Annotated in this window: 97 protein-coding genes, 1 tRNA gene and 6 pseudogenes (2 of these 104 only partly in view); 44 read left to right on the forward strand and 60 right to left on the reverse strand. The window is 69.6% G+C overall.

The features are described from left to right. The 3 genes in view from HHL28_RS00295 to HHL28_RS00305 are tightly spaced (at most 11 nt apart) and all read left to right on the forward strand, a layout consistent with a single transcriptional unit that may run on beyond the window. A protein-coding gene (locus tag HHL28_RS00295) for a DUF885 domain-containing protein (RefSeq protein WP_075770645.1) crosses the window boundary here: on the forward strand, positions 1–1,704 show its 3' portion. 120 nt of this gene lie to the left of the window's left edge; only the last 1,704 of its 1,824 coding nucleotides appear in the window; its start codon lies beyond the left edge, outside the window; it ends in the stop codon at positions 1,702–1,704. Between the two features lie 11 nt (positions 1,705–1,715). Further along, positions 1,716–3,578, forward strand: a complete 1,863-nt coding sequence (locus HHL28_RS00300; RefSeq protein ID WP_169654487.1) for a DUF885 domain-containing protein — start codon at positions 1,716–1,718, stop codon at positions 3,576–3,578. Continuing rightward, the gene (locus tag HHL28_RS00305; RefSeq protein WP_075770646.1) at positions 3,575–3,850 is read left to right on the forward strand and encodes a hypothetical protein; all 276 of its coding nucleotides are present in this window, start codon (positions 3,575–3,577) and stop codon (positions 3,848–3,850) included. Before HHL28_RS00300 ends, HHL28_RS00305 begins: the two co-directional genes overlap by 4 nt. Positions 3,851–4,319: 469 nt before the next feature. Here the strand turns inward: HHL28_RS00305 and HHL28_RS00310 are convergent, their stop codons facing one another. Further along, positions 4,320–4,892 carry a YcbK family protein gene (locus HHL28_RS00310; protein ID WP_075770647.1) on the reverse strand — a complete coding sequence of 191 codons (573 nt, stop codon included), beginning with the start codon at positions 4,890–4,892 and terminating at the stop codon, positions 4,320–4,322. A gap of 302 nt (positions 4,893–5,194) precedes the next feature. Continuing rightward, entirely contained in the window at positions 5,195–8,029 is a 2,835-nt protein-coding gene (locus tag HHL28_RS00315; protein ID WP_404326151.1) for a cation-translocating P-type ATPase, read from the reverse strand. A gap of 363 nt (positions 8,030–8,392) precedes the next feature. Here HHL28_RS00315 and rho point away from each other — a divergent pair. After that, positions 8,393–9,657: pseudogene (gene rho / locus HHL28_RS00320) on the forward strand (transcription termination factor Rho). Between the two features lie 452 nt (positions 9,658–10,109). Further along, on the forward strand, positions 10,110–10,295 hold the full coding sequence (locus tag HHL28_RS00325; RefSeq protein ID WP_075770650.1) for a hypothetical protein: 186 nt from the start codon (positions 10,110–10,112) through the stop codon (positions 10,293–10,295). A gap of 93 nt (positions 10,296–10,388) precedes the next feature. On the opposite strand, the gene hemJ is transcribed toward HHL28_RS00325, so the two are convergent. After that, positions 10,389–10,820 carry a protoporphyrinogen oxidase HemJ gene (hemJ, locus tag HHL28_RS00330; RefSeq protein ID WP_075770651.1) on the reverse strand — a complete coding sequence of 144 codons (432 nt, stop codon included), beginning with the start codon at positions 10,818–10,820 and terminating at the stop codon, positions 10,389–10,391. 79 nt (positions 10,821–10,899) lie between these two features. After that, on the reverse strand, positions 10,900–11,463 hold the full coding sequence (locus HHL28_RS00335; RefSeq protein WP_075770682.1) for a nucleotidyltransferase family protein: 564 nt from the start codon (positions 11,461–11,463) through the stop codon (positions 10,900–10,902). Between the two features lie 161 nt (positions 11,464–11,624). On the opposite strand from HHL28_RS00335, the gene HHL28_RS00340 reads away from it, so the two are divergent. The 4 genes from HHL28_RS00340 (at position 11,625) to HHL28_RS00355 (ending at position 16,323) form a co-directional block, all read left to right on the forward strand. Beyond that, a complete protein-coding gene (locus tag HHL28_RS00340; RefSeq protein WP_169654489.1) occupies positions 11,625–11,804 on the forward strand; it encodes a hypothetical protein in 180 nt (59 codons plus the stop codon). Then, on the forward strand, positions 11,801–12,220 hold the full coding sequence (locus HHL28_RS00345) for a putative toxin-antitoxin system toxin component, PIN family (protein WP_083699020.1): 420 nt from the start codon (positions 11,801–11,803) through the stop codon (positions 12,218–12,220). The genes HHL28_RS00340 and HHL28_RS00345 overlap by 4 nt, the downstream gene beginning before the upstream one ends. A 159-nt stretch (positions 12,221–12,379) precedes the next feature. Next, on the forward strand, positions 12,380–13,681 hold the full coding sequence (gene ahcY, locus HHL28_RS00350; protein ID WP_075770653.1) for an adenosylhomocysteinase: 1,302 nt from the start codon (positions 12,380–12,382) through the stop codon (positions 13,679–13,681). 203 nt (positions 13,682–13,884) lie between these two features. Continuing rightward, positions 13,885–16,323 (forward strand): PAS domain-containing sensor histidine kinase, encoded by a 2,439-nt coding sequence (locus HHL28_RS00355; protein WP_404326154.1) that lies wholly within the window; start codon positions 13,885–13,887, stop codon positions 16,321–16,323. A 181-nt stretch (positions 16,324–16,504) separates the two neighbouring features. Here the strand turns inward: HHL28_RS00355 and HHL28_RS00360 are convergent, their stop codons facing one another. Together HHL28_RS00360 and HHL28_RS00365 are read right to left on the reverse strand one after the other, a co-directional pair. Next, positions 16,505–16,771 (reverse strand): hypothetical protein, encoded by a 267-nt coding sequence (locus HHL28_RS00360; protein ID WP_075770654.1) that lies wholly within the window; start codon positions 16,769–16,771, stop codon positions 16,505–16,507. A gap of 92 nt (positions 16,772–16,863) precedes the next feature. Continuing rightward, positions 16,864–17,580: an endonuclease III domain-containing protein gene (locus HHL28_RS00365; protein WP_075770655.1), complete on the reverse strand. Its 717-nt coding sequence runs from the start codon at positions 17,578–17,580 to the stop codon at positions 16,864–16,866. Positions 17,581–18,250: 670 nt separating this feature from the next. Here HHL28_RS00365 and HHL28_RS00370 point away from each other — a divergent pair. From HHL28_RS00370 to HHL28_RS00420, 11 genes are all read left to right on the forward strand, one after another. After that, on the forward strand, positions 18,251–19,039 hold the full coding sequence (locus HHL28_RS00370) for a (Fe-S)-binding protein (protein ID WP_075770656.1): 789 nt from the start codon (positions 18,251–18,253) through the stop codon (positions 19,037–19,039). After that, complete coding sequence (locus tag HHL28_RS00375) at positions 19,036–20,466, forward strand: LutB/LldF family L-lactate oxidation iron-sulfur protein (RefSeq protein ID WP_075770657.1); 1,431 nt, start codon at positions 19,036–19,038, stop codon at positions 20,464–20,466. The genes HHL28_RS00370 and HHL28_RS00375 overlap by 4 nt, the downstream gene beginning before the upstream one ends. Then, positions 20,459–20,671: a hypothetical protein gene (locus HHL28_RS00380; protein ID WP_169654491.1), complete on the forward strand. Its 213-nt coding sequence runs from the start codon at positions 20,459–20,461 to the stop codon at positions 20,669–20,671. The genes HHL28_RS00375 and HHL28_RS00380 overlap by 8 nt, the downstream gene beginning before the upstream one ends. Beyond that, the gene (locus HHL28_RS00385) at positions 20,635–21,135 is read left to right on the forward strand and encodes a LutC/YkgG family protein (RefSeq protein WP_169654493.1); all 501 of its coding nucleotides are present in this window, start codon (positions 20,635–20,637) and stop codon (positions 21,133–21,135) included. Before HHL28_RS00380 ends, HHL28_RS00385 begins: the two co-directional genes overlap by 37 nt. Before the next feature lie 123 nt (positions 21,136–21,258). Beyond that, positions 21,259–21,636 (forward strand): hypothetical protein, encoded by a 378-nt coding sequence (locus HHL28_RS00390; RefSeq protein ID WP_169654494.1) that lies wholly within the window; start codon positions 21,259–21,261, stop codon positions 21,634–21,636. Next, a complete protein-coding gene (locus HHL28_RS00395) occupies positions 21,606–21,881 on the forward strand; it encodes a Smr/MutS family protein (RefSeq protein WP_169654495.1) in 276 nt (91 codons plus the stop codon). Before HHL28_RS00390 ends, HHL28_RS00395 begins: the two co-directional genes overlap by 31 nt. A 73-nt stretch (positions 21,882–21,954) precedes the next feature. Then, positions 21,955–23,211: an Hsp70 family protein gene (locus HHL28_RS00400; protein ID WP_075770659.1), complete on the forward strand. Its 1,257-nt coding sequence runs from the start codon at positions 21,955–21,957 to the stop codon at positions 23,209–23,211. Between the two features lie 188 nt (positions 23,212–23,399). Beyond that, a complete protein-coding gene (locus tag HHL28_RS00405) occupies positions 23,400–23,750 on the forward strand; it encodes a helix-turn-helix domain-containing protein (RefSeq protein WP_075770660.1) in 351 nt (116 codons plus the stop codon). A 105-nt stretch (positions 23,751–23,855) separates the two neighbouring features. Further along, positions 23,856–24,302: a Fur family transcriptional regulator gene (locus HHL28_RS00410; RefSeq protein WP_075770661.1), complete on the forward strand. Its 447-nt coding sequence runs from the start codon at positions 23,856–23,858 to the stop codon at positions 24,300–24,302. A gap of 11 nt (positions 24,303–24,313) precedes the next feature. Continuing rightward, the gene (locus HHL28_RS00415) at positions 24,314–24,547 is read left to right on the forward strand and encodes a hypothetical protein (protein ID WP_404326158.1); all 234 of its coding nucleotides are present in this window, start codon (positions 24,314–24,316) and stop codon (positions 24,545–24,547) included. 110 nt (positions 24,548–24,657) lie between these two features. Beyond that, entirely contained in the window at positions 24,658–25,347 is a 690-nt protein-coding gene (locus HHL28_RS00420) for a dihydrofolate reductase family protein (RefSeq protein WP_075770663.1), read from the forward strand. 35 nt (positions 25,348–25,382) lie between these two features. Here the strand turns inward: HHL28_RS00420 and HHL28_RS00425 are convergent, their stop codons facing one another. Beyond that, positions 25,383–26,363 carry a sodium-dependent bicarbonate transport family permease gene (locus tag HHL28_RS00425; protein ID WP_075770664.1) on the reverse strand — a complete coding sequence of 327 codons (981 nt, stop codon included), beginning with the start codon at positions 26,361–26,363 and terminating at the stop codon, positions 25,383–25,385. Between the two features lie 116 nt (positions 26,364–26,479). Beyond that, a complete protein-coding gene (locus tag HHL28_RS00430) occupies positions 26,480–26,728 on the reverse strand; it encodes a hypothetical protein (RefSeq protein WP_404326160.1) in 249 nt (82 codons plus the stop codon). Positions 26,729–27,347: 619 nt separating this feature from the next. Here HHL28_RS00430 and dnaK point away from each other — a divergent pair. Continuing rightward, a complete protein-coding gene (dnaK, locus tag HHL28_RS00435; RefSeq protein WP_075770666.1) occupies positions 27,348–29,273 on the forward strand; it encodes a molecular chaperone DnaK in 1,926 nt (641 codons plus the stop codon). 158 nt (positions 29,274–29,431) lie between these two features. Then, complete coding sequence (dnaJ, locus tag HHL28_RS00440) at positions 29,432–30,574, forward strand: molecular chaperone DnaJ (RefSeq protein ID WP_075770667.1); 1,143 nt, start codon at positions 29,432–29,434, stop codon at positions 30,572–30,574. A gap of 400 nt (positions 30,575–30,974) precedes the next feature. On the opposite strand, the gene HHL28_RS00445 is transcribed toward dnaJ, so the two are convergent. Continuing rightward, positions 30,975–32,045, reverse strand: a complete 1,071-nt coding sequence (locus tag HHL28_RS00445; protein ID WP_075770668.1) for an efflux RND transporter periplasmic adaptor subunit — start codon at positions 32,043–32,045, stop codon at positions 30,975–30,977. Positions 32,046–32,252: 207 nt separating this feature from the next. On the opposite strand from HHL28_RS00445, the gene HHL28_RS00450 reads away from it, so the two are divergent. Beyond that, positions 32,253–33,560: a DUF445 domain-containing protein gene (locus tag HHL28_RS00450; protein WP_075770669.1), complete on the forward strand. Its 1,308-nt coding sequence runs from the start codon at positions 32,253–32,255 to the stop codon at positions 33,558–33,560. A gap of 66 nt (positions 33,561–33,626) precedes the next feature. Here HHL28_RS00450 and HHL28_RS00455 read toward each other — a convergent pair whose 3' ends face one another. The 6 genes and pseudogenes from HHL28_RS00455 to HHL28_RS00475 form a co-directional block, all read right to left on the reverse strand. Next, the gene (locus HHL28_RS00455; protein WP_169654496.1) at positions 33,627–36,014 is read right to left on the reverse strand and encodes an efflux RND transporter permease subunit; all 2,388 of its coding nucleotides are present in this window, start codon (positions 36,012–36,014) and stop codon (positions 33,627–33,629) included. An 87-nt stretch (positions 36,015–36,101) separates the two neighbouring features. Then, positions 36,102–36,488 (reverse strand): WD40/YVTN/BNR-like repeat-containing protein, encoded by a 387-nt coding sequence (locus HHL28_RS18085; protein ID WP_404326986.1) that lies wholly within the window; start codon positions 36,486–36,488, stop codon positions 36,102–36,104. A 127-nt stretch (positions 36,489–36,615) separates the two neighbouring features. After that, positions 36,616–37,053: pseudogene (locus tag HHL28_RS18090) on the reverse strand (WD40/YVTN/BNR-like repeat-containing protein); the annotation flags it as partial. 74 nt (positions 37,054–37,127) lie between these two features. Then, positions 37,128–38,480: a DUF1329 domain-containing protein gene (locus tag HHL28_RS00465; protein WP_169654497.1), complete on the reverse strand. Its 1,353-nt coding sequence runs from the start codon at positions 38,478–38,480 to the stop codon at positions 37,128–37,130. Between the two features lie 50 nt (positions 38,481–38,530). After that, entirely contained in the window at positions 38,531–40,672 is a 2,142-nt protein-coding gene (locus HHL28_RS00470) for a DUF1302 domain-containing protein (protein ID WP_075772889.1), read from the reverse strand. 287 nt (positions 40,673–40,959) lie between these two features. Beyond that, positions 40,960–43,773 (reverse strand): EAL domain-containing protein, encoded by a 2,814-nt coding sequence (locus HHL28_RS00475; RefSeq protein ID WP_404326163.1) that lies wholly within the window; start codon positions 43,771–43,773, stop codon positions 40,960–40,962. A 364-nt stretch (positions 43,774–44,137) separates the two neighbouring features. On the opposite strand from HHL28_RS00475, the gene HHL28_RS00480 reads away from it, so the two are divergent. Together HHL28_RS00480 and HHL28_RS00485 are read left to right on the forward strand one after the other, a co-directional pair. Continuing rightward, positions 44,138–45,556 (forward strand): YcjX family GTP-binding protein, encoded by a 1,419-nt coding sequence (locus tag HHL28_RS00480; RefSeq protein ID WP_075772891.1) that lies wholly within the window; start codon positions 44,138–44,140, stop codon positions 45,554–45,556. Then, entirely contained in the window at positions 45,553–46,536 is a 984-nt protein-coding gene (locus HHL28_RS00485) for a TIGR01620 family protein (RefSeq protein WP_075772887.1), read from the forward strand. Before HHL28_RS00480 ends, HHL28_RS00485 begins: the two co-directional genes overlap by 4 nt. Positions 46,537–46,627: 91 nt before the next feature. On the opposite strand, the gene HHL28_RS00490 is transcribed toward HHL28_RS00485, so the two are convergent. After that, complete coding sequence (locus HHL28_RS00490; RefSeq protein ID WP_075772886.1) at positions 46,628–47,413, reverse strand: NRDE family protein; 786 nt, start codon at positions 47,411–47,413, stop codon at positions 46,628–46,630. 138 nt (positions 47,414–47,551) lie between these two features. Between HHL28_RS00490 and HHL28_RS00495 the strand changes: the two genes are divergently transcribed. Then, on the forward strand, positions 47,552–47,872 hold the full coding sequence (locus HHL28_RS00495) for a DUF1476 domain-containing protein (protein ID WP_075772885.1): 321 nt from the start codon (positions 47,552–47,554) through the stop codon (positions 47,870–47,872). Between the two features lie 118 nt (positions 47,873–47,990). Here HHL28_RS00495 and HHL28_RS00500 read toward each other — a convergent pair whose 3' ends face one another. The 10 genes and pseudogenes from HHL28_RS00500 to rpsO all read right to left on the reverse strand — a co-directional run bounded on the left by HHL28_RS00500 (position 47,991) and on the right by rpsO (position 56,776). Further along, on the reverse strand, positions 47,991–49,094 hold the full coding sequence (locus HHL28_RS00500) for a potassium channel family protein (protein ID WP_169654498.1): 1,104 nt from the start codon (positions 49,092–49,094) through the stop codon (positions 47,991–47,993). A 6-nt stretch (positions 49,095–49,100) separates the two neighbouring features. After that, positions 49,101–50,417, reverse strand: a complete 1,317-nt coding sequence (locus tag HHL28_RS00505; protein WP_075772883.1) for a glutathionylspermidine synthase family protein — start codon at positions 50,415–50,417, stop codon at positions 49,101–49,103. A gap of 106 nt (positions 50,418–50,523) precedes the next feature. Then, entirely contained in the window at positions 50,524–51,198 is a 675-nt protein-coding gene (locus HHL28_RS00510) for a DUF1190 domain-containing protein (protein ID WP_075772882.1), read from the reverse strand. 11 nt (positions 51,199–51,209) lie between these two features. Further along, positions 51,210–52,058 (reverse strand): coiled-coil domain-containing protein, encoded by an 849-nt coding sequence (locus tag HHL28_RS00515; protein ID WP_075772881.1) that lies wholly within the window; start codon positions 52,056–52,058, stop codon positions 51,210–51,212. 68 nt (positions 52,059–52,126) lie between these two features. Then, complete coding sequence (locus HHL28_RS00520; RefSeq protein WP_075772880.1) at positions 52,127–52,531, reverse strand: DUF350 domain-containing protein; 405 nt, start codon at positions 52,529–52,531, stop codon at positions 52,127–52,129. Between the two features lie 189 nt (positions 52,532–52,720). After that, complete coding sequence (locus HHL28_RS00525) at positions 52,721–53,224, reverse strand: hypothetical protein (RefSeq protein WP_075772879.1); 504 nt, start codon at positions 53,222–53,224, stop codon at positions 52,721–52,723. A 169-nt stretch (positions 53,225–53,393) separates the two neighbouring features. Beyond that, entirely contained in the window at positions 53,394–53,651 is a 258-nt protein-coding gene (locus HHL28_RS00530; protein ID WP_075772878.1) for a Txe/YoeB family addiction module toxin, read from the reverse strand. Next, on the reverse strand, positions 53,629–53,865 hold the full coding sequence (locus HHL28_RS00535; protein WP_404326168.1) for a type II toxin-antitoxin system Phd/YefM family antitoxin: 237 nt from the start codon (positions 53,863–53,865) through the stop codon (positions 53,629–53,631). The genes HHL28_RS00530 and HHL28_RS00535 overlap by 23 nt, the downstream gene beginning before the upstream one ends. Before the next feature lie 228 nt (positions 53,866–54,093). Continuing rightward, positions 54,094–56,216: pseudogene (pnp, locus tag HHL28_RS00540) on the reverse strand (polyribonucleotide nucleotidyltransferase). Between the two features lie 290 nt (positions 56,217–56,506). After that, complete coding sequence (gene rpsO, locus HHL28_RS00545) at positions 56,507–56,776, reverse strand: 30S ribosomal protein S15 (protein ID WP_075772875.1); 270 nt, start codon at positions 56,774–56,776, stop codon at positions 56,507–56,509. 402 nt (positions 56,777–57,178) lie between these two features. On the opposite strand from rpsO, the gene HHL28_RS00550 reads away from it, so the two are divergent. Further along, on the forward strand, positions 57,179–59,419 hold the full coding sequence (locus HHL28_RS00550; protein ID WP_404326170.1) for a TonB-dependent hemoglobin/transferrin/lactoferrin family receptor: 2,241 nt from the start codon (positions 57,179–57,181) through the stop codon (positions 59,417–59,419). 50 nt (positions 59,420–59,469) lie between these two features. Next, positions 59,470–60,477 (forward strand): DUF6607 family protein, encoded by a 1,008-nt coding sequence (locus tag HHL28_RS00555; RefSeq protein WP_075772873.1) that lies wholly within the window; start codon positions 59,470–59,472, stop codon positions 60,475–60,477. Between the two features lie 40 nt (positions 60,478–60,517). Here the strand turns inward: HHL28_RS00555 and truB are convergent, their stop codons facing one another. From truB to rimP, 8 genes are all read right to left on the reverse strand, one after another. Continuing rightward, positions 60,518–61,462, reverse strand: coding sequence for a tRNA pseudouridine(55) synthase TruB (truB, locus tag HHL28_RS00560; RefSeq protein ID WP_075772872.1), 945 nt, complete (start codon positions 61,460–61,462; stop codon positions 60,518–60,520). Continuing rightward, positions 61,452–61,988, reverse strand: coding sequence for a 30S ribosome-binding factor RbfA (rbfA, locus tag HHL28_RS00565; RefSeq protein WP_075772871.1), 537 nt, complete (start codon positions 61,986–61,988; stop codon positions 61,452–61,454). Before rbfA ends, truB begins: the two co-directional genes overlap by 11 nt. A gap of 113 nt (positions 61,989–62,101) precedes the next feature. Then, positions 62,102–62,479: a type II toxin-antitoxin system VapC family toxin gene (locus tag HHL28_RS00570; RefSeq protein WP_075772870.1), complete on the reverse strand. Its 378-nt coding sequence runs from the start codon at positions 62,477–62,479 to the stop codon at positions 62,102–62,104. A gap of 7 nt (positions 62,480–62,486) precedes the next feature. After that, on the reverse strand, positions 62,487–62,792 hold the full coding sequence (locus HHL28_RS00575) for a type II toxin-antitoxin system Phd/YefM family antitoxin (protein WP_075772869.1): 306 nt from the start codon (positions 62,790–62,792) through the stop codon (positions 62,487–62,489). Between the two features lie 89 nt (positions 62,793–62,881). Then, on the reverse strand, positions 62,882–65,467 hold the full coding sequence (gene infB, locus HHL28_RS00580) for a translation initiation factor IF-2 (RefSeq protein WP_449687060.1): 2,586 nt from the start codon (positions 65,465–65,467) through the stop codon (positions 62,882–62,884). Between the two features lie 157 nt (positions 65,468–65,624). Further along, complete coding sequence (locus HHL28_RS00585; protein WP_083699154.1) at positions 65,625–66,368, reverse strand: RNA-binding protein; 744 nt, start codon at positions 66,366–66,368, stop codon at positions 65,625–65,627. Positions 66,369–66,396: 28 nt separating this feature from the next. Then, on the reverse strand, positions 66,397–67,887 hold the full coding sequence (gene nusA / locus HHL28_RS00590) for a transcription termination factor NusA (RefSeq protein WP_075771433.1): 1,491 nt from the start codon (positions 67,885–67,887) through the stop codon (positions 66,397–66,399). Positions 67,888–67,946: 59 nt separating this feature from the next. Further along, positions 67,947–68,630, reverse strand: a complete 684-nt coding sequence (rimP, locus tag HHL28_RS00595) for a ribosome maturation factor RimP (RefSeq protein WP_075771434.1) — start codon at positions 68,628–68,630, stop codon at positions 67,947–67,949. 291 nt (positions 68,631–68,921) lie between these two features. Here rimP and HHL28_RS00600 point away from each other — a divergent pair, with 291 nt between their 5' ends. Further along, the gene (locus tag HHL28_RS00600) at positions 68,922–69,533 is read left to right on the forward strand and encodes a hypothetical protein (RefSeq protein ID WP_075771435.1); all 612 of its coding nucleotides are present in this window, start codon (positions 68,922–68,924) and stop codon (positions 69,531–69,533) included. A 121-nt stretch (positions 69,534–69,654) separates the two neighbouring features. Further along, positions 69,655–70,998, forward strand: a complete 1,344-nt coding sequence (locus tag HHL28_RS00605; RefSeq protein WP_075771436.1) for an ABC1 kinase family protein — start codon at positions 69,655–69,657, stop codon at positions 70,996–70,998. Positions 70,999–71,027: 29 nt separating this feature from the next. On the opposite strand, the gene HHL28_RS00610 is transcribed toward HHL28_RS00605, so the two are convergent. The 5 genes and pseudogenes from HHL28_RS00610 to HHL28_RS00630 all read right to left on the reverse strand — a co-directional run bounded on the left by HHL28_RS00610 (position 71,028) and on the right by HHL28_RS00630 (position 76,843). Beyond that, positions 71,028–71,357 carry an argininosuccinate lyase gene (locus tag HHL28_RS00610; protein ID WP_169654502.1) on the reverse strand — a complete coding sequence of 110 codons (330 nt, stop codon included), beginning with the start codon at positions 71,355–71,357 and terminating at the stop codon, positions 71,028–71,030. A gap of 139 nt (positions 71,358–71,496) precedes the next feature. Next, entirely contained in the window at positions 71,497–72,153 is a 657-nt protein-coding gene (locus tag HHL28_RS00615; RefSeq protein WP_169654504.1) for a hypothetical protein, read from the reverse strand. A gap of 840 nt (positions 72,154–72,993) precedes the next feature. Beyond that, complete coding sequence (locus tag HHL28_RS00620) at positions 72,994–73,647, reverse strand: glutathione S-transferase family protein (protein WP_075771439.1); 654 nt, start codon at positions 73,645–73,647, stop codon at positions 72,994–72,996. Between the two features lie 46 nt (positions 73,648–73,693). Further along, positions 73,694–75,996: pseudogene (locus HHL28_RS00625) on the reverse strand (adenosylcobalamin-dependent ribonucleoside-diphosphate reductase). An 82-nt stretch (positions 75,997–76,078) separates the two neighbouring features. Continuing rightward, positions 76,079–76,843 (reverse strand): lysophospholipid acyltransferase family protein, encoded by a 765-nt coding sequence (locus tag HHL28_RS00630; protein ID WP_075771441.1) that lies wholly within the window; start codon positions 76,841–76,843, stop codon positions 76,079–76,081. 136 nt (positions 76,844–76,979) lie between these two features. On the opposite strand from HHL28_RS00630, the gene HHL28_RS00635 reads away from it, so the two are divergent. After that, on the forward strand, positions 76,980–77,228 hold the full coding sequence (locus tag HHL28_RS00635; protein WP_075771442.1) for a hypothetical protein: 249 nt from the start codon (positions 76,980–76,982) through the stop codon (positions 77,226–77,228). A gap of 72 nt (positions 77,229–77,300) precedes the next feature. Here HHL28_RS00635 and HHL28_RS00640 read toward each other — a convergent pair whose 3' ends face one another. The 3 genes from HHL28_RS00640 to HHL28_RS00650 are packed head-to-tail and all read right to left on the reverse strand — an operon-like array spanning position 77,301 to position 78,831. Then, the gene (locus HHL28_RS00640; protein WP_083699155.1) at positions 77,301–77,954 is read right to left on the reverse strand and encodes a YdcF family protein; all 654 of its coding nucleotides are present in this window, start codon (positions 77,952–77,954) and stop codon (positions 77,301–77,303) included. Further along, on the reverse strand, positions 77,951–78,442 hold the full coding sequence (locus HHL28_RS00645) for a cell division FtsX domain-containing protein (protein WP_169654506.1): 492 nt from the start codon (positions 78,440–78,442) through the stop codon (positions 77,951–77,953). The genes HHL28_RS00640 and HHL28_RS00645 overlap by 4 nt, the downstream gene beginning before the upstream one ends. Then, a complete protein-coding gene (locus HHL28_RS00650; protein ID WP_169654508.1) occupies positions 78,430–78,831 on the reverse strand; it encodes a cell division FtsX domain-containing protein in 402 nt (133 codons plus the stop codon). Before HHL28_RS00650 ends, HHL28_RS00645 begins: the two co-directional genes overlap by 13 nt. A gap of 245 nt (positions 78,832–79,076) precedes the next feature. On the opposite strand from HHL28_RS00650, the gene HHL28_RS00655 reads away from it, so the two are divergent. Continuing rightward, positions 79,077–79,937 carry a zinc-ribbon domain-containing protein gene (locus HHL28_RS00655; protein WP_075771444.1) on the forward strand — a complete coding sequence of 287 codons (861 nt, stop codon included), beginning with the start codon at positions 79,077–79,079 and terminating at the stop codon, positions 79,935–79,937. 137 nt (positions 79,938–80,074) lie between these two features. Here the strand turns inward: HHL28_RS00655 and HHL28_RS00660 are convergent. The 3 genes and pseudogenes from HHL28_RS00660 to argH all read right to left on the reverse strand — a co-directional run bounded on the left by HHL28_RS00660 (position 80,075) and on the right by argH (position 85,820). After that, positions 80,075–82,785: pseudogene (locus HHL28_RS00660) on the reverse strand (TIGR02302 family protein). 66 nt (positions 82,786–82,851) lie between these two features. Beyond that, on the reverse strand, positions 82,852–84,159 hold the full coding sequence (gene lysA / locus HHL28_RS00665) for a diaminopimelate decarboxylase (RefSeq protein WP_075771446.1): 1,308 nt from the start codon (positions 84,157–84,159) through the stop codon (positions 82,852–82,854). A 251-nt stretch (positions 84,160–84,410) separates the two neighbouring features. Continuing rightward, positions 84,411–85,820 (reverse strand): argininosuccinate lyase, encoded by a 1,410-nt coding sequence (gene argH, locus HHL28_RS00670; protein ID WP_075771448.1) that lies wholly within the window; start codon positions 85,818–85,820, stop codon positions 84,411–84,413. A gap of 85 nt (positions 85,821–85,905) precedes the next feature. On the opposite strand from argH, the gene HHL28_RS00675 reads away from it, so the two are divergent. After that, positions 85,906–86,502 carry a TlpA disulfide reductase family protein gene (locus HHL28_RS00675; protein WP_169654510.1) on the forward strand — a complete coding sequence of 199 codons (597 nt, stop codon included), beginning with the start codon at positions 85,906–85,908 and terminating at the stop codon, positions 86,500–86,502. Between the two features lie 177 nt (positions 86,503–86,679). Continuing rightward, positions 86,680–87,147, forward strand: a complete 468-nt coding sequence (locus tag HHL28_RS00680) for a sigma factor-like helix-turn-helix DNA-binding protein (protein WP_404326176.1) — start codon at positions 86,680–86,682, stop codon at positions 87,145–87,147. Here the strand turns inward: HHL28_RS00680 and HHL28_RS00685 are convergent. From HHL28_RS00685 to HHL28_RS00710, 6 genes and pseudogenes are all read right to left on the reverse strand, one after another. Continuing rightward, entirely contained in the window at positions 87,144–87,428 is a 285-nt protein-coding gene (locus tag HHL28_RS00685; RefSeq protein ID WP_169654513.1) for a DUF3572 domain-containing protein, read from the reverse strand. The genes HHL28_RS00680 and HHL28_RS00685 overlap by 4 nt on opposite strands. Positions 87,429–87,437: 9 nt before the next feature. Beyond that, positions 87,438–88,310 (reverse strand): 3-hydroxybutyryl-CoA dehydrogenase, encoded by an 873-nt coding sequence (locus tag HHL28_RS00690; RefSeq protein WP_075771451.1) that lies wholly within the window; start codon positions 88,308–88,310, stop codon positions 87,438–87,440. Positions 88,311–88,622: 312 nt separating this feature from the next. Then, a pseudogene (locus tag HHL28_RS00695) lies at positions 88,623–89,563 on the reverse strand (electron transfer flavoprotein subunit alpha/FixB family protein). Between the two features lie 29 nt (positions 89,564–89,592). Further along, positions 89,593–90,342, reverse strand: a complete 750-nt coding sequence (locus HHL28_RS00700) for an electron transfer flavoprotein subunit beta/FixA family protein (RefSeq protein ID WP_075771453.1) — start codon at positions 90,340–90,342, stop codon at positions 89,593–89,595. A 357-nt stretch (positions 90,343–90,699) separates the two neighbouring features. After that, positions 90,700–91,281, reverse strand: coding sequence for a cob(I)yrinic acid a,c-diamide adenosyltransferase (locus tag HHL28_RS00705; RefSeq protein ID WP_075771454.1), 582 nt, complete (start codon positions 91,279–91,281; stop codon positions 90,700–90,702). 25 nt (positions 91,282–91,306) lie between these two features. Then, complete coding sequence (locus tag HHL28_RS00710; protein WP_075771455.1) at positions 91,307–91,504, reverse strand: twin transmembrane helix small protein; 198 nt, start codon at positions 91,502–91,504, stop codon at positions 91,307–91,309. Positions 91,505–91,886: 382 nt separating this feature from the next. Between HHL28_RS00710 and HHL28_RS00715 the strand changes: the two genes are divergently transcribed. Continuing rightward, the gene (locus HHL28_RS00715) at positions 91,887–92,927 is read left to right on the forward strand and encodes an MFS transporter (protein ID WP_169654515.1); all 1,041 of its coding nucleotides are present in this window, start codon (positions 91,887–91,889) and stop codon (positions 92,925–92,927) included. A 69-nt stretch (positions 92,928–92,996) separates the two neighbouring features. Next, positions 92,997–93,848 (forward strand): NUDIX hydrolase, encoded by an 852-nt coding sequence (locus tag HHL28_RS00720; RefSeq protein ID WP_075771457.1) that lies wholly within the window; start codon positions 92,997–92,999, stop codon positions 93,846–93,848. A gap of 338 nt (positions 93,849–94,186) precedes the next feature. Here HHL28_RS00720 and HHL28_RS00725 read toward each other — a convergent pair whose 3' ends face one another. Further along, positions 94,187–94,666 carry a hypothetical protein gene (locus HHL28_RS00725; RefSeq protein ID WP_075771458.1) on the reverse strand — a complete coding sequence of 160 codons (480 nt, stop codon included), beginning with the start codon at positions 94,664–94,666 and terminating at the stop codon, positions 94,187–94,189. Between the two features lie 61 nt (positions 94,667–94,727). Then, the gene (gene gluQRS, locus HHL28_RS00730) at positions 94,728–95,609 is read right to left on the reverse strand and encodes a tRNA glutamyl-Q(34) synthetase GluQRS (protein WP_075771459.1); all 882 of its coding nucleotides are present in this window, start codon (positions 95,607–95,609) and stop codon (positions 94,728–94,730) included. 446 nt (positions 95,610–96,055) lie between these two features. Between gluQRS and HHL28_RS00735 the strand changes: the two genes are divergently transcribed. Next, positions 96,056–96,589, forward strand: coding sequence for an HNH endonuclease (locus tag HHL28_RS00735; protein WP_449687070.1), 534 nt, complete (start codon positions 96,056–96,058; stop codon positions 96,587–96,589). Positions 96,590–96,599: 10 nt separating this feature from the next. Here the strand turns inward: HHL28_RS00735 and HHL28_RS00740 are convergent, their stop codons facing one another. From HHL28_RS00740 to HHL28_RS00750, 3 genes are read right to left on the reverse strand one after another with little or no spacing between them, the layout of a single operon-like run. Continuing rightward, positions 96,600–97,193 carry a demethoxyubiquinone hydroxylase family protein gene (locus tag HHL28_RS00740; RefSeq protein ID WP_075771461.1) on the reverse strand — a complete coding sequence of 198 codons (594 nt, stop codon included), beginning with the start codon at positions 97,191–97,193 and terminating at the stop codon, positions 96,600–96,602. Beyond that, a complete protein-coding gene (locus HHL28_RS00745; protein ID WP_075771513.1) occupies positions 97,190–97,714 on the reverse strand; it encodes a disulfide bond formation protein B in 525 nt (174 codons plus the stop codon). The genes HHL28_RS00740 and HHL28_RS00745 overlap by 4 nt, the downstream gene beginning before the upstream one ends. A 49-nt stretch (positions 97,715–97,763) precedes the next feature. Next, entirely contained in the window at positions 97,764–98,345 is a 582-nt protein-coding gene (locus HHL28_RS00750) for a YqaA family protein (protein WP_075771462.1), read from the reverse strand. 157 nt (positions 98,346–98,502) lie between these two features. On the opposite strand from HHL28_RS00750, the gene HHL28_RS00755 reads away from it, so the two are divergent. Beyond that, positions 98,503–98,588, forward strand: a tRNA-Leu gene (locus HHL28_RS00755). A gap of 82 nt (positions 98,589–98,670) precedes the next feature. Here the strand turns inward: HHL28_RS00755 and HHL28_RS00760 are convergent. After that, positions 98,671–100,476, reverse strand: a complete 1,806-nt coding sequence (locus HHL28_RS00760; RefSeq protein WP_404326178.1) for a M3 family oligoendopeptidase — start codon at positions 100,474–100,476, stop codon at positions 98,671–98,673. A 189-nt stretch (positions 100,477–100,665) separates the two neighbouring features. On the opposite strand from HHL28_RS00760, the gene HHL28_RS00765 reads away from it, so the two are divergent. Next, on the forward strand, positions 100,666–101,265 hold the full coding sequence (locus tag HHL28_RS00765) for a PAS domain-containing protein (RefSeq protein ID WP_075771463.1): 600 nt from the start codon (positions 100,666–100,668) through the stop codon (positions 101,263–101,265). Between the two features lie 3 nt (positions 101,266–101,268). On the opposite strand, the gene HHL28_RS00770 is transcribed toward HHL28_RS00765, so the two are convergent. Then, complete coding sequence (locus tag HHL28_RS00770) at positions 101,269–102,300, reverse strand: Rieske 2Fe-2S domain-containing protein (RefSeq protein WP_075771464.1); 1,032 nt, start codon at positions 102,298–102,300, stop codon at positions 101,269–101,271. Positions 102,301–102,553: 253 nt separating this feature from the next. Here HHL28_RS00770 and HHL28_RS00775 point away from each other — a divergent pair, with 253 nt between their 5' ends. The 5 genes from HHL28_RS00775 (at position 102,554) to HHL28_RS00795 (ending at position 108,989) form a co-directional block, all read left to right on the forward strand. Then, positions 102,554–103,360: a DUF2971 domain-containing protein gene (locus HHL28_RS00775; RefSeq protein ID WP_169654517.1), complete on the forward strand. Its 807-nt coding sequence runs from the start codon at positions 102,554–102,556 to the stop codon at positions 103,358–103,360. 338 nt (positions 103,361–103,698) lie between these two features. Further along, positions 103,699–104,364 (forward strand): EF-hand domain-containing protein, encoded by a 666-nt coding sequence (locus tag HHL28_RS00780; protein ID WP_169654519.1) that lies wholly within the window; start codon positions 103,699–103,701, stop codon positions 104,362–104,364. Next, entirely contained in the window at positions 104,361–105,110 is a 750-nt protein-coding gene (locus tag HHL28_RS00785; RefSeq protein ID WP_169654521.1) for an EF-hand domain-containing protein, read from the forward strand. Before HHL28_RS00780 ends, HHL28_RS00785 begins: the two co-directional genes overlap by 4 nt. Before the next feature lie 17 nt (positions 105,111–105,127). After that, positions 105,128–106,099, forward strand: coding sequence for a ribonucleotide-diphosphate reductase subunit beta (locus HHL28_RS00790; RefSeq protein ID WP_075771468.1), 972 nt, complete (start codon positions 105,128–105,130; stop codon positions 106,097–106,099). Positions 106,100–106,835: 736 nt separating this feature from the next. Next, positions 106,836–108,989 (forward strand): prolyl oligopeptidase family serine peptidase, encoded by a 2,154-nt coding sequence (locus HHL28_RS00795; RefSeq protein ID WP_075771469.1) that lies wholly within the window; start codon positions 106,836–106,838, stop codon positions 108,987–108,989. A 79-nt stretch (positions 108,990–109,068) separates the two neighbouring features. Here the strand turns inward: HHL28_RS00795 and HHL28_RS00800 are convergent, their stop codons facing one another. After that, complete coding sequence (locus HHL28_RS00800) at positions 109,069–111,114, reverse strand: sensor histidine kinase (RefSeq protein WP_083699160.1); 2,046 nt, start codon at positions 111,112–111,114, stop codon at positions 109,069–109,071. A 107-nt stretch (positions 111,115–111,221) separates the two neighbouring features. Continuing rightward, a protein-coding gene (locus tag HHL28_RS00805) for a M20/M25/M40 family metallo-hydrolase (protein WP_075771471.1) crosses the window boundary here: on the reverse strand, positions 111,222–112,486 show its 3' portion. It continues 148 nt past the right edge of the window; 1,265 of the gene's 1,413 nt are visible here — the last part of the coding sequence; its start codon lies beyond the right edge, outside the window; it ends in the stop codon at positions 111,222–111,224.

Raw genomic sequence — 112,486 nt, forward strand, 5'->3', positions numbered from 1 at the left:
TACCGCTTCCTGGAAGACAGCTTCCAGGCCGCCGTCGCCCGGTCGCATGAGACGCGCACCTGGCTGGGCCTGCCCGGCGACCATTCCGCCTGGGACGACATCGGCGAGGCGGGCGCCGCCGCGGACGCCGCCTTCGCCGAAGCGCAGCTCACGGCCTTGCGCAAGCACGACCCCGCGGGCCTGTCCGACGCCGCGCGGCTGGACCGGCAGCTTTATGAGCAACGGCTGCTCGGCCAGCTTGAGGCCCATCGCTGGCGGCTGAACTCCTACCCGGTGGAGCATTTCAACGGCCGCCACGGCGCCATCGTGGACCTGCTGAGCGGCACCCACCCCATCCGTGACGCCCGCGACGCCCAGGCCTGGATCACGCGGGTGCGGGCCGTGCCCGGGGCGGTGGACCAGTTGCTGGCCGCGCTCGAGGTGCGCGCCGCCCGGGGCGTGCTGCCGCCGCGCTTTTCCTTGCAGAAGTCCCTGGATGCCGCCCGCAACGTCCTGTCCGGCCGGCCTTTCACGGCGGGGCCGGGGGACAGCGCCCTGCTGGCCGCCTTCGGCCGCAAGCTGGACGCGCTGAAACTGCCGCCGGCGGAATCGGAAGCGCTGATGGCCAAGGCCGCCGCCGCCCTGTCCGACAGCTTCGCTCCCGCCTGGACCCGCCTTGCCGCGGGGCTGGAGGGGCTGGTCGCCCGGGCCACGGACGATGACGGCGTCTGGAAGCTGCCCGACGGGGCCGATTTCTACCGCTACTGCCTGAAGGACCACACCACCCTGGACCTGGACCCGGAGCAGGTCCACGCCCTGGGCCTGTCGGAGGTGAAGCGCATCCAGGCTGACATGGCGGAGATCCAGGCCAAGGTGGGCTTTAAGGGCTCGCTCCAGGATTTCTACCGCTTCCTGCGCACCGACGACCGTTTCTACTACCCGGACACGGATGCGGGCCGCGCCGGCTACATCCGCGATGCCAGCGCCATCCTGGACGGGCTGAAGGCCGTGCTGGACGGCCAGTTCGGCCTGAAGCCCAAGGCCCCGCTGGAGGTGCGCCGCTTCGAGCTGTACCGGGAGGCGAGCGAGACCATCGCCCGCTACGGCCGCCCGGCGGCTGACGGTTCCCGCCCCGGCACCTATTACGTCAACCTGTCCCGCATGCGGGAGATGCCCAAGTACCAGATGGAAGTGCTGGCCTTCCACGAGGGCATCCCCGGCCACCACATGCAGATCGCGCTCGCCCAGGAAATGTCCGGCCAGCCCACCTTCCGCCGGTTCGAGTTCCACACGGCCTATGGCGAGGGCTGGGGCCTGTACAGTGAGCGGCTGCCGAAGGAGCTGGGCTTCTACCAGGACCCCTACAGCGACTATGGCCGCCTGACCTTCGAGCTGTGGCGCGCCGTGCGGCTGGTGGTGGACACCGGCATCCACGCCAAGCGCTGGACCCGGCAGCAGGCCATGGACTATTTCACCGCCAACCTGGCCTTCACGCCAGAGGTGGCAGAGCGGGAGGTGGACCGTTACATCGTCTACCCCGGCCAGGCCTGCGCCTACCATATCGGCCTGCTGGAGATCCTGAAACTGCGGGACCGGGCGCGCGGCGCCCTGGGCCCCCGCTTCACCGCGGCCAGCTTCCACGACGCGGTCCTGGGCAGCGGGTCGGTGCCGCTGCCGGTGCTGGGCCAAGTGGTGGACGCCTGGGTCGCCAAGACGAAAGCCTGAAGGGGAAGGGGATGAGCATGCCCATGATGAACCGCCGCGCCCTGCTGGCCGGGGCCGCGGCCCTGGCGGCCGTTCCCGCCCTGCCGTCCCTGGCCCAGGTGCCCCTGCCGGGGCCGCTGGACCTGACCGCCGCCGCCAAGCCCAAGGACAAGGGCGACGTGGCGGCCCTGGCGGAGTTCTTCGAGCAGGTGTTCGAACAACAGGCGGCCCTGTCGCCGGAGTTCCAGACCCAGCTCGGCCTGAGGACCAACTACGACAAGTGGGACGACCGCTCCCCCGCCTTCCGTGACGCGCGGCTGGCGCGCACCAAGGACGCCCTGGCCCGGTTGCGGGCGGGCTGGGACCCGGCCCGGCTGCCGGAGGCGCACCGGGTCAACTTCCGCATCTTCGAGGCCCAAGCGGAGCGGGAGGTGGAGGAGGGGCGCTGGCGCGACCACGAATACGCCCTGTCGCACCTGTATGGCCGCCACACCGGCGTCCCCAGCTTCCTGATCAACCAGCACCGGGTGGACACCCCCGATGACGCCCGCGCCTATGTGGCCCGGCTGGAAGGCGTGCCACTGGTCCTTGGCCAGGCGGTGGAGCAGGCGCAGCGCAGCGCCGCCAAGGGCATCGTCCCGCCCCGGTTCAGCCTGGAGAAGATGCTGCCCGACGCCCGCGCCGTCGTCACCGGCGCGCCCTTCGACAACGGCCCGGACAGCAGCCTGTGGGCCGACATCAAGAAGAAGGTGGGCGCGCTTCCTGCCGACGAGGCCCAGAAGCAGGCCCTGCTGAAACAGGCGGAATCCGCCCTGACTGGCAAGGTCAAGCCGGCCTACGACCAGCTCATATCCGCCATGGAAGCATTGGCCGCCAAGGCCACGGACGATGACGGCGTCTGGAAGCTGCCGGACGGGGAGGCCTATTACCGCTTCACCGTGCGGGAGGCCACCACCGTGGACATGGCGCCGGAGGAGGTCCACCAGGTGGGCCTGCAAGAGCTGCGCAAGCTGCAGGATGAGATGCGCGGCGTGATGAAGGCGGTGGGCTTCAAGGGGGAGCTGAAGGAATTCTTCAATTATCTGCGCACCGACGACCGCTTCTACTACCCCAACGACGATGCGGGCCGCGCCGCCTACCTCAAGCAGTGCGAGCAGGTGCTGGCCGACTTCCGCCCCAAGCTGGATGAGATGTTCATCACCAAGCCCAAGGCGGAGCTGGTGGTGAAGCGGGTGGAGCCGTTCCGGGAAAAATCCGCCCCGCCGGCCTTCTACAACCGCCCCGCCCTGGACGGGTCGCGGCCCGGCATCTTCTACGCCAACCTCGCCAACATGCGGGAGATGGCCAAGTGGCAGGTGGACGCCATCGTCTACCATGAGGGGCTGCCGGGCCACCACATGCAGATCGCCATCGCCCAGGAACTCCAGGACGTGCCCACCTTCCGCAAGTTCGTCGGCTTCGGCGCCTATTCGGAGGGCTGGGGCCTGTACAGCGAGCGGCTGCCGAAGGAGATCGGCTTCTACAAGGACCCCTACAGCGACTTCGGCCGGCTGAGCCTGCAAGCATGGCGCGCGGTGCGGCTGGTGGTGGACAGCGGCATCCACGCCAAGAAATGGACGCGGGAACAGGCTATCCAGTTCTTCGTGGACAACACCCCCCTGTCGCGGGAGCAGTGCACGCGGGAGATCGACCGCTACATCGTCAACCCCGGCCAGGCCACCAGCTACTTCATCGGCCTGCTGAAGATCCTGGAGCTGCGGGACAAGGCCAGGCAGGCCCTGGGGCCGAAGTTCGACCTGCGCGGCTTCCACGACGCCGTCCTGCGCAGCGGCGCCGTCCCCCTGCCGGTGCTGGGGGAGCAGGTGGAAGGGTGGGTAAGGTCCGTCAAGGCATGACGCTGCTGGATTTAGGTGCCGCCACGACCCTGGCCGCCCGCTTGGTGGCCGAACGGCAGACGGAGCAGACCGGTCCCCTCGTGCTCGGCGACCCGGTCGAGTTCCAGGACGGCTGGCTGTTCCCCTACCAATCGTCCTGGGCCCTGGACGGGGACGAGGAGGCCGAGCTGTCCGGCTTCGGCCCGATCTTCGTGCGCCGCACCGGCACCTGGTTCGAGGTGCCGGCGTATTACGACGTGGGCGAGTTCCTGGGCCGGCTGGGGGTGCGGTGACCGGCGTGGGTCCTTGGTGCTATCGAGGCGGTTGGGCTTGGGGAGGCCTCACGGCCATTGACACGGACGACACGGATGCCGCTGCGCGGCCACGGATGACACGGACGCGCCAACGGTGCCGGTCGTGCGCTGACGGTGCCGTCGGTGCGGCGAAGCCGCAATAAACCTCATGGGGGTGGTAGCCTGCCTACGGCGTACACGAATAGACACGAATGAGCAGGATCGACAGTAATAAAGAAAAATTAGGATAGGTTGCCTGCGGCGCTAAAAAATATCTTTCGTCAGTAATATCTTTATTCGCGTTTATTCGTGTCCATCCTTTTGATTCATGTACGCCGTAGGCCACCCCCGGCTCGAGCACCATCACCTTGTCCGTGTCGTCCGTGGCCGCGCCAGCGGCATCCGTGTCGTCCGTGTCAACGGCCGTAACCCCTCCCCAGGCCCGACCGCCCTCGTCCCGCACCCCAACCTACCGCGTGCGCCACGTCCGCACGGGCCCCGTGTCGATATGCGTGTGGCCGGTGGAGGGGTAGTAGGCGGCGCCGCCGCGTTGCATGGTTTTGGCGATCTCCGCCAGGGCGCCGCCGGGCAGGACGGGGACCTTGAAATCCAGCGCCTTGCCTTGCAGGTGGAAACTCTCCCGCGCCGCGCCGCCGTTCTGCTTGACCAGTTGGGCGTTGCTCTGGGGCGAGCGGTAGCCGGAGGAGACGTGCACCTCCGTCGTGGGCGGCAGGCCGGTGCGGTAGAGCAGGTCGAAGACGAAGTCCAGCAGCAGCGGGTCGATGCCTGCCACCTCCCCGCTGTTCCGGTCGCGCAGCAGCAGGTTCACCTTCTCCAGCGCCCGCTTGTCGTAGCCGCCATTGTGGAAATAGACCACGTCCGCCCGCTCCCCGCTCTGGGGATGCACCAGCACCACCCGGCGCACGTCCGGCAGGGGCGGCAGGTCAGGCGGCGGCCCCTCCTCCGGCACCGGGGCGCGGGCGGCGCAGGCGGCGAGGGCCAGGGGGAACAGCAGGGAAAAGGCGCGGCGGCTGAGGGGCAAGGCGCTCCTCCGGGAAACGGGCAGGGTCCCTTTTAGCACGAAAGGGTTAGGGAACTGCTAGCGGGTGCTTGGCCCGTCGGCTAGGGCGTGTCGGTTTGGGGAAGGGGTTTGCCGTCGGGCACCTTTCCAGCCGCCGTGCGCGCCGTGAAGGGGTATTGGGAACGCAGAGGACGCAGAGGGCCGCAGAGGACACAGAGGGTTTGCGGTACCCTGGAGCATTGCCTTACCGCCAGGAGCATCGTGCCCGATTTGATCCCTTGGGTGGGAACCGCCCGCGTCCCAAGCCGAACCCATCCCTGTCCTCACCGGCCATCCCTCTCATCCCTGTTCTTGTAAGTTCCTCTGTGTCCTCTGCGGCCCTCTGCGTCCTCTGCGTTCCAAGTCAGCACGCCATCCTCTGGCGAACCGCCCAGGACTTTGCCGCGGGTGCTTCCATGAGGGTACGGGTCATCCCCACCGCCGCACCACCACCTTCTCCCCCTCCACCAGCAGGAACAGCACCACCGCCAGCCCGGCCAGCGCCAGCCAGTCCCCCGCGGGGTGCCCATGGTGCCGAACACGGCCTGCAGCGGCGGGGCGTAGGTGAAGGCGAGCTGGAGGGCCAGGACCAGCGCCACGGCCGCCAGGGTCAGCCGGTTGCCCGCCAGCGTGTCCCGCCGGAAGGCGCTGGCCAGCAGGGAGCGGCAGTTGAACAGGTAGGCCGCCTCGAACAGCACCAGGGCGTTCACCACCAGGGTGCGGGCCTGCTCCACCGGGCGGCCGTCGGCCAGGGCCTGGAAGAAGACCAGGGCGCAACCCGCCACCATCAGCCCGGTGACGAAGCCGATGCGCCAGACCAGGAAGCCGGACAGCAGCGGCACCCGCGGCGGCCGGGGCGGGCGGGCCATCAGGCCCGGGTCCGCGGGGTCGAAGGCGATGGTCAGGGACAGGGTCACGGCCGTGACCAGGTTCACCCACAGCACCTGCAAGGGCGTCACCGGCAGCAGGGTCCCGGCCAGCACCGCCAGCACGATGGTCCCCGCCTGGCCGAAGCTGGTGGGCAACACATAGGTCAGCGCCTTGCGGAGGTTGTCGAAGACCGTCCGCCCCTCCTCCACCGCATGGACGATGGTGGCGAAGTTGTCGTCGGCCAGCACCATGTCGGCGGCCTCCTTCGCCACCTCCGTGCCCTTGGCGCCCATGGCCACGCCCACGTCGGCGGCCTTCAGGGCCGGGGCGTCGTTAACCCCGTCGCCGGTCATGGCGATGATGCCCCCGTCCCGGCGCAGCGCGTCCACCAGCCGGATCTTGTGCTCCGGCGTGGCGCGGGCGAAGACGGCGTTGTCCCGGGCCGCCCGCGCCAAGCCGTCATCGTCCAGCGCGTCCAGCTCGGCCCCGGTCACCACCCCGCCCCGTATGCCTACGGACTCGGCGATGGCCTTGGCAGTGCGGCCATGGTCGCCGGTGATCATCTTCACGGCGATGCCGGCGGCGGCGCACTGGCCCACGGCGCGGCGCGCCTCCTCCCGCGGCGGGTCGATCAGCCCCACCAGCCCCAGCAGCACCAGGCCCCCGTCCAGGTCGCGGACCTCCAGCACCTCCGCCGCGTCCATGGGCTTGTAGGCCACCGCCAGCACCCGCTGCCCCTCCGCCGCCAAGCGCTCCACCCGCGCCGTCCAGGCGGCATGGTCCAGGGGGCGGAGGCCGTCCGGGTGCTCCTCCAGGGCGGCGCGGGCCAGGATCGCCTCCGGCGCGCCCTTCACATAGGCCGTGGACGCCCCGCCCGGCGGCCGGTTCAGGGTGGCCATGAAGGCCCGGTCGCTCTCGAACGGCACGGCGTCCAGCCGCCCGTGCCCGGTGCCCCCGTCCGCCAGGGGCAGCCCCGCCTTGCCGGCGAAGGCCAGCAGCGCCCCGTCCACCGGGTCGCCCTGCACCGTCCAGTCGCCGTCCACCTTCACCAGTTGGGCGTCATTGCACAGCAACCCGGCCCGGGCCAGGTCGGCCAGCAGGGCAGGGGACCCGTCCCCCTCCGCCAGCGCCAGCGCTCCCTCGGGCGCATAGCCCACGCCCTCCGCCCGCCACATCGCGGTGCCGGCCAGGGCGGTGCGGACCGTCATCTCGTTCCGGGTCAAGGTGCCGGTCTTGTCGGTGCAGATGATGCTGACGGCGCCCAGGGTCTCCACCGTCGGCATGTGGCGGATGATGGCCTTGCGCCTTGCCATGCGGGTCACGCCGATGGCCAGGGTCACGGTCAGGATGGCGGGCAGCCCCTCCGGGATGGCGGCCACGGCCAGCCCCACCGCCGCCTGGAACATCTCCGTCGCCGTATAGCCGCGGAACAGCACGCCGACGGCAAAGGTCAGCCCGCCCAGCACCAGGATGGCGGCGGTCAGCCAGCGGCCGAAGCTGCCCACCTGGGCCATCAGCGGCGTCTCCCCGTTGTCCGTCCCGGCCAGCAGGCGGCCGATGCGGCCCAGTTCCGTGGCGTCCCCCGTGGCCGCCACCACCCCCAGCCCGGCCCCGCGGGTCACCAGCGTGCCGGAAAAGGCCACGGAATGCCGGTCGCCCAGGGCGGCGGAGGGGGCGGCTGGGTGGCTGGCCTTGGGGGAGGCGACGCTTTCCCCCGTCAGGGCGGATTCCTGCACCTCCAGCCCCTTGGCCTCCAGCAGGCGCAGGTCGGCGGGAACCTTGTCCCCCGCCGCCAGCACCACCACGTCGCCGGGCACCAGGCTCTCGGCCGGGACGGTCTGCCGCTCCCCCGCCCGCAGCACGGCGGCCTGGGGGGACAGCATGTCGCGGATGGCGTCCAGCGCCTGCTCCGCCTTGCCTTCCTGGACATGGCCGATCAGGGCGTTGATCAGCACCACGGCCAGCACCACGGCGGCATCCGCATACTCCCCCAGCAGGGCCATCACCAGGGCGGCCGGGATCAGGATGGCGATCAGGGCATTGGCGAACTGGCGCAGGAAGCGGCGCAGGGCGGACACCCGCGGCGGCGGCGTCAGCCGGTTGGGGCCGTGCAGGGACAGGCGCCGCGCGGCTTCGTCCCCGGCCAAGCCTTGCCCGCTGCTGCCCAGATGGGCCAGCACCTCTTCCCCCGGCAGGGCATGCCAGTCGGGCGGCAGGGCGGGGGGCGCTTGCGGGCGGGTGGCGGGCATGGCGTCCCTTCTTGTCGCGGGCGGGCCCGGTGACCTTTGTCAGGGCGAACGGTTCGCCGCATTGATCGACCTCAATCCCGGCCGGACCAAGCCCCACCACCCCCCTCCGAAATCGCCACAAGGCGGTATCGCTTTTGCTTTGACTTGCCCCAGGGGGTGGGCTAACCATCCATTCCGCCAAAGGCCCGCTTCCCCGAGAACCCAAGGCGTTCTCCGCCGCCCGTCCCCCGGGCGACGTCCGGGTGACCCAACCGCGGCATCTACCCCGGACCGAGCAACGGTTTGGTGCGGCCTCCCCGGCCAGCCCGACCGGATTCTCCCCTCCCCCGACCATCCCCCCGCAGCCTCAGACACGCACCATCCATGAATCTCCAGGAACTCAAGGCCAAGACCCCGCCGAACTCCTCGCCTTCGCGGAGGAGCTGCAGATCGAGAACGCGGGCACCCTGCGCAAGCAGGACATGATGTTCGCCATCCTGAAGCAGCTGGCCGACAACGACGTGCCCATCTATGGCGAGGGCGTGCTGGAGGTCCTGTCGGACGGGTTCGGGTTCCTGCGCAGCCCGGAAGCCAACTACCTGCCGGGCCCGGACGATATCTATGTCTCCCCGTCCCAGGTGAAGCGCTTCGGCCTGCGCACCGGCGACACGGTGGAGGGGCAGATCCGTGCGCCCAAGGATGGGGAGCGCTACTTCGCCCTGCTGAAGGTCAGCACGATCAACTTCGACCACCCGGAGAAGGTGCGCCACCGCATCAACTTCGACAACCTGACGCCGCTGTACCCGGATGAGCGGCTGAAGCTGGAGATCGAGGTCGACCTCAGCGGCAAGAAGAAGGACATGACCACCCGGGTCATCGACTTGGTCAGCCCGCTCGGCAAGGGGCAGCGCGCCCTGATCGTGGCGCCGCCGCGTACCGGCAAGACGGTGATGTTGCAGAACATCGCCCACAGCATCGCCACCAACCACCCCGAGGTCTACCTGATCGTCCTGCTCATCGACGAGCGGCCGGAAGAGGTGACCGACATGGCCCGCTCCGTGCGGGGTGAGGTCATCAGCTCCACCTTCGACGAGCCCGCCACCCGCCACGTGCAGGTGACGGAGATGGTGCTGGAAAAGGCCAAGCGGCTGGTGGAGCACAAGCGTGACGTGGTGATCCTGCTGGACAGCATCACCCGTCTGGGCCGCGCATACAACACGGTGGTGCCGTCGTCGGGCAAGGTGCTGACCGGCGGCGTGGACGCCAACGCCCTGCAGCGGCCCAAGCGGTTCTTCGGCGCCGCCCGCAACATCGAGGAAGGCGGTTCGCTGACCATCATTGCCACGGCGCTGATCGACACCGGCAGCCGCATGGACGAGGTGATCTTCGAAGAGTTCAAGGGCACCGGCAACAGCGAGATCGTGCTGGACCGCAAGCTCAGCGACAAGCGCATCTTCCCGGCCATCGACATCCAGAAGTCGGGCACCCGCAAGGAAGAGCTGCTGGTGGACAAGGGCGCCATGGCAAAGATGTGGATCCTGCGCCGCATCCTGAACCCCATGGGCACCCAGGACGCCGTGGAATTCCTGGTGGACAAGCTGAAGCAGTCGAAGACCAACAACGACTTCTTCGACAGCATGAACCAGTGACCGCCAAAGGCAGGCGCAAGGGGCAGGGGGCGCTTCGGCGCCCCTTCGCTTTTTCAGGACTACGCGAGGCCTTGCCGGGTGCCAAGGGGCGGGAGCCCGTCCTTGGCCGTCAGGAATGGTGTCTTCATATTAGTTTTTTCTGGTTTTCCGCCCGAAAGGGGTGAAGGCCGAACGGTTCGTCTCTTCGGCCTAGGCGTGACCGCGCGCACAGCCGTCCCCGGTCGGGGCGGCCAGGATGCGGGTGCATCGGCGCACCCCCGTTGCCGGGCCGACCCTGCCCTTTGCGGGCTTGCATCCAAGGTTCCCGCCGCATCGTAGGGGGTAACGAGGTAAGCCAAGCGTCCGGGCGGGTTATCCCCGCGCGACTTTGCTTTTGGCGGGTGCGTTGCGCGATAGTTGGACGAATCGGCGGTTGTGGCGGCCCTAGGCGGCCAGGTAGCACGGAGGGCACGATGGAGAACCGGACGGACGCATTCCTGTACCCCGGCGAGCCCCGCCTGCGGGAGCTGCTGGACGACCCCTTGGTGCACATGGTCATGGCCCGCGACGGGGTCTACCCGTCGGAGGTGCTGGCCCTGGTCCAGGACGTGGCCCGCCGCCGCGCCAACCAGTGCGAGGAGCGCCGGGCCGTCGCGTAAATCGTAGGTCGGATTAGCGGCCGCAAGGCCGCGTAATCCGACGTCGCACGGGTCAGCTGTCGGATTACGCCCCGCTAATCCGACCTGCGACCCCTAAAACGGCTTCACGATCACCAGGATGACCACGCCGACCATCAGCGCGGTCGGCACCTCGTTCATGATGCGGAAGAACTTCTGCGGCCGGGCCCGCTCGTCCCGCTCGAACTCCTTGCGCCACTTGGACATCATGCCGTGCATGGCGGCCAGGCCCAGCACCAGCAGGACCTTGGCGTGCAGCCAGCCCTGGCCCTTCAGCCAGCCCGGTTCCATGGCCACCAGCGTGATGCCCAGGATGAAGGTGGCGATCATGGCCGGGGTCATGATGGCCTTCAGCAGCCTGCGCTCCATGACCTTGAACCGCTCCGACTCTGCCGAGCCGGGCTCCGTCTCCGTGTGGTAGACGAACAGCCGGGGCATGTAGAGCATCGCCGCCATCCAGGCGATGATGGCGATGACGTGCAGCGCCTTGACCCAAAGATAAGCCATGTCCGCGGGCTCCCGGTCCCTTGTGGTTGCCCGGCTTATAAGCGAGGACGGGCATTCCCGCCACCCATCCGCGCACGCCTCACGCCACGACCGTCAGCCACGGCCAGCGCGCCCGGTAGCTGGCCAGCTTCTCCGTCAGCCGGGGCGGGTTGTCGATGGCGGGGTTGGGCCGCAGCACCCCGTCCCACAGCTCATCCAGCCCGTACGGCGCGTACACCTCCCCCACGCCGCCTCGCCCGTCCGGCGTGACACCGACGCAGGTGCAGGCCACCAGGAACCGGTCGATGCCGTCGCGGGCGGATGTCAGCGCCGGGTAGGGCCGGCCGAACCGCCCCTCGTACCACAGGTGCACCCGCGCCTGGTTCCGCACCTCCACCACCGCGCCCAGGTCGGCGTACAGCGCCTCTGCCGCCCGGATGGCCCGGTCCTCGGCCCCGTAGCTGGTGTCCGGGTCGAAATAGAAGACGTCGTAATCCTTGACGCCATGGTCGGCAGGCAGGCCGGACCGGTGGTTCCACACCGCCTGGTACACGCACCCCGCCACCAGGTGCGCCTGGGGCAGCCCCAGGGCAGGCAGCCGCTCCAGCACCGCCCGGTTCACCGGGTTGGAGAGGGCGAGGGCGGCGAGGGTGTCGGGGCTCATGACCCCCGGCATAGGGCCGTGCCGGACCCGGCGCAAGGGCCTATGCCTTGCCGTGGGGGCTCGCCTTGGGTACCCTCAGCTCCCATGAACGCCATCACGCGCATCGTCCTGGCCGGCGACCTGCCCGAAGCCCTGCGCGGGACCTGGACCCCGCCGCCCTGGTGCGCGTCACCGTGGCGCCCGAGCCCGACCGCCAGGCCCAGGTGGCCGCCTTCATGGAAGCATGCGACCGGCTGAGCGATGAGGCGCAGCGCAATGGCCTGACCGAAGAGATCCTCCAGGAAATCCTGGACGAAGCCAAGGCGGAACGCATTGCCGCCCGTGCCCGGGGTGAGCGGTGATCTTGGGCCCCAGGGTCACCTTCGATACCAATGTTATCGTCAGCGCCGTCCTGTTCAAGAACTCGGTCCCCCGCCGGTGCGTGGATCATGTGCGGGTGCGTGGCAGCTTGATCCTGTCCGTGCACCTTCGGGCCGAACTGGTCGATACGCTGCACCGTCCAAAGTTCGACCGGTACGCGCCATTGGCTGAGCGCCTGTCTTTCCTGGGCCTCATCGCGTCGCCGGAGGACGATTTGATGATCTCCGCCGCCTCGGGCCTCTGCCGGGATCCAAAGGACGACATCGTGCTCGCCACCGCGGTCGCCGGTGGGGCCGACTTCATCGTGACCGGGGATGACGACCTTCTCGCCCTGGTGGAGGTGCGGTCCATCCCCATCCTCACCCCCGCCGCCTTCCTCGCCCACGTCGCCCCCTAACCGGCACGCACCTCTCATATACACATAAAGATATCTTTATGCTTGCTAGGTCCCGTCGCCGCTGGTACACCCAGCCCCAGCCGGCGCCCGGGAACCCAGGCGCTTGTCCGGGGGCTGCCGTCCCCGGGCCACCAGACGACTGTTTCCGAGGGACCGAGCATGAGCGCCACCGCCTTCACCGACTACCGGGTCAAGGACATCTCCCTGGCCGAGTGGGGCCGCAAGGAGATCAACATCGCCGAGACCGAGATGCCAGGCCTGATGGCCCTGCGCGAGGAGTTCGGCGCCTCCCAGCCGCTGAAGGGCGCCCGCATCGTCGGCTGCCTGCACATGACCATCCAGACCGCCGTCCTGATCGAGACGCTGACGGCCCTGGGCGCCTCCGTGCGCTGGTCCTCCTGCAACATCTTCTCCACCCAGGACCAGGCCGCGGCCGCCATCGCCGCCGCCGGCATCCCCGTCTTCGCCTGGAAGGGCATGAACGAGGAAGAGTTCTGGTGGTGCATCGAGCAGACCCTGCGGGGCCCGGACGGCTGGACGCCGAACATGATCCTGGACGATGGCGGCGACGTCACCCAGATCATGCACGACAAGTACCCGGAGATGCTGGCCGAGGTGAAGGGCCTGTCGGAGGAGACCACCACCGGCGTGCATCGGCTGTATGAGATGATGAAGAAGGGCACCCTCAAGGTCCCGGCGATCAACGTCAACGACAGCGTCACGAAGTCCAAGTTCGACAATCTGTATGGCTGCCGCGAGTCCCTGGTGGACGGCATCCGCCGCGCCACCGACGTGATGATGGCCGGCAAGGTCGCCGTCGTCGCCGGCTTCGGCGACGTGGGCAAGGGCTCTGCCGACAGCCTGCGCAGCCAGGGCGCCCGCGTCCTGGTGACGGAGATCGACCCGATCTGCGCGCTGCAGGCCGCCATGCAGGGCTACCAGGTGGTCACGATGGAAGAGGCCGCCCCCGTGGGCGACATCTTCGTCACCGCCACCGGCAACGTGGACGTGATCACCCTGGACCACATGCGCGCCATGAAGGACCGGGCCATCGTCTGCAACATCGGCCACTTCGACTCCGAGATCCAGATCGCCTCCCTCCAGAACTACAAGTGGGAGGAGGTGAAGCCGCAGGTGGACGAGGTGGTGTTCCCCGACGGCAAGCGCCTGATCGTCCTGGCCAAGGGCCGCCTGGTGAATCTGGGCTGCGCCACCGGCCACCCCAGCTTCGTCATGTCCGCCAGCTTCACCAACCAGGTGCTGGCCCAGATCGAGCTGTGGACCAACCACAAGAACTATGAGAACAAGGTCTACGTGCTGCCGAAGCACCTGGACGAGAAGGTGGCCCGCCTGCACCTGGCCAAGATCGGCGTGAAGCTCACCGAGCTGACCCCCGCCCAGGCCCAGTACATCGGCGTGGAGAAGGCCGGCCCGTTCAAGCCGGACCACTATCGTTACTAAGAATTTCCCTCACATTTGTGGGAAATGCGGGGGCGCGGCCATCCGGTCGCGCCCCTTTCCTTTGCGGCAGGCAGAAATCCCACGGAATTTTTCCGGAATAGGCCTGCCCGCCTTGCATTCTGCCACACCGCTTTACTAGATTGGTTCCTGTGACGACACCGCCCACGGGGACATACCTCGCGGGCATCGGGGCCGCCATCCTGGTGCTCGCGGGGCTCATCCTGCTCGCTCTGTCCAAGGGGACCGCGGGGCCGCTGCCCTATGCCCTGGCCGCGGGCCTGTCGGTGGCGGGTGCCCTCTGGTGCCTCTACCGCCTGCGCCGGGTGCTGCGCGCCGCCGGGCGGCAGGTGGTGGACGCGGGTGCTGAGGCGCAGCGCATGAAGGCCATGGTCGGGGCCATGCCCGACCCCTGGTTCGCTTGGGAGATGGGGCCGGACGGCCGCGTCGGCGCCCATGCCGGCAGCGAGGATTTTGCCGCCATGCTGGGCCTGTCCCGGGTGGACAGCCTGGACATGGTGGAACAGGCCCTGGCCCCGTCCGATGCCGCCGCCCTGCACGGGGTGGTGGCCCACCTGCGGGAAACGGGCCAGCCTTTCCTGATCACCGTCCGCCTCGCCGACGGCAGCCGCACCTTCCAGGCGGCGGGCGGGCGCGGGCACCAGGCCGGCGGCGGCGCCCTGGACGTGCTCTGGCTGCGCGACGCGACCCCCCAGGCGGCGGCGGAACTGCGGCTGGCCAGCGCGCGGGCCGAGGCGGAGCGGGAACGCCGGCACCTGTTGGACAGCCTGGATGCCCTGGCCCTGCCGGCCTGGCAGCGGGGCCGCGACCTCAGCATCACTTGGTGCAACCGCGCCTTCGCCCGGCTGGTGGACACCACGCCGGAGCGGGTGGTTGCGGAACAGATGGAGCTGCCTACCTCGGGCTTCGCGGAGCCGGCCCGCGGCCTCGCCCTGGTGGCGCGGGAACGGGGCGCCGCCATCACCGAGGCGCGCTTCGTCGTGGTGGAAGGGGACCGCCGCCTGTTCGAGCTGACGGAGATGCCGGTGGCCAGCGGCGGCTTCTTCGGCTTCGCCGTGGACCGCACCCGGGAACGGCACTTTGCCGACGAGTTGGACCGCCATATCGGCGCCCATGCGGAGGTGCTGGAGCAGCTCGGCTCCGCCATCGCCATCTATGGCCCGGACACGCGGCTGAAATTCTACAACCAGGCCTATGCCCGCCTCTGGGGCCTGGACGAGGGCTGGCTGCGCACCGAGCCGCCCTATGGCGAGGTGCTGGAGGATTTGCGCGCCCGCCGCAAGCTGACGGAGGAGGCGGACTTCCCCCGCTGGAAGCGTCAGATGCTGGGCCAGTTCACCAGCCTGATTGAGCCCCAGGAGGATCTGGTCCACTTGCCGGACGGGCGGACCCTGCGGTCCCTGTCCGTGCCGCACCCGTTCGGCGGGCTGATGTTCGTGATGGAGGACGTCACCCACACGCTGGCGCTGGAATCCTCCTACAACACCCTGATGGCCGTGCAGCAGGAAACGCTGGACAATCTGGCCGAGGGGGTGGCCGTGTTCGGCGGCGACGGGCGGCTGAAACTGTCCAACCCGGCTTTCGCCCGGCTCTGGCGCCTGGGGTCGGATGTGCTGCGCGGCGAACCCCATGTGGGCGAGGTGGTGGAGGCGGTGCGCGGCCTGCTGCACATGGGCGGCGACTGGCGGGAACAGAAGGGCGAGCTGGTGGCCCGGCTGCTGGACCGGGAAGGGACGTCGGGCCACATCAACTGCTCCGACGGCACGGTGGTGCGCTACACCCAGGTGCCGCTGCCCGACGGGGCGGTGCTGCTGTCCTGCCTGGACATCACGGACACCGTGCGGGTGGAAAAGGCCTTGCGCGCCAGCAACGAGGCGCTGGAGACGGCGGACCGGCTGAAGTCCGAATTCATCGCCAACGTCAGCTACCAACTGCGCACGCCGCTGAACGCCATCATGGGCTTCGCGGAAATCCTGCATAACCAGTATTTCGGGGAACTGAACGTCCGCCAGCTCGAATATGCCCGCGGCGTGCTGGAGGCCAGCCGCCGCCTGCTGGCGCTGGTGAACGACATCCTGGACCTGGCCACCATCGAGGCCGGCTTCATGGTGCTGGAACGGGAACCGGTGGACGTGGCCCAGCTCCTCCACGGGGTGGCGGGCCTGACCCGCGACTGGGCGCGCAAGCAATCCCTGGACCTGCGGGTGGAGGTGCATGACGGCATCGGCACCCTGTCGGGGGACGAGAAGCGGCTGAAGCAGGCCCTGTTCAACCTGGTCAGCAACGCCATCAAGTTCACCCCCGCCGGCGGCCGAATCACCCTGTCCGCCGTCCGCACGCCCGACGCGGTGACCCTGGCCGTCAGCGACACCGGCATCGGCATCCCCCAGGGGGACCGGCAGCGGGTCTTCGGCCGGTTCGAGCGCGGCCAGGGCCCCGCCAACGGCTCCGGCGCCGGCCTCGGCCTGTCCCTGGTCAAGAGCTTCATCGAGCTGCACGGCGGCAGCGTGTCCATGGAAAGCACCAACGGCGTCGGCACCACCGTGCGCTGCCGCCTGCCGGTGGACCTGCCCGACGGGGGCGGCGGCAGTCTCACCCCGGCCATCACCCAGGCGGCGCAGTAGAAGCGATCAACTTGCCCCTTGCCTGCCTGGAACGAGCCAACCCCTCTGGTTGGGCAGTATCTGGCATAAGGCACCACGGAAGCTGAACAGCAGGACTTTACCAAGCGCATGAGTTGTTGGATCATGAGCTTGGAGGCCGGCGACTGCCGGCCCGCGGGCCCTTGCCCGCGTGAGCCAAGCGTCAGGACGGGCGGCCTTCCCGCCTTTGCCGTGCCATCTCTGCCAAGGACACCCCGACAAGGCCCAAAGCGGACCCAATGCTGACCATGCTCAGGATGTTGCGGTTCTCACGGTGGCTTTCGGCATAGGTCTGCATGATCTCGGGCACGGACAACCGCGCCAATTCCTTCAAAGGCGCCGCGGGCTCCCGACTTCCGAAGAAGAACACGATTGCCGCGCAAGCCATGACCCCCGTCAGAAACGCCCGCGCAGCCCTCAGCAAACCCATGGTATTTTCCCCTAACGTTCTGCGGAGGATGACACGCCACAGGCACTCGTCAAGGTGGTGCAAATGTATGTGGCAGCGCGGATCGCCACCTCCTACTCATGATCCGTCACCCCCACCTGCTGGCATTGGCGCAGCAGGGGGCAGGTGGAACAGCGCGGGGCCACCCCGGTGCAGATGTGCTTGCCGAAGGGCACCAGCCGTTCGTTGATCTCCACCCGATAGGTGCGGGGCAGGATGGCCTCCAGCGCGGCCAATGTCGCCTCCGGCGTCTTTGTCGCCACATAGCCCCAGCGGTTGGTTACCCGGTGGACATGGATGTCCACGGCGATCACCGGCAGGCCATAGCCGATGCCCAGGGCCAACCCGGCGATCTTCGGGCCGACGCCGCGGAAGGCGGTCAGCCCCTCCAGCGTGTCCGGCGTCCGCCCGCCATGCTCCTCCGCGATGCGGCGGGACAGTTCCTTGATGTCCCGCGCCTTCGGCTCCGGGAAGGTGGCGCCGTGGATCAGTTCCACGATCCGCTCCTCCGGCAGGGCGGCCATGGCCCCCGGCGTGTTCGCCACCGCGAACAGGCGCAGCGACACGGGCAGGCTGACCTCATCCCGCGTGCGGGCGGAGATCAGGGCTGAGACCAACTGCTCGAACGGCGTGCCATGCCCCCGGTCCCGCAGCTCGAACATGGCCGCCTTGGGCAACCCGGCCGTCGCCTCCCGCAACAGGCCGAACACCAGGTCGATGTCGAACGGATCCTTCCCAGGGGGCGGGACGGGGTCGGGTCCTGGGTCTGGCTGGCGTGCGGCGCGGGGCATGGGGGCACTCGGCTTGCCTGTGGGGCTGCCAACAGGGCCTCGTGCCTGGAATTCCTTCGCCTGTCCCGGGCTGCTGGCGGCGGGTGGGGCAGATGGGCGCGGGGTGGTGGGGGAACAGGATTGGCTGGATTGCGTGGGTATAAGAGAAGTGGGAAAATATTGAAAAAACGGGTCTGTAGATATCTTCGGAATCCTGCGAACGAGGATCTGCTTATTTTTGCTGGATGCAGAATGTCTTGTCCTCCTATCTATGAAGTCCTTTTGCTTCGTTGCATCCGTGTTTCCCTAACCATCCCTCCGCCTGGACAGCTGTCCTAAAGCATGCCATCCTGTCCGCCTGCGCTTTCCCGGCGCGGCGGTTCTTGGAAATGTGAATATGCCTGTAAAAGCCTTGCTGAGTATCCCTTAACTTTACCAAACCCGGACCCGGTAAAGTTAGTCACCTTAAGACCATTTCCCTAGCCAAATCAGGCACATATAACTTTATCTCGGTAAAGTTAAGCGTCAAATCAGGTAAAGTTAAGGTCAACTTAGTCAAGCGACGTCAAGCATCCACCCCTGCCGCCTTGTGCCTGGCGGGGCTTGTGGGCGGATGGGCGCGCGGGTGATCCCGCAACGCAGCCATCGGTGCCGTTGCCCTGCGGGGGGCGCGTCCCTATTCTCCTTCCCCATGAACAGCTTCCCCGAAAAACCCCGTCCCCGCGTCGGCCTGCTGGTCACCTGTCTGGTGGACCTGTTCCGACCCTCCGTCGGCTTCTCCGCCGTCAAGCTGCTGGAGGATGCCGGCTGCGACGTGGTGGTGCCGGAACAGACCTGCTGCGGCCAGCCCGCCTGGAACAGCGGCGACCGGGCCGACACGGTGGCCCTGGCCAAGGCCGTGATCCAGGCCTTCGAGGGCTGCGACTATGTGGTGGCGCCCAGCGGCTCCTGCGCCGGCATGCTGCGCAAGCACTACCCGGAAGCCCTGGCGGATGAGCCGGACTGGGCGCAGCGGGCCCATTTCCTGGCAAGGCGCACCCATGAGCTGGTGTCCTTCCTGGTGGATGTCCGCGGCATGCGGGGCGTGCAGGCAAGCTACCCCGGCACCGTCACCTACCATGACAGCTGTTCCGGCCTGCGGGAGCTGGGGGTGAAGGCGCAGCCGCGGGAACTGCTGGCCAGCGTCAAGGGCCTGTCCCTGACCGAGCTGCCGGAGGCGGAGGTCTGCTGCGGCTTCGGCGGCACCTTCTGCGTCAAGTACCCCGACATCTCCGCCAAGATGGTCAGCGACAAGGCCGCCCACATCACCTCCACCGGGGCTGACACGCTGCTGGCGGGGGACATGGGCTGCCTGATGAACATGGCCGGGCGGCTGCAACGGCTGGGCAGCCCGGTGAAGGTGCGCCACGTGGCAGAGGTGCTGGCCGGCGACATCTCGGCACCGCCCATCGGCCAAGGGGAAGGGGAGATCACGCGATGAGGTCCACCGCCCACGCCTTCAAGGAAAACGCCCGGACCGCCATGGCGGACCCGGACCTGACCAAGGCCCTGACCAAGTTCAAGACCGGCTTCCCCCTGAAGCGCGCCCAGGCCGTCGCCGCCCTGCCGGAGTTCGAGGCCCTGCGCGACGCCGGCAAGGCCATCAAGGACCACACCCTGGCCCACCTGGACCTGTACCTGGAGGTCTTCGAGCAGAACGTGCGGGCCCGGGGCGGACACGTGCACTGGGCGCGGACGGCCGCGGAGGCGAAGGAGATCATCCTGCGCCTCTGCCGGGAGGCCGGCGCCAAAATGGTCACCAAGGGCAAGTCCATGGTGTCGGAGGAGGTAGGCCTGAACACCGCCCTGGAGGCGGAAGGCCTGGAGGTGGTGGAGACCGACCTGGGCGAGTACATCCTGCAAATCCGCAAGGAGGCGCCCAGCCACATCATCGCCCCGGCCCTGCACCTGTCGAAGGAGCAGGTGGCCGACGACTTCCGCCGGGTCCACACCCACTTGGCCAGCGACCGCAAGCTGTCGGAACCCGCCGACCTGCTGACCGAGGCGCGGGTGCTGCTGCGGGACAAGTTCCTGAACGCCGAGGTGGGGATCACCGGCGCCAACTTCCTGATCGCGGAAACGGGCAGCACCGTCATCGTGACCAACGAGGGCAATGGCGACCTGACCCAGACCCTGGCCAAGACCCACATCGTCCTGACCAGCATCGAGAAAGTGGTCCCGACGCTGGAGGATGCCTCCACCCTGCTGCGGCTGCTGGCCCGCTCCGCCACGGGGCAGGAGTTCTCGACATACACCACCTTCTCCACCGGCCCGCGCCGGGCGGACGACCTTGACGGGCCGGAAGCCTTCCATGTGGTGCTGCTGGACAATGGCCGCAGCGCCCTGCTGGGGACGGAGATGCAGGAGGCGCTGCGCTGCATCCGCTGCGGCGCCTGCATGAACCACTGCCCCGTCTACCATGCCGTCGGCGGGCACGCCTATGGCTGGGTCTATCCGGGCCCCATCGGCGCGGTGGTGGACCCGGCCCTGCTGGGCATCGCGGAGGCGCGGCACCTGCCCAACGCCAGCACCTTCTGCGGCCGGTGCGAAAGCGTCTGCCCCGTGCGCATCCCCCTGCCGAAGCTGATGCGCCTGTGGCGGGAGAAAGAGTTTGAGGGCAAGCTCAGCCCGCCGGCCCAGCGCTGGGGCCTGGGCGTCTGGGCCTTCGTCGCCCGGCGTCCCGGCCTCTACCGCCTCGCCACCGGCCTGGGCATGCGGGTGCTCGGCATGGCCGGGGCCAAGCGGGGCCGCTTCCGCAGCCTGCCCCTGGCGGGCGCCTGGACCGCGGCGCGGGACTTCCCCGCCCCGGCGGGCAAGACCTTCCAGGAGCTGTACAAGGCCCGCCGGACCGGAGTCCACCATGGCTGACGACGCCCGCAGCGGCATCCTGGGCACCATCCGCCGCGCGGTGGAGGGCCAGCGGGACGAGGCGGCGGCCCGCGCCGCCGTGGCCGACCGGCTGGCCCGCCATGCCCGCAACGTCATCCCCCTGCGCGCCCAGCTCCCCCCGCCCAGCAGGTCGAGCTGTTCCAGCGCATGGCCCAGGCGGTGGGCGCCACGGTGGAATTGGTGACCGACCCGGCCCGGGTGCCGCACATGGCTGCCGACTACCTGTCCAACCACAATTTGCCCGCCCGGGTGCGGGTGGCGCCGGACCCGCTGCTCCAGTCCCTTCCCTGGGACCGGCGGCCCATGCTGGAGGTGGCCTTCGGCCGGGCCACGGCCGACGACCAGACCAGCCTGACCACTGCCGTGGCGGGGGTGGCGGAGACGGGCACCCTGATGCTGGCCAGTGGGCCGGACCAGGCCACCACCCTGGCCTTCCTGCCCACCAACCATGTGGTGCTGCTGCCCCTGTCCCGGCTGGTGGGCACCTATGAGGAAGGTTGGGACATGCTGCGGGCCCGCGGCCGCGGCCAGCCCCGCACGGTGAACTTCGTCACCGGCCCCTCCCGCACCGCCGACATCGAACAGACCCCCCAGGTGCACGCCCACGGTCCCGGCCGCCTGCACATCCTCCTGCTGGCGGATATGTGATGGGTTTCTTTGCGCCCTCAAGCGCCGGGCGCCGCCATCCGGCGGCTTGGCTTACGCGCCCATGGGGGCGCGGGCCGGCGGTCGCCGGCCTTGTCAGGCGCCCATCCGGGATGGGCACCTGCCTTGTCTAAGGGCCGCCGCACCCCCAGCGCGGCGGAGGTGGAGCTGTGGCGCACGGTGATGCGCGACGCCGTGCCCCTGCGCACCGCCCGCCTGGGCAAGGCGCAGGCCCTGGCCCAAGCGGCCCCCACGCCCGCCCCCCAGCCACCCCCGCCGCCGGGGCCCGTGGCGAAGGCGCCCGCCAAGGCGCCGCCGCCCTTCAACGTGGCCGAACGCATGGCCCAGCTCCTGGCCGCCGTGCCGGTGAAGGAAAAAGCCGCCGTCACCCTCAACCTCGCCCCCGCCCCCTCGGGCCGAAGTCCGGCATCGATAAGCGCACGGACGAGAAGGTCCGCCGCGGCAAGCTGCCGGTGGACGGCCGCATCGACCTGCACGGCATGACACAGGGGGAGGCCCACGACGCCCTGCTGGGCTTCGTCCGCCGCAGCCATGACCAGGGCCGCCGCCTGTTGCTGGTCATCACCGGCAAGGGCGGGGCCCCGCGCGGGGAGGGCATCCTGCGCAGCGCCGTCCCCCGCTGGCTGAACGAGGCCGCCTTCAAAAGCCTGGTCCTCGCCATCCACCAGGCCCAGCCCCACCATGGCGGCGGCGGGGCCTATTATGTCTTCCTGAGGCGGCGGCGCTGAGTCGAAGCCGTCTTGACTCCCCCGGCAACCTCCCCTAGAACCCCCGGCCCTTTGCCGGACGGGAGGTGCTGTGATGGTCGCGTGTGGGCTCGATTTCGGCACGTCCAACTCCACCCTCGGCGTCGCCCTCGCGGATGGCGCGCGGATGCTGCCGCTGGAAGGGGACGACACCACCCTGCCCAGCGCCATCTTCTTCGACTTCGAGGCACACCGCCCCAGCTTCGGCCGGGCGGCCCTGGCGGCCTATGTGGCGGGGGGCGAGGGGCGGCTGATGCGGTCCCTGAAGTCCGTCCTGGGCACCAGCCTGATCGATGAGGAAACCCTGCTGGGCCGCCGCCGGGTGGGCTTCCGGGAAGTGATCGGCCTGGTGGTTCGCCACATCAAGGCCACGGCGGAGGCCCATGGGGGGCGTGAGCTGACCCAGGTGGTCCATGGCCGCCCGGTACACTTCGTGGACGGGGACGAAGCCGCCGACCGCCGCGCCCAGGACGCGCTTGAGGACATCGCCAAGGCGGCGGGCTTCACCGAGGTGTCCTTCCAGTACGAGCCCATCGCCGCCGCCCTGGCCTATGAGGCTGAAATCAACGCGGAGCAGGTGGCCCTGATCGCCGACATCGGCGGCGGCACGTCCGACTTCTCCATCGTCCGCATCGGGCCGGAGCGGTCGGGCAGATCGGACCGGGCGGACGACATCCTGGCGAACGACGGGCTGCGCATCGGCGGCACCGACTTCGACCGGCTGCTGAGCCTGGAGGCGGTGATGCCGCACCTGGGTTACCGGGCGCCACTGCGGCGGGCCGGGTTGCTGACGCCCAACCACTGGTACGCGGACCTGGCCACCTGGGCCAAGATCAACTTCCTCTACACCCCGCAGATGCTGGCGGAGGTGCGCCGCGTGGCGCGGGAGGCGGTGGCGCCACGGCTGCTGGACCGCCTCGCCACCGTGCTGGATCAGCATCTGGGCCATGCCCTGGCCATGCGGGTGGAGGCGGCGAAGATCGCCCTGTCCGGCAGCCCGTCGCTGGACATCGACCTGTCCCTGGTCGAGCCCGGGCTGGACGCACCCGCCACCCGTGGCCGGTTGGGGGAGGCGATCGCGGAGCCGGTGGACCGGCTGGCGGCCATGACGAAGGACTGCCTGCGCCAGGCCGGGCTGAAGGCGGCCGACGTGGACGCCGTCTTCCTTACCGGCGGCTCCACCCTGCTCCCCGCCGTCCGCGGCGCCATCACCGCCGAGTTGCCGGAGGCGCGGGTGGTGGAAGGCGACAAGTTCGGCGCCGTGGGCCTGGGCCTGACCATCGAGGCGGGGCGGCGGTATGGGGCGGCGTAGGGCCGTTCACACGGACTGCACGGACACGCCACGGACGACACGGACGGCAGAAAGCCGGTCGGCCAGCCCTGGAGACGTCGCTTTCCTGCCTGCGGCGCAGCCCTTATCCTCCTGTCCGTGCCCGTCCGTGGAGTGTCCGTGTCGTCCGTGTCCCCCATCCATCCCCCAGGCCGAGGGGAAAGTCAGCCATGACCCCCTTCGGTGAGCGCGTGCGGCAGTTGCGGGCCCGGAAGGGCGTGCAGTTGAAGGAGATGGCGGCGGAGCTGGAGATCAGCTCGGCCTACCTGTCCGCCCTGGAGCATGGCCACAAGGGCGTGCCCTCGCCCATGCTGGTGCGGCAGATCTGCGGCTATTTCGGCCTGATCTGGGACGAGGCGGAGGAGCTGGAGCGGCTGGCCGCCCTGTCCGACCCGCGCGTGGTGGTGGATACGGCCGGCCTGACCCCCGACCACACCCTGGCCGCCAACCTGCTGTCCCGGCGCATCGCCAAGCTGGACGCCGACACGGTTGGGACATTGCTTGACCTGTTGCGGCGTTAGGCGGATTTGCCGACCCGGTTTTCCTGGACGGAAGGTTTGCCCCTCGCTTCCGACCGGTCTATTGTCCATATGAGTGATGTAGCCGCCCGGTCCCGGAGTTCAGCCATGCCGTCCCGCCTCGAACAGCTCTGCCTGCAGAAGGGCCTGAAGATGACCGAGCAGCGGCGCGTCATCAGCCGCGTGCTGTCGGAATCCCATGACCATCCGGACGTGGAACAGGTCTACCGTCGTGCCTCGGCCCTGGACAACAACATCTCCATCGCCACGGTCTACCGGACCATGCGCCTGTTCGAGGAAGCCAACGTCATCGAGCGTCTGGACTTCGGCGACGGCCGCGCCCGGTATGAGGAGGCGAAGGAGGAACACCACCACCATCTGATCGACGTGCAGACCGGTGAGGTGGTGGAGTTCGCCAGCGATGAGCTGGAGCGCATCAAGGAAAAGATCGCCGACGAGTTGGGCTACAACCTGATCGGCCACCGGCTGGAGCTGTACGGCGTGCGCAAGAACGCCGCCGGCAACGGCAAGGCCGCTGGCAACGCCAAGTCCTGAAGGGAACCAGCGTGCGTCGACCGCGGATGACGGCCCTGCCGGCCTGTGGGCCTTCCTCGGACGGCGATTGCTGCCGCCCGGCGGTCCAACGCGCCTACCGTGAGCTGCTGGCCAAGGGGGAACCCGACCGGTACTGCTATGAGGCGGCCATGACCGTCTATCGCTGGCACCACCCGGAAACTCCGCCCGAGTCTGCCGACAGCATCGTCACCGCGTGGGTGGCGGCGACGGACACCCGGCACTGACCGCCCGAGCGCCCCGGAAAAAAGCGCGCGCCCCTGTCGGCCCCGGCCGCCCCCGCCCGTCCTAGGGCCAACAAGGGCCCCCGGCGGGCCCGGCACCCAGGGAGTGGTCGATGCGCAAGCTCATGGTTTCCACCTTCGTCAGCCTGGACGGCGTGATGCAGGCCCCCGGCGGCCCGGACGAGGACCCCCGCGGCGGGTTCACCCTTGGCGGCTGGACCGTCCCCTATTTCGACGAGGCGCTGGGGGCGGAGATGGACGACATCTTCGCCCAACCCTTCGACCTGCTGCTGGGCCGGCGCACCTACGACATCTTCGCCGCCCACTGGCCCCATGTGCCGCTGGAGCCGGGCCAGCCGGGCTATGACCCCGGCAGCGTGGACATCGCCCGCAAGTTCAACGCCTGCGCCAAGCATGTGGCGACCCATCGGCCGGAGTCCCTGGCCTGGCAGAACAGCCACGCCCTGGGCCCGGACGTGGCCGCCGCCGTGCGGGTGCTGAAGGGGCAGGACGGGCCGACCCTGCTGGTCCAGGGCAGCAGCGAGCTGCTCCAGATCCTGTTCGCCCACGGGCTGGTGGACGAGGCGCGGCTGCTGGTCATGCCCGTGGTGCTGGGCAAGGGGCTGCGCCTGTTCGGGGGCGGGGCCCTGCCGGCTGCTTTCCACCTGACCCACAGCTTCGCTACCCCCGCCGGCGTGCTGGTCGCCCGCTACCGGTTGGCGGGGGAAGTACAGACCGGTTCCTTCGCCCTGGAGGTACCGACGGAGGCAGAGGTGGAGCGGCGGCAGGCGCTGGGCGGCTGACGGCGCCTGCCGCGGCCGGGTGGCTGGGGGGCGCCTCACCCCAGCCAAGCCTGCCAGAGCTTGGCCATCTCGTAATAGATCGGCAGGCCCAGCAGCAGGTTGAAGGGGAAGGTCAGGCCCAGGGACCCCGTCAGGTAGATGCTGGGGTTGGCCTTGGGGAAGCTGGCCCGCACGGCGGCGGGGGCGTCGATGTAGCTGGCCGACGCCGCCACCGCCCCCAGCACGAAGGCCCCGCCCAGGGACAGGCCTGCCAGGGTGCCCAGCAGGGTGCCGATGGCCCCGTGCACCAGGGGCACCAGGATGGCGAAGGCCAGCATGACCCAGCCCACCCGCGCGAACTCCCGCAGCTGGCGGGCGGCGGTCATGCCCATCTCCAGCAGGAACAGCACCAGGAAGCCGCGGAACAGCCCCTCGAAGAAAGGTTGGATCTGAGCATAGCCCGTGTCGGTGGTCAGCATGCCCATGGCCATGCCGCCGCCCAGCAGCACGATGCCGCGGGACCGCAGGGTGGACAGGAACAGGTCGCGGAAGTCGCTCTGCCCCATCTCCGCCCGGCCGGTGGTGTAGCGGCCGATCAGCAGGGCGATGATGATGCCCCATTCCATCAGCGCCACCAGCCCGGTCATGAACCCCTCCGCCGGGGTGCCCAGGGCCTTGGCGAAGGACAGGGCGGCCAGGAAGGTGACGCTGGAGACGGAGCCGTAGAGGGCGGCCAGCCCCGTGGCGTTGTGCCGGTCGAACCCGCCCAGCCGGCGGGCGACGAGGTAGGCGTGGGCCGGCAACAGCAGCACCAGCAGGAACGTCACGCCGATGGCGCGCGACACCTCCGCCCAGGTGGTGTGGGCCAGCTCCCGCCCGCCCTGCAGGCCGATGGACAGCAGCAGGAAGATGGAGATCAGCCGCAGCACCGGCTCGGGGAATTCCAGCTCGCTGCGCACCAGCTGGGCCAGGACGCCCAGCACGAAGGCCAGGACGATGGGGGAAAGCAGGTTGTTGACCAGGATGTCGGCGGGCATGGGGCGAACCGTCGCGGGAATGGGTCCGCGGGTCCTACCACCGGCTCAACGATCGGAAAAATTGATTATTTCCGCCAATAACATTGGCGCTGCAAATGTCTGTGGTGTCCTGCCCTTCAGCAGCTTCCCACCGGTTCCCGGTCCATCAGGTCACGGCGGGGGTCGGTGGCGGCGTGGGCCCGGGCTGCGTCCTCCGCTGCCAGCGCGGCCAGCCCGATGAAATGGGCAAGGTCCAGCATGTGGCTCTGCCGTGCGTCGCTGGCCAGGCTGTCCAGGCAGCGTTTGATGGCCAGGGCCACGCTCTCCGGCCGATCCATCTGCGGCTCCTCATCCGGCCGCGTCTCTTCCCACTGTCGCTCCGACATGACCGCCCGCCGTCCCCGTTGCCACACCCATTCGGGATGGAATGCTCGGCTAAGATACATAAATCTTTCCGGATAGGGGAGGAGGAAAAATGCGCCTTTGTCTTGCAACCATGAATTGACTGAAGTCATCGCCCCGACCTTTCCGCCGTTCAAACTGCATTAACGTGAAGTGCCATAGGGTGATGGTAAGCTTTTACTTGTACGATTGCATCGCACGCCTTCCGGTTAATTGCCAGAATGGAGCGGCAGGGTAACCGGTGTCCATCGGGAACTTGTCCGACTAATGGTGTGCGGATCAGCCCGACACCCCATCATCCGGTAAGCGCCCGGCATGGGCCGGAAAGGGTGGCGGCCGGGCCCGCCCCTTTGCCTCCCCCATGCTTCCCGGGCGGGTGTGCCCTGTCCGTGACCGCTGCGGCGTGTGTGACACACGCCCGTTGCAGCCGGGCCGGCACCTGCCTATATCTCCCAGCGACGCGGGGGCTTTCCCACACCCCGCCCCGGCCCGCGGCCTCGCGGGTCGGTCGGTTCATCAGGGGAACACCGATATCGGGGATCGCGGCGGTGCCGTGGGGCATTGTGGGCCGCAGCCGATCTGCCGGAAACGAGAGGTCGCAGCATGAGCAAAGTCATCGGGATCGATCTTGGCACCACCAATTCCTGCGTGGCCGTCATGGAAGGCACGCAGGCCCGCGTGATCGAGAACGCCGAGGGGGCCCGTACCACCCCCTCCATGGTCGCCTTCACCCAGGGCGGTGAGCGGCTCGTCGGCCAGCCGGCCAAGCGCCAGGCGGTGACGAACCCCGACAACACCCTCTTCGCCATCAAGCGCCTGATCGGGCGCCGCTTCGAAGACCCGATGGTGAAGAAGGACATGGGCCTGGTGCCCTACAAGATCATCTCCGGCGGCAACGGCGACGCCTGGGTCGAGGCCCATGGCGAGAAGTACAGCCCCAGCCAGGTCAGCGCCTTCATCCTGCAGAAGATGAAGGAGACCGCGGAGGCGTACCTGGGCGAGAAGGTAACCCAGGCGGTCATCACCGTCCCCGCCTATTTCAACGACAGCCAGCGCCAGGCCACCAAGGACGCCGGCAAGATCGCCGGCCTTGAGGTGCTGCGCATCATCAACGAGCCGACGGCGGCCGCCCTTGCCTATGGCATGGAGCGGAAGGGCAGCGGCACCATCGCGGTCTATGACCTGGGCGGCGGCACCTTCGACGTGTCGGTGCTGGAGATCGGCGACGGCGTGTTCGAGGTGAAGTCCACCAACGGCGACACCTTCCTGGGCGGCGAGGACTTCGACGCCCGGATCATCGATTACCTGGCCGACGAGTTCAAGAAGGAGCAGGGCATCGACCTGCGCAAGGACCGGCTGGCCCTGCAGCGCCTGAAGGAGGCCGCGGAGAAGGCCAAGATCGAGCTGTCCAGCTCGATGCAGACCGAGGTCAACCTGCCCTTCATCACCGCCGACGCCAGCGGCCCGAAGCACCTGAACATCAAGCTGACCCGCGCCAAGCTGGAGGCGCTGGTGGACGACCTGGTCGCCCGCACCATCGAGCCGTGCAAGGCGGCCCTGAAGGACGCCGGGCTGAAGGCCAGCGAGATCGACGAGGTGATCCTGGTCGGCGGCATGACCCGCATGCCCAAGGTCATTGAGGCGGTGAAGCAGTTCTTCGGGCGTGAGCCGCACCGCGGCGTGAACCCGGACGAGGTCGTGGCCGTCGGCGCCGCCATCCAGGGCGGCGTGCTGAAGGGCGACGTGAAGGACGTGCTGCTGCTGGACGTGACCCCGCTGTCCCTGGGCATCGAGACCCTGGGCGGCGTGTTCACCCGCCTGATCGACCGCAACACCACCATCCCGACCAAGAAGTCCCAGGTCTTCTCCACGGCCGAGGACAACCAATCGGCGGTGACCATCCGCGTCTTCCAGGGCGAGCGCGAGATGGCGGCGGACAACAAGCTGCTGGGCCAGTTCGACCTGATGGGCATCCCGTCGGCCCCCCGCGGCGTGCCGCAGATCGAGGTCACCTTCGACATCGACGCCAACGGCATCGTCAACGTGTCCGCCAAGGACAAGGCGACGAACAAGGAGCAGACCATCCGCATCCAGGCCTCGGGCGGCCTGTCCGACGCCGACATCGACAAGATGGTGAAGGACGCGGAGGCCCACGCCGCCGAGGACAAGAAGCGCAAGGAGCTGGTCGAGGCGCGCAACCACGCCGACGGCCTGATCCACACCACCGAGCGGACCATCAAGGACAATGGCGACAAGCTGCCGGCGGCTGAGAAGGCCGCGGCGGAGAGCGCCATCGCCGCCCTGCGGGAGGCCGTGACGAAGGACGACGCCGCGGACATCAAGGCGAAGACCGACGCCCTGGCCCAGGCCAGCATGAAGCTGGGCGAGGCCCTGTACAAGGCCGGCCAGGAGGGTGGCGCCGCGGGCGCCGGCCCGACCGGCGGGGCGGAAGAGGGCGCCGCCGGCGGCTCGGAGAAGGTGGTGGACGCCGACTTCGAGGAAGTGGACGACGACCGCAAGAAGTCCTGATCTCGACAGGTCCGTCGGGCCACACCGCCCTGAAATGACGCGCGGGCCTGTCCGTTATCACGGACAGGCCTGTTGCGCTCAGGGCACTTGGATGTGACGATATCAAGCCGCGCGCGGGCATCCTTGCCCGGGGCGCCGGCGGGGACAGCAAGACCGCCATGTCGAAGCGCGACTTTTACGAGGTGCTGGGCTGCCAGAAAGGGGCCGGCGCCGACGAGCTGAAGAAGGCCTACCGCAAGCTGGCCATGCAGTACCACCCTGACCGCAACCAGGGTGACAAGGCTGCCGAGCAGAAATTCAAGGAGATCAACGAGGCCTATGACGTCCTGAAGGACGAGCAGAAGCGGGCCGCCTATGACCGGTTCGGCCACGCCGCCTTCGAGGGCGGGCGCGGCGGGGCCGGTGCGGGGCCGGGTGCCGCTGGCTTCGACTTCGGGTCCGGCTTCGCCGACATCTTCGACGAGATGTTCGGGGAGTTCATGGGCCGCGGCGGGCGCGGCGGCCAGGCCAACACCAGGGGCGCTGACCTGCGCTACAACCTGGAGATCAGTCTGGAGGACGCCTTCAAGGGCGCCACCACCACGGTACGCGTGCCCACCAGCGTGCTGTGCGACAATTGCGGCGGGTCGGGCGCGGAGAAGGGCACCCAGCCCATCAACTGCCCCACCTGCAACGGCGCGGGCAAGGTGCGGGCCCAGCAGGGCTTCTTCACCATCGAGCGGACCTGCCCGGGTTGCGGCGGCGCCGGCCGGGTGATCAAGGACCCCTGCCGCAACTGCGGCGGCCAGGGCCGGGTGCGCAAGGAAAAGACGCTCCAGGTCAACATCCCCGCGGGCGTCGAGGACGGCACCCGCATCCGCTTGGCGGGGGAGGGGGAAGCGGGCCTCCGTGGCGGCAGCCCCGGGGACCTCTACATCTTCCTGGCCATCGCGCCGCACCGCTTCTTCCAGCGGGACGGGGCGAACCTGCAATGCCGGGTGCCGATCCCCATGACCACGGCGGCCCTGGGCGGCACCATCGAGGTGCCCACCATCGACGGCAGCCGGGCCAAGATCAACGTGCCCGCCGGCACCCAGACCGGCCACCAGTTCCGCCTGAAGGGCAAGGGCATGAGCGTCCTGCGCAGCCCCGCCCGCGGCGACCTGTACATCCAGGTGGTGGTGGAGACCCCCGTCAACCTGACCAAGAAGCAGCAGGACCTGCTGAAGGAGTTCGAGAAGGCCGGGGAGGACGGGCACCACCCGGAATCCGAGGGCTTCTTCGCCAAGGTCAAGGAACTGTGGGCGGACCTGAAGGACTGAAAGTCCCGGCGATAGGGGAGGCAAGGCCAGAAAGCTTTTTCTGGCCTTGCCTCCCGGTGCCCCGGTGCCGCTTCAGCGTCGATTATAAGTTCAAGCCGAACGTCCCCACTGCGTCCCCTCCCCCAGAGGGGGAGGGACAGGGAGAGGGGTTGGGCCCTCTCCGGAAAGGGGAACCTGCGGGCAGGCGCCTGCTATCCTGATCGCACCACCCCTCACCCTGTCCCTCTCCCCCTGGGAGAGGGGACGGAACGGGGCCGATCAGCCAAAAATCGGGCCGCAGGAAGGGTCATGCCAAGCCAAAATCACGCCCGCTCCCTTCTGAAAAAATGACGGCCGGAGGGTGGGATCTCCGGCCGCCCAGTCATCGTGAACGGTGGGAACGAGCAGGGCTTCGATCCGTTCACGACACCTTAGGGTCCGTGTCGACCGCCTGGCCTTCGCGCAGGCGCTCCGCCCCCCGGACCACGACTTTGTCGCCGGGCTTCACCTCGCCCAGCACCTCGACCCATTCGCCGACCGTGGTGCCGGCACGGACCGTCACCCGCTCGGCCTTGTTCTCCCCGCTGACGCGGAAGACCGACAGGCCCGTGCCGCGCATCACCAGCGCGTCCCGGTGCACGGCAACCACCTGCTGCGGGGCGGCCGACGGCAGCGACACCCGCACGGCGGCGCCCACGATCCAGCGCCCCTCCGGCAGGGCCACGCGCACCTCGAAGGTGCGGCTCTGGGCCTCACCGACGGGGATGATACGGCTTACACGGCCGGTGGCCTGCTGACCGTCGGCCTCCAGCGCCACGTCCATGCCCTCGCGCAGCTGGTTGGCCAGGGCGACGGGGGCCTGGGCACGCACCTCCACCTGGTCCACCGCCACCAGCCGGGCCACCTTGGCGCCGGGGGCCGAGTATTCGCCCACTTCCAGCATGCGGCTGGCCACCTGGCCGGCGAAGGGCGCGCGCACGGTGGCGCGCTCAATGTCCAGGGCCACCCGGTCCCGCTGGGCCCGCATGCGCACCAGGTCCTGGGCCAGCACCTCCCGCTTGCTCTGGGATTCCTCCAGCCGGCTGACGGGAGCGCTGTCGCGGGCGGCGAGCTGTTGTAGGCGGTTGGCCTCCTTGGTCTGGAACTCCAGTTGGGACAGCAGGCTCTTCACCTGGGCGTCCAGCTGCTGGACCTGGAGCTGCAGTTCCCGGTCATCCAGCCGGGCCAGCACGTCGCCGGCCTGTAGGCGGGTGCCCGCCTCCGCCACCCACAGCACCCGGCCCGCCACCTCGGCGGCCACGTCGGCATCCTGCTTGGAATGGATGGTGCCTGGCACGGCGATCTGGGGGGCCATCATCCGGTCCTCCACCGTCGCCGTGCGCACCTTGGCGGGCGGCTGGGCGGGCGGGCCGCCCTGCTGGGCCAGGGCCGGCAAGGGCAGCAGGGCAATGGCGGTGGCCAGGGCCGGCAGGGTCAGGCGGTGAAGGGCCATGGCGGCGGTCCTCCTGGGGCCCGGTGGGGAAACGGGCGCGGGGCGGTGGTGTCGGGGTGCGGGGCAGCGTGGCCCCTTCGTCATGCTGCCCTGTTTACGGGAAAGCCGGTAACGCGGGGGTTTCCGTGTGTAACCGCACGGTAAATCCCTTCCGGCACCGCTACCGGACCCCACATGCTAGAAAAAGAGCAGCAACCGGATCGCCCGATGCCCGACACACAGACCGACCTTCGCGCCCTGACCACGCCGTCGCCCCTGCCCCCCGCGGGCCCTGACTTCCCGGACGAGGCCGCGGAGGTGGCGGACCTGCGCCGGCACAAGCTGATGGCCGGCGGCTGCCTGGCCCTGGCCGCCCTGGGCTGGGGGGCCAGCCATACGGGTGTCCTGCCGCCCGGGGCCGCGGCACCGCTGAGGGCGGTGGCAGAGGCGGGGATGGTGGGCGGGCTGGCGGACTGGTTCGCGGTGACGGCCCTGTTCCGCCGGCCCCTGGGCCTGCCCATCCCCCACACGGCGCTGGTGCCGCGTAACCGCGACCGCATCGCCGACGGCATCGCCGCCTATATCGACCGGGAATTCCTGGCGCCCACCATGCTGGTGGAGCAGCTCCGCCGCATGGACCTGGCGGCCCGCCTGTCCGGCCTGCTGGCGGGGGAGACGTCGCGCGACCGGGTGGCGGACCTGGTGGTGGGCATGCTGCCCGCCCTGCTGCGGGAGGAGCGGGAGGCCGCCATCCGCGGCACCCTGACCCGCGCCCTGCGCCGCGGACTGGCCGGGGTCGACCTGCGCTTCGCCATCGCCCGGGTGCTGCGGGCGGTGGTGGAGAGCGAGGCGCTGGAGGGGCTGATCGGGGAGCTGACCGAACGCGCCATGCTGATGGTAGAGGACCGGCGTGCCTGGTTGCAGGACGCCGTGGCCGAACGGTCGCGCTGGTGGATCCCCAAGGCGGTGGACAGGCGGGTGGCCGGCAACATGGCGGACGCCGCCATCGGCCATCTGTTCGACCTGCGCAGCCCCCACAGCGAGGTGGGCCGCGACCTGCGCCGCTGGCTGGCCGAGCTGCCCGATGAGATCGAGCAGGGCAGCCCCCTGGGCGAGAAGCTGACCAGCATCGTCAACGCCGCCCTGTCCGAGTCCAGCTTCGCCCAGCTTGTCGGCAATGCCGTGGGCACCCTGCGGGAGATGGCGCTGGAAGACCTGGCCAAGCCGGACGGCCGCATCCGGGAAGTGGTGGCCGCGGCCCTCGGCTCCCTGGCGGAACAGTTGGACGACGCGGACCTGCGCGCCCGCATCAACAGCAGCATCGAGGAAGCCTTCGTCGCCGCCATCCCCCGCTGGCGGCAGAACATCCAGGCCTTCGTCTCCGGCACCCTGCGCGCCCAGGACGTGGAGGACTTCACCCGCCGGCTGGAGCTGCGGGTGGGCCGCGACCTGCAATATATCCGCATCAACGGCACCCTGCTGGGCGCGGTGATCGGCGGGGTGCTCTATGTGCTGAACCAGGCACTGGGTGGGTGAGCCGGCGGCTTGGCCACTGGCCCTAGGGTGAGGAAAAGTCCCCTCCCCCATGGGGGAGGGGCATTCTTAATGCGCCGCGAAGGTGCGCTTTGAGGCCCTGCGCACCTCTGCCTCGTACAGCTTGGGGAACATCTTGTATAGCAGGGCGGCGACGGCGGGCAGCAGGACCACGGCGCCGATCATGTTGGCCAGGAAGATGAAGGTCAGCAGGGCGCCCATGTCCGCCTGGAACTTCAGGTCGGAGAACATCCAGGTTGCCGTCGCCACCGCCAGGGTGATGCCGGTGAACAGGACGGAGCTGCCCGTTTCCTGCAAGGTCCGATAATAGGCCTGGGCGAAGTTCAGCCCGTGCTTCAGGTAGGCCTGCAACCGGTTGAAGATGTACAGGCCGTAGTCGACGCCGATGCCGACGCCCAGCGCCGCCGCCGGCAGGGTGCTGATCTTCAGCCCGATCCCCAGCTTGGTCATCAGCGCGTTGCACAGGATGGACACCACGATCAGCGGCAACACCGTCGCCAGGCTGCCCACGATGGAACGGAAGGTGATGACGCAGAAGACGATGACGGTGACATAGACCAGCAGCAGCATGGGCTTCTCGGCGGAGGTCACCGCCTCGTTCGTCGCCGCCATCACGCCCACATTGCCGGTCGCCAGGCGGAAGCGCACCGTTTCCGACGGGTTCGCCGCCACATAGGTCTCCACCGCCTTGACGATGCGGGCGATGGTCTCCGCCTTGTGGTCGGTGGTGAACATCAGGATCGGCATGACGGAGCAGTCAGCATTGAGCAGGCCCGTCGAGGTCTCGATGGGCGTCACGGCGCGGACCAGCACCTGGCTGTCCCGGGGCAGGACGCGCCAGTTCATGTTGCCCTCGTTCCAGCCGGTGTTCACCGTGCGCATGGCCGTGGCCATGGACAGGGCGGATTGCACGCCTTCCACGTTGGTCATGGCCCAGGTGAAGTCGTCCACCTGCTGGATCACGGAATGGTCGATGCAGCCGTTGGCCGGCGTCTCCGCGATCACCTGGATCACGTCGACGCCGATGGCGAAGCGGTCCACGATCAGGTTGGCGTCCTGGTTGTAGCGGCTGTCGGGCCACAGCTCCGGCACGCCGGCCTCCGTGTCGCCCACGGTCATGCCCTTCTGCACCTGCCAGGACCAGCCCAGCACGGCCAGCCCGATGACCACCATGGCGATGGCGCCCTTGGGCCGGGCAAACACCGCCAGCCATTCCCACACCCTGTCGAACCGGCCCACCTGGCCTTCCACCTTGCGGCGGTAGTTGTCCCCCAGGGGCAGGTAGCTCAGCACCACGGGCAGCACCCACAAATGGGTGATGATGATGACCAGCATGCCGACAGAGGCGGATACCGCCAGCTCCTGGATCATCTGGATCTGGATGATGGCGATGGTGACGAAGGCCAGGGCGTCGGTCACCAGGGCGGAGGCCCCGGGGACCAGCAGACGTTCGAAGCTGATGCGGGCGGCGGTGAAGGCGTCGGCACCCTTGCCCATTTCCTGGCTGATGGTGCCCACGTTCTGCACGCCATGGCTGATGGCGATGGCGAACACCAGGAACGGCACCAGGATCGACAGCGGGTCGATGCCATAGCCCAGGATCACCAGCAACCCGAACTGCCAGATGACGGTGCAGAGGGAGATGCCGAGCATGGCGAAGGTCATCAGCCAGGACTTGCCGTAGCCATAGACCAGCACCGCCGTGATGACGAAGGCGATGGCGAAGAACATCACCACGCTCTTGGCCCCGTCGGCGATATCGCCCATGGCCTTGGCGAAGCCGATGACATGGACCTTGATCTGCGGCTTGCCCGGCTCCGCAGCCTTGTCCTCGAAGCGGGCGCGGATGTCCTCCAGCCGCTTGGCCACGTCCAGGTAATCCAGCTTCTTGCCGGTGCGGGGGTCGCGCTCGATCAACTGGGCACTGACCAGGGCGGCGGTGAAGTCCTCCGCCACCAGACGGCCCACCTGGCCGGACTTCAGCACGTTCTCGCGGACGATGGGCAGCCACTTCTCATCGGGTTGGAACTCCGCCGGGATCACGTTGCCGCCGGCGAAGCCGTCCTCCACGATGTCGATGAAGCGGACGTTGGGCGTGAACAGGCTGGTGACGCTGGCCCGGTCCACGCCGGGCACGAAGAACACCTCATCCGTCACCTGCTTCAGCCGGGTCATGAATTCCGGCGTGTAGATGTCGCCCTTGTCCACGGACAGGGCCACCAACACCCGGTTGGCGCCGCCGAACTGGTCCTTGTACTGGGTGAAGGTCTGCATATAGGGGTGGGTCAGGGGCAGGGTCTTCTCGAACCCTGCGTCCACCCGCAGCTTGGACCCCTGCCAAGCCATGAAGGCGGTGATCAGGCCGAAGACGGCCAGGACCAGCACCCGGTTGCGGAAGGTCCAGCTCTCAAGCCTCTGTAGGAAATTCTGCGGCATGGGGTCCGTGCTCATTCCGGGGCCGGATCGGCCCGTCTCTGTCGGGCGCGCCGCCAGCGGCGCGGTTCATTCCGAATATGAAAGCGATCAGGGCTTGGGCCCCGGCCCGGGCAGGGCCCCGGCCTCGCCCAGCAGCACCAGGCCGCCGCCGGTGGCCACCGCGTCGGCCAGGGCCACGCGGTCGGGCCGCCGCTCCAGCGTGAAGGTGGCGCCGCCGTCGGCGCTCTCCAGCACCGTGCCCTGCGCGCCCACCAGCACCACCCGGCCATTGCCCAGGGCGGCACCGCCCATCAGCCCGGCCGTGGTGCCCGTCTCCACCCTCGACCAGCTCTGCCCGCCGTCGGTGCTGCGCCAGGCGTTGCCCTGCAGGCCGTAGACCAGCAGGTCCCGCGGCCCCAGCGCCAGCGCGTCGAAGAAGCTGCCCTCGTACGGGCTCTCCAGCGGCTCCAGCTCCTGCCGGCGTCGGCGCTCCACAGCAGGGTGCCCGCCTCCCCGCGACCAGCCGGGTGTCGGGGCTGGGGGCCACGATGGCGTTGTAGTGGAAGTCGTCCTCGGAGACCTTGCGCGGCGCCCAGGTCGCGCCGCCGTCGGCCGTCTCCAGGAACAGGCCGTAGGCGCCCACGGCCACGCCGTTCCGCGCGTCCGTGAACAGCACGTCCATCAGCGGCTGCTGGGCGGCCGGGTCGGCGTGCTGCAACGCCCAGGTCTCGCCGCCGTCGGCGGTGTGCAGGATCACCGCGTCGTGGCCCACGGCCCAGCCTTGGCGCGCGTCCACGAAGCTGACGCCGGTCAGCGCGGCGTTCACCGGCACCGGCACCTGCCGCCAGGACCTGCCCTGGTCGTCGCTCAGCAGCACGTGCCCCCGCTCCCCCACCGCCACCAGCCGGTCGCCGGCCCTGGCGCCCGCCAGCAGCAGCGACTTCGCCGCCAGCGGCGCGATCACCGCCGGCTTCAGCGGGGCCGTGCCCTTCGGCACCTCAACGGCAAGGACCGGGGCCGCCATCAGGGACAAGGCGGTGGCGAGCAGGGGCAGGCGCATGATCGTCCGGATGTCTTTTCGGGATAGGGCAGATAAGGAAAGGGCCGGCCGGTTTCCCGGCCGGCCCTGGGGGGTCAGCGGACGCCCGCCCGCCGTAGGCTGTCTGGCGAGAATTCCGCCGTCGACAGGTTGGCGTCGAACTTGTACGGGGGTTCCTGGTTGTCGAAGCCGATGGCCGTGTAGCGGCCCGACTGCAGGTCGTACAGGGTGTCCAGCGTGGTGTAGTAGGTGGGCACGGCGTAGTAGGAGATGCCGTGGCTCTCCGCCACGCGCCACATCTGGCCGCGGCCGTCATAATGGTCGGCCACCAGGATCTGCCAGCTGTCCTCGTCGATGTAGAAGCGGCGCTTGGCATAGACGTGGCTGGTGCCCTGCTTCAGGGTCGCCTCCACCACCCACACGCGGTGCAGCTCATACCGGGCCAGATCCTGGTTGATGTGGCGCGGCTTGATGATCTGGTTGTAGGTGGCTTCCTTGCTGTGCAGCTTGTAGGAGTTGTACGGCACGTACATCTCCTGCCGGCCCAGCAGTTTCCAGTCGTAGCGGTCCGGCGCGCCGGAGAACATGTCGAAGTTGTCGTTGGTGCGCAGGCCGTCGGACGCCGTGCCGGGGTTGTCATAACCCACGTTCGGCGCGCGGCGGACGCGGCGCTGGCCGGGGTTGTAGGTCCAGGCGCTGCGCGGCTCCGCCACCTGGTTGATGGTCTCGTGCACCAGCAGGATCTCACCCGCCAGGCGCGCCGGCTCCACCACCTCCTGCAGGAAGAACAGCGAGGTGTTGCCCGTGGTGCCGCCCGGGGCCTGGTAGAGATACTTAACCTTCTCTTCCAGCATGATCATGGTGAAGCTGCCGTCCACCTGCGGGTTGGCCTGGCCGACCCGGCGGGTGGTGTCCAGCCCGCGATAGCGCAGCAGGTGGTTCCAGACGGCCTGCACGCCTTCCGTCGGGATGGGGAAGGGCACGCCCTCCTTCGCCCCCTCCACGCCGTTGCCGCCAGCGGCCAGCTTGGCACGGGTGGCGTTGGCGATGGTCTCGTCATAGATGCGCTGCGGGTACCCGGCGCTGCGGCGCGTCGGGTAGACGGGCATCTTGTAGGTGTCGGGATACTGCTTGATCAGGGCCTTCAGGCCTTCCGGCAGCTTGTCCGCGTACTTGTCGACGTTCTTGGCGTCGATGGTGAACAGCGGCTTGTCGGCGGCGAAAGGATCGGTCTCCAACTGGCCGGGCTGCCAGCCGGCGGGCGGCTTGGTGATGCCGCCGGTCCATTCGGGGATGGTGCCGTCGGCGTTGCCGGCCTTGATGGCCCCCATGGGGGTCAGGGTCTTGCCGAGGTCGGCCGCGGTCTGGGCGAGAGAGGGGGCGGCCAGGGGAATGGCCGCCGCCATGGCGAGGGCGCCGCCGAACAGGGCGGCCTTCAAGCGGAACATGGGCGTCCTCCGGGACAGGTCTGGTCGTTGTCTCTTGGTCTTGGGCCGCATCAGAACGAGTACTTGATGCTGGCCGACACGAAGTCACGGTCGGCGATCAGGTTCCGCTTCCCGGCCCCGAAGAAGGTCGAGTAGCTGAGGTCCGCCGTCCAGTTGTCGTAGATGACCCCGCGCAGGCCAAAGCTCAATGCCTTGCGGTCTTCCACGAAGTTGCCCAGCGGGCTGGGCGTGGTGCCCTGCACGTCATGCTGCCAGCTGATGGACGGGAACAGGTTCACGCCGGAGAAGGCATTCAGGTAGTCGAAGCGCAACGCGACGCGGTAACCCCAGGAGAACTCGGTCCCGAAGCCCTTCTCGCTGATCAGGCCCGCCGGGGCGCCGCCCTGGCCGGCGATGGTCGGGATGTAGGTCAGGTCGGTGCCCGGGCCGTCCAGCTTGTAGTCCTCGGGCATGTCGTGGACCCAGGTGAAGCCCGCCTCGCCCACGAACACCCACTGGTTCGCGCCGACCATGGGGCCGAAGGCCTTGGTGGCGGTGAACTGGAACTGGGAGACGTTGAAGTCCTCGTAGCCCTTCACCGTGGTGCCCAGCAGGCGGGCGGTGCTGCCCAGCGGGTCGGCCTGGGTGATGCCCAGCCGGCGGACCAGCGCGTACTCGTCATACAGGTTGACGTTGTTGCGGGCGGCGTTCAGGCCGGCCGCAGCCGCCTGGGAAGCAGCCTGGGCGTCGGCCTGGGCGGCTGTCAGGACACCGGCGGTGACCAGCGGCTGCAGGGCGGCGCGGATCTGGGGCTGGGCCTGGCCCACTGTCAGGGCGTTGACCAGCTGCGTGCCCAGGATGGCGCTGGCGACGGTCTGCGCCACCTCGGTGTCGTCCAGGGCCAGCGGCTGGTCCTTGCGGAACGAATACTCCGCACCCAGGGAGATGCCGCCGGGCAGCGAGGTGTTCACGCTGGCGCCGAACAGCTTGATGTCCTCGGGATAGGTCAGGCTGAAGCGGGTACCGTCATTGACCGCCCGGAAGGTGGGGCTGGTCTGGGAGTTGAAGAAGGCCGCCAATGCCGCGGGGGCGGTGGGGTCGCCGGCGGTCAGGCGTCCGCCCAGGGTGGCGGCGGTGGCCGCGGCACCCAGCCCGGCCTGGAACTCGGCGGCCGTGGCCACCTCGATCTGGGTCAGCGGCAGGCGGGAATGGTAGTTGATGAAGTAGCCCGCCACCTCGGTGTCGTTCAGGTTGGGCAGGAACAGGCGGGCGGCGAAGCCGTACTGGCCCTGGTCGCGCGCCTCGTCATCCCGGTCGCGCAGGATGCGCGCGCCCAGCGGGTTCAGCGGGGTGACCTGGGCCACGTCCAGGCTGTCGGTGAAGCCGGGGATGTCGATGTTCGGGTTGCCGAAGCTCAGCAGCAGGCCGCGGCCGCCGGGGGAGCCGGCGTCGGTGGTGCTGAAGAAGGAGCCGTACGCCTCGGGCTCGGTCTCCTTCCACTTGAACTGGTAGAAGCCCTCCAGGGTGAAGTCGTCGGTGATGCCCAGGCTGACATTGGCGATCGGCACCGGCAGGAAGGCTTCCTTCAGCTCGGAGCCGGGGATGCGCAGGGCCGACACGTTGATCGGGTTGATGGTGTTGATGCCGTTGGGGATGAAGGTGCTCTCACCCCAGCTCAGCACTTGGTTGCCCAGGCGGATGTCCAGCGGGCGGCCGCCCAGGTCGAAGTTGCCGAACACCAGGGCGTCCAGCAGCTGGAAGTCCTTGCCGGTGCGGTCGATGGTGGTGCCGGGCAGCGGCCGGCGGCCGGTCCGGGCCCAGTCGCTGCTGTCCTTCTTGGCGTTGACCACGTCGTAGAAGTAGGTGGCGCGGACGAAGGCCCCCAGGTTGGCGTAGTTCAGCTTCAGCTCGTGCGTGGCGCGGCCGGCCAGGGACACAAGGCCCTTGTCGTAGTTCAGGTTGCCGTCGTCGCCGTTGAACGAATAGAAGGTGCCGCCGTTCGTCAGGCCGATCAGGTCCTTGTCCTGGTCCTGCACGCGGAACAGGGCGCCCACCGTCAGGGTGGTGTCGAAGCTGCCGGACAGCTCACCCCGGTTGAACGAGACCGCCTGGGCGTCGCCCACGGCCAGGGTCGTTGCCAAGATGGCCGCCGCGCTTGCCCCACCGAGCATGCGGCGGTCCAGTCGCACCCGCGGCGCGTTCTTCCGAGCCATAGCGTTCCTCCCCGCTCCATATTCTTCTACCCCGGATGGCCTAGGGCGCCCCTGAGCGGCGCTCCCCCTTCCGGGCATGATTGCTAAGTCTTGACCAGTAATGGCCGCTATGTGGCTGCGTCAAGGCTTCTATGCAGTCGGACCCAAACATCTGTTCGAATTGTCGGCCCTTTGGCAAAAAGGCCACGGTTTCCCTAGACGTAACAACGGGTTACGTTTGCACTGCGAAACAGGCGGGGGAATTTGGTTGCGCAGCACACCGGGGACTCGGGGCGGCTTGCCCCGCGTCAGGACGCCACGGCCAGGGCCGCGCGGCGCAGGAACCGGGCCTCCAGCTCCGCCGCGGGCAGGGGGCGGCTGAAGTAGTAGCCCTGCAACTCGTCGCAGCGGTGGTGGCGCAGGAACTCCAGCTGTTCCGCCGTCTCGATGCCCTCCGCCACCACCTTCAGGCCCAGTTGCCGGCCCATGGCGATGATGGTGGCGGCGATGGCCGCGGTGTCGGCGTTGGTGGTGGCCTCCGCCACGAAGGAGCGGTCCACCTTCAGGGTGGTGATGGGCAGGCGCCGCAGGTAGGACAGGCTGGAATAGCCGGTGCCGAAATCGTCGATGGCGATGCGGATGCCCGCGCCCCGCACCTCGTTCAGCGTGTCGGCGATGTAGGCCAGGTTGGACATCATCGCCGTCTCGGTGATCTCCAGCTCCAGCAGCTCGGGGGAGACGCCCGACTCGGCGCAGAGCTGGACCACCCGCTCCCCGAACTTGGGGTTGGTGATCTGCCGGACGGAGACGTTGACCGCCACCGGCAGCGGGGCGAAGCCCTTGGCCTCCCACTCCCGGATCTGGGCCAGGGCGGTGCGCATCACCCATTCCCCGATCTGCACGATCATGCCCGTCTCTTCCGCCACGGGGATGAACCTGGCGGGGGAGACCAGGCCGATTTCCGGATGCTGCCAGCGGATCAGGGCCTCCACGCCCACCGGCTGCATGGTCTCCAGGTCGATCTTCGGCTGGTAGTGCAGGAAGAACTGGTTCTGCTCCAGCCCGTCGCGCAGCGAGTGCTCCAGCGACAGGCGGGCCACCGCCGCCTCATTCATTTCCGGCGTGAAGAAGCGGTAGCCGTTGCCGCCGGCCGCCTTGGCGTTGTGCATGGCCGTGTCGGCGTCGCGCACCAGGGCGTTGATGTCACCGGCATCGCCTGGGAACAGGCTGATGCCGATGGAGGTGGTGATGAACAGTTGCTGGCCGTCCACCACGAAGGGGCTGGACAGGCCCACCAGGATCGTTTCCGCGATGCGGGCGGCCATCTGCGGGTCGGGCAGGTCCTCCGCCACGATCAGGAACTCGTCCGCGCCCAGGCGGCCCACCGTGTCCGCGGCGCGCACGCTGCTGGTCAGGCGCTGGGCCATGGCGCGCAGCAGCTTGTCGCCGGCCTGGTGGCCCAAACTGTCGTTGACCAGCTTGAACCGGTCCAGGTCCAGCAGCAGCACGGCCACGCAGGTGCCCTTGCGCTCCGCATGGGCGATGGCGTGGTGCAGGCGATCCTGCACCAGGGTGCGGTTGGGCAGGCCGGTCAGCGGGTCGTGGGTGCTGACATACATCAGCTGTTCCTCGAACCGCTTGCGGTCGGAGACGTCGGTCATGGTGCCGGTGAAGCGCAGGGGCCGCCCACCGTCGTCGCGCAGGGCCTGCCCGCGCGCCTCGATCCAGACCCAAGCCCCGTCCCGCTGGCGCAGGCGGTACAGCGCCAGATAGTCGCCGGGGTCGCCCGCCAGGTAGCGGTCCATCTGGGCCAGGACGTTGTCCTTGTCGTCCGGGTGCAGCAGCGCGGCGAAAAGCTGGTCCGCATTGCCGGCGTCGGCCGCGTCGTAGCCCAGCATCTCCACGAACTCGGGGCTCCACCAATGGGTGCCCTTGGCCAGGTTGTTGTCGAACACGCCGGACCGGGTGGCGCGCACGGCCAGCTTCAGCCGCTCCTCGCTTTCCCGCAGGGCCTGTTCCGCCCGCTTGCGCTGGGTGATGTCCTGCACCACGCAGATAGCAGTGCGGCGGTCGCCCAGGCGCATCTGGCTGACGCCGAAGGCCATGGCGAAGACATCACCGGTGCGGCGGCGGCCCTGGATTTCCGCCCGGCTGTCCCGGCGGCGGTCGTCGTCGGCCCGGCGCAGGCAGGCCATCAGGGCCATGGCCACCCGGGTCCAGTCCCGCTCCTCGATCAGGGTGACGAAGGGCTGGCCCGTCGCCTCCCCCGGACCATAGCCGAACAGGTCCAGGGCGGCCGTGTTCATGGTCTCGATCCGCAGGTCCTCGTCCAGCGTGATGATGCCGTCGGCCACGTTGTCCATGATGCCGGACAGGCGCGTCTCACGCTCCCGCAGGGCCCCCTCGACCCGCTGGCGTTCCACCAGCGACCGGTCGAACTCCTGCAACAGCCCGTTGGTGGCCTTCGCCAGCAGCCCCAGCTCATCGTCCGCGTGCTTGGAAGGCACGGCCAGCAGCCGGTCGGCGGGCTTGGCGGCGTCCACCTCGGCGATGGCGCCGGCCATGCGCAGGAAGGGCTTGGTGATGCTGACATAGAACATCACCACCAGGATCAGGGCCAGGGCCACGGTCCAGATCACGCCGGTGCCCAACACCACGCCCGACCGGCGGAAGAATTCCTGCGCGATCAGGAACCGGTCGATGCTGACCCGCATCTCCCCGACATTCTGGTTGTGCCGCTCGATGATCAGGGGGATGGAGAAGGTCTTCTCCTGGGGCAGCAGCGTCTCCGCCAGCCACTTCAGGTTCCCTTCCGCCTGCGGGCGTTCCTTCGCGGCAAGCTGGTTGCCGAAATCCTCGAAGATCACCGCCTTGTAGACGGGCCGGTACTCGAACAGGCCGGTCAGCACCCGCTCCGCCAGGGCCTGGTCGAAGGCATAGGCCGCCTCGGCCGCCGGTTCCTGCAGGGTGGAGAGCACCTGCTGGACGAGCTGGTCGGTCTTCCGCTCCATGTCCAGCAGGTCGATGGTGATCTGCGCCGTGCTCAGCACGAAGCCCAGCACCAGGGTCAACAGGGCCGTGTTGCGGGCCTGCTTGTAGGACAGGCGCTTGCGCAAGGGCACCCGGACGGCGGCCGGATGGCTGTCCTGGGGACCTGGAGGATCCCCCCCGGGGCCCCGGGAAGGCTGGATCGACGCGCTCATGCCCACCTGTGCCGTTGCATGCCGTCCCGGCCCGTGCGCCCCGCCCGGTGGCGGGGTGGGTCACCGGCCAAACGGCACCACCGCTGCATCCCAAGCCAGCTTAGACTGCCACTACCAAATTGGATATGACAATCGCGTTGGCAGGGCCGGGCCGGAAATTCCTTGCCGCTGCCCGGCTTTATGCTTAGCGCAGGGATGACGGGCCGGCGAAGGACAATCGCCGCGCCTGTGCGTTTGGCAGAGGGGTACGGCGGTCGAAAGGGGCAGGCGGGTGGCGAACGGCATGTTTGGGGGCGGCCTGGACGGGGGCCTCGGGGGTATCCTGCCCCGGGCCGTGGACGGCCTGTCCCAGCTCGCGGCCCGGCTGGCGGGCGGCACCCTGCGGGTGGGGGTCACGGGCCTGCGCCGCTCCGGCAAGACCGTGTTCCTGACGGCCCTGCTGCACAATCTGCTGAATGCCGGGCGGTTGCCCTTCCTGGAGGTGATGGCCCAGGGCCGTTTCCTGGCGTCGCGCCTGCAACCCCAGCCGGACGCGGCGGTGCCCCGCTTCGACTATGAACGGCACCTGGCCGACCTGATGGGCGACCCGCCCCGCTGGCCGGAGGCGACCCGGGCGATCAGCGAGATCCGCCTGGCCCTGCGCTTCCGTACCCAGGGCTTGATCAAGTACCGGCTGGCCGGGGACAGCACCCTGACCCTGGACCTGGTGGACTATCCCGGCGAATGGCTGCTGGACCTGCCCATGCTGGGCCAGGACTTCGCCACCTGGTCGGCCCAGACCCTGGACCTTGCCACGCGGGAGCCGCGGGCCGCCCTGGCCCGGGACTGGAAGGCGGCCCTGTCCGGGGTGGACCCGGATGCCAAGGCGGATGAGACGCTGGCCCGTCATCTGGCCAAGCTCTACACCGACTACCTCCAGGCCTGCCGGTCCGGGCCGATTGGCCTCAGCCTGCTGCAACCCGGCCGTTTCCTGGAGCCGGGGGAGATGGAAGGTGCGCCGGTGCTGACCTTCTGCCCCCTGCCGCCGCCGAAGTCCGACTGGACCGGGTCCCTGCACGGGCTGATGGCGGACCGCTTCGAGGCCTACAAGGACAAGGTGGTGCGCCGGTTCTACCGGGAGCATTTCGCCCGGCTGGACCGGCAGGTGGTGCTGGTGGACGTGCTGTCCGCCCTGAACGCCGGGGCGCCGGGGCTGGACGATCTGTCCCGCTCCCTCACCGCCACGCTGGAAAGCTTCCGCCACGGGCAGGCCGGCTGGTTGTCCTGGCTGGGCGGGGCGCGCATCGACCGGGTGCTGTTCGCCGCCACCAAGGCGGACCATGTGGCCGCCGACCAGCACGGCAACCTGGTCAGCCTGCTGGAAAGCTTCCTGGCCGACCCGCTGGCCGGCATCCGCTTCACCGGGGCGGAGGTGCGCAGCCTGGCCCTGGCCTCCGTCAAGGCCACGGACACGGTCCTGGCGGACTGGAAGGGGCGGCAGCTCGCCTGCGTCCAGGGCACGCCGCTCGGCCGGGACGCGCCTGCGGTGATCTTCCCGGGGGAGGTGCCCGGCAGCCACCTCGACCTGGGACCCAGCGGGGAAGGGCGGTTCCGCTTCACCGATTTCCGGCCGCCCCCGGGCCTGGGCCGGGACGGGCGGGGCCTGCCCAACATCCGCCTGGACCAAGTGCTGCAGTTCCTGATCGGGGACCGGCTGGCATGAGCGACACCCGCAGCAAGAACTGGGTCCCCCCGCTGGAATTCGATCCGTCACAGGCGGTGCCCGCCCCGGCCGACCCCGCCGACCGCCCGCTGGAGGGGGAGGTGCTGCCGCCCCTGCCGCCGAAGCGGGGCAGGGGGGCCGCGCGGGTGCTGGTCTTCTCCCTGGCGGCCCTGTTCGTGGCGGCGGTGGGGTTCGACACGGTGGACCTTGTCCGCCGGGCGCTGGAATGGTCGCCCTGGCTGGGCGGCGCCCTGGCGGGCCTGGCCGGGCTGGCGGCGGGCAGCCTCGCCTGGGTGGCGGGGCGGGAATGGCGCACCTTCGCCAAGCTGCGCAAGGTGGATGGGCTGCGGGCGGAATCAGCGGCCCTGCGCGCCGCCGGCGGCCATGGCGGCGCGCAGGGGATCGCCAAGTCCGTGCGGGCGCTCTATGCGGGCCGGCCGGAGTTGGGCCAGGCCCTGGCCACCCTGGACCGCAGCGTCACCGACGCCCATGACGACCGGGAGGTGCTGGCCCTGACGGAGCGCGCCCTGCTGGACCCGCTGGACCGCGCCGCCTACCGCCTTGTCCTGCGCGCCTCCCGCGACGTGGCGGTGGGCACGGCGCTGAGCCCCGCCGCCCTGCTGGACGCCGCCCTGGTGCTGTGGCGCAACGCGAAGCTGGTGCGGGAAATCGCCTCCCTCTATGCCGCCCGGCCGGGGCTGTTCGGCTCCGCCCGGCTGCTGCGGCGGATGGCGGAGAATATCGGCGTGGCCGGCATCGCCGAATCGGGCGACAGCCTGATCGCGGAAGCCCTGGGCGCCGGGGCGGTGGGGGCCATCTCCGGCCGGTTGGGGCAGGGGGTGATCAACGGCCTGCTGACGGCGCGCATCGGCCTGACCGCCATGCACCTCTGCCGCCCCCTGCCCTTCGCGGAGGAGCGCAAGCCCCGCTTGGGGGAGATCAGGAAGGAGTTGCTGCGGCTGCCGAAGGACGTGCTTTGACGTGTCGTAGGTCGGGCTGGAGCGGAGCGGAAGCCCGACAGCAAGACTCAGCATCCATGTCATGTCGGGGTTCGCTGGCGCTCACCCCGACCTACGCTTCCTGCATCCCCGCATCCAGATCCACGTCCCGGTACGCCACCTTGTCCGGCCGGCCGGCCGCGAATCGGAAGACGGGCGGTACCTCCGGCCGGTCCATGGCGGGCAGGGCGACCAGGGTGCTGCTGCTGGTCTCGAACCCTATGTCGGTGACCACGCACATGGCCCCGCGCGGGCCGACCTCGGCGGGGGTCCAGATGCGGCTGGCCAGCAGCTCCTCCCACGCCTTCCAATCGCCCTTGTCCGGGTCGGGGGCGGCGGCGTTGGCGAACAGGGGGCGGTAGAAGCGCTGGCGGGGGCTGCCGGCCTCATCGTTCAGGTCGTGGGCGGTGACCATGGACAGGCCCACGGGGATGGGCTCCACCCTTATGCGGCCGCGGGGCGACTCGCCGCGGTGGGTGATGAAGAAGGCGTCGCGGTTGTCCGCCACCACCAGGTTGAAGGGCCGGTAGGCGTCCGGGTTCAGGTGGGCCAGCGCCTGGGCGGCGTCGGCGGCGTCGGCGTGGTCCAGCGCCTCCAGCACCAGCTCCCCGCGGGACCGCTTGCCGGCCTGGGGGCCCAGCGTGTTTTCCCGGTTCAGCACCACGGCCACGACGCCGGTATCGTTCAGGCCCAGCCAGGTGCCGCCGGCCAGCACGTCCAGCCCGCCCAGCACCTCCGGCCGCTCGGGCCAGTGGCGGGCGGGGGGCTTCCAGGGGCGGCCCACCATCTCGTCCCGGTTGCCGGCCAGGACCAGCGGCCAGGGGTGCCCCGGCCGGCGAAGGATCACGACGCTACACATGTGCGCTCCAAAGTCGCCCCTGTCTTCCTAGCGCAACCGATGTCGGCATGCGATGCTTTCAGCCATGGCAGGGGCCAAGGTGTCAGGTTATAAGGCGCCCCCGAAGCCCTTGACCGACCAGAAGACCGAGGAACGCCCATGACCACGTTCGATGAACGCGAACAGGCCTTCGAGAACAAGTTCAAGCACGACCAGGAGCTGCTGTTCCGCATCCATGTGCGGCGCGCCAAGCTGGTCGGCCTGTGGGCCGCCGCGCAGCTCGGGCTGGCGGGTGCCGAGGCCGATGCCTATGCCGCCCAGATCGTGGACGTGGACTTCAACGAGCCGGCCCACAAGGACATCGCCCGCCGCATCTTCACCGACCTCCAGGCCAAGGGCGTGGCGGTCACCGAGCACCGGGTGGAGAAGGAGATGGAGACCCAGTTGGAAGAGGCCCGCCGCCAGGTGATGGCGGCCTGACCCCGGGCCGTTTCCCCGCCGTCCCGGCCCCCGCCCACAAGCGACGCCGGATCGGGACGGCTGGCCCCTCTCCCGCGACTTTCGAATTCGAAAGTCCTGATTGCGGGGGCGACGCGGCTTACCCCACCAGGGCGGCCACCTTCTCCCGCACCGTTTCCTCCTGCACGTCGTGGACGATGACGTAGAGGCCCGCGATCTCCACCTCCCGCGTGCCGGGTGGGTTGGTGGAGACGCGGCCATTGGGGTCGCGATAGGCGATGGGGGTGCCCACGTCGCCCACCACCAGCCGGGCCACCACATCGCCCCAGCGGGCGCGGCAGGGCTTGGGCAACGGCACCAGCAGGCACTCGTCCCCCTCCGCCGTGAACAGGTTCTCGATCACCGCCTCGGCGCCCGGCGCGAACAGGGCGCGGGTCAGCGCCTCCGGGAAGCCGCGCATGGGCCGCAGCAGGCTGGTGGCCCCGGCCCGGGCCAGCCGGAGGCGGTTGGCGTCATCCACGCATTCCGCGACGATGGGGCCCTTGTAGCCCGCCTCCCGCAGCCGGTCGATCAGGTCGAAGCTGACGGCGTCGCTGGCCGCGTCCGTCTCGCTGCCGGCCAGCACGATGACGCCACGGGCGCCCACCGCGTCGCATTCCGCCAGCTCGCCCATGTTGCCGCCCCGCCCGTGGCGGTGGACCACGCCCAGGTCGCGCAAGGGGCTGGGCAGGCCCGCCTTGTAGGCGGCGGTCAGCAGTTGGATGGGCGTCTCCTCCCAGCCGCGGGCATGGCGCACCTGCCGGGCCAGCCGGCAGAAGAACTCCTCGGCGTCGCGGTCGGGGGTGCCGATGATCAGCAGATGGTCCGTCAAGTCCCACCTCCAGGTGCCGCGGGCCTTCCGCTCGGCGCGGTCGGCCTTGGCGTCCAGCCAGTTGTTGATGGCAACCGCCACCACGAAGATGGCGCCCACATACATCAGCGCCATGGTGGCGAGCCGCCCCTCCGGCGTCTTCGCCGACAGGTCGCCATAGCCCACGGTGACGACGGTGGTGGCGGTCAGCCAGATGCCCTCCACCAGGGTCATGCCTTCCAGCACCATCATCGCCGCCACGTGCAGGGCGAAGATGGCCGCCAGGTAGGCGGGCAGGACCCAGGGCCGCCGCCGCGGCCCCCACAGGCCGCGCAAGGCCCGCCGCTTCTGGCGGCGGTGCAGGTTCAGCAGGCCGTAGAGCCGGTTCGCCATGAAAGCCTATTCGAACCGGTGCGGCACGAAGCGGGAGGTGTTCTTGGTGATCTCGGTGGAATCCTCCCGGATGCCGATGCCCCGGCACTCATCCCCCACCATCCAGGCGCCCACCACGGCATGGTGGGTGCGGGTCACCCCCTTGGCGTCCGGACCGGTGGCGGAGACGACGGGCGTCCAGGCCTGGTAGACATACCCTTCCTCGCCATAGGGCCCGGCCGTCTCCAGCGCGGGCCGGCCCTGGATGGTCCCACCCTCGCCCAGCATGGCCACGCTGATGTTGGCCCCCTCCCGCCCCAGCAGGGGCTTGGCGACGACCTTGGCGCCGGGGGCGAAGGCCCGGCGGTCGAAATGCGCCTCCGCCAGGTAGGGGTGGTGCGGGTACATCTCCCACAGCACGGCCAGCAGGCCCTTGTTGGACAGCAGCATCTTCCACACGGGCTCGATGACCCGGATGCGGTTGCCCTGGACGGTCTTCAGCAGGTTGGCGCCGAACGGGTCGGTGACCAGCCACTCCCAGGGGGTCAGCTTGAACAGGCTGGTGATCTCCTGCTCCTCCAGGTCGCTGAACCAGCCCGGCTTGGCCACGGCGCCCGGGGGCCAGCCGCCGCCCGTCTCCTCCGTCCAGCCGATGTCGGCCAGGGCGATGGCCTTGGTGGCCAGGCCCGCCTCCGTGGCCGTGTCCTGGATGTAGCGCAGGGTGCCCTCATCCTCCGCGTGGGGCATGGCGCAGGTCAGGTGCAGACGGCCCTGCTTGTCGCCCCAGCCCCGCCGCGACGGGTCGTCCGCCAGGGTGCGGTCGGCCTGGAGCAGGCGCTTCCAGCGCTCCACCAGCCCTTCATGGATGCTGTTGAACTGGTCACCGTCGGGGAAGACGTCCTCCAGCCAGGCCCATTGGGCGACGGAGGCCTCATACAGGCCGGTGGGGGTGTCGGCGTTGTATTCCAGCAGCTTGGGCATGCCGTCGCCATGCCCGGGCCCGCCATAGGCCAGGTCGAACCGGCCGTACAGGCTGAACTGGGACGGGTCGTCCCGCTTCTCCCACGACTGCTCGATCACCCGCGCCACGTCCGGGTGGATGCCCAGCAGGGGGTACAGCCGCTCCGACACGATGCGCTGGCAGGCGGACAGGCACATCTTGTGCAGCTCGACGCAGGCGTCGTCGAGCTGGTCCACCTCCGCCTCGGTCAGCAGCCAATGGGCGCTCTCGTCCCAATAGACGCCGCTGGGGTCCTCCTCCGTGGGGATGGTGTGGAAGTCGAAGCCCAGCGCCTCCATCTTGGCGCGCCAGTCGGGACGGGGGCGGGTGCTGATGCGCTGCATGGGACAGGTTCCTGGAACGGGTCAGGGCGCGACCGGCCACTTGTCTTGATGGGATCGCGAAAGCCAAGCCGCGGATGCGGCGCCGGCGCCTGGGGAACTCGGACAACTAACTGCCGCCGCCGCCGAACCGGCTGGACGTGGAGCCGAAGCCGCCGCGGCTGGTGGTGGTGCTGGGGCGGCCCACCTGGCCGCTGCGGTTGACCGGGGTGGTCACGGTGGTGGGGGCGCGCTGGTTGATGAAGGCGTCGCGCCCGCCGGGGATGCGGGACACCTGGGAGGACCCGCTGCGCACGAAGCCTTCCCGGTCCACATAGATGGGCCGGGCCAGGTAGGACCGGCCGCCATAGTTGACGTAGCCGCCGCCATAACCGTAGCCCGGGTTGGGTTGCAGGGCCCGGGCCAGCATGAAGCCCATCAGGGCGGGGATGAAGACGTTGCTGACCGTGCCGTTGGCCTGGGCCATGGGGGCGACGGTGCAGGCGCCCTGGCCCAGCGCCGCCTCGCAGGCTTGCAGGTTGTCGAACTTGGGCGCCGTCTGCATGTGCAGTTGGCGCGACTGCTCGAAGGCCTGATTGCATTCCTCCTGGCTGAACTCGGCCACGCAGGCGGCCACGTTCGGGAAGATGCGGGCCTCCTGCTCCGGCGCGTCGTCGCCGCAGGCGGTGACGGCCAGGGCCGTGGCCCCCAGCAGCAGGGTGGAGACATAGCGGGACCGGCGGCGGCGCCGGCCCCCTTCCTGGACGTCCGGCGCGGGCACCGGCCTTGTCATGTCGTCGGGCATGGACGGTCCCCTCAGCCCTGCTTGTTCGGCCAGGGCAGGTTCGGGTTGGGGGCGGGCAGGGCGGCCGCGTCGGTGGCCTTGTTGGTCAGGCGGGCCAGCCGGTCCTGCAGGCCGATGGCGGGGGTGCCGCCGCCGGAGCCCACGGCCTTCAGCGCCGCCTCGATGTTGGCGTCGCCCATGTGGTCCTTGGTCCGGTTGGACATGTCGGTCAGGGCCTGGGCCTTCATGCGGGCGGCCTCGGCGTTGATCTTGGCCTGCTCGGCCCGGCGGGTCATGGCGTCCACCGCCACGTTCAGCTTGGACGTGGTGCCCTGGCGCAGGCCGGCCACCTCGGCAGCCTTGTTCGCCCGCTCCCGCTCCCGCTCCTCCTGGATCTTGGCGCGCTGCATGTCACGCTCGGCCTTGGACAGGGCGGACTTGGCCTCCGTCAGGGCCTTGGCCTTCTCACGGTAGGCGGCTTCCGCCTCCGCCACCAGCGCCTCGGCCTCGTCGGCCTCCCGCTCCTCCACCGCCACCTCTTCCTGCAGGCTCTCAAGCTGGGTCAGCAGGTTGGACAGGCTGGTCTCCAGGCTGGCCTTCTGGGCCGGGTCGGTCTGGGCGTCCAGCTGGCGGCTCATGTGCTCCGCCGCGGCCAGCCGGCGCTCATAGTTCTGGCGGGCCTCGATGGCCTCCTTGCGCTCCCGCTGGAAGTCGGCCCGCAGGCGGGTCAGCAACTGGCCCGCCTTGTCCAAATCGGCCTCCATCACCCGCAACTGGGCGACGGACGCGCTCTTCGGGTCCAGCTCCACCAGGGCATCGACCACCTGCTGGCCCACCCGTTCGCCCTTGACGCCCAGCAGCGTGCGGAAGAACTGCATCATGATCAGGGATCTCCTCGACAGATCGGCGCGGCCCGCGACCGACGGGGCCGGCAAGCCTCATATGGGGATCAGGTGGACAGGCTGCCCGCGTTCAGGATGCCCATGGCGACGGAAAACGCACCCAGCGTGATGCCGTACCCCAACCGGTCCTCCTCGATGCCCTGGCGGAAGCCGGGCAGCTTGAAGGATACCAGCACGAAGACCAGCACCTGGCAGACCAGGGCGACCCCGCCCCACAGGGCCAGGTCCATCACCGCATAGGTCCCGCGGGCCACGCTGTTCAGGGCGATGGCCATGCCGATCACCGTGCCGCCCAGGCTGACCGCCGCGGCGGCGTTGCCCTGGCGGATCAAGGTGATTTCCCGGTACGGGGTGATCATCACATAGATGGCCGTGGCCACCGCGATCAGCACGACGCTGGTCAGCAGGAAGGTCACGTAGAGCGGCAGTGTGTCGAATGTGGTGGCGAGCATCGTTGCGGCGGCCTCGTCCCGGTTCGTTGGGGGCGGGCTGGCACGCGCCGGGTGTGCGCGCGACAAACCGTCCCGTGGCGCGCACAGACTATCCGGAAGTGGGACGCTTGCAAGGGGATCGCGTGGCGGTTGCCCGCTCAGGCCACGGACAACCCGGAAGGGGGAGGGTAGGCCTACCGAAAAACCACCTCAGTCCCGGCCGGCGGCCACCTGGGTGGGGGTGTCCAGCCGCAGGGTGGCGGTGCCGGCCACGCTGGCGGCGCGCAAATCGGGGGTCTGTTGGGCGAAGCGGCGGGAAACGGCGTCCGACAGGTCGATGACGCGCATCCGGCAGGCCCCCAGTGCCTGGGCCAAACGGGGGTCGTCCTTGCCCGCCAGCATCACCAGGGCGGCGCTGTCACCGGCGCAGACGGACCGGGCCGCGGCCTCGAACCCGTCCTGCCGCCAGCCCTGCCGGTCCTGTCCGTTCCAGCCATGGGCATCGGCCAGCCGGCCCAGCACCTCCCTGGCCTGGCCATCCTCCGCCACCACCACCATGGGCCGCCCGGCCAGCCGGGCCAGGTTGCCGTGGAAGGCACCGTCCTGCGCCAGGATGACGAGGTAACGCCCCTCCGCCGCGGGCTCGGCCAGGGCCGGGGCGGCGGACAGGGTCAGCAGGGCGGACAGGGCGGACAGGATGCGGCGGGGGGACATGGGACGGGACCTGCCTGGGATGTCGGGGCTCGGCGTCGCGGGAAGCGGGGGACCGGCCTGACAATGGCGGTTATAAGGCGTCACCCGTGACAACCCTGTGGCCGCCGTCACACGCCACCGGGCGCCGGACGCGGGCGTGGCATTCAACGGGCGCATGGGCATCGGTCCGTTACAGGTAATGCCAGCGGCAGGCCGCGATCTCCAGCACCTGGTCCGGCGGTTTGCCCACCACCCGGTACTCCGCGGTGATGCGCCGCGACCACCAGCCCTTCAGGTAGCCGGTCAGCGGCTCGGGCTTGCCCAACCCGGTGAAGGGGGGACGCATGCATTCCCGGATCAGGCTGTTGATCCTGGCCAGCACTGCACTGTCCTGGTCCTGCCAGTTCAGGTACTGGCCCCAGGACTCACTGCTGAAGGCGAGGCGCATTGTCGCCCGGCCCGTCTTCCGGGTCGATCAGGTCATGTTCGATCCCGCCGCCCGCCTCGAACTCCGCGATTGAAGCAAGCAGGCGCCGGGCGTTGGCGGGGGAACTCAACAGGTGCAGGGTTTCCTGGATGCTGGCCCATTCGCCCTCGGCCAGCACCACCACGGGCTCGTCGTTCTGGCGCGTCACCACCAGCGGGGCACGGCTGCCCTTCACCTGGTCCAGGTAGGTGGCCAGGTTCTGCCGGAACTCCGTGGCGCTGACATGGTGGGGGGCGTCGGGCGCGGGCTACGTGCGGGCATGGCCGGTCTCCTCTGTACGGGAACATGTACAGAATATGATCGGAAGGAGCAAGGAACGGGCCCTTGCCGTCCACCCCAGAAGCCAAAAGGCCCGCCGGGTTTCCCCGGCGGGCCTCTGGTACGTCAGGACAAGGAACGGGAGTTACTCCGTCGCCTCGGCCTTCTTGGACAGGTCGGCGCCGGTGGCCTGGTCCACGACCTTCATGGACAGCTTCACCTTGCCGCGGTCGTCGAAGCCCAGGACCTTCACCTTCACCTCATCGCCCTGCTTCACCACGTCGGTGACCTTGGCCACGCGCTCGTTCTTCAGCTCGGAGATGTGGACGAGGCCGTCCTTGGCGCCCAGGAAGTTCACGAAGGCGCCGAACTCCATGACCTTCACGACCTTGCCGGTGTAGATCTCGCCCACTTCCGGCTCGGCGACGATGCCCTTGATCCACTTGATGGCGGCGTCGGACGCCTTGCTGTCCACGGCCGCCACCTTCACGGTGCCGTCGTCCTCGATGTCGATCTTGGCGCCGGTCTGCTCCACGATCTCGCGGATCACCTTGCCGCCGGACCCGATCACGTCGCGGATCTTGTCCTTGGGGATGTTGATCACGGTGATGCGCGGGGCGTTGCCGCTGACCTGCTCACGGGCCGTGTTCAGGGCCTTGTTCATCTCGCCCAGGATGTGGATGCGGCCACCCTTGGCCTGGTCCAGGGCGATCTTCATGATCTCCTCGGTGATCGAGGTGATCTTGATGTCCATCTGCAGCGCGGTCACGCCCTTCTCGGTGCCGGCCACCTTGAAGTCCATGTCGCCGAGGTGGTCCTCGTCGCCCAGGATGTCCGACAGGACGGCGAACTTGTCGCCCTCCTTGATCAGGCCCATGGCGATGCCCGCGACCGGGCGGGGCAGGGGGCGCCCGCGTCCATCAGGGACAGGGAGGTGCCGCACACCGTGGCCATGGAGGAGGAGCCGTTCGACTCCGTGATCTCCGACACGATGCGCAGGGTATAGGGAAACTGCTCCTTGGACGGCAGCAGCGGGTGGATGGCGCGCCAGGCCAGCTTGCCGTGGCCGATCTCACGCCGGCCGGGGGAACCCATGCGGCCCGCCTCACCCACGCTGTACGGGGGGAAGTTGTAGTGCAGCATGAAGTTCTCGCGGTACTCGCCTTCCAGCGCGTCCACGATCTGCTCGTCCTGGGCGGTGCCCAGGGTGGCGACCACCAGGGCCTGGGTCTCGCCGCGGGTGAACAGGGCCGAGCCGTGGCTGCGGGGCAGCACGCCCACCTCCGCCACGATCTGGCGGATGTCGGTGGTGGTGCGGCCGTCGATGCGCTTGCCGGTCTCGATCACGGAGCCGCGGAGGATGTCGCTCTCCACCTCCTTGAACATGGTGGCGACGGCCTCGGGGGCGTGGCCCTCGGCCACCAGCGTCTCAACCGCCTTCACCTTGGCGGCGCCCACGGCGGCGTAGCGGTCCTGCTTCAGGGTGATGGCGTAGGCGGCCTTCACGTCCTCGCCCACCACCTCGCTGATGCGGGCCTTGACGACGGCCTTGTCATAGGCCGGCGGGGGAACGTCACGGGGCTCCTTGGCGCACATCTCCGCCAGTTCGATGATCAGGTCGATCACCGGCTGGAAGTTCTGGTGGCCGAACATGACGGCGCCCAGCATCACGTCCTCGGGCAGCTCCTTCGCCTCGGACTCCACCATCAGCACGCCTTCGACCGTGCCGGCGACCACCAGGTCCAGGTCCGACTCCTCCACCTGGTCACGGGTGGGGTTCAGGATGTACTGGCCATCCTTGTAGCCGACGCGGGCGGCGCCGATGGGGCCCAGGAAGGGCAGGCCGGACAGGGTCAGCGCCGCGGAGGTGCCGATCATGGACACGATGTCCGGGTCGTTCTCCAGGTCATGGCTCAGCACGGTGCAGACGACCTGCGTCTCGTTCCGGTAGCCGTCGGCGAACAGCGGGCGGATCGGGCGGTCGATCAGGCGGGAGGTCAGCACCTCCTTCTCCGTGGGACGGCCCTCGCGCTTGAAGAAGCCGCCGGGGATCTTGCCCGCGGCGAAGGCCTTCTCCTGGTAGTTCACCGTCAGCGGGAAGAAGTCCACGCCCGGCTTCGGGGACTTGGCGCCGACGGCGGTGCACAGCACCACCGTGTCGCCATAGGTCGCCATCACGGCGCCGTCGGCCTGACGGGCGATCTTGCCGGTCTCCAGGATGAGCTTGCGCCCGCCCCACTCCATTTCCTTCCGGAACACCTTGAACATCTGTCTATCCTTCCATCCGAAACCCGCACCACCCCGGATTGGGCGGCGGGTCGGGGCCCGATCGGCGGCCCCGCGTGTGTTCCCCTCCTGGCAGATACGAAACGGCCAGCCGGGAGGGGTCCCGGCTGGCCGTTCTCACTCACGCCGCAGGTCGGGCGCCGATGGGTCCGCCACGGGCCGGGGCACCTCCCGCCAGTGCCGCCGGCTGGGCCGGTGGCATGGGATGCGGGAGGAGCGGGTTCGGCGTCACGGCGGCTGGCACCCTTGTGCTTGTCGCGGTCGGGCGCGCCTCAGCGGCGCAGGCCCAGGCGCTGGATCAGGGTGTCGTAACGGCCCTGGTTCTTGGCCTTCAGGTAGTCCAGCAGCCGGCGGCGCTGGCCGACCATCACCAGCAGGCCACGCCGGGAGTGGAAATCCTTCGCGTGGGTCTTCAGGTGCTCCGTCAGGTTCTGGATGCGCTCCGTCAGGATCGCGACCTGTACCTCGGGCGAGCCGGTATCGGTCTCGTTGGTCTTGTACTCGGTGATGAGCGCCTGCTTGCGCTCCGCGGTGATCGACATCGTCTTTCTCCGTCAATGGTGGTTTCGACAGGCGCGCCGGGCGGAGGTTCCGCCCCCCTGACGGGGCATCCCCGGCCAAGTCTGGGCCGGAAATGGGTGCGCGCCCACGGTCCGCGGGGCCGGGCCGGGATGTCGTCCAGCACGGTCCCGAACGGTCGCAGGCGTCGTTCGGTGGGCGGTAGATGCTCCGGATTCCCGCGGGGGTCAAGGGGATTCGCGGCTGTGCGCGGGCAGGATGCCCCTGCGCCCGCCGCGGGTGATGCCCCGTAAAAGGGGCGGGGCCGGCGGGGATGGATGCTCCCCACCTGGTTGCGAATGCGATTGACTCGCATTTGCGATTCGATTTAGAGGGGTTGGCCGGGACGGGCCGCGGGACGGCCCGCCGAGACGGGTAGAGAGACGATGACAGCGACGATGCTGCGGGCGACGATCCCGCTGATGGCCACCTGCCTGCCCCTGGCCGCGGCGGCGGCCGAACCGACGACCACGCCCGCGCCGGCCGGGGCGGACACGCTGGTGGCAGAGGCGCCCGTGGTGACGGTCACCGCCACCCGGACGGAGAAGGACGTGCTGGAAGCCCCGGCCACGGTCAGCGTCATCACCGGGCGGCAGATCGAGGACCGGCTGGTCACCGACATCAAGGACCTGGTCCGGTATGAGCCCGGCGTGTCCGTGCGCAACAGCCCCGCCCGCTTCACCGCCGCCGGGTCCTCCACGGGCCGCGACGGCAACAGCGGCTTCAACATCCGGGGGCTGGAAGGCAACCGGGTGCTGCTGACCGTGGACGGGGTGCGGGTGCCTGACGGGTTCAGCTTCGGCCCCCAGGCCACCGGCCGCGGCGACTTCGCCGATTTGGGCCTGGTGAAGTCGGTGGAGATTCTGCGCGGGCCCGCCTCTGCCCTCTATGGCAGCGACGGGGTGGCCGGGGCGGTCAGCCTGGTCACCAAGGACCCGGCCGACCTGCTGGCGGACGGCGACGACGTGGCGGCGGAGGTGCGCTTCGGCTATGCCGGTGCCGACGACAGCTGGACCAAGGGCGCCCTGGTGGCCGGCCGCAGCGGGCGGTGGGAGGCGCTGCTGGCCTACGCCCGCCGCGACGGGGAGGAGCAGGAGACCAAGGGCACCAACGGCGCCGCCAACACCGACCGTACCAAGGCCAACCCTCAGGAGGTGGCGTCCGACGCGGTGCTGGCGAAGCTGGTGTTCCGGGCGTCCGACGCCCACCGCTTCCGCCTGACCCTGGACCATCTGGACCGGGACGTGGACAGTATGGTGCTGAGCGCCATCGCCAAGCCGCCGCTGGCCGCGACCAGCGTCATCGGCCTGACCGGCCGGGACGACACGGAGCGCACGCGGGTGAGCTTCGACCACCTCTACGCCGCCGGGCTGCCGGTGCTGGAGACGCTGCACTGGACCGCCTACCACCAGGACGGCAAGGTCCGGCAGTATTCCGCGGAGGATCGCAACACCGCCGCTGACCGTGTCCGCGACAGCCGGTTCGAGAATGCGGTGACGGGCCTGGGTATCGAGGCCGACAGCCAAGTGCTGGGCAGCGGCCTGACCCACCGGTTCAGCTATGGCGGCGATGTTTCCCTTACCCGGCAGGAAGGCTTGCGCGACGGGGTGGTGGCCCCAGTGGGGGAGCGGTTCCCGGCCAAGCCCTTCCCGGACACGGACTATGTGCTGGGCGGGCTGTACGTGCAGGACGAGGTGACCGCCCTGGACGGGGCGCTGACCCTCTACCCCGCCCTGCGGGTGGACTATTACCGGCTGGACCCGAAGGGCGGCGACCCGCTCTATCCCTACCCGACGGCCACGGCCAGCGACTGGCACCTGTCGCCCAAGCTGGGTGGGCTGTACTGGGTGACGCCGTCGGTGGGCCTGTTCGCCAACTATGCCCGCGGCTACAAGGCGCCCAGCCCGTCCCAGGTGAACAACGGGTTCGAGAACCTGGTCTTCAACTACCGCTCCCTGCCCAACCCGGACCTGAAGCCGGAAACCAGCGAGACCGTGGAGGGCGGGGTGCGCTCCCGCCAGGATGGCTGGACCGCCAGCGCCACGGCCTTCGCCGGCTGGTACGACGACTTCATCGACCAAATCCAGGTCTCCGGTTCCCTGACCCCCGCCGACCCCGGCATCTTCCAGTTCGTCAACCTGGGCAAGGTGAAGATCCGCGGCGCGGAGGCGAAGCTGCAATACCGCGCCGACAACGGGCTCGGCCTGGTGGCCGCCGCGTCCTACGCCAAGGGCGATTCCCGGGTGGACGGGGTTAAGGCCGCCCTGGACAGCGTGGACCCGGCCAAGCTGGTGGCGGGCGTCAGCTACCGGGACCCGGCGGACCGGTTCGGGGGCGAGCTGTCGGTGACCCGCTCCGCCGGCAAGGCCCTGTCGCGCACCGCCTGCGGCACCGGGTGCGCCTCGGCCTCACTGCCCTTCACGCCAGGGGCCTTCACCCTGGTGGACCTGACCGGCTTCTGGGCCCTGTCCGACCGCATGACCCTGCGGGCCGGTGTCTTTAACCTGTTCGACGAGAAGGTCTGGTGGTGGAGCGACGTGCGCGGGGTGCTCGCCAACTCCGCCGTCAAGGACGCCTACAGCCAGCCTGGCCGCAACGCCAGCGTCTCCGTCACCGTCCGCTTCTGAACCCGGCCCTCCCCGCCGGGGGAGGCACAAACTGTACCGAGGGGGAAACCATGATGAACCGAAAGACCTTTGCCGGGGCTGCCCTGGCGGCCGCCCTGCTGCTGGGCGGCCCCGCCGCCCTGGCTGCCGACACCGCCGTTTGCCCGACGGCGGTCCGCGCCGAGCAATGCGCCAAGTTCCAACAGGACCGGCAGGCCATCCTGGCCATGGCCGGGGACTACAAGGTGCGCTTCGACTTCCGCGAGACCGTGTCCTTCCTGCCGGACTACGCCCCCATCCCGCCGAAGCAGAGTGGGGGGCACGAGGTGGTGCGGGTCATCGCCGACACAGGGACTGCCATCATGCTCCAGCACCTGCTGGTGGTGGAGGGGAAGGACGGCAAGCCGGTGGTGATCAAGCATTGGCGCCAGGACTGGGCGTGGGAGCCCGCCAGTGTCCTGGCCTACCAGGACAGCGGCCGCTGGGCGGTGGTGCCGGTGGGCGCGGCCAACCGGGAGGGCGCCTGGAGCCAGACTGTCTGGCAGACCGACGACAGCCCGCGCTATGGCGGGGTGGGGCGCTGGACCCATGACCTTGGCGTGCCGCGCTGGACCAGCGGGGAGGGGCTGCGCCCGTTAGCCCGCCGGGACGCCGTGCGCAAGCCGCCCTATGACCGCTACCTGGCCGTCAACCGCCACGCCCTGACGCCCACCGGCTGGGTGCATGAGCAGGACAATGCCAAGCTGGGGCCGAAGGACGGCAAGCCCGCCACCTTCGTGCATGAGGTGGTGCTGAACACCTATACCAAGTTCGACGGCTATCCCGTGGCCGCCGCCGACGGCTACTGGGAAAAGACGGCCACCTATTGGGCCGCCGTGCGCCGCGCCTGGGACGAGGTGGCGGCCCGCGACGGCGGCATCCATGTGCGGGAGGAAGCGGAAAACGGTTCCGTCACCGGCCCGACCCTGATGGAACTGGCGGACAAGGTGGCGGAGGGCACGGCAACTACCCCCGACGCCATCGCCCAGGCCCGCCGCACCATAAGCGACGCGACCAGGGTCCCTGGGAAGAAGGCTTAACCTGGAGGACAGGGGCGGCCGCGGTGGGCCGCCCCCTTACTCAGACGTTCAGCACCCGCACCGGCTGGATGGCCGGGCCTTCCACCCGTACCAGGGCCACGGGGCGGCCGGCGCAGGTGGCCAGCGCCACCGCCTCGGCACCCTCGGGCAGGGTGGCGCGGATGGCGTCCAGCCGGGCCACGTCCGTTCGGCGCATCAGCAGCACCGCCTGGCCCTGGCGCAGCTTCATGGCCTCCGGGTCGGCCAGGGGGATGGTGGGGACCTGGTCCAGGGCCGTCTCGATCGGCAGCAGGAAGCGGTCGGCGTCGCCGGCCTGGGATGCCTGCTCCAACTGCTCCAGGGTCGCCGCCTCGGCCAGGGTGAAGCGGCCCACCCGCAGGCGGCGCAGCTCCGCCACATGGCCCACGGTGCCCAGCGCCTCCGCCAGGTCGCGGGCCAGGGACCGCATGTAGGTGCCCTTGCCGCACTCCACCTCGAACCAGGCATGGTCCTCGTCCGGGCGGCCGGTCAGCAGGAAGCTGTCCACCCGCACCTCGCGGGGCTTCAGCTCCAGCGCCGCCCCCTCGCGGGCCAGGTCATAGGCGCGCTCGCCCTCCACCTTGATGGCGCTGTAGCGGGGCGGGACCTGGCTGATCCAGCCCTGAAAGCCCTCCAGGGCCGCCTCGATCTGCTCATCCGTCGGGCGCAGGTCGCTGGTGGCGATGACCTGGCCGGCGCGGTCGTCCGTGTCCGTGGCCTGACCGAAGCGCAGCAGGAACCGGTAGGTCTTGCTGCCGTCCATGGCGTACTGGACGGTCTTCGTCGCCTCACCGAAGGCGATGGGCAGCACGCCGGTGGCGATCGGGTCCAGCGTGCCGCCATGGCCCGCCTTTTCCGCCTGCATCAGCCAGCGGCACTTGGCCATGGCCTGGGTGCTGGTCATGGTCCCGGGCTTGTCCAGCACCAGCCAGCCGTCCAGCGGCCGCCCCTTGCGCCTACGCGCCATGGCGGCCGTCCCCCTGGTCGTCCCGGGACTCGTCAGCGTCCCCGTCCTCCAGCCGGTCCTCCCGGTCCAGGGGCACGCCCTCGCCGTCCAGCTCCTCGGTGTCCGGGACGTCCTCGTCCTCGGCGGCCTCGGCACCCAAATCCTGGGCCACGTGCGGGTCGTGCAGGATGCGGCCGATCTTGTCGGCATAGTCGAAGCTGGTGTCGAGCTGGAAGCTCAGGCGCGGCGCATGGGGCAGGCGCACCTCTGCCGCCACCTGGCTGCGCAGGAAGGCGCTGGCCCGGTTCAGGGCGGCCACCAGCTCCGGCTGGCGCCCGCCCAGCGGCATGACGAAGGCCGTGGCGTTCTTCAGGTCCGGGCTGACCCGCACCTCCGACACCGTGACGTTAAGGTCCATCAGCACGGGGTCGCGGAACTCCCCCCGGCGGAAGATGTCCGCCAACGCGTGCCGGATCTCCTCGCCCACGCGCAGCTGGCGCTGGCTGGGCCCCTTGGCGGCGAAACCGCCCGAATTCTTGCGCGACATGTCCTGTAACCCCTCGACCCTGCACGGGGGATGGGACCCCTACGCCAGGAACGTCTGGAAAGGGCGGGTGGATAGCACAAGCGGGCGGCGGGGGATAGGGCGGTGTTGCCTGCTCACCAGAGGGTGGGGATGTTGTAGGCGGAGAGCTGCCTGTCCGCGGTCACCAATCCCAGCCCTTCCGCCCTGGCCTGGGCGACCAGCATGCGATCGAAGGGGTCACGGTGGTGGAGGGGGAGGTGGGCCGCCAGCAGCGCATGGTTCCGCAGGACGGGAAGGACGGACACGCCAGAGTCGACCAAGGCATCCCAAATGTCCGTAGGCAAAGTCAGCTTGCCCAGAGCCGCCTTGTACTCCAGCTCCCAGATGCTGGCCACGCTCAGCACGACACTGGCATCCGGGTCCGTGCAGGCCTCGAGCGCGGCCTGTGACAGGCGGCTAGGCGCGGTGACCAGCCACAGGGCCGTGTGGGAGTCGAGCAGCAGCCCCGCCATCGCCAGATCACGGGTCAGTGGGGAAAATCTTCGGGTCGTTCATCGCGTCCAGGATGTCGTCCGGCAACGGCGCGTCGAACGCGTCCACGTCCACCTGCCCTGCGAACCTGCCCACCAACTCCTTGCGGCGCCTTGCCTTCTCTTCCCTGGACAGGTCCTCCCAGGCAACCGGGTGCGACGGGTGATCGGCGGGGCCCAATTTGGCGACCAGCTCCCCATCCTCGGTGAAGACGATCTCCTCACCGTCGCGCGCGCGCTCCACAAGGGCCCGCAACTCGGCGGTGGCGCTCCTGAGGTCGATGTGGCCCGGCATGGCGGCTCCTGGAAAAGAAACGGCCGGCGTTATGCCCGCAAGGGAGCATAACGCCGGCCGCCACACTTTGGAACTGGTCTGGCCAGGGCTTACAGGACCCGGGCGACCTCCTCCATCTCGAAGGCCTCGATGACGTCGCCTTCGCGGATGTCTTCGTAGTTCTCGAAGGCCATGCCGCACTCGAAGCCCTCGCGGACCTCCTTCACCTCGTCCTTGACGCGCTTCAGGGTCTTCAGCGTGCCCTCGTGGATGACCACGTTGTCGCGCAGCAGGCGGACCTTGGCGCCGCGCTTCACGATGCCCTCGGTCACGCGGCAGCCGGCGACCTTGCCGACCTTCGTGATGTTGAAGACCTGCAGGATCTGCGCGTTGCCCAGGAACTTTTCACGCAGCGACGGGGCCAGCATGCCGGTCAGCATCTGCTTCACGTCGTCGATGATGTCGTAGATGATCGAGTAGTACCGGATCTCCACGGCATCGCGCTTGGCCATGTCGCGGGCCTGCGGGTTGGCGCGGACGTTGAAGCCCACCACCAGGCCCTTGGACGCGTTCGCCAGGGTGATGTCGCTCTCGGTGATGGCGCCCACGCCGGACATCAGCACCCGGACCTTCACCTCGGTGTTCTCGGCCGTCAGCTTCTCCAGGGCACCGGCGATGGCTTCCACGGAGCCCTGCACGTCGCCCTTGATGACGATCGGCAGTTCCTTGGCCTCGCCGGCCTGGATCTGCTTGAACATCTGCTCCAGCGACCCGCGACCCTGCTTGGCGGCCTCCGCCTCGCGCTTCTTGCGCTGGCGGTACTCGGTCACCTCGCGGGCCTTCGCCTCGGTCTCGACGACGACCATGTCCTCGCCGGCCAGCGGCACGCCGTTCAGGCCCAGCACCTCCACCGGGGTGGCGGGCTCCGCCTGGGGCACCGTGGCGCCGCGGTCGTTGACCAGGGCGCGGACGCGGCCCCACTCGCTGCCGGCGACGACGATGTCGCCCACCTTCAGCGTGCCGCGCTTCACCAGCACGGTGGCCACCGGGCCGCGGCCCTTGTCCAGCTTCGCCTCGACCACCACGCCCTCGGCGGTACGACCGGGGTTGGCCTTCAGCTCCAGGATCTCGGCCTGGAGGATGATGCTCTCCTCCAGCCTGTCCAGGTTCAGCCCGGTCTTGGCGGAGACCTCCACGTCCAGCACGTCGCCGCCCAACGCCTCGACCACCAGGTCGTGCTGCAGCAGCTCGTTGCGGACGCGGTCCGGCTTGGCGGCCGGCAGGTCGCACTTGTTGATGGCGACGATGATCGGCACCTTCGCCGCCTTGGCGTGCTTGATGGCCTCGGCGGTCTGCGGCATCACGCCGTCGTCCGCCGCCACCACCAGGATGACCACGTCGGTGACGTTGGCGCCGCGGGCACGCATCTCCGTGAAGGCGGCGTGGCCCGGCGTGTCGATGAAGGTGATGCGGGAGCCGCTTTCCAGCTGCACCTGGTAGGCGCCGATGTGCTGGGTGATGCCGCCGGCCTCGCGGCTGGCGACGTCGGTCTTGCGCAGGGCGTCCAGCAGCGAGGTCTTGCCGTGGTCGACGTGGCCCATGACGGTGACCACCGGCGCGCGGGGGACCATGTCCTCCGCCCGGTCCTGGCCGCCGCCGACGCCGATCTCCACGTCCGCCTCGGACACGCGGATCGGGCGGTGGCCCAGCTCCTGCACCACCAGCTCGGCCGTGTCGGCGTCGATGGTCTGGGTGATGGTGGCCATCACGCCCATGCGCATCAGCGTCTTGATCACGTCGGCGCCGCGCTCGGCCATGCGGTTGGCAAGGTCACCCACCGTGATGACCTCGGGGATCGTCACGTCGCGGGTCACCTTCTGCGTCTCCTGCCGGCCGAACTGGCGCAGCCGCTCACGCTCACGGGCGCGGCGGGCGGCGGCCAGCGAACGGCCGCGCTGGCCCTCGTCCTCGGACAGCGCCTGGGTGATGGTCAGCTTGCCGCCGCGGCGCTTGTCGCCGCCCTTGGCCTTGACGGCGGGGGCGGGGGCCTTCGGGGCGGCCTTGCCGGGGCCGGCGGCCTTGCGGCGGGGGCTGTCCTCGTCCTCGTCGTCCGCGGCGCGGCCCGTGGGGGCAACGCCCGGGCGGGCGGCCACCGGGGCGGTCGTGCCGCGGTCCTCCGTGGCACCGGCGGGACGGCGTGGGGCGGCGGCGTCGGCCTTGCGGGCCTCCTCCGCCTTGCGGGCGTCCTCGGCCTCCTTGCGGCGGCGCTCGGCCTCGGCGGCGGCGGCCTTCTCGGCCTCCTGGATGCGGCGCAGCTCCTCCAGCTCCCGCTGGCGGACCGATGCCTCATCCATGGGCTGGGCGGCGATCTCGGCGGCGGCGGCTTCCGCGGCCTCGGCGGCGGCAGCCTCCGCGGCCTCCTGCTCGGCAGCCTCCTGCTCGGCCCGCAGGCGGGCCAGCTCACGCTCCTCCGCCTCGCTCAGGGCGCGGCGCTTGCGCTCCTCCTCGGCCAGGGCCAAGGCGCGCAGGCGGGTGTCCCGCTCCGCGTCGCTCAACTGCCGGCCGGCCAGGCCGCCACGGCCGGGCTGGCCGCGCAGGCCCTGGGCCGCGGCGCGGGCCGCGGCACCGCCATCGGCCACGCCGGGCACGGCGGCCTTGTTGATGATGCGCTTGGCCGGCTTGACCTCGACCGCCACATCCTTGCCCCGGCCGTGCGAGAACTGCTGCCGCACGACTCCCTGTCCGCCCCCGGCGGGGGCTGGCCGGCGGGCTTCTTCGCCCCGCCCAGCGCCAGCGTGGGGCGACCACCCAGGCTCAGTACTTTCTTGTCGCGGTTCTGGTCGTTGGTATCGCTCATCCGAAATCCGATCCCTCGTCCGGGCCCTGCGCAACGGGACCCATACCTTCAAGCGCCGCCATCCGTTCAACCTCGCGGAGCAGGCGCTGCGCCAGCGGACCGGCCGCCAACACCGCGTGAACCGCGTCTTCCCGTCCCAGGGCCGGCCCCAGTTCCGCCCGGTCGAAACGATCGACCAGCGGCACCTGACGCGCCAAAGCCAAAGGACGCAGCTTGGACCGGCCATCGGCCGACCCGTCCCGCGCCTCCAGCCAAATCCCCACCGGCTTGGCACCGGCCCCGGGGCGGCCCATCAGGCCTGACCGGAGCGACGCCTGCACCTTCTCGAACCCCGCGATGGCGCCGCCGCCCTTCCGGGCCAACCCCACCAACTCCAGGGCCCTCCGCCGGACAAGCTGGCGTACCATCGCCAGCAGCCCGGGGTCCGCCTTGACCGCCCGTCGGGCCGCCTTGGAGAACAGGCCCTTCGACAGGGCCTTTTCAACCATGGCGGGGTCCGCCGTCAACCACAGCCCACGTCCGGGCAGGGTTTCCTCCACGTCGGGCACGACCGTGCCCTCGGGGGAGATGACGAAGCGGACCATCCGGTCCTTTTCCTGTACCCGGCCGGAAGCGACGCACCGCCTGAGCGGGCTCCGCTTCCCGGCCGGGGACTCCGGCTCATCGGCCATCGCCTCCGGCTCCAGCACCTCCGGCAGGAGGGGCGGGCCCGGGGGCGGGGTGGAAGGGTCGGGCGCCATGGGCACCTCCCCGTCCCGGCCCGGGGCCTCAGGCCCCGGCCCCGTCCTCGAACCAGTGGGCGCGGGCGGCCATGATCACCTCGTTGGCCACGTCCATGCCCATCTCGTCCTTGCCGACGATGTCCACCAGCTCGTCGCCTGCCAGGTCGGCCAGGTCGTCCAGGGTCTTCACGCCCTTCTCGCCCAGCTTCACCAGCATGGCCGGCGTCAGCGCCTCGATGGCCGCCACCTCCTCGGTGACACCCAGTTCCCGGCGCTTGCCGTCCAGGATCTCGTTCTGCTGCTCCAGGTAGGCCTGGGCGCGGTTCTGAAGCTCCGCGGCGACATCCTCGTCGAAGGCGTCGATAGCCGTCAGCTCACCCAGGTCGACGAAGGCGATCTCCTCCACGGAGCTGAAGCCCTCGTTGACCAGCAGATGGGCGATCATGTCGTCCACGTCCAGGGCTTCCATGAACATCTGCGTGCGGGTCGAGACCTCGCTCTGCCGACGCTCGCGCTCCTCGGCCTCGGTCAGGATGTCGATGGTCCAGCCGGTGAGCTGGGATGCCAGCCGGACGTTCTGGCCGCGGCGGCCGATGGCCAGCGACAGCTGGTCGTCGGGCACCACCACCTCGATCTTGCCGGTCTCCTCGTCCAGCACGACCTTCGCCACCTCGGCCGGGGCCAGGGCGTTCACCACGAAGGTGGCCGGGTCCGGGCGCCAGGGGATGATGTCGATCTTCTCGCCCTGCAGCTCGCCCACCACGGCCTGGACGCGGCTGCCGCGCATGCCGACGCAGGCGCCGACGGGATCGATGCTGCTGTCCTTGGAGATGACGGCGATCTTGGCGCGGGAACCGGGGTCGCGGGCCACCGACTTGATCTCGATGATGCCATCATAGATCTCCGGCACCTCCTGGCGGAACAGGCCGCGCATGAAGTCGCCATGGGTGCGGCTCAGGAAGATCTGCGGCCCGCGCGGCTCGCTGCGTACGTCATAGATCAGGGCGCGCACGCGGTCGCCGGTCTTGAAGTGCTCACGCGGCAGGCACTCGTCCCGGCGCAGGATCGCCTCCGCCCGGCCAAGGTCGACGGTGACGTTGCCGTACTCGACCCGCTTGACCAGGCCGTTGACGATCTCGCCCTTGCGGTCCTTGTACTCGTTGAACTGGCGCTCGCGCTCCGCCTCGCGCACCTTCTGCACGATGACCTGCTTGGCGGTCTGGGCTGCGATGCGGCCGAAATCGATGGGCGGCAGCGTGTCCACCAGGAAGTCGCCGACCTTGGCGGCCGGGTTCTTCCGCTTGGCCTTGGCCAGGTCCACCTGCGTGGCCTCGTTCTCCACCGTCTCCACCACCTCCAGGTAGCGGGTCAGCTGGATGTCGCCGGTCTTCCGGTCGATGCGGGCGCGGATGTCGTGCTCATGCCCGTACTTGGAGCGGCCGGCCTTCTTGATGGCCTCTTCCATGGCCTCGAGCACGTGCTCCTTGTCGATGTTCTTCTCGCGGGCGACCGCGTCGGCTACCTGAAGCAGTTCCATCCTGGCGAACCTTGACTGGTTTTCCCGACCCTTGGACCCCTGTGCCGCCGTTCCGGCGGTCAGGCGCCTTGGGCCCCGTTGTCGTCCATATCGTCCGGCGTGTCCGGACCCACCTGGAGCAGGCCGGTCTTGCGCTTCGGCTTGTCCTTCTTCGGCTTGGCGCCCTTCTTGGCCGGCCTCTCGGCGGCCGCGGGCGGCGCCACGTCCATCAGGGCACCCTCGGTCCCGGCGGCCAGCCCCTGGGCGGCCGCGGCGGCCTCCAGCAAGCGTTCCGTCAGTTCCAGCTTGGCCTTGGCGACCAGGACGAAGGGCACGCGGGCGACCGGCACCTCCTCACCCTTCTTCTTGGGCTCCAGCCGGACCAGCACGTCCTCACCCTCCGTGCCTTCCAACAGGCCACGGAAGCGTTTGCGCCCGTCCACGGGGGCGCTGGTCTCGATCCGGGCGTCGAAGCCGCGGAAGCGGGCGAAATCCTTCAGCCGGGTCAGCGGCCGGTCGATGCCGGGGCTGCTGACCTCCAGCGTGTAGGCGCTCTCGATGGGGTCGTCCACCGCCAGCAGGGTGGCGATGGTGCGGCTGATCTCCGCGCAGTCATCCACGGTCATGGCGCGGCCATCGGTGCGCTCCGCCATGACCTGCAGCACGGGGCGCTCGGTACCGGTCAGCCGCAGGCGCACAAGCTCATAGCCCATGGCCTCCACCGACGGCCCCACCATCCCACCGATCCGCTGCACCACGTCCATGCGTCTGTGTCACCCCTGGAGACAGGGCCCTCCGGAGAACCCGGGGCCCAGATAAACAAAAAGGCGGGCCAAAGGCCCACCCGCAAAGCAGACCAGCCGCGCCAACCGAGGGGCTGGCCGGTCCGTATGGGATACGTTGACCCCTATATAGAGCGGTTCGCGCCGGGGGGAAGGGGAATCGCACCGGGCCGGCAGGTTCTCCGCCGCGGATGGTTCGCCGCCGCCGCGAATGGCCCTTTCCCAGGCGTTGGCGTCGGGGCAGGCTACCCCTTTCCCGTGGGGGAGGGGGCGATGGGCCAGGAATGCGCGACTGTCTGCCGCTGGGACGGCAAGGTGTCCGAGGGCAAGGCGCTGCTGGAGGGGGACCATCTGCTGTTCCGCGGCGGTTTCCGGCTGCGCATCCTGTTCAGGGAATTGACCGGCGCGGAGACGGCCGATGGCAAGCTCATCCTATCCACCCCTTGCCTGGGCCGGGTGGAGCTGGACATCGGGGCGAAGGCGGGGGACTGGCTGCGCCGCATCCGCAACCCCAGGGGCCTCTTGGACAAGCTGGGGCTGAAGCCCGGCGACAAGGTGGACATGCTGGGCGCCGACCCGGACCCGGTCCTGTCCGCCGTCCTGGACGCCGCCGGCATCGCGCCCGACCGTCTAGCAGCCCCGCGTCCCGACGTACCCTGGGTCCTGCTGACCGCCACCGGCCCCGCTCACCTGGACCTGGTCCCGGCCATCGCCGAGACACTCGGTCCCAAGTCGGCCCTGTGGGTGCTGTTCCCTAAAGGCGGCAGGGCCTTCCCGGAGTCGCTGCTCCGGGACACGGCCCGCGGGGCAGGATTGGCGGACATAAAGACCTGTGCGGTGTCGGAGGTGACGACGGCGCTGAAGTGGGGGCGGCGGAAAGGATGAGGCTCGGTCCGTGGTGTGCATCGCGCGGCCAAACCCCAGTCGCCGCCGGGGCGTGTCTACGGTCAGCGTAAACACGCCTTAAGCCCTCGCCGAACGCACTCCGGAGCACCATCTTCCTGCCATGACGGACGAACAGAGCACCTTGCAAGGTCGGCTTGCCCGCTACGCGCGGGTCGGCACGGCCATGGGCGGCATCGCGGCGCGGGTGGCGGGTGAGCGCTTCCTGGGCATGAGGCTGGAACGGGACGCCCACGCGGCCGAGCTGCGCCAAGCCTTGGGTGGGCTGAAGGGCCCCCTGATGAAGGTGGCGCAGATTCTGTCCACCATCCCCGATGCCCTGCCGCAGGAATATGTGCAGGAGCTGGCCCAGCTCCAGGCGGACGCGCCACCCATGGGCTGGCCCTTTGTCAAGCGCCGCATGGCGGCGGAGCTGGGGCCGGACTGGCAGTCCAAGTTCCAGAGCTTCGAGAAGGAGGCCGCCTCGGCCGCCTCACTGGGCCAGGTGCACCGGGCCGTGGCGCCGGACGGCACCGCGCTGGCCTGCAAGCTGCAGTACCCGGACATGCAGTCGGCGGTGGAGGCGGACCTGAAGCAGCTCAAGCTGCTGTTCGGCGTCTATGCCCGCTACGACAAGGCCATCCGCACCGACCAGATCCATGCGGAGATCGGCGACCGCCTGCGGGAGGAGCTGGACTATGCCCAAGAGGCCAAGCACATGGACCTCTACGCCCGCATGCTGGACGGGGTGGAGGGGGTGCATATCCCCCAGGTGGTGCCGGGGCTGTCGACCAAGCGCCTGTTGAGCATGAGCTGGGTGGAGGGGCGCAAGATCATCGCCTTCAAGGAGGCGGAGCTGGAGGTGCGCAACCGCATCGCCATGAACATGTTCCGCGCCTGGTACGTGCCCTTCTACTGCTACGGCGTCATCCACGGCGACCCGCATCTGGGAAACTACACGGTCCGGCCGGACCACGACATCAACCTGCTGGATTTCGGCTGCATCCGGGTCTTCCCGCCGCGCTTCGTCCATGGGGTGATCGAGCTGTACGAGGCCATCCGCACCGATGACGAGGCCCGCGCCGTCCACGCCTATGAGGCCTGGGGCTTCAAGAACATCAGCAAGCAGATGGTGGAGGTGCTGAACATCTGGGCCAAGTTCGTCTACGCCCCCATCCTGGAGGACCGCACCCGCACCATCGAGGAGACGAACAACGGCCGCTACGGCCAAGCCACCGCCGCCAAGGTGCACATGGCCCTGCGGGAGGTGGGCGGGGTGGAGATCCCCCGTGAGTTCGTCTTCATGGACCGCGCCGCCATCGGCCTGGGCAGCGTCTTCCTGCACCTGAAGGCGGAGATCAACTGGTATCGCCAGTTCCACGAGCTGATCGCCGGCTTCGACGTGGACGCCTTGTCCCGCCGGCAGGCGGAGGCCCTGGCAGTGGTGGGGCTGGCGGCGCGGCACTGAAGGCGCCGCCGCCAGCCCCACCGACATGCTTACTCGTACGTCGCCCAGGTCTCACCGCTCTTGCGGTTGTAGCTGATGGCGATCTTGGAGACGGTGCAGAGGTCGAAGTTGTCCCACTCCGCCTCTTCGCCATCATCATAGATGACCTTCAGGTCCCACTTGCAGGACTTTTCCTTGCGGCTGAAGACGATGTCCACGGCGGTGCCGTCGGGCAGCACGTCACGACCCAGGATGTCCTCTTCCCAGGAGGAAGACTTGCTGGGGGCGACATAGACCTCGCTAATGGTGTAGCCGGTCTTGTTCAGCAGGGAGAAATTCTGCTTGCCGTCGGCCAGGGCCGTGCCCGGCAGCATGGCCATCGCCCCAAGCACCAGGCCCGTGGCCGCCCAAGTCCCCATTCCCCGCATGATACCCCCTATGAAGATGACTCGGGCTTGTTGCCCGCGCCTGGGAGGGTAGGGGATTAAGCCTTTTGGCGGAAGTCCATACTTTCGGATGTCAAGCGACCAATTTGCGCTCGGCAGTGACGGCCGCTGCGGCATCCAGGACCGCCACCTGGCGGCTGCCCGCGGCGTCTGTGTCCAGCGCGAGGAACCGGCCCGTTGGGTCCCAGCGGGGGATGGGGGCCATGGCCGCGTCGGCTCCCGCATGCAGGCGGGCCACGGCCAGCACCCTGTCCCCGTCCAGGTCGGCCAGCCGGATGGTCCGCAGGGCCCGGGCGTCGGCAGCGGCGCCGAGGGCCAACCAGCCCCCCTGGGGGCGGACCGCCCCGCTGCCGATCCCCTCTCCCGGCAGCAGCAGCGAGGGCGGCGTGCCGCCGGATGCGTCCACTTGCCACAGCCCCGCCTGGATTGCCTGCCGCCGCCGTACAGGCCGCCACCCGGCGGCCGCCAGCACCAAACGCCGCCGCAGCCGCGCGGGCCTCGGCACCACGGCCCTGCCCCGGGCGATGCAGAGCCGGTCATCGTCCATCCAGACCGGCGCGCCCCTCACCTCGGCCGCCAGCACCCTCAGGTCACCGCCGTCGGGATCGCAGGACAGCAGCCGTGCCCGTTCCCCGCCAGACCGGTCCAGGCAACGGTGCAGGAAAGCCAGCCGGGTGCCCGACGGATTCCAGGTCGGGTCGGCCAGCAGGTGGGCAGACAGGGAAGGCAAAGCCGTTCCTCCTCGCTGCCGCCCAGGCCCGCCGCCTCCGCGACGCTCACCAGCAACCGGCAGGCGCCGTCCGCCAGATCCATGCGCCACAAGCCGTCTTCCCGCGGGCAGGGAGCCAGCAGGCCCGGGGCCACCAGCCCGTCCGAAGGCCAGCCGGCAGGTCGTCCCGACAGGTAGTGCCACAGCCGCGCCGGGCTGGCGCCGACCGAGACCGCCCCGTCGGGGTGCAGGGCCTGTACAGGGAAGGGAAGTTCACGCCGTTCCTCCCGCTCCAGGTCGAACAGCAGGCCGCCGCACCGGTCCCCCCGGGGTACCGCCCAGGACAGGGTATTGCCGGGCAGCCAGCGCAGCCAGGCCCCGTCGGCCGGGGTCCAGGCCCGGGTCTGGCCGATGGGTCGCAGGGTCCCGGCCGCCGGGTCCCACAGGCAGATCCGCGCCGCCCCGCCAAGCCGGGGGACGGGACCGGCGGCAACTCCAACAATGCCAGCAGCTTGCCGTCCGCGGACCAGGGCGTTCCGAGCCCGAGCATGTGCGCGTGACCGGCGGGTGTCTCCGCCGTCACGGGGCAGGGCTGGTCCAACGTCTGCATGGGTCGATATCCGGTGGCGGCGTCCCCGGATAGAGGACACCCGACTACCAGGGATAACGCCTCCCGCGCGCCGCGGACCCCTGGCCGGGCGGGTAGGGGTCCGGCTTCTTTCGGGGTAAATCGGTCGGGCCGGGCCCGTTTCCAGCTGACTGGAGACGGGCCTGGGTGCTCGTGTCCCTTGATCGCCAGCGCCGCATCCGCGGGCTTGGCTTGCGCGTACATGGGTGCGCGCGGCCGCCAAGGGCGTCCGGTCAGCCCTCGGCCGGCTTGGGCGGGAAATTCCGGGCCCAAAGTTCGGCGATGCGCGGGTCCTGCTCCGCCCGCTCGGCCGCCGCGACCACGTTGGGCGCCACCTGCCGGATGCGGTCGCGCCGGGGGCGCCAGCGGGTGACCATGGCCACGTACAGGTCCAGGATGGTCATGGTCTCCCCCAGCAGGAACTGTCCCGGCTTGGGCTTCAGCCCCTGTTCCATCAGCTCCCAGCAGCGCAGGGTGCGGTTAACCGTGGCCTCCTTCAGCAGGCGCTGCGCGTCCTCCCCGTTGACCCAGCGTTCCGGCACGTCACCCACCGTGTACATGGGATAGATGGCGGCCGGCAGGTACACCAGCCAGCGCAGGAAGGTGGGCCGCAGCGGGTCGCCCGGCTCGGGTGCCAGCCCACTGCCCGGGTGCCTCTCCAGCAGCCACAGGATGATGGCCACGCTCTCCGTCAGCACCGTGCCGTCGGGCAGCAGGACCGTGGGCACCTGCATCAGGGGATTGGCCTGTTGCAGCCGTTCCAGGTTGGGGTCGTCCTCGCTGGAGAAGGGGTCTGCCTCCACCCGCTCATACGGTTCCCCCAGCAGCACGCAGGCCGCTTCCACGATGGTCGAGCCGAAGCCGTCCTTGCCGAACAGGGTCAGCATGGTTCCTCCCGTTTCTGGTTGTCGCGGCGTGAACAGGCCGGGGGGCCTAGCCGCACTTGCTGTAGCCGCAATTGGCGCAGAGGTCACAGCCCTCTTGCCGGATCAGGCTGGGTTGGGCGCAGCGGGGGCATTGGGCCAGCCGGGGCTCGGTCAGGTCCGCGGCCATGCCTTCCCGCCGGGCGGGTTCCGCCGTCGGGGCCGGTCCCGTGTGGGGCTCCCCGTGCAGGAAGCCGATGTCCAGCAGGTGCCGCTCGATCACCTCGCCGATGGCGGCCAGCAGGGACGGGACATAGCGGCCGCCCATCCATTGCCCGCCGCGGGGGTCGAACACGGCCTTCAGCTCATCCACCACGAAGCCCACGTCCCCGCCGCGCCGGAACACGGCCGAGACCATGCGGGTCAGGGCCACGGTCCAGGCGTAATGCTCCATGTTCTTGGAATTGATGAACACCTCGAACGGCCGCCGCCGGCCACCCTCCACCACGTCGTTGACGGTGATGTACAGGGCGTGGTCGCTCTCCGGCCAGCGCAGCTTGTAGGTCTGGCCGGGCAGCACCTCCGGCCGGTCCAGGGGCTTGCCCGAGGCGTCGCAGGGCGTGGGCACGGAAGGGGCCGCGTCCGCCGTGGCCGGTGCCGGCTTGTCCTTCTTTTCGTCCGCGGGCACTGACAGCACCGACCCCGTGACCGCGTTGGGGCGGTAGGTCGTGCAGCCCTTGCAGCCCAGCTCATAGGCTTGCAGGTACACGTCCTTGAAGGCCGCGAAGGGCAGGTCCTCCGGGCAGTTGATGGTCTTGGAGATGGAGCTGTCCACATATCTCTGCGCCGCGGCCTGCATAACCACATGCGCCCCGGGTGCCAAGTCCTGGGCGGTGACGAAGGCCTCCGTCAGCGGCGCATGCTCCCCGAAGGCTTGGCGGTACAGGCGGTAGGCATGGTCCTCCACCGTCTCCGTCCGGCGGCTGCCGTCGGGCATCAGCACCGCCCGGTCGAAGCGGAAGGCGAAGACCGGCTCGATCCCGCTGCTGATGTTGTCCGCGAACAGGGAGATGGTGCCCGTGGGCGCGATGGAGGTCAGCAAGGCGTTGCGGATGCCGTGCGCGGCGATGCGGTCGCGGATGTCCTGGGGCAGGGCCCGGACGTTGGGCCGGTCCAGGTAGGCGTCCCGGTCGAACAGGGGGAAGGCCCCCTTTTCCGCCGCCAGCTCTGCGGAGGTGCGGTAAGCGAGGTCCCGTACCGCCCGCAGCCATTGCTCCGTCAACTGCACCGCCCGCTCGGAGCCATAGCGCACGCCGCACAGGATCAGCGCGTCCGCCAGCCCCGTGACCCCCAGCCCGATGCGCCGCTTGTCGCGGGCTTCCCCTGCCTGTTCGGCCAAGGGGAACCGGCTGGTGTCCACCACATTGTCCATCATCCGCACGGCCAGCGGCACCACCCGGCCCAGCTCCTCCATGTCCAGCCGCGCCCGCGGCCCGAACGGCTCCCGCACCAGTGCCGCCAGGTTCACCGACCCCAACAGGCAGGCGCCGTAGGGGGCAGGGGCTGCTCGCCACACGGATTGGTAGCAGATATGTTCTCGCAATAGGCGAGGTTGTTCTGCTGGTTGATGCGGTCGATGAAGATGACGCCGGGCTCGGCGTAGTCGTAGGTGGCCCGCATGATGCGGTCCCACAGGTCGCGCGCCCGGACGGTGCGGTAGACTTGGCCGTCGAACACCAGGTCCCAGGGACGGTCGGACTGGACGGCCTGCATGAAGGCGTCGGTGACCAGGACCGACAGGTTGAACATGCGCAGGCGCCCGGGCTCCCGCTTGGCGTCGATGAAGGCCTCGATGTCCGGGTGGTCGCAGCGCAGGGTGGCCATCATGGCGCCGCGGCGGCTGCCGGCGGACATGATGGTGCGGCACATGGCGTCCCACACGTCCATGAAGCTTGCGGGCCCGCTGGCGTCCGCGCCCACGCCGTGGACCAGGGCGCCCTTGGGCCGCAACGTGCTGAAGTCATAGCCGATGCCGCCGCCCTGCTGCATGGTCAGGGCGGCCTCCCGCAGGTGGCTGAAGATGCCGCCCATGTCGTCGGGGATGGTGCCCATGACGAAGCAGTTGAACAGGGTCACCGTGCGGCCGGTGCCGGCCCCGGCCAGGATGCGGCCGGCGGGGATGAACTTGAACCCCTCCAGCGCCTCGTAGAAGCGCCCCTCCCAGGCGCCCGGGTCCTTCTCCGGTGCCGCCAGGGCTTTTGCCACCCGGCGCCAGGTATCCTCCACCGTCCCGTCCAGCACGGTCCCGTCCGGCTGCCGCAGCCGGTACTTCATGTCCCAGATCTGGCGGGAGATGTTGGCGACGTCGGGCATGCGCGGGCCTCCGGTGGGCGGGTCGCATGCCTCAACAGTAGGGCGGGCCAATCAGCCGATCAAGCGGATGTTCGCGGGATGTTCACGCCACCAGCCCGGGATGCGCCGTGTGGGGGTTCACGGTCACCGGGCCGCCCACCTGGGTGACCAGCCGGTCGGTGGCGTCCTCCAGCCGGGCCTCCAGCTCGAACAGGGCGGTTTCCTTAGGAAGGCCCGGGGGAATGGGGGGCAGGAACTCGATGGTGATAGTGCCGGGCCGCTTGATGAAGGTGCGGCGGCCCCAGAACATGCCCGAGTTCAGCGCCATGGGCACCAGGGGCAGGCCCAGCTCCTGGTACAGGATGCCGATGCCCACCTTGTAGGGCTTGTAGACCCCTGGTGCCACGCGGGTGCCCTGGGGGAAGATCACGATCTCCCGCCCCTGTTCCTTCATGCGCCTCGCGCCTGCCAGCAGGCTGGCGATGGCCGCGCCGCGCTTGCCCCGGTTCACGGGGATCATCTCCGCCTTCGCCGCGTACCAGCCCCACAGGGGCAGCCACAGCAGCTCCCGCTTCAGCACGATAGCCGGGTCTTCGAAGATCAGGTGGAGCTTCATCGTTTCCCACATGGACTGGTGCTTGGCCCCGATCAGGACCGGCCCGTCCTTGGGCAGGTGCTCCAGCCCCTTGACCTCGTAACGCAGGCCCAACACCACGCGCTCGATCAGGCACAGGGTGCGCATGTACCAGCGCACCACCTCGACCATGCCCTTGCGCGGCAGGAACAGCATCCAGAACAGGGCGAAGCAGCAGAACAGCGTCCAGCCGAAGAAAACGACGTTGAACAGCAGGGAACGGAAGGCGAGCATTGGCGCGGGGCTCGGCTGGGAAGGTCTGCCCGGTTCAATAGCCCCGGCCCGCCCCCCTGTCCAGGCAGGCCGGGAACCGCCGGGGCCCCTGGGCGGTTGCTGCTGCGATGGCGCCACAGCCGACAGGAGAGAGCGGATGACCAACCAGGCCCCCCAGAAGCCCGGCCCCGGCGGGATGGTGAACGACGACAAGGACCCCACCCAGCGCATGCCCTCGGGCTCCTCGGACGGGGACCCGGAGGCGCGGGCCATCCTGGACCAGCAGCACACCGGCAACCACCAGAAGCCCAATGACGAGAGCGCCGACAAGCGCGGCGGCACCCGCGCGGGGGCGGAGAACGTGGAACCGAAGGACGCGCCGCAGAAGGACCGTGAGACGGGCTGACAGGGCCTTCCACGCGCCCCCAGGCGCCTCTACCCGGGGGCCGGGGCCGTTTCCGGCTGCCCGGGAACTGCCCTAAACCCCACCACCCGCGGCCGGGGGACGGGTCAGGGTGGCGCGCAGGTAGGCGAGGAGGAACTTGTTGTACTCGCCCACCACCAATTCGGCCGTGCCGGGCCAGTTCCACCAGCGCTCCAGCCGCACCCGCGGCGGCACGACAGGGTGGGGGACGACCTCCACGTCGGGCAGGGCGCGCCGGAACTCCACCAGGCTGCGGGGCATGTGGTAGTTGGCGGTGACAAGGCGCAGGGACCGATATCCCTCCGCCCGGACCCAACGGGCCGTTTCCACCGCGTTGCCCTCCGTGTCGTCGGCCTCATAGCCCAGCACGACGCAGCACTCCAGATCCTCCCCCTGGCGGGCGCGGTCCAGCAGCTCCCGCACCTCCACCCCGCGGTAGACGCCGCTGATGAACAGCTTCTTGGCCCGCCCGTCCCGCAGCAGGGCGAAGCCCACGCCCAGCCGCTCGCTGCCGCCGGTCAGCACGACGATAGCGTCGGTGGTCACCCCGTCCGCCGGCGGGTTGCGGGGGAGGGAGGCGACGAAGACGAACAGCCCGGCCAGCCAGACGCCCACGATGGCGGCCAGCACAGCCAGGGTCCGCCGGGTGGCGATCCGCACCCGGCGCACGGCCAATCGCAGCCGCACGGCGGATGGGGTGGGGCTCATGGCAGCTTCCCCAGGGCGCGCATCACGGTCACCCGCGCCGCCAGGGCCGCCAGCACGCAGGCCACCGCCGGCACCGCCAGCAGCAGGGCCAGTTGCGGCGGGCTCAGCGTCACCTCCGGCAGTAGGGCCGCGTCCAGGTTCCGGCCGGCCCGTGCCAAGCCGAACAGGGTCAGCAGCGCCAAGCCCAGGCCCACGCCGCCGCCGAACAGGGTCAGGCGCAGCACGTGGCGCTGGAATTGGGCGGCCACATAGCCGTCGGACGCGCCGATGACGTGCAGCAGCTCCACCTCCGACCGGTGCACCGCGAAACCCGCCGCGGCGGCATAGATGACGGTGGCCACCGCCGCCCCGCCCACCAGCCCGATGATGGCCACGGCCAGGGCCTGCACGGCCGTGGCCAGCCGGCGCAGGTCCGCCAGCCAGCGGGCCGGGTCTTCCAGCACCGCGCCGGGGACGGCTGCCTCCACCCGCTTCTTCAGGGCATCCACGTCGGCACCGGGGCAAGCCGGACATCCACCAGGGCAGGCAGGGGCAGCTCCGCCACCAGGGCACCCTGGCCCAGCCAGGGCTCCACCAGCCGGGTCGCGTCCTCCTTGGGCAGGGTCTTGGCGTCCACCACCTCGGCCGAGCCGGACAGCACGCCCAGCACCTGCTGCACCCGCCGGTCCAGCCCGCCCTTGTCGCCGGCGGGCGGGCTGACCTGGATGGTGACGCTGCCGGACAGGCCCGCGTCCCACCGCCGCGCCAAGTCGGACAGCACCAGGGCCGCCGCCAGGGCCAGGGCGGCCAGATAGACCATCAGCGCGATCATCCAGGGCAGGAAGCGCCCGGTGGCGTCCCGCCGCAGGGGGATGTCGAACTGGCCGCGTCGGCTCATGGCGTGGGGGTCGGGGGTTCCGGCATGGTCAAGAATGGGGGCGCCGTCCCGTCCGGGGCACCCCGCCTACTGATGGCACGGCGGCCCGGCCCCCGCAAGCCCGCCCCTTGTTTGTCCCCCGTGGGGATGCTTCCCCCATGACCTTACGGGGGCATGGCTTGCGTTCCGTGGGGGGGCTTCCTATAAGGGTTGGGGCGTACCCCTTTCACGCCACCCGCTGAAACCCCCGCCGGTCCCGTGGCCCGATGATCCTTACCTGCCCGTCGTGCACCAAACGCTTCCTGCTCGACGCGGCGCTGCTGGGCACCGGACGCCGGGTCAAGTGCGGCAACTGCGGCCATGTCTGGCACCAGGACCCGCCGCCGAAGCAGGCTGCCCAGGCCAAGCCTGCCCAGGCCCGGCCCGCCGCAGCGCCCAAGCCGGCGCCTGCCCCCGCCCTGGCCTTCGCCGACGGCCCGGCGGACCTGCCGCCCCCACCGGAACCGAAGCCCGACCGGATGGACCCGCCGTCCGTCAGCTTTGCCGACCTGCTGGCCGACGGCGACCCGGATGAGTTGCCGCCCCCGCCGCGGGACCCGGAACCGCCCATGCCGGGCATGCGGACCTTCCGCGGTAAGGGCAAGACCACCCTGCCCGCCCTGCCGGGGGAGGCGAGGAAGCGTCGCGGCGCTTGGCTGCGCTGGGGCGGCCTGGGCGCCGCCGTGGCCGCGCTGGTGGCCGGCGTGGTGCTGGCCCGCGACCCCATCCTGGCCCTCTGGCCACCCGCCTTCGCCTTGTATGAGGCGGTCGGGCTGGCGGAACTGCCGGGTACCGGTTTGAGCGACCCCACGGCCAAGGCGAAGATCGAGGCGCGGGACGTGGAGGGGACCTCCATCCTGTTCGTCAGCGGGGAGATCGCGAACACCAGCGGCGGCCAGCGCCCCGTGCCCGACGTGATGGCCACCGCCTATGGCGAGGACGGCAAGAAGCTGTTCAGCTGGCGCATCGTCCCCGCCGCCCGCCGCCTGTTCCCCAACCAGACCACCAGCTTCGAATCCCGCATGCCCGAGAAGGGCACCGCCGCCAAGACTATCGGCTTCGCCTATGTGGCGCCGGAGGGAAAGTAGGTCGGATTAGCGGCGAAGCCGCGTAATCCGACAATCCTCGCCGACAGGCGGGTTTCCGCGGCAATCTCGCCTTCAGCCGTCGGATTACGCGCCCTTGCGGGCGCTAATCCGACCTACGATGGGCCGGTCGGCTTGCCTTACCGGCTGAACCGGTCCAGCAGGCGCTGGATGTAGTCGCGCTCGATCTTGGGGCGGCTGGGGTCGCCGGCGCGGCGGCGCAGCTCGTCCAGGATTTCGCGGGTGCGCTGGATGTCGGCCTGTTCCGGGATCTTCACGTCGTCGGTGTTGAAGCTGCCGCTGCCGGGCAGGGGACGGCCCAATGGGTCGCGGCCGGGCTGCTGGCCCGCCTGCCGGCGCTGGCCGCCACCGCCCTGGCCCTGCTGGGCCTGCATCTGCTGCTGCATGGACTGCATGCCCTGCTGCAACTGGTCCAGGGCCTGGGCCTGGGGCTGCACCGCCTGGCCGGGGGCGCCCTGTTGCAGGGCCTGCTCCGCATCCCGCATGGACCGTTCCGCCCGGCCCAAGGGGCGGGGGATTTCCCCGCCCATCTCCCCGAACTGGCGCATCAACTCACCCAACTGGCGGCGCAGGTCCTCCTGCCGCTGGGCCATGCCGCCCTGGCCGTTCTGGCCCGGCATCTGTCCCTGCTGCTGCCCTTGCTGTCCCTGCTGCTGGCCGCGCTGGCCCTGCTGCTGCTGGCGTTGGCCCTGGGTGCCCTGGGTGGGGTCCTGTGGGCCGGTCACCTGGGGCTGACGCCCCTGGCGGTTGGGGGACTGGCCCTGCTGGCCCTGGGGGGGCTGCATGAACTCCTGGCCCTGGGGCATGCCCTCCCCGTCCTGGGACTCGCGGAAGGTCTCGTCCATCAGTTGCTGCTGCTGCTGGGCCAGGCCCTGCAGGTTCTCCATCATTTCCTGCATCTGCTGGCCCTGCTGGGCCTGCTCCGCCGTCTGCGGCTGGCCGTTGCGCAGGTTCTCCATCATCTGCTGGAGTTGGGACAGCATCTGGCGGGCGGCGTCGCGGCTGCCGTTCTGGGCCATCTGCCGCATCTGCTCCATCATCCGCTGCAAGTCCTGGCGGTCCAGGGTCTGGGCGTTGGGGTCGGCCTGGGGCGGCTGCTGGCCATCCTGCATGGCCTGCCGCATCTGCTCCTCCATGGCGTCGAGGAACTGCTGCATGGCCTGCTCCAGCTCCTGCATCAGCTGGTTCAGCTCCTCCTCGCTGGCGTTGCGGTCCAGGGCTTCCATCAGCTTCTGCTGGGCGTCACGCATGGCCCGCTCGGCCAGGGACAGGTTGCCGTCCTCGATGCGCAGGGCCGTGTCCCAGAGCTGCTTCTGCATGTCCGGCAGGTCCAGGGGCACCGCCACGTCCGCCAGACGGCGGGCGGCGCTGCGCAGGGACAGGAACACGGCCGTGTCGCCGCCGAAACGGTCGGGGCGCAGGGACAGCTCGTCCAGGATGTTGCCCACCGCCGGCCGCGCCGCCTCCCCCTCCAGGGTCAGGCGCTTGCGCTCGTTGATCACGGCGCGGGCGACGGGATGGCGGAATGCCCGCTCCGGCAGGACCATGCGCTGGTCCGCGCTCTTGCCCACCTGCCCGGCCCCGTCCAGCGCCTCCAGCCGCACCACCACGGGCAGGCCGGCCCAGGGGTGGGGGGTCAGGTCGTGGAAGCCGGTGGCGTTGGCCTCCTTCGGGTTGCGGCCCGGCAGGGGCAGCGGCAGGACGACGGGGTCCTTGCCCAGGGACGGGGGCAGGGCCTCCCCATGGACCGGGTCCAGGCCGATGACGGCGTTCACCTTCGTCAGGCCATAGTCGTCCGCGGCAGAATAGTTGAACTGCACCGCCTGCCGCTCCGTCGGGGCGGGCGGGTTGCGGAAGGTGATGCCGGGGGCAAGGTCGGGCACCACCTGGATGGGCCAGGCGCCAACCTCCCGCCCGTTCTGGGTGATGGCGACCCGGTCGCCCGAGGTGATGGGGTGGCTGACCTGCCAGCCGCCGCCGGACACGGGCTCGAACGGCACCTCCGCCCCGTTGGCGGCCAGCACCGGCACCTTGGTCCCGCCGCTGACCCGGGCCAGCAGCACGCTGTTCACGGGCACGGGCACTGCCTTGGGTTCCGCGGGCTCCGCCGAGTTGGCCGCGGCGGCCTGCTGCGGCTGCGCCCCGGGGCCGGCACCCTGGACACGGGTCAGGAAGATGGGGGCTGGCCGGTATAGTCCGGCGGGGTCAGCCAGGCATCCGCCTGCACCGCCACCCCCACCCCGCCGAAGCCGATGCCCGGCACCAGGGCCGCACCCAGGCGGCCCGACAGGTCACCCCAGGACAGGCTGGCGCCCACCACCAGCAACAGGCCCACCGCGGCGCGCAGGGCCCAGGGGTCCCGGGCCGCCAGGTTGGGATGGGGGCTGTTGACGCGCAGGGCCTTGGCCTGCTGCCGCGCCCGCTCCTGCGCCGCCCGCCACAGGGCGTGGGACAGGGGGTCGCCGGCGCCGCCGGCCAGACCGTCCTTCAACTGCACCAGGGGCCGGTGCTTCAGGGCACTGTCCCGCTCCACCCGTCGGCGCGCTTCCTCCACCGTCGGCCAGCGGTAAGGGCGCAGGTTCTTCCAACCCAGGTACCCGATGGCCCCAATGAACCCCAGCAGCAGGACCAGGTGCAGCCAGGGCGGCAGGGCGGTGAAGAAGCCCATCCAGGCCAGCGCCAGGAACAGCCCCGCCACCCCCGCCGGGGGCCAGAGGGCCGGCCACAGCCGTTCCCAACCCAACGCGACCCGGGCGAGGGACAGGGGCCCCGACGGCTCAGGTCCAGCGGGGGCCTTGCGGCGGCGGGGCAGTCCCAGTCGGCTCAGCATGTCCTTGTCGCCTTCAAAGCATCGCCTTGGCTTCAGCGGGCGTCGGGTTGCCTGAGCCTAACGCGCTCAGGCGGGGGTTGGCGAGAGCCAGTCCGGCATCTTTTCCAGGGCCAGGCTCTCCTCAAAACTAGGGCGGCGGCGCACGACGGCAAAGCTGTCGCCCGTCACCAGCACCTCCGGCACCAGCGGGCGGCTGTTGTAGGTGCCCGACATGGCCGCGCCATAGGCCCCCGCCGTCAGGAACGCCACCAGGGCGCCGGGCGCCACCGGCGGCATCTCCCGCTGTTTCGCGAAGGTGTCACCGCTTTCGCAGACGGGCCCCACCACGTCCACCGGGGAAAGGGGGGAGGCGGGGGAAGGTTCCTCCACCGGCAGCAGCGTGTGCCAGGCGTCGTACAGGGCCGGGCGCATCAGGTCGTTCATGGCCGCGTCCAGCACCAGGAAGCGGCGGTGCAGCCCCTCCTTGACGAAGTTCACCCGGGCCAGCAGCAGCCCGGCGCTGGCCACCAAGGACCGGCCCGGCTCCAGCGTCACCTGGCAGCCCAGGTGACCCACCGTCTCGAAGATGGCGGCGACATAGGAATGGTGGTCCGGCTCCGCGTCCGAGGGGCGGTAGGGCACGCCCAGACCGCCGCCAAGGTCGATGCGGCTGATGGGAATGCCATCCTCCCGCAGCACCTGCACCAGCTCCGCCACTTTGCCGAAGGCCTGGCGGAAGGGCGTGGTCTTCAGGAGCTGGGAGCCGATATGGATGGCGACGGCGACGGGTTGCAGGCCCGGCAACGCCTTGGCCCTGGCGAAGGCGTCGCGCGCCAGGGACAGGTCGATGCCGAACTTGTCCTCTTTCCGGCCCGTGGCGATCTTGCCGTGGGTCCCGGCATCCACGTCGGGGTTGATGCGGATGGCGATGGGGGCGGGCTTGCCCAGCCGGGTGGCGACGGCGCTGACCATCTCCAGCTCGGGGAAGCTCTCAACGTTCAACTGGTGGATGCCGACGGTGAGGGCGGCGGCGACCTCCTCCGGCGTCTTGCCGACACCGGAAAAGACGATGCGGTCCGCCGGGATGCCGGCGGCCAGGGCGCGGCGCATCTCCCCCTCCGACACCACGTCGGCGCCGGCGCCAAGGTTGGCCAGGGTGCGGATGACGGCCAGGTTGCTGTTGGCCTTCAGCGCGTAGCAGATGTCGATGCCCAGCCCCTTGGCGCGGTAGGGGGCCAGCACGTCGTCATAGGCGTGCCAGTTGGCCTCCAGCCCGGCCGTGGAATAGACGTAGGCCGGCGTGCCGACCGCGTCGGCGATGCGGGACAGGGGCACGCCCTCGGCATGCAGGGCGCCGCCGACATAGGCGAAGCCGGGGGTGGGGAAGCAGCTCATCTCGTTCCGGGAATCGGTGGGACGGGCACGCCGGACAGGGTGCCCTGGGGTAGGGTGCCGGGGCCCGTGGGCGTGGCGGGGCGGTTGGGGTCGGTGGCCGGGAGGGCACGGTACTGCCGGGCGGGTCCAGGGCCGGGTCGGGATAGGTTCGGGGCGCCGGGCTGCCTTCCGGGGCCAGGGGGAAGCCGGGCTTCACGCCGCAGCCGGCCAGGGCCAGGCGGACAGGGCCAACAGGATGGGGACGGTCTTCTTCACAGGAAACGCTCCCTCGCGGCGGCGACGGCCTCCCGCACCCGGTCCGGGGCGGTGCCGCCGAAGCTGGTGCGCGACGCCACGGAGGCCTCCAGGGTCAACACCCCGAAGACATCCTCCGTGATGGCCGGGTGGACGGTGCGCATGGCCTCCAACGGCAGGGCGGACAGGCCCACGCCCCGCTCCTCCGCCAGCTTGACGATGCGGCCGGTGACGTGGTGCGCCTCCCGGAACGGCAGTCCCAGGGAGCGGACCAGCCAGTCCGCCAAGTCGGTGGCGGTGGGGAACCCGGCCTCCACCGCGCGGCGCATGGCGTCCGGGTCGGCGGTCAGGTCGCGGACCATGCCGGTCGTGGCGGCCAGACAAAGGGCAAGCGTCTCATCCGCCTGGAAGACCGGCTCCTTGTCCTCCTGCATGTCCTTGGAATAGGCCAACGGCAGGCCCTTCATGACCACCAGCAGCCCGTTCAGGGCGCCGATCACCCGGCCGGCCTTGGCGCGCACCAGCTCCGCCGCGTCCGGGTTGCGCTTCTGCGGCATGATGGAACTGCCCGTCGTGAAAGCATCTGTCAGCCTGACGAAGCGGAACTGGGTCGTGCACCACAGCACCACCTCCTCCGCCAGCCGCGACAGGTGGGTGGCGCAGATGCTGGCCAGGGACAGGTATTCCAACGCGAAGTCCCGGTCGGACACGGCGTCCAGGCTGTTCGCCGTGGGCCGGTCGAAGCCCAGGGCCCAGGCCGTCATCTCCCGGTCGATGGGATAGGGGGTGCCTGCCAGGGCGGCGCTGCCCAGGGGGCACTCGTTCAGCCGCGCCCGCGCGTCCAGCGCCCGGGACCGGTCGCGGCCCAGCATCTCCACATAGGCCAGCAGATGGTGGCCGAAGGTCACGGGCTGGGCTGTCTGAAGATGGGTGAAGCCCGGCATGATCGTGCCGGCATGCTCTTCCGCCCGATCGATCAGGGCGGCCTGCAACGCCTTCAGGTCCCCGTCCAGCCGGTCCAGCGCGTCACGCACCCACAGCTTGAAGTCGGTGGCGACCTGGTCGTTGCGGCTGCGGGCCGTGTGCAGGCGGCCGGCGGGCTCGCCGATGATCTCCCGCAGGCGGGACTCCACGTTCATGTGGATGTCTTCCAGGTCCTCGCTGAACTGGAAGCGCCCCTCCGCGATCTCCTGCGCCACCTGGTCAAGCCCGGCCAGGATGGCGTCCCGGTCGGACTCGCCGATGATCCCCTGCCGTGCCAGCATGGCGGCGTGGGCCTTGGACCCCGCGATGTCCTGCCGCCACAGGGCCTTGTCAAAGCCGATGCTGGCGTTGATGCGTTGCATGATGGCCGAGGGGCCGGCCGCGAACCGGCCGCCCCACAAGGAATTGGCGCCGGCGTCAGTCTGGCTTTTGGGGTCTGTCATCTCGGGCTGCGGCGCTTCGGCTGGTTGAAAGGCGGGCTCTGCCACCCGAGTTCTGTCGCGGAACACGGAAGGTGAGAGGGAGAGAATGGCGATTTTGCGGCGCACCGCAACGGTCATCCTGGCCGCGGCTTGCATGCTTGCCCTGAGCGGCTGTGGGGACGACGGGGCGAACAGGGCTGCCGACACCGCCACCACGGCGCCCAAGCCCGCCATCCCCACCCCGGCGGGCCTGCCGGAGTTCAAGGGCGAGTCCCGCTCCTTCGCTTATACGGAGGGCCGCCCCGCCGCCCCCGCCTTCACCTTCAAGGACGCCGACGGCAAGGACCTGACCCTGGCCGACCGCAAGGGCAAGGTGCTGCTGGTCAACCTCTGGGCCACCTGGTGCGCGCCTTGCGTGAAGGAGATGCCGTCGCTGGATCGGTTGCAGGCGGAGCTGGGCGGGGCGGACTTCGAGGTGGTCGCCATCTCCCTCGACCGCGGCGGCCTGACCGAGGTCAAGCCCTTCTTCGACGCCAACGGCATCAAGGCCCTGGCCCCCTACCTGGACCCCCAGATGACCGCCATGAAGGCCGCCCAGCCCCTGCCGGGCCTGCCCACCAGCATCCTGGTGGACCGGGAAGGCCGTGAGGTGGGCCGCCTGCCGGGTGCCGCCGACTGGTCGGGGAGGAGGCGAAGGCGCTGATCCGGGCAGTGATGGGCAACCCATCGTAGGTCGGATTAGCGGAGCGTAATCCGACGATCCCATACCGTTTTTGCTGGCTGTCGGGTTACGCGGGCTGCCGCCCGCCAACCCGACCGACGACACCAAAGATATCTTCCTCGCACCCAGATTTTGTGGCACCCTTCGCGTGAACACACCATGAACAGTGGGGTGCCCATGCCGACGTTGAAGCAGTTCGAGGCGGCATTGCGGGAGCAGGGGCAGGATGCCGCCCTGGCGATCCTGGCAAAGCTGCGGGAGCGGGACCGCGAGACCCGCAGTATCCGCCCGGCGCGCAAGCTCACCGGCAAGAAGATGACGCCGGAGCTGGCGCGGGAGGTGCTGCACCTGCACCAGACCACCGACCTGACCCAACAGGAGATCGCCTTCCGCCTGGGCGTCAACCAGGGCCGGGTGAACGAGGTGGTGAAGCACGGCAAGTGGCTGAGCGGCGACCCGACGGCGCCGGAGGCGGTGAGCCGCGACAAGGCCAAGAAGCGGGCGGAGGCCGGCGTCGGCATCGCCCCGCGCAAGCCCAAGGCGAAGGCCAAGCCGAAGGAGGCCAAGCCCAAGCCGGCTGAGCCTACCCCGGCGCCCAAAGCCGGGCAGCTTTCCTTCGGGCTTTAGGGCAGCTTTGCCCGCACGGCGGCCAAGTCCTCCGGGGTCAGTTCCTCCCCCGCGGCGAAGGCCGTGGCCAGCCCCTCGTCACCCAGGACGAAATCCAGCACCCCGCCCAGGAAGGCGGGGTCGGCCAGCCGGGCGCGCAGCTCGTCGCCGCCGCAGCCCGTCAGGGCCACGAAGCGGGCCAGCATGTCCTCGTCCGACACGACGAAGGCCACCGCCCGCAAGGCGACGGCCTCCGGGTCCGCAGCGGGTTTCGCGGTCGTGCCTTTCTTTGGGATCAGCACGCCCGGCCCTCAGCGCGTCGGGCGAGGGGTGGGGCCGGAATAGTCGTAGAAGCCGCGGCCCACCTTCCGGCCCAGCCAGCCGGCCTCCACATACTTCACCAGCAGCGGGCAGGGGCGGTACTTGCTGTCCGCCAACCCCTCATACAGGACCTGCATGATGGACAGGCAGGTGTCCAGGCCGATGAAGTCCGCCAGCTCCAGCGGGCCCATGGGGTGGTTGGCGCCCAGCTTCATGGCTGTGTCGATGGCCTCCACGCTGCCCACGCCCTCATACAGGGTATAGACCGCCTCGTTGATCATCGGCAGCAGGATGCGGTTGACGATGAAGGCCGGGAAATCCTCCGCGATGGCGGCGGTCTTGCCGAGCTTCGCCACCAGGGCCTTGATGGCCTGGAAGGTGTCGTCGTCCGTGGCGATGCCGCGGATCAACTCCACCAGCTGCATCACCGGCACCGGGTTCATGAAGTGCATGCCGATGAACTTGTGCGGCCGGTCGGTGCTGGCGGCCAGGCGGGTGATGCTGATGCTGCTGGTGTTGGTGGCGACCAGCGCCTCCGGCTTCAGGTTCGGCACCAGCTGCTTGAAGATGGCGCGCTTGACCTCCTCGCTCTCTGTCGCCGCCTCGATCACCAGGTCGCAGGACCCGAGCGCCGACATTGTGCTGGCGGTGGAGATGCGGGACAGGGCCGGGTCCTTCTCCGCCTCCGACATCTTGCCCTTGGCGATCTGGCGGTCGAAGTTCTTGGAGATGCCGGCCACGGCCTTGGCCAACTGCTCCCCGTTGATGTCGTACAGGCAGACCGACAGGCCCGCCGCCGCGCAAACCTGGGCGATCCCGCTGCCCATCTGGCCCGCACCGATGACACCAATCTTCTCGATCATGAACCGCCCCTCACGCCCGTTCACCCCACCTGCGGTGGGGCATATGGGCCGAAACTAGAAGGGGCGGGGGAACACGGCAAGCTGATTTCCCGTCACAGGGGGCGGCAAATCCCAGCACCCCTGAAGCAAAAGGGGCGGGACCCGCAGGCCCCGCCCCCCGTGATTCTTTCAGTTCCTCAATCGCCCCCGGCTTGGGGGCCGGGGCAGGCTCCGCCGCATCCGCGGCTTGGCTTAAGCGGCCACAAGGCCGCACGGCGGCGGTCGCCGCCGGCGTGGGCCCATCGCGCCATGGGCCCACACTGGGGCCGATGCTTACTTGCCGACCTCGCCGGTCAGCTCCGGCACCACCTTGAACAGGTCGCCGACCAGGCCATAGTCGGCCACCTGGAAGATCGGGGCCTCCTCGTCCTTGTTGATGGCGACGATGACCTTGCTGTCCTTCATGCCGGCCAGGTGCTGGATGGCGCCGCTGATGCCCACGGCGATGTACAGCTCCGGCGCCACGATCTTGCCGGTCTGGCCCACTTGGTAATCGTTGGGCACGAATCCCGCGTCCACCGCGGCGCGGGAGGCGCCGACGGCGGCGCCCAGCTTGTCGGCCAGGCTGTCCAGCATGTGGAAGTTGTCACCGGACTGCATGCCGCGCCCGCCGGACACGATCACCCGGGCGCTGGTCAGCTCCGGCCGCTCCGACTTGGTCAGCTCGGCGTTGACGAAGCTGGACAGGCCGGCGTCGCCGGTGCCGGCCACGCTCTCCACCGCCCCGGCACCGCCGGTGGCGGCGGCCGCCTCGAACGCCGTGCCGCGCACGGTCAGCACCTTCACGCCGTCGGTGGACTGCACCGTGGCGATGGCGTTGCCGGCATAGATCGGGCGCTCGAAGGTGTCGGCGCTGATCACGCCGGTGATGTCGCTCACCTGCTGCACGTCCAGCACCGCGGCCACGCGGGGGACACGTTCTTGCCGAAGGTGGTGGCGGCGAACAGGATGTGGCTGTAGCCGCCGTCCCTAGCGACCTGCACCACCAGCGGGGCCACGTTCTCGGCCAGCGGGTGGGCGTATTCCGCCCCGTCGGCCACCAGGGCCTTGGACACGCCGGCGGCGCCGGCGGCGGCCTTGCCGGCCTCGGCCACGCCCTGGCCGACGACCAGGACATGGACCTCGCCGCCGATCTTGGCGGCGGCGCCCAGGGTGGTGAGGGTGGGCTTCTTGACCTCGCCCGTGGAGGGCTCGGCGACGACCAGGATGGCCATGATGTTCTCCGTTTCCTCTGGGTTTCGGGTCAGATCACGCGGGCTTCGTCGCGCAGCTTGGCGACCAGCTCCTGCACGCTGGCGACCTTCACGCCGCCCTTGCGCTTCGGCGGCTCCACCACCTTCAGGGTCTTCACCCGCGGGCTGAAGTCCACGCCCAGCGCGGCGGGGTCCACCGTCTCGATGGGCTTCTTCTTCGCCTTCATGATGTTGGGCAGCGAGGCGTAGCGCGGCTCGTTCAGGCGCAGGTCGGTGGTGACGATGGCCGGAAGCTTCAGGCTCACCGTCTCAAGCCCGCCGTCCACCTCGCGGGTCACGGCCACGGTGCCGTCGGCCGGCACCACCTTGCTGGCGAAGGTGCCCTGGGCCCAGCCCAGCAATGCTGCCAGCATCTGGCCGGTCTGGTTGCTGTCGTCGTCGATGGCCTGCTTGCCCAGCACCACCAGCTGCGGCTGCTCCTTCTCCACCAGGGCCTTCAGGGTCTTGGCGACGGCCAGGGGCTGGGTCTCCGCGTCGGTCTGCACCAGGATGCCGCGGTCGGCGCCCATGGCCAGGGCGGTGCGGATCGTCTCCTGCGCCGCGGCCGGGCCGATGGAGACCACGACGATCTCCGTGGCCTTGCCGGCTTCCTTCAGGCGCACGGCCTCCTCGACGGCGATCTCGTCGAAGGGGTTCATGCTCATCTTGACGTTGGCGAGTTCGACACCCGTCTGGTCGGCCTTGACCCGGACCTTGACGTTGTAATCGACCACCCGCTTGACGGCGACCAGTATCTTCATGGCGTTCCCCTGGCAGCGAGGCTTGTTGAAGGCCTGTTCGTGGCGACGGCCTTTCCGGCCGCGATTCCTTGTCGTGGGGCCCACAAGATCCAGCCACGCCCTTGACGCCGGCCGGCCCCACATTTTCGCCGGCGCAAGGTAGGTCCCGCCACCCGACCTGTCAACGTGCCCCACCCGGCCGCTTCGCCGCATTTCCCAAGGGGTTACGCGGGCTTGGCCGAAGGGTCGGGCACAGGTCCGATGGCATCCCGGCAGGAAGCCAGACCTTCCGTTTACGTAATGGGAAGGCACTATACGCAGGTGGGTCAGGATTGCAAGCGTCGCGAGTCGGCAACCTTGTCGAAAGGGAAATGCGGGTTACCGGTTCTTGCCCGGCACCCACAGCACGTCCAAGGCCCCCTTGTCGTTCACCCAGCGGGAGATGACGAACAAATGGTCGGACAGGCGGTTGATGTAGCGCAGGGCCGGACCGCCCACCGGCTCGTGCCGGGCCAGCTCGGTCATCAGGCGCTCCGCCCGCCGCGCCACGGTGCGGGCCAGGTGCAGGTGGGCGGCGGCCGGGGTGCCGCCGGGCAGGATGAAGCTGTTCAGGGGGGAAAGGTCGGCGTTCATGGCGTCGATCTCCGCCTCCAGCCGGTCCACCTGGGCGTCCACGATGCGCAGGGGCGGGTAGGGCGGGTCCTGCTGCTCGGGCGTGCACAAATCGGCGCCCAGGTCGAACAGGTCGTTCTGGATGCGGCCCAGCATGGCGTCCGCCTCCGCCAAGGTGCCGGGCTGGCCGCCGGTGTGCAGCCGGGCCAGGCCGATGCAGGCGTTCGCCTCATCCACCGTGCCATAGGCGGCCACGCGCAGCGCGTGCTTGGGCACGCGGGTGCCGTCGCCCAGCGACGTCTCCCCCTGGTCACCGCCGCGGGTGTAGATGCGGGTCAGCTTGACCATGGGCGCTCTCCGGCAGGGAAGGAGGTCAGGCGGCGGACGACAGGAAGGCCAGGGCGAACAGCACCAGGGCCAGCACCTGCAACCGCACGCGCCACCACATCAGCCGGTTGCCGTGGCGTTCGTTGAACTCCCCGCCCCGGGCCATGGCGAACAGGCCCATGACCAGGACGGCAAGCGTCGCCAGCATGGCCGTGATCAGGAGGAAAATCAGGAATCCGCTCATGGGGCCTTCATATAGGGTGGAGAGCCGGCTTGTCATGCCCCAACCGTTGCGGGCGCGCCACCGTGCCCGCATGCCAGGGCATCTTTCGCGCCGGTTGCCGCCGAAGCTTTCCGGCCTTGCCGGAAGGCCCAGCCGGGCGACATGGTAGCGTTTCCAGAGTTCCCCGCCGCAGGCTCCCCCCAATGCCATCCGCCCCCAAGCGCACCGCCGGCGTGCCCTTCGTGCTGGTCACGGTGCTGCTTGACGTGTTGACCTTCGGCCTCGCCATCCCCGTGCTGCCGGAACTTGTGAAGCAATTCCAGGGGGGCGACTCGGCGGCGGCCGCGGCCTGGATGGGCATCCTGGTGGCCGGCTTCTCCCTCATGCAGTTCATCTTCGCCCCGTGCTGGGGGCGCTCAGCGACCGGTTCGGGCGGCGGCCCGTCCTGCTGGCCTCCATCGCTGGGGCGGGGGCGGACCAGTTGCTGTTGGCTTTCGCGCCGGGGATCGGCTGGTTGCTGGCCGGGCGGCTGCTGGCGGGGTTGACGGCCGCCAACATCACCGCCGCCTATGCCTACATCGCCGACGTCAGCGGGCCGGAGGACCGGGCCAGGAATTTCGGCATGGTGGGGGCGGCCTTCGGCATGGGGTTCGTCGTCGGGCCCGCCCTTGGCGGCTGGCTGGGCGGGATGGACCTGCGCTACCCCTTCCTGCTGGCGGCTGGGCTCGCGGGGCTAAACTTCCTCTACGGCCTGTTCGTGTTGCCCGAGTCGCTGCGGCCGGAGCATCGCCGCCCCTTTCGTTGGCGCCGCGCCAACCCGGTGGCGGCCTTCGGCGTGCTGCGGGCCAACCGCACCGTTTTCGGCCTCGTCTCCGCCCAGGTCTGCGCCGTGCTGGCCTTCGGCGTGCTCCAGACGGTGTGGGTGCTCTACACCGGCCAGCGCTATGGCTGGTCGGCAGAGGAGAACGGCCTATCCCTGACCATCGTCGGCCTTGCCACGGCCCTGGTGCAGGGGGCGCTGATCGGGCCGTTGGTCAAGCGGCTGGGTGACCGGGGGGCCATCCTGGCCGGGTTCGCCGCCATGGCCTGCGGCTATGCGCTGTATGGTCTGGGGTCCACCAGCCTGGTGTTCTGCCTTGGCATCCTGCTGCACGCCCTTGGCGGCATCGCCGGGCCCACCTTGCAGGGCGTCGTCTCCCGCTCCGTCGGCCCGGACCAGCAGGGGTCCGTCGCGGGGGCCATGGCGGGGATGCAGAGCTTCGTCTTCATCCCGGCCCCGCTGCTGGGCTCCGCCCTGTTCTCCGCCTTCACGGCGCCGGGGGCGGGCATCCCGGTGCCCGGCATGCCGTTCCTGTTCGGGGCGGCGTCCCTGCTGGCGGGGTTGTTCCTGGCCTGGCGGGCCCTGCGTCGCCCGGCCCATTGCCCCGGGGCGACGCAGGGTTGACGCTGGCCCGGCCGGCTAGGACCATTCGCCCCGTTGCCGCTCCCGGCGGCCGTCGTGTAGAGGGAAAGCATGAGCTTCCTGCGCCATCTGGCGGCCTGCAACCGCCACGACCTCGACCGCTATCGCCGCTTCTACGTTGCGGGAAAGCCCGTGGGCTGGGTGCGGGACGATTTCTTCCGCGTGCTATCGGACTTCGGCGCCCCCTTCACCGTCAAGGGGGACGGGATCGGCCTGGATGAGGGGCTGCCGACCTTCCACCATCGCACCCTGGCCATGAACGCCGCGGTGATGAAGCTGGTGGAGCGCAAGGCCATGCCCAAGCTGCGCCGGGAACAGTACCCGGTGCTGACCCGATGGGGGGAGGAGCCGCTGCTGGCCGTGGACCGGGCCGCCGTGCCCTTCTTCGGGCTGCGCAGTTTCGGCCTGCATGTGAACGGATTCGTGCGCAAGGAGGACGGGCTGCACCTCTGGGTCGGGCGCCGCGCCATGGACCGCGGCGTGGCCCCCGGCAAGCTGGACAACCTGGTCGCCGGCGGCCAGCCCCATGGCCTGACCCTGGCGGAAAATCTGGTCAAGGAAGCGCAGGAGGAAGCCGGCTTGGCCGCCGAGTTGGCGCTGAAGGCCAAGCCGGTGGGCGTCATCTCCTACCTCATGGAGAATGAGCGCGGGCTGAAGCCCGACACGCTGTTCTGCTACGACCTGGAACTTGACCCGGCCCACGTCCCCCGCAACACCGACGGGGAGGTGGAGTGCTTCGAGCTGTGGCCCCTGGACAAGGTGGCGGAGAGCGTGGCCAGCACCGACGACTGGAAGTTCAACGTCAATTTGGTGGTCATCGACTTCCTGGTCCGCCATGGCTGGCTGACACCGGAGCACCCGGAATATGTCCAGGTCTGCAGCGGTCTGCGCAAGCTGGATTGAGAGGGTGGTGCCGGACGACACCGTTGGGCGGGCGGTGAGGATATTCCAGAAGGCACGGATGAAACGGATGCCGCTTGCGCGGCATACGGATCGGACTGGATGAGACTCATGCGGCGAAGCCGCGATCATTCATGGTCGACCGTGAGTGAATGCAGGCAAGACCAGCAGACTTGTGAAGTTGATTGCGGCTGCGCCGCGCTTGTGATCCTCGTCGGATATTTCCGAGACCATCCATGATATCCGCGTGCCGCGCAGCGGCATCCCGTTCATCCGTGCCTACTTGGAATACTGCCAGGCCAAGCCCGACAGTGCCTTCCGGCACCAGGACCGCCCACCCCTCAGAACAGCTCGTCAATCGCGCTCTGTTCCATGGTTGCCTGGGGCACGGCGCCGTGGACGATGGCGCTGCCCCGGTCCACAAGGGACTGGAGGCGTTGCCAGTAGCTTGCGGCGGTGAAGCCCAGCATCTCGGGGTCGTCGCGCATGCCCTCCAGCTGCTCCACCGCCTCGGCGATGGTGGCCTCCAGCTCCAGGATGGTGGCGTCGAAGGGGTCCTTGTACTCGGCCGGCACGTGGTCGTAGGCCTCGATGGCCAGGGGCGCGAAGTGCAGGCCCGAACCCTCGAAATGCTGCTTGTATGTCTTGGGCTGCCAGGCGCGGATCTCGTCCAGCATGTCGGGCATGTCGCCTAACATGGACAGCAGCATGATCACTTCATTGAAATGGTTGAAGTAATCCGTCGACAACAAGGTGTTGTCGTCGATGGTCGTGTCGCGGACGAGGCGCCGGTAATGGTCGTACATGGGCAGGTCTGGCATGGCCCCACCTCCATAGCATAATCCCGCAGGGCGAAACGGTAAAATTGTCGGGACCAAAGGGTCAGCCTGCCGAACCAATCGGCCCTGACGGGGCACCGGGAAAGCCGGCCAGGGCCCGCACCTCCGCCGGGCTTCTGCCCATGTCCCGCAGGGCCCGCAACGCCGTCGCCCCGTCGCGCTTCGACAGGCGCTGGCCTTCCGCGTTCAGCAACAGCCCATGGTGCCACCACTCCGGCACGGCATAGCCCAGCAACGCCTGCAACAGCCGGTGCACATGGGTGGCGTGGAACAGATCCTCCCCCCTTGTCACCAGGGTGACGCCCTGCAAGTGGTCATCCACCGTGACGGCCAGGTGATAGCTGGTGGGCACGTCGCGCCGGGCCAGCACCACGTCGCCCAGGATTTCCGGCGTGGCGGCGATCCTTCCCTTGCCCAGATCGTCCCACGTCAGGGGCCCGGTAAGCGCGCACGCCCTGGACACATCCAGCCGGATGGCATGGGGCACCCCGGCGGCCACACGCTCCGCCGCCACACCCTTGTCCAGGTGGCGGCATGTGCCGGGATAGAGCGGCCCCTCCGGCCCGGCGGCGACCAGGTGGGGCGCGTTGCCGGCCCGGGCGATCTCCTCCTGGATCTCCTTGCGGGAGCAGAAACAGGGATAGGTCACCCCCAGCGCCGCAAGCTTGGCGAGGGCCGCCGCGTAATCGCCCATGTGGTCCGACTGGCGCCGCACCGGCCCGTCCCAGTCCAGCCCCAGCCAAGCGAGGTCTTCCTTCAATGCCGCCTCGAATTCCGGCCGGCAGCGGTTGGGGTCGATATCCTCCACCCGCAGCAGGAAGCGCCCGCCCCGGTCCCGCGCCGCCCGCCAGCCGAACAGGGCGGAATGGGCATGGCCCAGGTGCAGGTATCCGGTGGGGCTGGGGGCGAATCGGGTGGTGGTCATTTTGAAGATCCTGAGAGCGTGTTCACAGTTGCCGTGAACACGCTCCGGCGGCGACTGCCGCCGCGCCCGCCCATGCGGGCGTAAGCCAAGCCGCGGATGCGGCGCCGGCGACTGAGGGACACGAACGGCCAGACCTGCTTCCAGGTCACTGGATGCAGGTCTAGCAGCCATCCCCCTTCTTTGCCAACAGGCCGGGGTGGGGCGCGACAAGGGTCCAGGGCATGTAGGTTCCGGCCCCACTTACCCCTACCTGTTGGGTCACCGTTTCATGGCGGAACCGTGACATTTGCGCCGGACGCAAAGCCGACGATTGCCAGGGCCTATCGGGTTCATATATGAAGGGTGCGAAGTTCCGGCCGGCTCCCCTGGCGGGGGCGCCGGGCCGGAGCACCGACGGAACGGCGAGGGGGTGGGCTTTGTCACCACCGCTTGAGAGTTGTCCGGCTTTGGTGCTGAACGCGGACTTCCGTCCGCTCAGCTATTTCCCCCTGTCGCTCTGGAGCTGGCAGGAGGCGGTGAAGGCTGTATTCCTCGACAGGGTGAACATCATCTCGGTCTATGACCGGACAGTCAGGTCACCGAACGCGGAGATCAGGCTTCCAAGCGTCATCAGCCTGAAAGAATACATCCCAGCGACACGAAAACCGGCGTTCACCCGCTTCAACGTCTTCCTCAGGGACAGTTTCACCTGCCAATACTGCGGTCGAAGTTTTCCCACCCAGGAACTGACCTTCGACCATGTCATCCCCCGCTGCCGCGGCGGGCGCACTTCCTGGGAAAACGTCGTCACCTCCTGTTCCGCCTGCAATCTGCTGAAGGGCAGCCGGCTGCCGAACCAATGCGGGATGCACCCGCTCCAGCCCCCCTTTCAGCCCACCGCCTATGAGCTTCAGGAAAACGGCCGCTCCTTCCCGCCGAACTTCCTGCACGAAAGCTGGCGCGATTTCCTCTACTGGGATACCGAGCTGGAGACGGGCTAGCGGCCGGTTTTCAAACCCGCTCCGACAGCCAGATGGCTGCGCGGCAGCCCGCCTTGATGGCGGCCGACAGCACGGGGTAGCCAGCCGCCAGCTCGGCCTCGTTCTCCAGGCCGATGTCGCGGTGCTCCAGCTCCTCCGCCTGGAACTTGCGGATCATGGCCGACAGCTCCGGGTGGTCGTCGCCCAGGGCCTGCACCTGCTTCTCATAATGCTCGTCGATCACCGTCTCCACCGCCACGGTGCAGGCCATGGCGGCCCGCGGGCTCATCAGGGCGGTGCCGGCGCCCAAGGCCCAGCCGGCCACGTGCCAGAAGGGCTGCAAGGCCGTGGGGCGGACATGCTGTTCCGCCGCCAGCCGGTTGAAGGCGTCCAGGTGCTCCTGCTCCTGCTCCGCCATGTGGCGCAGCATGGGGCCGGACGGGCCGTCGCCCAGCACGGCGATCTGGCCGCCATAGATGCGCTTGGCCCCGTATTCCCCCGCCTGGTCCACCCGCACCAGCCGGTCCATGAAGGCCTTAACATCTGGGTCGCCGGGCAGGCGGCGCGGCTTGGGCAGGTCGGTGGGGGCCTTGAACCGGTCGTCGCCAGAAAGGACGGCGCTCATGCGCTCCTCCGGAAGGTCAGGATGGCGGCGGCGCCCGCCAGCACTGCCAGGCCGCCGCTGTACAACACGTTCCAGCCTGCCATGGACAAGCCGAACAGGGACCACGCGATCTCGTCGCAGCGGACGACGGGGGCTGCCAGGATGGCGGCGCGCAGATCGTCCAGACTGCCGGCAGCATTGCCACTGGCGGTGCAGGCGGTGAAGCCCTGCCACCAGTGCTGCTCCACGCCAGCATGGAACAGGGCGATGCAAGCCCCGGCCAGGTAGGCGGCGGCCCCCAGCCCCAGCACCACGCCCCGGGCGGCCGGCTTCCTGTCGAAGAGCAGGCCCGGCAGCAGCACCCCGATGGCCGCCGCGAAGGCGTAGCGCTGCCACCAGCAGAGCTGGCAGGGGGCAAGGCCGAACACATGCTCGGCGATGAGGGCGGAGGCAAGCGCCGCCACCGCCGCCGCCATCAGGCCCAGGACGGGCAGGCGCGGGGCGGAGAGCAGGCGGCTCAGGGGGGATGCGGTCGCAGGCATGCCCATGGATATAGCCGCCCTGGCCCCCGCCTGCAAACCGCAGCGGTGGTTACAGCAACACCTTCACGGCGGCAAAACCGCCCACCAGCAACAGGAAGAACAGGATGGTCAGCAGGCCCAGATACTTCTCGATGAAGGCGCGGATTGGCTCCCCGAACCAGTACAGCAGCCCCGCCACCAGGAAGAACCGGCTGGCCCGCCCCAGGACGGAAGCGATGACGAAGGCCGGGAAGACCATACTGACCATGCCGCTGAACACGGTGGTGATCTTGTAGGGGAAGGGCGTCAGGGCGCCCATGGCCACGATCAGGGAACCATACTCGTTGTACTTGGCCTCGAACGCATGGAACTGGTCCACATAGCCATAGGCCCGCAGGATGGGCTCGGCCAGCGCCTCGTACAGGGCGTAGCCGATCAAGTACCCGAACATGCCGCCCAGGACGGAGGCCAGGGTACAGACCGCGGCGATCAGGAAGGCACGCTTCCGGTCCGCCAGGATCATGGGGATCAGCATCACGTCCGGCGGGATGGGGAAGAAGCTGCTCTCAGCGAAGGACACGCCGGCCATGGTCCACATGGCACGCGGGTGGGCCGCCAGACGCATGGTCCAGTCATACAGCGCACGGATCAAGGGATGTCGCCTTTCGAAACGGCCGGTGGGGGCGCCCCCGCTTTACCAGTCCCGGCCCGTCCCCACAATCGCCCCGGTCGCAGCCAGCCCTTGCGGATTTCCTTTGACCACCCCGACGACCCTCGCCATTATCCCGCCCGCGTCCGAAGCGCCCGGTGCCCCAGTGGCGAAATGGTAGACGCGGCAGACTCAAAATCTGTTGCCCGAAAGGGCGTGCTGGTTCGAGTCCGGCCTGGGGCACCAATCTCGTCAGGCGCGCATCCCAAAGCGTATGAACGAAAACGGCGGCCCTGCGGCCGCCGTTTCGCTTCGGGCCGGGCAGGGCCTACAGCGCCTCCAGCTCGTCGATGAAGCCCTTCAGCAGGCCCAGCCCCTTGGTCCAGAACGCCGGGTCTTTCAGGTCCAGGCCGAAGGGGGCCAGCAGATCGCTGTGGTGCAGGGTGCCGGCGGCGGACAGCATCTTCATGTACTTGTCGGCGAAGGCTTGGCCCTCGCCCCGCTTCGCCGCGTCCTCATAGACCGCGTACAGGCTGTTCACCAGGCAGTCGCCGAAGGCGTAGGCGTAGACATAGAAGGGCGCGTGGATGAAGTGGCTGATGTAGGTCCAGTAGGGCCTGTAGCTCTCATCGAAATTGAAGGCGGGGCCCAAGCTCTCCCGCTGCACCTCCATCCAGATCTCGCACAGCCGGTCGGCGGACAGCTCGCCCTCCCGCCGCTCCGTGTGGACCCGCCGCTCGAAGCTGTAGAAGGCGATCTGGCGGACCACCGTGTTGATCATGTCCTCCACCTTGCCAGCCAGCAGGGCCTTGCGGGCCTTGGGATCGGTGGTCTGCGACAGCAGGCTGCGGAAGGTCAGCATCTCCCCGAACACGCTGGCCGTCTCCGCCAGGGTCAGGGGCGTGTTGGCCTGAAGGTGGCCCTGGTCGCGGCACAGATACTGGTGCACGCCGTGGCCCAGCTCATGGGCCAGGGTCATCACGTCCCGGGTGCGGCCCATATAGTTCAGCAGCAGGTAGGGATGGGCGCTGGGCACGACAGGGTGGGCGAAGGCGCCGGGGTTCTTGCCGGGGCGCGGCGGCACGTCGATCCAGGGGCTGTCGAAGAAGCGCCGGCCGATGGCCGCCATGTCCGGGCTGAAGCGGCCATAGGCGTCCAGCACCATGCCCTTGGCCTGCTCCCACGGCACGATCCGGTCGTCGTCGCCGGGCAGGGGGGCGTTGCGGTCCCAGTATTCCAGCGTGTCCTTGCCGAACCACCGGGCCTTCAGGGCGTAATAGCGGTGGGAGATGTCGGGGAAGCCCTGGCGGACGGCGGCCACCAGCGCGTCCACCACCTCGTCCTCCACATGGTTGGCCAGGTTGCGGGCCGACCAGGGGTGGGCGTAGCTGCGCCAGCGGTCCTCGATCTCCTTGTCCTTGGCCAGGGTGTTGGTGATGTGGCCGAACAGGCGCAGGTTTTCCCCCAGCACCTTGCCCAGGCTGAGTGCGGCGTCCTTGCGCACGGACCCGTCCGGGTCGGACAGCAGGTTCAGCGCCTCAGCACTCGTCAACTCCTTGCCCCGCACGGGGAACCGCAGGCCTGCCAGATGCTCGTCGAACAGGCGGGTCCAACTGGCCCGGCCGGCCACGTACTTCTCATGCAGCAGCTTCTCCACCTCGTCGGAAAGCTGGTGCGGCCGGAACATGCGGGTGTCGCGGATCCAGGACTTGTACTTGGCCAGGGCGGGGTCCCGCAGCTTGGCCTGCAGCACCGCCTCCTCCAGCCGGTTGATCTCCAGCTGGAAGAACAGCAGGTGCACGCTGATGGCGGTGACCCGCTCGCTCATGGACTGGTAGAAGCGGCCCACGGACGGGTCGGCCATGTCGGCGGCATAGAGCAGGCCGGCATAGGACATGACCTTGGACAGGCGTTCGTCGATGTCCTCGAACCGGGCCACGGCGGCGCCCAGCTCGGCCCCCGACAGGCCGGCCAGCCTGCCCTCATAGGATTTCGCGAAGGCGCGGGCATCCTGATCCGCCCGCTCCAGCTCCGCCTTCAGCGCCGGGCTGTCCGGGCCGGGATACAGGTCCGACAGGTCCCAGTTGGGAAGGGGGCCCAGGTCGGGCAGGGCGGGGGTCATGGTATCGGGCATCTCGGGGCCTCTGAACCGCGGGGGTCGTCCGGATATAGCGCGCCACCCGTCCCGGTTCAAAGGGGCCGCACGCCCCGCGCCCGGCGCATCCGGGCGGGCACACCCCAACCGGTCACGGGAACCCGGCGTGACCTTGGGGGCTTTCGGCCGTTGTCCGCCGTGACTGTCCGGATGGGAAAGGGGGCCCCAGTGCCCGGCAAGGCCGTCCTCGTCTTCGCCCGCTTCGCCGGCAATTTCGGCATGTGGGAAACCCACGGGACCACGCCGCACGCCGACTGCCCGGCGATGCTGGTGGGGCTGCACGGGCTGTGGGCGGCGAAGGCGCGTCCGGGCCGCCACGCGGATGCGGACGCGCTGGCCCTGGACCGGCTGCCTAGGGCCTTGGCCGACCATTGTGCCCTGGTGGACCTGCGCTGGGGCATCCCCCAGGCCCGCTACACCCATGTCGGGAACACGCTGGTGAAGCTCTACGGCGCCCCCCTGGCCGGGCGGCACCTCTCCGCCGTCTACAGCGGCAACGTCCTGGCGGAGGTACGGGGCGCCTATGCCCGCCTGATGGAAGCGGACGGGCCCCTGTTCACGGAGCGGACCTTCCGCGTTTTCGACGCCAAGCTCGGCTACCACCGCCTGCTGCTACCCCTGTCCGGCGAGGGGCGCCGGGTCAGCCACGCCCTGCTGGGGCTGGTGCCCAAGGGCAACGTGCGCAGCGCCATCGACTGGCGGACCCTGGAGGCGGAACTGGCCCTGGCCGACCTGGTGGGGGAGGAACGCCACGGCACTGGTCCTTGAGGCTCAACTCCGCCAGCGCAGCACCGTGTCCCGCACGGGGTTCCGGAACTCCCGGCCCTCTTCCCGGGACCGCTGGTACTCGTTCTTCAGCTGGTAGTACCAGCGGGCCTGGGTGTCGGCGTCCTTGATCAGCATCAGGGTGGGGTTGTGCCTCAGCCCTTCCTGCTGCATCACCACCACGTCCCGGTCCTGACCCAGGAAGCGGCGGGCGATGGGGCGGAACAGGGGCTTCAGCAGGCCGGCCCAGCCCATGGTCCAGTACATGCTGTTGGTGACCTCCGTCCGCTTCTCGTCCAGGGGCGTGACGGTGGTCAGGTTCACCACGGTGTGGCGGCCGTTCTTGATGTGCTCGATCCGCACGCCGGGCAGGCGGAAGCTGATCTCCGTCTCCGGCGTTCCGCCTAAGATCTTGTAGGCCGCGCTGTTGCTGCTGGGCTTGTGTCGCTTCATGGCGAAGCCATAGGGCGCGGGGCCGAAGGCCTTTGCCTTCTCATGGATGCTCTTGCGGCTGCGCCAGAACCAGGACTGGTGGACGAAGGGCCCGTGTGCCGGGTCCATCAGTCCCACGACGGCATGGTCGATGAAGCAGGGGAACTCCATCACCTCCACCATGGACGGGGCCTTGCCGTCCATGTCGGGTACCTGGGGCGGCTCCTCCGTGGGGTCCGACTCACCCATCCAGACCCAGACGTTGCCCTGCGCTTCCCGCACCGGATAGGGGCGCACCTTGATCCGGGAGATGTCGAAATCCTGCCCGTCCACCAGGGACGGGATGGCGGTGCAGGCGCCCTGCCGGTCGAAGCGCCAGCCATGGTAGCAGCACTCGACCTCCCGTCCGTCGAAGCTGCCGCAGGACAGGGGGATGCCCCGGTGCGGGCAGATGTCCCGCAGGGCGAAGGCAACCCCGTCGGCCGCCCGCCCGAACAGCACCGGCTGCCCCAGCAGCGTCTTGGCCTGCATGGCCCCGGCCTTCAGCCGGGCCGACGGCATGGCGTGGTACCAGATGTCCTTCAGGAAGAACGGTTGCTCGGTCAAGGCGGGCTCTGCATTGCGGCGGGTCGGGTCGGGCGGGACATTAGCACCGGTCCACCCGCCATCGTAGGTCGGATTGGCGGTGCCCGCCGCGTGGACCGACGGCCCAAGGTCGCACCCTTCGCCGTGATCCTCCCTGTCCCCGCCCGTTGAAGCCTCCGGGGATGGATGAGGGGATACTTATGCAGGGGGAGACGCTGGAGGGGTTCTGCCGGTCCTGGCATGAACGGCTGACGGTTAAGGCCACCGGGGGCCGGTGATCTACCATTATACCGCGGCACCGGGTTTGCTGGGCATCCTGGGCGGGGGTAGCCTGCGGGCCACCAACATCGCCTTCCTGAACGACAGCGCCGAGTATTACCTGAGCCTCGAGCGCATCCAGTCCGCCCTGGACCGGTTCGCGCGGGCAGAGGGCGGCGGCCTCGGCGCCTTCCTGGATGGGATGGGACAAAGGCTGCGCGAGGCCACCCACCGCATCCCGGAGGTCTATGTGGTCAGCTTCTCCCGCGCCGCCGACCTGCTGTCCCAATGGCGCGGCTATGGGGAGGTGGAGAGCGGCTATGCGGTGGGCTTCGACATCCGTGCCCTGACCGAGGGGCTGCGGCAGGCAGGGGCCCTGCTGGTGCCCTGCGTCTATGAGGCGGAGGCCCAGGATGCCTTCGCCGATGACCTGGTCCGAACCGTGGCCGACCTCTGGTGCCGGGCGTCCGGCGGGTCAACGGACGGGGACGGGGCCGCGGCCCTGCTGGACGAGGCGTTCGGGCGCCTCGCCTGGTTCGCCGCCCTGTTCAAGCATCCCGGCTTCGCGGAGGAGCAGGAATGGCGACTGGTCTCCCTGCTGGCCCCCGACCAGGCGGACCGGCTGGAGTTCATCGCGCGGGAGACCTGCGTGGCCACCTACCTGCCCGTGCCCTTCCCGAAACAGGCGGTGCGGGAGATCTGGGTCGGCCCCAGCCGCCACCAGCACCTGTCCCTTCCCGCCATCGACGCCCTGCTGCGCAAGGCCGGCTACCCCGCCGACACGGCCCTCCACCGGTCAGAGGTGCCGTTCCGGCTGGTGTGACGGGCGGCGGCTGGTTTGGCGTGGGATAACGGGCAGGACGGGGAGGTGCCCATGGACGGCTTCATCCCTGTGGGACGGGTCAAGCGCGAGCTTGAGGAACTGCTGCGCTGGGATAACGGATTCGGCGTCGATGGCCATGGATTCCATGCTGGCAGGGGGGCGGGCCTGCTCCCCGGCCGCCACGGCCTGACGACAGGGTTCCGTCCGCCCGAGCGTGCAAGGGCCAGTGTTCCCCACCGGACCCCCGCGACATGCGCATTCCCGTCTCCCTTGCACTCCTGCCCCTCCTCGCCCTGCCTGCCTGCGCCAACCGGCACGATCCGCCGCGGGGGCCCGGCATGATGATGGGCCGCCCGCCCCTGAGCCTTGCGGGGGAGCCGCTGGGCCGGCCTGCCCGGGACAAGGATGCCTATGTGGAAAGCACGCTGGACTGGTTCGGCCAGGCCGACCGGGACGGGGACGGCAAGCTCTCCCCGGCGGAGCTGGAGGCCGACGTGGCCCGCTTCTTCGGTTCCCTGGACGCGGACGGCGATGGCGCGGTGAACAGCCGGGAGCTGGCCGACAGCCGCCTGCGCCTCGCCGCATCCTTCCACGCCCCGCGGGAGGATGCGGCGCCATCGCCCGACGGCCCGCCCCGCGGCGGCCCGATGGGCCGGGGTGGGATGGCCGGGGGCATGGGGGCCGACCCGGTGATGTCCGCCGACCTGGACCTGGATTTCCGCGTCACCCTGGCGGAGTTGCAGGCCCAGGCCGGACGCAAGCTGGCCACCGCCGACCGGGACAGGGACGGCGCCCTGTCGCGGGCCGAGGCCCAGGCCGCCGCCGAGGCCGCCTTCGACCGCCCGCCCGAGGGGCTGCGGCGCATGGGCGGGCCGGGTGGCGGTCCCCCGGCGGCGGGCGCCGGGGTGGGGGTGGCGGGCCGCCGGGCGCGATGTGATGCCCTTGACTTGCGCCCGGCCGCAGGGCATCGCCTGGGGCAAGACCCCAGACGGAGCCGCCCGTGACCGCAAAGCCCCTGACCGCCCTGGCCGTTGCCCTTGTCCTGGCCGGGTGCGGCGGTGGCGGGCCTGAGGACCGGGTGCCCATCCGGGTCATGCCCGTCAGCCCCTCGGGCGAGCTGCTGGGCCCCCCGGCCAGCAACGAGGCCGCGCTGCTGCCGGCGCTGGAAGCCTGGTTCGGCCGGGCCGACGCCAACGGCGACGGCGCCCTGGACCGGGCCGAGTTCGTGGCCGACGCCGACCGCGCCTTCGCCGCCTTCGACACCAACAAGGATGGCAGCGTCACGGCGGCGGAGCTGACCCTGTTGCGGGCCACCTCCCCCTTCCGCCCGCCGCCGGAGAAGCCCAGCGCCCGACTGCGCCCCCGCAGCCTGACCCTGACCACGGCGGAGCTGGAGGACCGCGGCCCCGATGCCCAGGGCAGCGGCAACCGGCCCTTCTACCGTTCCGGCGCCGACCCTGTGATGGCGGCCGACGCCAATGCCGACTTCCGCGTGACGGCGGAGGAGCTGCGCGCCCAGGCCGGGCGCCTGTTCGACAAGCTCGATTCCAACCGCGACGGCCGGGTGTCGCGGGCCGAATACCTGGACTCCGAACGCCGGCGCCTCGCCCTCCTGCCGGGTGGTGAGGGGACAATCGAGCAATCAAGCGGGCTTGCCGACGTTCCCCCGTTATCCACAGATATCCACAGGCCGGGGGACTCCACGCGGCCACATTCTGTGTTACCTTCCATGGTCTGTCCCCATATCTAGTGTGAAGAACCACGGCCATGGCTTCCATGCTCCTCACGCCGAACCCGGTCTACAAGCCCTTCCGCTATCCCTGGGCCTATGAGGCCTGGCTGACCCAGCAGCGCATCCATTGGCTGCCGGAGGAAGTGCCGCTGGCCGACGACGTGAAGGACTGGCGCAACAAGCTGACCGACGGCGAGCGGAACCTGCTGACCCAGATCTTCCGCTTCTTCACCCAGGCGGACGTCGAGGTGAACAACTGCTACATGCAGCATTACAGCCGCGTGTTCCAGCCCACCGAAGTCAAGATGATGATGGCCGCCTTCTCCGCCATGGAGACGGTGCACATCGCCGCCTACTCCCACCTGCTCGACACCATCGGCATGCCGGAGATCGAGTACTCGGCCTTCCTCCGCTACAAGGAGATGAAGGACAAGTACGACTACATGCATGAATTCAACGTGGACAGCCTGCCGGACATCGCCAAGACCCTGGCCGTGTTCGGGGCGTTCACGGAGGGGCTGCAGCTCTTCGCCAGCTTCGCCATCCTGATGAACTTCCCCCGCTTCAACAAGATGAAGGGGATGGGCCAGATCGTCACCTGGTCCGTGCGTGACGAGAGCCTGCACACCCAGAGCATCATCAAGCTGTTCAAGACCTTCGTGGCGGAGAACCCGGAGATCTGGACCGACAGCTTCAAGCAGGAACTCTACGTCGCCTGCGACACCATCCTGCACCACGAGGACGCCTTCATCGACCTGGCCTTCGAGCAGGGCCCCGTCCAGGGCCTGACCGCCGAGGACGTGAAGGCCTACATCCGCCACATCGCCGACCGCCGCCTGACCCAGCTGGGGCTGGAGGCCGTCTATGGCGTGGAAAAGAACCCGCTGCCCTGGATGGACGCCATCCTGAACGGCATCGAACACACCAACTTCTTCGAGAACCGCGCCACCGAGTACAGCAAGGCCGCGACGCGGGGCACGTGGGAGGAGGCGTTCGCGGCGGATTGAGGCGCCTGTCCCGCCTCTTGCCCGTCAAATCGGGGCCGGCCGCCGCGTGGTGGCTGGCCCTTTCCGTTTGCGGCTCGGGTTTCTGGGGGCGTCCTGCCAAGCGCCGAAGTCATTCCGGCCTTGAGCCGGAACCCTTGGGAAAGCCGTCGTGCCACTGGCGCGGCAGCGGGCCTGCGGGTGGGGATGCCCCGTTTTGGAACGCAGAGGACGCAGATGGCCGCAGAGGACACAGAGGAACTTACAAGAGCAGTGATGACAGTGATGGCCAGGGGTGACAGTGATGTGTCCTGCCTTGGATTGATGTTGGTGCCAACCTCGGGCAGCAGTTTGACTGCGCCTTCGGCGCAAGATTGACCCGACGTCGGGCGGTGGTCCCGACGCCTTCGCCGCACCGACCCCTCCCTGTCCTCTGCGGCCCTCTGCGTTCAAAAAAACCCTTGTCCGTCGGGCAGCGGCATCAGGACAAGATCACCCCATCACTGTCATCCCTGGCCATCACCGTCATCACTGTTCCTGTAGGTTTCCCCAGACAGCCAAGGGCTTCCGGTGCCCTGCATGCACCGATCCCGAGGACCCCGGCTCGGGGGCCGGGGTGACCTCCGGTGCCTTGCACGGATGGATGCTCGCCCCCTTTGTAACCGCCCTGTTACACGCCCTTCCGCCCTCCCCGAGGGGGTGCTAGACCCTTCCTTAATGGCGGGGCCTGCCCGCGCGGGAGGGGAAGAGGGACGTGGCGATGACGTTGAAGAGGACCATGTTGGCCGCCGCCGCCGCGGTGGCGCTGATTTCAGGCGCGCCGACGCTGGCGCAGGACACGGCCAAGGCGGCCGGCCCCGCCCCGGCGGCGCCCCAGGCCAAGGGCGACGACCCCTACCTCTGGCTGGAAGAGGTGGAGGGTGAGAAGGCCATCGACTGGGCCAAGAAGCAGAACGAGCAGACCTTCCAGCGCCTGAAGGGCGACCCCCGCTTCGAGCCGCTGCGCGCCGACGCGGAGGCCATCTTCACCGCCCGCGACCGCATCGCCTATGGCTCGCTGGAAGGCGGGCAGGTGGACAATTTCTGGCAGGACGCCACCAATGTCCGCGGCGTCTGGCGCCGCGCCGCGGTGGACAGCTACCGCACCGCCGACCCCAAGTGGGACATCGTGCTGGACCTGGACGCCCTGTCCAAGGCGGAGAACGAGAACTGGGTCTACAAGGGCCACACCTGCCTGGCGCCGGAAAGCACCCTGTGCCTGGTCAACCTGTCCCGCGGCGGCAAGGACGCCGTGGTGGTCCGGGAATATGACGCGGCCAAGAAGGAATTCGTGAAGGGCGGCTTCGAGCTGCCGGAGGCCAAGCAGACCGTCGCCTGGGCCGACAAGGACACCCTGTTGGTGGCCACGGACTTCGGCCCCGACACCATGACCGACAGCGGCTATGCCCGCCAGGTCCGGCTGTGGAAGCGCGGGTCCGACCTGTCCAAGGCCCCCATCCTGCTGAACGTGGGCAAGACCGACGTCTGGGCCCGCCCCGCCGTGTTCCAGCGGCCGGAAGGCACCACCATCCTGCTGAACCGCGGGCCGGACTTCTTCACGGAGGAATGGCACCTGGTGGGCAAGGACGGCAAGCCCGCCAAGCTTAACCTGCCGCTGGGCATCGACCTGCGCGGCGTGATCGACGGCCGCCTGCTGCTGCTGCTGCGGGCCGACTGGGCCGTGGCCGGCAAGACCTTCGCCAAGGGCACCCTGGTGGCCGTGCCGGTGGCCGAGGCCGCGGCCGGCACGCCGAAGACCGTGGAGACCGTGCTGGCCCCGTCCGCCACCGCCTCCATCGAGGACGTGTCGGTGGCGAAGGACGCCGTCTACATCGACCTGCTGGACAATGTGGTGGGCAAGCTGGTGTCCGCCAAGCGCGGGGCCCAGGGCTGGACTTTGGCCGACGTGGCCCTGCCCGGCCAGGGCAGCCTGTCCATCACCTCCACCGATGCCTTCAGCACCGACGTGCTGGTGAACTACACCAACTTCCTGCAGCCGGACACGCTGTACCTGATGCCGGCGGGCGGCAAGCCCGAGGCCATCAAGTCCCTGCCGGCCCGGTTCGACTCCGCGCCCTACAAAACCGAGCAGCGCTTCGCCACCAGCAAGGACGGCACCAAGGTCCCGTACTTCATCGTCGGGCCCAAGGACATGAAGCTGGACGGGGAGAACCCGACCCTGCTTTACGGCTATGGCGGGTTCGAGATTAGCCAGACCCCCCGCTACCTCAGCGCCTTCGGCAAGAGCTGGCTGCAGGCCGGCGGCGTCTATGTGGTGGCGAACATCCGCGGCGGCGGGGAGTTCGGGCCGGCCTGGCACCAGGCCGCCCTGAAGGAGAACCGGCAGCGCGCCTTCGACGACTTCATCGCCGTGGGCGAGGATCTGGTGAAGACCAAGGTCACCAAGCCGGCCCGCCTGGGCATCCAGGGTGGCTCCAACGGCGGCCTGCTGACCGGCGCCACCATGACCCAGCGGCCGGACCTGTTCGGCGCCGTGATCGTGGCCGTGCCGCTGCTGGACATGCTGCGCTACCACACCCTGCTGGCCGGCGCGTCCTGGATGGGGGAGTACGGCAACCCCGACATCCCCGCCGAGCGCGCCTATATCAGCAAGTACAGCCCCTACCAGAACCTGAAGCCGACGGTCACCTACCCGGAGGCCTTCGTCTACACCTCCACCAAGGACGACCGGGTGCACCCCGGCCACGCCCGCAAGTTCGTGGCCCGGCTGCAGGAGTTCGGCAAGCCGGTGGTCTATTACGAGAACATCGAGGGCGGCCACTCCGCCGCCGCCAACCTGAAGCAGCGGGCGGAGGTGACGGCGTTGCAGCTCGTCTACCTCATGCAGAAGTTGATGGAGAAGCCGTCCAACTGACGGCCTACCCCATCCCGGATGCAAAAGGGGCGGCCCCGCGGGGCCGCCCCTTCTTGTTTGCCCGCACAAGGACCCCGACCTACGCGGCCGGCCCTTGCAACACCCGGTCCGCCGGGAAGCGCACCGTGACCGTGGTGCCCTGGTCAAGGCGGCTGTCCAGGGTCAGGGTGCCGCCGTGCAGTTCCACCAGCCGGCGGGACAGGGGAAGGCCCAGGCCGCTGCCCTGGGTGGGGCGGTAGGGCGTGTTGCTGGCCTGGGCGAAGGGTTCAAGCACTCGCTCCAGGTCCGCCGCCGCGATGCCGATGCCAGTGTCGCTGACGGCGAAGCCCAGCCCCCCATCCTCCGCCTGCCAGGCGGACAGGTGGACCGTACCCCCGGCCGGGGTGAACTTCACCCCATTGGCCAGCAGGTTCACCAGCACCTGCCGCAGCCGCAGCGGGTCTGCCCACAGGACAGGGAGGCCGGGCGCCACGTCGGCGGACAGGGCCACGCCGCCCAACTCCGCGTCCGCCGCCAGCATGCGCAGGGCGGCCTGGGCGGCCTCCGCCACGGATACCCGTTCCTCATGCAGGGGCAGGGCGCCGGCCTCGATGCGCGAGGCGTCGAGGATGTCGTTGATCAGGTCCAGCAGGTGTCGGCCGCTGGCGCCGATATCCCGGGCATAGTCCCGGTACCGGTCCCAGGCCTGGGGGCCCAGGATCTGGATCTCGATCATCTCCGCGAAGCCGATGATGGCGTTCAGCGGGGTGCGCAGCTCATGGCTCATGCTGGCCAGGAAGACGGACTTGGCCCGGTTGGCCTGCTCCGCCTCCGCCCGGGCGCGGGCCAGCCCCGCCTCCGCCTCCTTGCGGCGGCTGATGTCGGTGTGGGTGCCCACGGCCCGCAGGGGGTGGCCCTGGCCGTCGCGCGCCACCACCCGGCCCCGGTCCAGGATCCACATCCAGCCCCCGTCCTTGCGGCGGACCCGGTGTTCCGTCTCATAGAACGGGGTGCGGCCCTCCAGGTGGTCGGCCAGGACCCGCATCACCTCCGCCTTGTCGTCGGGGTGGACCAGCCGCTCCCAGGAACGGACATGGGGTTCCACCTCGCCGGGGGTGAAGCCCAGCATGGTTTCCCAGCGCGGGCTGAAATGCACGGCACCGCTTGCCACGTCCCAGTCCCACAACCCGTCATTGGCCCCGTCCAGGGCGAAGCGCAGCCGCTCCTCCCCCTCGCGCAGCTGTTGCTCCAGCCGGGCGCGGCCGGCCAGCACGGCACCCATGGGCAGCGCCGACAGGAACACCAGGGCCAGGAAGAACTGCAGGAAGCCGATGGCCAGGGCCGGGGACATGCCGCTGGCCAGGGCGATGGGCCCGCGGCCCGCCAGGGTGAAGCCCACCCCGACCATGGCGGTCACCAGCACGGCTACCGCGGCCCCCGCCGCGCCGAATCGGAACACCGCCAGGATCACCGCCGGGAAGACCAGGAACAGCAGCGGCAGCCCCGACTGGTGGAACACCAGCACGGCCACCGCGGCGACCGCCAGGGCCAGCAGCCCGGCCTCCAGCCATGCGGCCCAACCGTCCACGGGGCGGCCGGCGGAGTCCTGCACCAGCATCAAGGGCGGGGCGAAGACCAGCATGCCCAGGGCGTTGGCTACCAGCCAGGTCGTCGCCACGGACCAGAATTCGGACCCATAGTCCAGCGCCAGCGCCGTGGCGCCAAGCGGGGCCGACAGGATGGGGGCCAGGGCGGCGAACAGGGTGAACAGGCTGACCTGCCGCAGCGACCCGAAATCCACCCGCGGGCCGATGAAGCGGCCGGTCAGGGCCAGCATGGCGAGCTGCTCGGCCAGGTTCGACAGGGCGAAGGCAGCACAGACGATGGCCGTGTCCCCCCACCAGACATTCGCGCCCACGCTGCCCAGGGCGGACATGCCCAGGACGGCGGGTCGCAGCCGGGCGGGTGCCCGCAGCGCCACGGCGAAGGTGACGGCATTGGTGGCCCACAGGGCGGCCACGCTCCCGGCCTCCCGTGTCAGCAGGATGCCCAGGTGGGAGGCCAGGAAGCACAACAGCCCGAGCGCCACCAGCCCCAGCATGGGGGCCAGTGGCCGTGTCTCCCCACCTTCCGCCGCCAGAACCATGTGCAAGCCCGTGCCAGGACGCCGGCAGGGCTGCCAGCAGCCTACAGCCTAGGGACGGTTGCTTAAGCGATCCTGAATCGGCCGCGCTTTCCCGGGCGCCACGGGGCTCACTCCCCCGCGGGCCGCAGGTTGCCCTCCATCTCCGCCGCCAGGTAAGCCGCGACGGCATAGGCGGCGGTCACCTGGGCCAGGGCGGCGGGGTCGATCTTGTCCAGCGTGTCGTCAGCGGTGTGGTGCAGGTCGAAATAATCGGTGCCGTCCTGGGTCAGGGTGATGACCGGCACCCCCGCCGCCCGCAGTGGCCCGATGTCCGGCCCGCCATGGGCCTCGTTGCCGCCCTTGGCGATGCCCAAGGGCATCAGCGCGCTCATGAACCGGTCGGCCAGGGGCAGGGACTCCGGCCCAAACCGGGTTTCCAGCCGCCAGACCCGGCCCGCGCCGAAATCCGCCTCCGTCGCCAGCATGTGCCGGGGCAGCTCGTCCGCATGGGCGGCGGCATAGGCCTTGGCCCCCAGCAGGCCGATCTCCTCCGCCGCGAACAGCACCACCCGGATGGTCCGCCGCGGCCGCTGCGGCAGGTCGCGGATCAGCCGGGCCGCGGCGGTGACCACGCCCACCCCGGCGCCGTCATCCACGGCGCCGGTGCCCAGGTCCCAACTGTCCAGGTGCGCGCCGATCAGGATGATCTCCTCCGGCTTCTCCCGGCCGCGGATCTCCGCGATCACGTTGCGGGTCTGGGTGGCGGGTCCGGTGCGCGGCGTCAGGTCCAGATGCACCTTGACCGGCTTGCCATAGCGGGCCAGCCGCTCCAACTGGTCCGCGTCGGGGTTGGACAGGGCGGCCACGGGGATGCGCGGCACCCCCTCGGCATAGCTCATCACGCCCGTGTGCGGGAACCGCCGGCTGTCCGTGCCGACGGAGCGGATCAGCACCGCCACTGCGCCGCGCTTTGCCGCCTCTGCCGCCCCCTTGCTGCGCATGGGCACCACGGCGCCATAGGAGGACCCGTCCTGGGTCTTCCACATGCGCTGGCCCACATAGGCGACCTTGCCGGCAAGGCTGTCCGGCGGGGCGGCCTGCAAGGCCTCCAGGCTGGGGAAGAAGGCCACCTCCGCCTGTAACCCGCCATCGGGCGTGGGCACGCTGTTGCCCAGGGCCGTCACGTGCAGGGGCTGGGGGAAGGGGCTGGTGGTATGGGCGTGGGCCTGGCCCCGCTCCCAGGCGGGGATGGTCACCGGTTCGGTCCAGACCCGGTCGAAGCCCAGGGCCGCCAGCTTGGCCTCCGCCCAGGCCACCGCCGCCGCGTCACCGGGGCTACCCGGCAGGCGGGGGCCCACCTCCGTGGTCAGGGACTCCACGATTTCATAGGACA

This window comes from Aerophototrophica crusticola, from assembly GCF_012913305.1.
GTDB lineage: Bacteria > Pseudomonadota > Alphaproteobacteria > Azospirillales > Azospirillaceae > Niveispirillum > Niveispirillum crusticola.

Bases quoted from the DNA above. Each gene is read 5' to 3' on its own strand.
- HHL28_RS00300 (WP_169654487.1), top strand. From the start codon at position 1,716: ATGAGCATGCCCATGATGAACCGCCGCGCCCTGCTGGCCGGGGCCGCG.
- HHL28_RS00305 (WP_075770646.1), top strand. From the start codon at position 3,575: ATGACGCTGCTGGATTTAGGTGCCGCCACGACCCTGGCCGCCCGCTTG.
- HHL28_RS00315 (WP_404326151.1), bottom strand. From the start codon at position 8,029: ATGCCCGCCACCCGCCCGCAAGCGCCCCCCGCCCTGCCGCCCGACTGG.
- HHL28_RS00325 (WP_075770650.1), top strand. From the start codon at position 10,110: ATGGAGAACCGGACGGACGCATTCCTGTACCCCGGCGAGCCCCGCCTG.
- hemJ (WP_075770651.1), bottom strand. From the start codon at position 10,820: ATGGCTTATCTTTGGGTCAAGGCGCTGCACGTCATCGCCATCATCGCC.
- HHL28_RS00335 (WP_075770682.1), bottom strand. From the start codon at position 11,463: ATGAGCCCCGACACCCTCGCCGCCCTCGCCCTCTCCAACCCGGTGAAC.
- ahcY (WP_075770653.1), top strand. From the start codon at position 12,380: ATGAGCGCCACCGCCTTCACCGACTACCGGGTCAAGGACATCTCCCTG.
- HHL28_RS00360 (WP_075770654.1), bottom strand. From the start codon at position 16,771: ATGGGTTTGCTGAGGGCTGCGCGGGCGTTTCTGACGGGGGTCATGGCT.
- HHL28_RS00365 (WP_075770655.1), bottom strand. From the start codon at position 17,580: ATGCCCCGCGCCGCACGCCAGCCAGACCCAGGACCCGACCCCGTCCCG.
- HHL28_RS00370 (WP_075770656.1), top strand. From the start codon at position 18,251: ATGAACAGCTTCCCCGAAAAACCCCGTCCCCGCGTCGGCCTGCTGGTC.
- HHL28_RS00375 (WP_075770657.1), top strand. From the start codon at position 19,036: ATGAGGTCCACCGCCCACGCCTTCAAGGAAAACGCCCGGACCGCCATG.
- HHL28_RS00380 (WP_169654491.1), top strand. From the start codon at position 20,459: ATGGCTGACGACGCCCGCAGCGGCATCCTGGGCACCATCCGCCGCGCG.
- HHL28_RS00385 (WP_169654493.1), top strand. From the start codon at position 20,635: ATGGCCCAGGCGGTGGGCGCCACGGTGGAATTGGTGACCGACCCGGCC.
- HHL28_RS00400 (WP_075770659.1), top strand. From the start codon at position 21,955: ATGGTCGCGTGTGGGCTCGATTTCGGCACGTCCAACTCCACCCTCGGC.
- HHL28_RS00405 (WP_075770660.1), top strand. From the start codon at position 23,400: ATGACCCCCTTCGGTGAGCGCGTGCGGCAGTTGCGGGCCCGGAAGGGC.
- HHL28_RS00410 (WP_075770661.1), top strand. From the start codon at position 23,856: ATGCCGTCCCGCCTCGAACAGCTCTGCCTGCAGAAGGGCCTGAAGATG.
- HHL28_RS00420 (WP_075770663.1), top strand. From the start codon at position 24,658: ATGCGCAAGCTCATGGTTTCCACCTTCGTCAGCCTGGACGGCGTGATG.
- HHL28_RS00425 (WP_075770664.1), bottom strand. From the start codon at position 26,363: ATGCCCGCCGACATCCTGGTCAACAACCTGCTTTCCCCCATCGTCCTG.
- HHL28_RS00430 (WP_404326160.1), bottom strand. From the start codon at position 26,728: ATGTCGGAGCGACAGTGGGAAGAGACGCGGCCGGATGAGGAGCCGCAG.
- dnaK (WP_075770666.1), top strand. From the start codon at position 27,348: ATGAGCAAAGTCATCGGGATCGATCTTGGCACCACCAATTCCTGCGTG.
- dnaJ (WP_075770667.1), top strand. From the start codon at position 29,432: ATGTCGAAGCGCGACTTTTACGAGGTGCTGGGCTGCCAGAAAGGGGCC.
- HHL28_RS00445 (WP_075770668.1), bottom strand. From the start codon at position 32,045: ATGGCCCTTCACCGCCTGACCCTGCCGGCCCTGGCCACCGCCATTGCC.
- HHL28_RS00450 (WP_075770669.1), top strand. From the start codon at position 32,253: ATGCCCGACACACAGACCGACCTTCGCGCCCTGACCACGCCGTCGCCC.
- HHL28_RS00455 (WP_169654496.1), bottom strand. From the start codon at position 36,014: ATGCCGCAGAATTTCCTACAGAGGCTTGAGAGCTGGACCTTCCGCAAC.
- HHL28_RS00465 (WP_169654497.1), bottom strand. From the start codon at position 38,480: ATGTTCCGCTTGAAGGCCGCCCTGTTCGGCGGCGCCCTCGCCATGGCG.
- HHL28_RS00470 (WP_075772889.1), bottom strand. From the start codon at position 40,672: ATGGCTCGGAAGAACGCGCCGCGGGTGCGACTGGACCGCCGCATGCTC.
- HHL28_RS00480 (WP_075772891.1), top strand. From the start codon at position 44,138: ATGTTTGGGGGCGGCCTGGACGGGGGCCTCGGGGGTATCCTGCCCCGG.
- HHL28_RS00485 (WP_075772887.1), top strand. From the start codon at position 45,553: ATGAGCGACACCCGCAGCAAGAACTGGGTCCCCCCGCTGGAATTCGAT.
- HHL28_RS00490 (WP_075772886.1), bottom strand. From the start codon at position 47,413: ATGTGTAGCGTCGTGATCCTTCGCCGGCCGGGGCACCCCTGGCCGCTG.
- HHL28_RS00495 (WP_075772885.1), top strand. From the start codon at position 47,552: ATGACCACGTTCGATGAACGCGAACAGGCCTTCGAGAACAAGTTCAAG.
- HHL28_RS00500 (WP_169654498.1), bottom strand. From the start codon at position 49,094: ATGGCGAACCGGCTCTACGGCCTGCTGAACCTGCACCGCCGCCAGAAG.
- HHL28_RS00505 (WP_075772883.1), bottom strand. From the start codon at position 50,417: ATGCAGCGCATCAGCACCCGCCCCCGTCCCGACTGGCGCGCCAAGATG.
- HHL28_RS00510 (WP_075772882.1), bottom strand. From the start codon at position 51,198: ATGCCCGACGACATGACAAGGCCGGTGCCCGCGCCGGACGTCCAGGAA.
- HHL28_RS00515 (WP_075772881.1), bottom strand. From the start codon at position 52,058: ATGATGCAGTTCTTCCGCACGCTGCTGGGCGTCAAGGGCGAACGGGTG.
- HHL28_RS00520 (WP_075772880.1), bottom strand. From the start codon at position 52,531: ATGCTCGCCACCACATTCGACACACTGCCGCTCTACGTGACCTTCCTG.
- HHL28_RS00525 (WP_075772879.1), bottom strand. From the start codon at position 53,224: ATGTCCCCCCGCCGCATCCTGTCCGCCCTGTCCGCCCTGCTGACCCTG.
- HHL28_RS00530 (WP_075772878.1), bottom strand. From the start codon at position 53,651: ATGCGCCTCGCCTTCAGCAGTGAGTCCTGGGGCCAGTACCTGAACTGG.
- rpsO (WP_075772875.1), bottom strand. From the start codon at position 56,776: ATGTCGATCACCGCGGAGCGCAAGCAGGCGCTCATCACCGAGTACAAG.
- HHL28_RS00550 (WP_404326170.1), top strand. From the start codon at position 57,179: ATGACAGCGACGATGCTGCGGGCGACGATCCCGCTGATGGCCACCTGC.
- HHL28_RS00555 (WP_075772873.1), top strand. From the start codon at position 59,470: ATGATGAACCGAAAGACCTTTGCCGGGGCTGCCCTGGCGGCCGCCCTG.
- truB (WP_075772872.1), bottom strand. From the start codon at position 61,462: ATGGCGCGTAGGCGCAAGGGGCGGCCGCTGGACGGCTGGCTGGTGCTG.
- rbfA (WP_075772871.1), bottom strand. From the start codon at position 61,988: ATGTCGCGCAAGAATTCGGGCGGTTTCGCCGCCAAGGGGCCCAGCCAG.
- HHL28_RS00570 (WP_075772870.1), bottom strand. From the start codon at position 62,479: ATGGCGGGGCTGCTGCTCGACTCCCACACGGCCCTGTGGCTGGTCACC.
- HHL28_RS00575 (WP_075772869.1), bottom strand. From the start codon at position 62,792: ATGCCGGGCCACATCGACCTCAGGAGCGCCACCGCCGAGTTGCGGGCC.
- HHL28_RS00585 (WP_083699154.1), bottom strand. From the start codon at position 66,368: ATGGCGCCCGACCCTTCCACCCCGCCCCCGGGCCCGCCCCTCCTGCCG.
- nusA (WP_075771433.1), bottom strand. From the start codon at position 67,887: ATGGAACTGCTTCAGGTAGCCGACGCGGTCGCCCGCGAGAAGAACATC.
- rimP (WP_075771434.1), bottom strand. From the start codon at position 68,630: ATGGACGTGGTGCAGCGGATCGGTGGGATGGTGGGGCCGTCGGTGGAG.
- HHL28_RS00600 (WP_075771435.1), top strand. From the start codon at position 68,922: ATGGGCCAGGAATGCGCGACTGTCTGCCGCTGGGACGGCAAGGTGTCC.
- HHL28_RS00605 (WP_075771436.1), top strand. From the start codon at position 69,655: ATGACGGACGAACAGAGCACCTTGCAAGGTCGGCTTGCCCGCTACGCG.
- HHL28_RS00610 (WP_169654502.1), bottom strand. From the start codon at position 71,357: ATGGCCATGCTGCCGGGCACGGCCCTGGCCGACGGCAAGCAGAATTTC.
- HHL28_RS00620 (WP_075771439.1), bottom strand. From the start codon at position 73,647: ATGCTGACCCTGTTCGGCAAGGACGGCTTCGGCTCGACCATCGTGGAA.
- HHL28_RS00630 (WP_075771441.1), bottom strand. From the start codon at position 76,843: ATGCTCGCCTTCCGTTCCCTGCTGTTCAACGTCGTTTTCTTCGGCTGG.
- HHL28_RS00635 (WP_075771442.1), top strand. From the start codon at position 76,980: ATGACCAACCAGGCCCCCCAGAAGCCCGGCCCCGGCGGGATGGTGAAC.
- HHL28_RS00640 (WP_083699155.1), bottom strand. From the start codon at position 77,954: ATGAGCCCCACCCCATCCGCCGTGCGGCTGCGATTGGCCGTGCGCCGG.
- HHL28_RS00650 (WP_169654508.1), bottom strand. From the start codon at position 78,831: ATGAGCCGACGCGGCCAGTTCGACATCCCCCTGCGGCGGGACGCCACC.
- HHL28_RS00655 (WP_075771444.1), top strand. From the start codon at position 79,077: ATGATCCTTACCTGCCCGTCGTGCACCAAACGCTTCCTGCTCGACGCG.
- lysA (WP_075771446.1), bottom strand. From the start codon at position 84,159: ATGAGCTGCTTCCCCACCCCCGGCTTCGCCTATGTCGGCGGCGCCCTG.
- argH (WP_075771448.1), bottom strand. From the start codon at position 85,820: ATGACAGACCCCAAAAGCCAGACTGACGCCGGCGCCAATTCCTTGTGG.
- HHL28_RS00675 (WP_169654510.1), top strand. From the start codon at position 85,906: ATGGCGATTTTGCGGCGCACCGCAACGGTCATCCTGGCCGCGGCTTGC.
- HHL28_RS00680 (WP_404326176.1), top strand. From the start codon at position 86,680: ATGAACAGTGGGGTGCCCATGCCGACGTTGAAGCAGTTCGAGGCGGCA.
- HHL28_RS00690 (WP_075771451.1), bottom strand. From the start codon at position 88,310: ATGATCGAGAAGATTGGTGTCATCGGTGCGGGCCAGATGGGCAGCGGG.
- HHL28_RS00700 (WP_075771453.1), bottom strand. From the start codon at position 90,342: ATGAAGATACTGGTCGCCGTCAAGCGGGTGGTCGATTACAACGTCAAG.
- HHL28_RS00705 (WP_075771454.1), bottom strand. From the start codon at position 91,281: ATGGTCAAGCTGACCCGCATCTACACCCGCGGCGGTGACCAGGGGGAG.
- HHL28_RS00710 (WP_075771455.1), bottom strand. From the start codon at position 91,504: ATGAGCGGATTCCTGATTTTCCTCCTGATCACGGCCATGCTGGCGACG.
- HHL28_RS00720 (WP_075771457.1), top strand. From the start codon at position 92,997: ATGAGCTTCCTGCGCCATCTGGCGGCCTGCAACCGCCACGACCTCGAC.
- HHL28_RS00725 (WP_075771458.1), bottom strand. From the start codon at position 94,666: ATGCCAGACCTGCCCATGTACGACCATTACCGGCGCCTCGTCCGCGAC.
- gluQRS (WP_075771459.1), bottom strand. From the start codon at position 95,609: ATGACCACCACCCGATTCGCCCCCAGCCCCACCGGATACCTGCACCTG.
- HHL28_RS00740 (WP_075771461.1), bottom strand. From the start codon at position 97,193: ATGAGCGCCGTCCTTTCTGGCGACGACCGGTTCAAGGCCCCCACCGAC.
- HHL28_RS00745 (WP_075771513.1), bottom strand. From the start codon at position 97,714: ATGCCTGCGACCGCATCCCCCCTGAGCCGCCTGCTCTCCGCCCCGCGC.
- HHL28_RS00760 (WP_404326178.1), bottom strand. From the start codon at position 100,476: ATGCCCGATACCATGACCCCCGCCCTGCCCGACCTGGGCCCCCTTCCC.
- HHL28_RS00780 (WP_169654519.1), top strand. From the start codon at position 103,699: ATGATGATGGGCCGCCCGCCCCTGAGCCTTGCGGGGGAGCCGCTGGGC.
- HHL28_RS00790 (WP_075771468.1), top strand. From the start codon at position 105,128: ATGGCTTCCATGCTCCTCACGCCGAACCCGGTCTACAAGCCCTTCCGC.
- HHL28_RS00795 (WP_075771469.1), top strand. From the start codon at position 106,836: ATGACGTTGAAGAGGACCATGTTGGCCGCCGCCGCCGCGGTGGCGCTG.
- HHL28_RS00800 (WP_083699160.1), bottom strand. From the start codon at position 111,114: ATGGTTCTGGCGGCGGAAGGTGGGGAGACACGGCCACTGGCCCCCATG.